The sequence below is a fragment of the Pseudomonas syringae group sp. 247E2 genome (assembly GCF_032587795.1).
Taxonomy (GTDB): Bacteria; Pseudomonadota; Gammaproteobacteria; order Pseudomonadales; family Pseudomonadaceae; genus Aquipseudomonas; species Aquipseudomonas amygdali.
Genome location: NZ_JAWHPK010000023.1, coordinates 115,343 through 227,042, shown reverse-complemented (window position 1 = coordinate 227,042; position 111,700 = coordinate 115,343). Strand labels below are relative to the sequence as shown.

At 59.1% G+C, this 111,700-nt stretch carries 99 protein-coding genes, 2 tRNA genes and 1 pseudogene (1 of these 102 only partly in view); 52 read left to right on the top strand and 50 right to left on the bottom strand.

Annotation, left to right across the window (positions count from 1 at the left end; genetic code table 11):
• Positions 1-137 precede the first annotated feature (137 nt).
• Positions 138-1,631, bottom strand: coding sequence for a CoA-acylating methylmalonate-semialdehyde dehydrogenase (locus RYC18_RS20080; protein ID WP_316886648.1), 1,494 nt, complete (start codon positions 1,629-1,631; stop codon positions 138-140).
• 104 nt (positions 1,632-1,735) lie between these two features.
• Complete coding sequence (locus RYC18_RS20075; RefSeq protein WP_316886647.1) at positions 1,736-3,082, bottom strand: aspartate aminotransferase family protein; 1,347 nt, start codon at positions 3,080-3,082, stop codon at positions 1,736-1,738.
• A gap of 113 nt (positions 3,083-3,195) precedes the next feature.
• Between RYC18_RS20075 and RYC18_RS20070 the strand changes: the two genes are divergently transcribed.
• The 9 genes from RYC18_RS20070 to RYC18_RS20030 all read left to right on the top strand — a co-directional run bounded on the left by RYC18_RS20070 (position 3,196) and on the right by RYC18_RS20030 (position 13,609).
• Positions 3,196-4,116, top strand: a complete 921-nt coding sequence (locus tag RYC18_RS20070) for a LysR family transcriptional regulator (RefSeq protein WP_316886646.1) — start codon at positions 3,196-3,198, stop codon at positions 4,114-4,116.
• Between the two features lie 186 nt (positions 4,117-4,302).
• A complete protein-coding gene (locus tag RYC18_RS20065) occupies positions 4,303-5,700 on the top strand; it encodes a uracil-xanthine permease family protein (protein ID WP_044295505.1) in 1,398 nt (465 codons plus the stop codon).
• A 95-nt stretch (positions 5,701-5,795) separates the two neighbouring features.
• A complete protein-coding gene (locus RYC18_RS20060) occupies positions 5,796-6,458 on the top strand; it encodes a TetR/AcrR family transcriptional regulator (protein WP_002555510.1) in 663 nt (220 codons plus the stop codon).
• A gap of 32 nt (positions 6,459-6,490) precedes the next feature.
• The gene (locus tag RYC18_RS20055) at positions 6,491-7,084 is read left to right on the top strand and encodes an IMPACT family protein (protein ID WP_054076618.1); all 594 of its coding nucleotides are present in this window, start codon (positions 6,491-6,493) and stop codon (positions 7,082-7,084) included.
• 522 nt (positions 7,085-7,606) lie between these two features.
• Complete coding sequence (locus RYC18_RS20050; RefSeq protein ID WP_316886645.1) at positions 7,607-9,160, top strand: ABC transporter ATP-binding protein; 1,554 nt, start codon at positions 7,607-7,609, stop codon at positions 9,158-9,160.
• Between the two features lie 11 nt (positions 9,161-9,171).
• The gene (locus tag RYC18_RS20045) at positions 9,172-10,272 is read left to right on the top strand and encodes an ABC transporter permease (RefSeq protein ID WP_316886644.1); all 1,101 of its coding nucleotides are present in this window, start codon (positions 9,172-9,174) and stop codon (positions 10,270-10,272) included.
• Positions 10,272-11,198: an ABC transporter permease gene (locus RYC18_RS20040; protein WP_004666363.1), complete on the top strand. Its 927-nt coding sequence runs from the start codon at positions 10,272-10,274 to the stop codon at positions 11,196-11,198. The genes RYC18_RS20045 and RYC18_RS20040 overlap by 1 nt, the downstream gene beginning before the upstream one ends.
• Before the next feature lie 242 nt (positions 11,199-11,440).
• Positions 11,441-12,130 carry an SDR family oxidoreductase gene (locus RYC18_RS20035; RefSeq protein WP_005742916.1) on the top strand — a complete coding sequence of 230 codons (690 nt, stop codon included), beginning with the start codon at positions 11,441-11,443 and terminating at the stop codon, positions 12,128-12,130.
• A gap of 123 nt (positions 12,131-12,253) precedes the next feature.
• On the top strand, positions 12,254-13,609 hold the full coding sequence (locus RYC18_RS20030) for an 8-oxoguanine deaminase (protein WP_316886643.1): 1,356 nt from the start codon (positions 12,254-12,256) through the stop codon (positions 13,607-13,609).
• A 112-nt stretch (positions 13,610-13,721) separates the two neighbouring features.
• On the opposite strand, the gene RYC18_RS20025 is transcribed toward RYC18_RS20030, so the two are convergent.
• Positions 13,722-14,819: a calcium:proton antiporter gene (locus RYC18_RS20025; RefSeq protein WP_004659338.1), complete on the bottom strand. Its 1,098-nt coding sequence runs from the start codon at positions 14,817-14,819 to the stop codon at positions 13,722-13,724.
• A 265-nt stretch (positions 14,820-15,084) separates the two neighbouring features.
• On the opposite strand from RYC18_RS20025, the gene RYC18_RS20020 reads away from it, so the two are divergent.
• The 7 genes from RYC18_RS20020 (at position 15,085) to RYC18_RS19990 (ending at position 22,207) form a co-directional block, all read left to right on the top strand.
• Complete coding sequence (locus RYC18_RS20020; RefSeq protein WP_003431850.1) at positions 15,085-16,005, top strand: Fe(3+) dicitrate ABC transporter substrate-binding protein FecB; 921 nt, start codon at positions 15,085-15,087, stop codon at positions 16,003-16,005.
• Positions 16,006-16,995 carry an iron-dicitrate ABC transporter permease FecC gene (gene fecC / locus RYC18_RS20015; protein ID WP_005742918.1) on the top strand — a complete coding sequence of 330 codons (990 nt, stop codon included), beginning with the start codon at positions 16,006-16,008 and terminating at the stop codon, positions 16,993-16,995.
• Complete coding sequence (locus RYC18_RS20010) at positions 16,992-17,960, top strand: iron chelate uptake ABC transporter family permease subunit (RefSeq protein ID WP_005742919.1); 969 nt, start codon at positions 16,992-16,994, stop codon at positions 17,958-17,960. Before fecC ends, RYC18_RS20010 begins: the two co-directional genes overlap by 4 nt.
• Before the next feature lie 4 nt (positions 17,961-17,964).
• Positions 17,965-18,756, top strand: a complete 792-nt coding sequence (fecE, locus tag RYC18_RS20005) for a Fe(3+) dicitrate ABC transporter ATP-binding protein FecE (protein ID WP_005742921.1) — start codon at positions 17,965-17,967, stop codon at positions 18,754-18,756.
• Between the two features lie 283 nt (positions 18,757-19,039).
• Positions 19,040-20,134: a BMP family ABC transporter substrate-binding protein gene (locus tag RYC18_RS20000; RefSeq protein WP_003366477.1), complete on the top strand. Its 1,095-nt coding sequence runs from the start codon at positions 19,040-19,042 to the stop codon at positions 20,132-20,134.
• 75 nt (positions 20,135-20,209) lie between these two features.
• Entirely contained in the window at positions 20,210-21,175 is a 966-nt protein-coding gene (locus RYC18_RS19995) for a 2-oxoglutarate and iron-dependent oxygenase domain-containing protein (protein ID WP_005731181.1), read from the top strand.
• Positions 21,176-21,253: 78 nt separating this feature from the next.
• Positions 21,254-22,207 (top strand): adenosine deaminase, encoded by a 954-nt coding sequence (locus tag RYC18_RS19990; RefSeq protein ID WP_005742922.1) that lies wholly within the window; start codon positions 21,254-21,256, stop codon positions 22,205-22,207.
• Positions 22,208-22,338: 131 nt separating this feature from the next.
• On the opposite strand, the gene RYC18_RS19985 is transcribed toward RYC18_RS19990, so the two are convergent.
• Both RYC18_RS19985 and RYC18_RS19980 read right to left on the bottom strand, forming a co-directional pair.
• Entirely contained in the window at positions 22,339-23,031 is a 693-nt protein-coding gene (locus RYC18_RS19985) for an ArsR/SmtB family transcription factor (RefSeq protein ID WP_005742923.1), read from the bottom strand.
• 436 nt (positions 23,032-23,467) lie between these two features.
• Positions 23,468-24,391, bottom strand: a complete 924-nt coding sequence (locus RYC18_RS19980; protein WP_005742924.1) for a LysR family transcriptional regulator — start codon at positions 24,389-24,391, stop codon at positions 23,468-23,470.
• Between the two features lie 112 nt (positions 24,392-24,503).
• Here RYC18_RS19980 and RYC18_RS19975 point away from each other — a divergent pair, with 112 nt between their 5' ends.
• Positions 24,504-25,517 carry a zinc-binding alcohol dehydrogenase family protein gene (locus RYC18_RS19975; protein WP_005778965.1) on the top strand — a complete coding sequence of 338 codons (1,014 nt, stop codon included), beginning with the start codon at positions 24,504-24,506 and terminating at the stop codon, positions 25,515-25,517.
• Between the two features lie 54 nt (positions 25,518-25,571).
• Here the strand turns inward: RYC18_RS19975 and RYC18_RS19970 are convergent, their stop codons facing one another.
• Both RYC18_RS19970 and RYC18_RS19965 read right to left on the bottom strand, forming a co-directional pair.
• A complete protein-coding gene (locus RYC18_RS19970; protein WP_005742926.1) occupies positions 25,572-26,768 on the bottom strand; it encodes a multidrug effflux MFS transporter in 1,197 nt (398 codons plus the stop codon).
• 137 nt (positions 26,769-26,905) lie between these two features.
• Positions 26,906-27,103 carry a heavy-metal-associated domain-containing protein gene (locus RYC18_RS19965; protein ID WP_004659353.1) on the bottom strand — a complete coding sequence of 66 codons (198 nt, stop codon included), beginning with the start codon at positions 27,101-27,103 and terminating at the stop codon, positions 26,906-26,908.
• Positions 27,104-27,249: 146 nt separating this feature from the next.
• Between RYC18_RS19965 and RYC18_RS19960 the strand changes: the two genes are divergently transcribed.
• From RYC18_RS19960 to cueR, 3 genes are all read left to right on the top strand, one after another.
• Positions 27,250-27,630: a hypothetical protein gene (locus RYC18_RS19960; RefSeq protein WP_002555530.1), complete on the top strand. Its 381-nt coding sequence runs from the start codon at positions 27,250-27,252 to the stop codon at positions 27,628-27,630.
• A 69-nt stretch (positions 27,631-27,699) separates the two neighbouring features.
• On the top strand, positions 27,700-29,898 hold the full coding sequence (locus RYC18_RS19955; protein ID WP_316886642.1) for a heavy metal translocating P-type ATPase: 2,199 nt from the start codon (positions 27,700-27,702) through the stop codon (positions 29,896-29,898).
• Positions 29,895-30,293 carry a Cu(I)-responsive transcriptional regulator gene (gene cueR, locus RYC18_RS19950; RefSeq protein ID WP_005742930.1) on the top strand — a complete coding sequence of 133 codons (399 nt, stop codon included), beginning with the start codon at positions 29,895-29,897 and terminating at the stop codon, positions 30,291-30,293. The genes RYC18_RS19955 and cueR overlap by 4 nt, the downstream gene beginning before the upstream one ends.
• Before the next feature lie 171 nt (positions 30,294-30,464).
• Here the strand turns inward: cueR and RYC18_RS19945 are convergent, their stop codons facing one another.
• Together RYC18_RS19945 and RYC18_RS19940 are read right to left on the bottom strand one after the other, a co-directional pair.
• On the bottom strand, positions 30,465-31,361 hold the full coding sequence (locus RYC18_RS19945) for a PA4780 family RIO1-like protein kinase (RefSeq protein ID WP_002555533.1): 897 nt from the start codon (positions 31,359-31,361) through the stop codon (positions 30,465-30,467).
• A 244-nt stretch (positions 31,362-31,605) separates the two neighbouring features.
• Positions 31,606-32,409 carry a helix-turn-helix transcriptional regulator gene (locus tag RYC18_RS19940; RefSeq protein ID WP_316886641.1) on the bottom strand — a complete coding sequence of 268 codons (804 nt, stop codon included), beginning with the start codon at positions 32,407-32,409 and terminating at the stop codon, positions 31,606-31,608.
• Between the two features lie 85 nt (positions 32,410-32,494).
• On the opposite strand from RYC18_RS19940, the gene RYC18_RS19935 reads away from it, so the two are divergent.
• Positions 32,495-33,523, top strand: a complete 1,029-nt coding sequence (locus tag RYC18_RS19935; RefSeq protein WP_057402417.1) for a bile acid:sodium symporter family protein — start codon at positions 32,495-32,497, stop codon at positions 33,521-33,523.
• A gap of 6 nt (positions 33,524-33,529) precedes the next feature.
• Here RYC18_RS19935 and RYC18_RS19930 read toward each other — a convergent pair whose 3' ends face one another.
• The 3 genes from RYC18_RS19930 to RYC18_RS19920 all read right to left on the bottom strand — a co-directional run bounded on the left by RYC18_RS19930 (position 33,530) and on the right by RYC18_RS19920 (position 36,754).
• Positions 33,530-34,927 carry a DUF726 domain-containing protein gene (locus RYC18_RS19930; RefSeq protein WP_219170878.1) on the bottom strand — a complete coding sequence of 466 codons (1,398 nt, stop codon included), beginning with the start codon at positions 34,925-34,927 and terminating at the stop codon, positions 33,530-33,532.
• Between the two features lie 32 nt (positions 34,928-34,959).
• Positions 34,960-35,238 carry a hypothetical protein gene (locus RYC18_RS19925; protein WP_316886640.1) on the bottom strand — a complete coding sequence of 93 codons (279 nt, stop codon included), beginning with the start codon at positions 35,236-35,238 and terminating at the stop codon, positions 34,960-34,962.
• Positions 35,239-35,476: 238 nt separating this feature from the next.
• Positions 35,477-36,754 (bottom strand): acetyl-CoA C-acetyltransferase, encoded by a 1,278-nt coding sequence (locus tag RYC18_RS19920; protein ID WP_005742937.1) that lies wholly within the window; start codon positions 36,752-36,754, stop codon positions 35,477-35,479.
• A gap of 108 nt (positions 36,755-36,862) precedes the next feature.
• On the opposite strand from RYC18_RS19920, the gene RYC18_RS19915 reads away from it, so the two are divergent.
• The 6 genes from RYC18_RS19915 to RYC18_RS19890 all read left to right on the top strand — a co-directional run bounded on the left by RYC18_RS19915 (position 36,863) and on the right by RYC18_RS19890 (position 41,521).
• On the top strand, positions 36,863-38,218 hold the full coding sequence (locus RYC18_RS19915; protein ID WP_005742938.1) for a 3-oxoacyl-ACP reductase: 1,356 nt from the start codon (positions 36,863-36,865) through the stop codon (positions 38,216-38,218).
• 30 nt (positions 38,219-38,248) lie between these two features.
• A complete protein-coding gene (locus RYC18_RS19910) occupies positions 38,249-39,106 on the top strand; it encodes a MaoC family dehydratase (protein WP_005731172.1) in 858 nt (285 codons plus the stop codon).
• Between the two features lie 120 nt (positions 39,107-39,226).
• Positions 39,227-39,532 carry a MazG-like family protein gene (locus RYC18_RS19905; RefSeq protein ID WP_004659381.1) on the top strand — a complete coding sequence of 102 codons (306 nt, stop codon included), beginning with the start codon at positions 39,227-39,229 and terminating at the stop codon, positions 39,530-39,532.
• Positions 39,529-40,278 carry a methyltransferase domain-containing protein gene (locus tag RYC18_RS19900; protein ID WP_316886639.1) on the top strand — a complete coding sequence of 250 codons (750 nt, stop codon included), beginning with the start codon at positions 39,529-39,531 and terminating at the stop codon, positions 40,276-40,278. The genes RYC18_RS19905 and RYC18_RS19900 overlap by 4 nt, the downstream gene beginning before the upstream one ends.
• Positions 40,279-40,297: 19 nt before the next feature.
• Positions 40,298-40,936 (top strand): DUF4136 domain-containing protein, encoded by a 639-nt coding sequence (locus RYC18_RS19895; protein ID WP_316886638.1) that lies wholly within the window; start codon positions 40,298-40,300, stop codon positions 40,934-40,936.
• Between the two features lie 18 nt (positions 40,937-40,954).
• Complete coding sequence (locus RYC18_RS19890; protein WP_005742940.1) at positions 40,955-41,521, top strand: DUF4136 domain-containing protein; 567 nt, start codon at positions 40,955-40,957, stop codon at positions 41,519-41,521.
• A gap of 41 nt (positions 41,522-41,562) precedes the next feature.
• On the opposite strand, the gene RYC18_RS19885 is transcribed toward RYC18_RS19890, so the two are convergent.
• From RYC18_RS19885 to RYC18_RS19875, 3 genes are read right to left on the bottom strand one after another with little or no spacing between them, the layout of a single operon-like run.
• Positions 41,563-42,153 carry an LON peptidase substrate-binding domain-containing protein gene (locus RYC18_RS19885; protein WP_004666370.1) on the bottom strand — a complete coding sequence of 197 codons (591 nt, stop codon included), beginning with the start codon at positions 42,151-42,153 and terminating at the stop codon, positions 41,563-41,565.
• Positions 42,154-42,166: 13 nt separating this feature from the next.
• Positions 42,167-42,883 (bottom strand): LrgB family protein, encoded by a 717-nt coding sequence (locus tag RYC18_RS19880; RefSeq protein WP_002555546.1) that lies wholly within the window; start codon positions 42,881-42,883, stop codon positions 42,167-42,169.
• On the bottom strand, positions 42,880-43,242 hold the full coding sequence (locus tag RYC18_RS19875) for a CidA/LrgA family protein (protein WP_004659394.1): 363 nt from the start codon (positions 43,240-43,242) through the stop codon (positions 42,880-42,882). Before RYC18_RS19875 ends, RYC18_RS19880 begins: the two co-directional genes overlap by 4 nt.
• 204 nt (positions 43,243-43,446) lie before the next feature.
• Between RYC18_RS19875 and RYC18_RS19870 the strand changes: the two genes are divergently transcribed.
• The 3 genes from RYC18_RS19870 to RYC18_RS19860 all read left to right on the top strand — a co-directional run bounded on the left by RYC18_RS19870 (position 43,447) and on the right by RYC18_RS19860 (position 46,440).
• Positions 43,447-43,902, top strand: coding sequence for a MaoC family dehydratase (locus RYC18_RS19870; RefSeq protein WP_002555548.1), 456 nt, complete (start codon positions 43,447-43,449; stop codon positions 43,900-43,902).
• Between the two features lie 140 nt (positions 43,903-44,042).
• Entirely contained in the window at positions 44,043-45,770 is a 1,728-nt protein-coding gene (locus tag RYC18_RS19865; RefSeq protein WP_316886637.1) for a C13 family peptidase, read from the top strand.
• Between the two features lie 28 nt (positions 45,771-45,798).
• Positions 45,799-46,440: an oxidoreductase gene (locus RYC18_RS19860; protein ID WP_005752835.1), complete on the top strand. Its 642-nt coding sequence runs from the start codon at positions 45,799-45,801 to the stop codon at positions 46,438-46,440.
• Positions 46,441-46,583: 143 nt separating this feature from the next.
• On the opposite strand, the gene RYC18_RS19855 is transcribed toward RYC18_RS19860, so the two are convergent.
• From RYC18_RS19855 to mpl, 3 genes are read right to left on the bottom strand one after another with little or no spacing between them, the layout of a single operon-like run.
• Positions 46,584-46,868: a YceK/YidQ family lipoprotein gene (locus RYC18_RS19855; RefSeq protein ID WP_002555551.1), complete on the bottom strand. Its 285-nt coding sequence runs from the start codon at positions 46,866-46,868 to the stop codon at positions 46,584-46,586.
• Positions 46,861-47,490, bottom strand: coding sequence for a flavin prenyltransferase UbiX (gene ubiX, locus RYC18_RS19850; protein WP_002555552.1), 630 nt, complete (start codon positions 47,488-47,490; stop codon positions 46,861-46,863). The genes RYC18_RS19855 and ubiX overlap by 8 nt, the downstream gene beginning before the upstream one ends.
• Positions 47,487-48,836 (bottom strand): UDP-N-acetylmuramate:L-alanyl-gamma-D-glutamyl-meso-diaminopimelate ligase, encoded by a 1,350-nt coding sequence (gene mpl / locus RYC18_RS19845; RefSeq protein ID WP_316886636.1) that lies wholly within the window; start codon positions 48,834-48,836, stop codon positions 47,487-47,489. Before mpl ends, ubiX begins: the two co-directional genes overlap by 4 nt.
• Before the next feature lie 225 nt (positions 48,837-49,061).
• Here mpl and RYC18_RS19840 point away from each other — a divergent pair, with 225 nt between their 5' ends.
• The 9 genes and pseudogenes from RYC18_RS19840 (at position 49,062) to RYC18_RS19800 (ending at position 58,332) form a co-directional block, all read left to right on the top strand.
• Complete coding sequence (locus RYC18_RS19840; RefSeq protein WP_004666377.1) at positions 49,062-50,582, top strand: aldehyde dehydrogenase family protein; 1,521 nt, start codon at positions 49,062-49,064, stop codon at positions 50,580-50,582.
• Positions 50,583-51,505: 923 nt separating this feature from the next.
• Positions 51,506-52,900, top strand: coding sequence for an ethanolamine ammonia-lyase subunit EutB (locus RYC18_RS19835; RefSeq protein WP_316886635.1), 1,395 nt, complete (start codon positions 51,506-51,508; stop codon positions 52,898-52,900).
• The gene (gene eutC / locus RYC18_RS19830) at positions 52,897-53,760 is read left to right on the top strand and encodes an ethanolamine ammonia-lyase subunit EutC (RefSeq protein WP_316886634.1); all 864 of its coding nucleotides are present in this window, start codon (positions 52,897-52,899) and stop codon (positions 53,758-53,760) included. The genes RYC18_RS19835 and eutC overlap by 4 nt, the downstream gene beginning before the upstream one ends.
• Before the next feature lie 83 nt (positions 53,761-53,843).
• On the top strand, positions 53,844-54,302 hold the full coding sequence (locus RYC18_RS19825) for a GNAT family N-acetyltransferase (protein WP_002551873.1): 459 nt from the start codon (positions 53,844-53,846) through the stop codon (positions 54,300-54,302).
• Between the two features lie 190 nt (positions 54,303-54,492).
• Positions 54,493-55,140: a DedA family protein gene (locus RYC18_RS19820; RefSeq protein ID WP_011169678.1), complete on the top strand. Its 648-nt coding sequence runs from the start codon at positions 54,493-54,495 to the stop codon at positions 55,138-55,140.
• Positions 55,141-55,143: 3 nt separating this feature from the next.
• Positions 55,144-55,953 carry a zinc-dependent peptidase gene (locus RYC18_RS19815; RefSeq protein WP_044295533.1) on the top strand — a complete coding sequence of 270 codons (810 nt, stop codon included), beginning with the start codon at positions 55,144-55,146 and terminating at the stop codon, positions 55,951-55,953.
• 110 nt (positions 55,954-56,063) lie between these two features.
• Positions 56,064-56,591 (top strand): inorganic diphosphatase, encoded by a 528-nt coding sequence (gene ppa, locus RYC18_RS19810; RefSeq protein WP_002551870.1) that lies wholly within the window; start codon positions 56,064-56,066, stop codon positions 56,589-56,591.
• A gap of 356 nt (positions 56,592-56,947) precedes the next feature.
• Positions 56,948-57,679, top strand: coding sequence for a helix-turn-helix transcriptional regulator (locus RYC18_RS19805; RefSeq protein ID WP_316886633.1), 732 nt, complete (start codon positions 56,948-56,950; stop codon positions 57,677-57,679).
• 407 nt (positions 57,680-58,086) lie between these two features.
• Positions 58,087-58,332, top strand: a pseudogene (locus tag RYC18_RS19800) (helix-turn-helix domain-containing protein).
• 31 nt (positions 58,333-58,363) lie between these two features.
• Here the strand turns inward: RYC18_RS19800 and RYC18_RS19795 are convergent.
• From RYC18_RS19795 to RYC18_RS19750, 10 genes are read right to left on the bottom strand one after another with little or no spacing between them, the layout of a single operon-like run.
• Positions 58,364-59,407 carry a WavE lipopolysaccharide synthesis family protein gene (locus tag RYC18_RS19795; protein WP_057402871.1) on the bottom strand — a complete coding sequence of 348 codons (1,044 nt, stop codon included), beginning with the start codon at positions 59,405-59,407 and terminating at the stop codon, positions 58,364-58,366.
• Between the two features lie 41 nt (positions 59,408-59,448).
• On the bottom strand, positions 59,449-60,054 hold the full coding sequence (locus RYC18_RS19790; protein ID WP_316886632.1) for a hypothetical protein: 606 nt from the start codon (positions 60,052-60,054) through the stop codon (positions 59,449-59,451).
• Complete coding sequence (locus RYC18_RS19785) at positions 60,051-61,826, bottom strand: hypothetical protein (RefSeq protein ID WP_316886631.1); 1,776 nt, start codon at positions 61,824-61,826, stop codon at positions 60,051-60,053. Before RYC18_RS19785 ends, RYC18_RS19790 begins: the two co-directional genes overlap by 4 nt.
• 3 nt (positions 61,827-61,829) lie before the next feature.
• Entirely contained in the window at positions 61,830-62,150 is a 321-nt protein-coding gene (locus RYC18_RS19780) for a hypothetical protein (RefSeq protein ID WP_002551862.1), read from the bottom strand.
• Complete coding sequence (locus tag RYC18_RS19775; protein WP_316886630.1) at positions 62,147-62,878, bottom strand: glycosyltransferase family 2 protein; 732 nt, start codon at positions 62,876-62,878, stop codon at positions 62,147-62,149. The genes RYC18_RS19780 and RYC18_RS19775 overlap by 4 nt, the downstream gene beginning before the upstream one ends.
• Complete coding sequence (locus RYC18_RS19770; protein ID WP_002551860.1) at positions 62,875-63,513, bottom strand: HAD family hydrolase; 639 nt, start codon at positions 63,511-63,513, stop codon at positions 62,875-62,877. Before RYC18_RS19770 ends, RYC18_RS19775 begins: the two co-directional genes overlap by 4 nt.
• A 7-nt stretch (positions 63,514-63,520) precedes the next feature.
• Positions 63,521-64,135 (bottom strand): hypothetical protein, encoded by a 615-nt coding sequence (locus RYC18_RS19765; RefSeq protein ID WP_005731151.1) that lies wholly within the window; start codon positions 64,133-64,135, stop codon positions 63,521-63,523.
• Between the two features lies 1 nt (position 64,136).
• On the bottom strand, positions 64,137-64,898 hold the full coding sequence (locus RYC18_RS19760; protein WP_005778922.1) for a glycosyltransferase family 2 protein: 762 nt from the start codon (positions 64,896-64,898) through the stop codon (positions 64,137-64,139).
• 58 nt (positions 64,899-64,956) lie between these two features.
• Positions 64,957-65,661 (bottom strand): ABC transporter ATP-binding protein, encoded by a 705-nt coding sequence (locus RYC18_RS19755; protein WP_005742963.1) that lies wholly within the window; start codon positions 65,659-65,661, stop codon positions 64,957-64,959.
• Complete coding sequence (locus tag RYC18_RS19750) at positions 65,658-66,434, bottom strand: ABC transporter permease (protein ID WP_005742965.1); 777 nt, start codon at positions 66,432-66,434, stop codon at positions 65,658-65,660. Before RYC18_RS19750 ends, RYC18_RS19755 begins: the two co-directional genes overlap by 4 nt.
• Before the next feature lie 312 nt (positions 66,435-66,746).
• Between RYC18_RS19750 and yghU the strand changes: the two genes are divergently transcribed.
• The 7 genes from yghU to RYC18_RS19715 all read left to right on the top strand — a co-directional run bounded on the left by yghU (position 66,747) and on the right by RYC18_RS19715 (position 74,630).
• On the top strand, positions 66,747-67,589 hold the full coding sequence (yghU, locus tag RYC18_RS19745) for a glutathione-dependent disulfide-bond oxidoreductase (protein ID WP_005752809.1): 843 nt from the start codon (positions 66,747-66,749) through the stop codon (positions 67,587-67,589).
• Between the two features lie 200 nt (positions 67,590-67,789).
• A complete protein-coding gene (locus RYC18_RS19740; protein WP_316886629.1) occupies positions 67,790-68,806 on the top strand; it encodes a YhcG family protein in 1,017 nt (338 codons plus the stop codon).
• Positions 68,807-68,891: 85 nt separating this feature from the next.
• Positions 68,892-70,058, top strand: a complete 1,167-nt coding sequence (gene metC, locus RYC18_RS19735; RefSeq protein WP_004666389.1) for a cystathionine beta-lyase — start codon at positions 68,892-68,894, stop codon at positions 70,056-70,058.
• Between the two features lie 102 nt (positions 70,059-70,160).
• Positions 70,161-70,406 (top strand): exodeoxyribonuclease VII small subunit, encoded by a 246-nt coding sequence (locus tag RYC18_RS19730; protein ID WP_002551852.1) that lies wholly within the window; start codon positions 70,161-70,163, stop codon positions 70,404-70,406.
• Positions 70,403-71,290, top strand: coding sequence for a polyprenyl synthetase family protein (locus RYC18_RS19725; protein WP_002551851.1), 888 nt, complete (start codon positions 70,403-70,405; stop codon positions 71,288-71,290). The genes RYC18_RS19730 and RYC18_RS19725 overlap by 4 nt, the downstream gene beginning before the upstream one ends.
• 160 nt (positions 71,291-71,450) lie before the next feature.
• Positions 71,451-73,343 (top strand): 1-deoxy-D-xylulose-5-phosphate synthase, encoded by a 1,893-nt coding sequence (gene dxs / locus RYC18_RS19720; protein ID WP_004666391.1) that lies wholly within the window; start codon positions 71,451-71,453, stop codon positions 73,341-73,343.
• A 72-nt stretch (positions 73,344-73,415) separates the two neighbouring features.
• Positions 73,416-74,630 carry an AGE family epimerase/isomerase gene (locus tag RYC18_RS19715; RefSeq protein ID WP_316886628.1) on the top strand — a complete coding sequence of 405 codons (1,215 nt, stop codon included), beginning with the start codon at positions 73,416-73,418 and terminating at the stop codon, positions 74,628-74,630.
• Between the two features lie 42 nt (positions 74,631-74,672).
• Here the strand turns inward: RYC18_RS19715 and RYC18_RS19710 are convergent, their stop codons facing one another.
• The 6 genes from RYC18_RS19710 to RYC18_RS19685 all read right to left on the bottom strand — a co-directional run bounded on the left by RYC18_RS19710 (position 74,673) and on the right by RYC18_RS19685 (position 81,270).
• On the bottom strand, positions 74,673-75,437 hold the full coding sequence (locus tag RYC18_RS19710; protein WP_005742971.1) for an SDR family oxidoreductase: 765 nt from the start codon (positions 75,435-75,437) through the stop codon (positions 74,673-74,675).
• A gap of 719 nt (positions 75,438-76,156) precedes the next feature.
• Positions 76,157-76,873 (bottom strand): ABC transporter ATP-binding protein, encoded by a 717-nt coding sequence (locus RYC18_RS19705; protein WP_003376368.1) that lies wholly within the window; start codon positions 76,871-76,873, stop codon positions 76,157-76,159.
• Positions 76,870-77,745 (bottom strand): ABC transporter ATP-binding protein, encoded by an 876-nt coding sequence (locus tag RYC18_RS19700; RefSeq protein WP_004654666.1) that lies wholly within the window; start codon positions 77,743-77,745, stop codon positions 76,870-76,872. Before RYC18_RS19700 ends, RYC18_RS19705 begins: the two co-directional genes overlap by 4 nt.
• A complete protein-coding gene (gene livM / locus RYC18_RS19695; RefSeq protein ID WP_002551845.1) occupies positions 77,742-79,055 on the bottom strand; it encodes a high-affinity branched-chain amino acid ABC transporter permease LivM in 1,314 nt (437 codons plus the stop codon). The genes RYC18_RS19700 and livM overlap by 4 nt, the downstream gene beginning before the upstream one ends.
• Positions 79,056-79,057: 2 nt before the next feature.
• Positions 79,058-79,972, bottom strand: coding sequence for an ABC transporter permease subunit (locus RYC18_RS19690; protein ID WP_002551844.1), 915 nt, complete (start codon positions 79,970-79,972; stop codon positions 79,058-79,060).
• A 161-nt stretch (positions 79,973-80,133) separates the two neighbouring features.
• Positions 80,134-81,270, bottom strand: coding sequence for a branched-chain amino acid ABC transporter substrate-binding protein (locus RYC18_RS19685; RefSeq protein WP_010193574.1), 1,137 nt, complete (start codon positions 81,268-81,270; stop codon positions 80,134-80,136).
• A gap of 505 nt (positions 81,271-81,775) precedes the next feature.
• On the opposite strand from RYC18_RS19685, the gene RYC18_RS19680 reads away from it, so the two are divergent.
• The 3 genes from RYC18_RS19680 (at position 81,776) to nadE (ending at position 84,858) form a co-directional block, all read left to right on the top strand.
• On the top strand, positions 81,776-82,681 hold the full coding sequence (locus RYC18_RS19680; protein WP_005742976.1) for a LysR substrate-binding domain-containing protein: 906 nt from the start codon (positions 81,776-81,778) through the stop codon (positions 82,679-82,681).
• A gap of 99 nt (positions 82,682-82,780) precedes the next feature.
• On the top strand, positions 82,781-84,004 hold the full coding sequence (pncB, locus tag RYC18_RS19675; RefSeq protein ID WP_002551841.1) for a nicotinate phosphoribosyltransferase: 1,224 nt from the start codon (positions 82,781-82,783) through the stop codon (positions 84,002-84,004).
• A gap of 26 nt (positions 84,005-84,030) precedes the next feature.
• Positions 84,031-84,858, top strand: a complete 828-nt coding sequence (gene nadE / locus RYC18_RS19670) for an ammonia-dependent NAD(+) synthetase (protein ID WP_004654655.1) — start codon at positions 84,031-84,033, stop codon at positions 84,856-84,858.
• A gap of 354 nt (positions 84,859-85,212) precedes the next feature.
• On the opposite strand, the gene azu is transcribed toward nadE, so the two are convergent.
• The 4 genes from azu to RYC18_RS19650 form a co-directional block, all read right to left on the bottom strand.
• Positions 85,213-85,659, bottom strand: coding sequence for an azurin (azu, locus tag RYC18_RS19665; protein ID WP_005731138.1), 447 nt, complete (start codon positions 85,657-85,659; stop codon positions 85,213-85,215).
• A gap of 153 nt (positions 85,660-85,812) precedes the next feature.
• Complete coding sequence (locus RYC18_RS19660; protein ID WP_004666395.1) at positions 85,813-86,706, bottom strand: transglutaminase N-terminal domain-containing protein; 894 nt, start codon at positions 86,704-86,706, stop codon at positions 85,813-85,815.
• Positions 86,706-89,201 (bottom strand): circularly permuted type 2 ATP-grasp protein, encoded by a 2,496-nt coding sequence (locus RYC18_RS19655; protein WP_044295550.1) that lies wholly within the window; start codon positions 89,199-89,201, stop codon positions 86,706-86,708. The genes RYC18_RS19660 and RYC18_RS19655 overlap by 1 nt, the downstream gene beginning before the upstream one ends.
• Positions 89,202-89,290: 89 nt before the next feature.
• On the bottom strand, positions 89,291-92,569 hold the full coding sequence (locus RYC18_RS19650; protein ID WP_316886627.1) for a transglutaminase family protein: 3,279 nt from the start codon (positions 92,567-92,569) through the stop codon (positions 89,291-89,293).
• 273 nt (positions 92,570-92,842) lie between these two features.
• Between RYC18_RS19650 and RYC18_RS19645 the strand changes: the two genes are divergently transcribed.
• Positions 92,843-95,587 carry an MFS transporter gene (locus RYC18_RS19645; RefSeq protein WP_316886626.1) on the top strand — a complete coding sequence of 915 codons (2,745 nt, stop codon included), beginning with the start codon at positions 92,843-92,845 and terminating at the stop codon, positions 95,585-95,587.
• 51 nt (positions 95,588-95,638) lie between these two features.
• On the opposite strand, the gene RYC18_RS19640 is transcribed toward RYC18_RS19645, so the two are convergent.
• The 8 genes from RYC18_RS19640 to rnr all read right to left on the bottom strand — a co-directional run bounded on the left by RYC18_RS19640 (position 95,639) and on the right by rnr (position 105,271).
• A complete protein-coding gene (locus RYC18_RS19640; RefSeq protein WP_002551833.1) occupies positions 95,639-97,954 on the bottom strand; it encodes a YgiQ family radical SAM protein in 2,316 nt (771 codons plus the stop codon).
• 107 nt (positions 97,955-98,061) lie between these two features.
• The gene (gene dnaB, locus RYC18_RS19635) at positions 98,062-99,456 is read right to left on the bottom strand and encodes a replicative DNA helicase (protein WP_002551832.1); all 1,395 of its coding nucleotides are present in this window, start codon (positions 99,454-99,456) and stop codon (positions 98,062-98,064) included.
• 123 nt (positions 99,457-99,579) lie between these two features.
• Positions 99,580-100,026: a 50S ribosomal protein L9 gene (rplI, locus tag RYC18_RS19630; protein WP_002551831.1), complete on the bottom strand. Its 447-nt coding sequence runs from the start codon at positions 100,024-100,026 to the stop codon at positions 99,580-99,582.
• 19 nt (positions 100,027-100,045) lie between these two features.
• Positions 100,046-100,942, bottom strand: coding sequence for a hypothetical protein (locus tag RYC18_RS19625; protein WP_004666401.1), 897 nt, complete (start codon positions 100,940-100,942; stop codon positions 100,046-100,048).
• Positions 100,943-100,981: 39 nt separating this feature from the next.
• On the bottom strand, positions 100,982-101,212 hold the full coding sequence (rpsR, locus tag RYC18_RS19620) for a 30S ribosomal protein S18 (RefSeq protein ID WP_002551829.1): 231 nt from the start codon (positions 101,210-101,212) through the stop codon (positions 100,982-100,984).
• 28 nt (positions 101,213-101,240) lie between these two features.
• Complete coding sequence (rpsF, locus tag RYC18_RS19615; RefSeq protein ID WP_002551828.1) at positions 101,241-101,666, bottom strand: 30S ribosomal protein S6; 426 nt, start codon at positions 101,664-101,666, stop codon at positions 101,241-101,243.
• A 213-nt stretch (positions 101,667-101,879) separates the two neighbouring features.
• Positions 101,880-102,641, bottom strand: coding sequence for a 23S rRNA (guanosine(2251)-2'-O)-methyltransferase RlmB (gene rlmB / locus RYC18_RS19610; protein WP_004666402.1), 762 nt, complete (start codon positions 102,639-102,641; stop codon positions 101,880-101,882).
• The gene (gene rnr, locus RYC18_RS19605; protein WP_057405094.1) at positions 102,638-105,271 is read right to left on the bottom strand and encodes a ribonuclease R; all 2,634 of its coding nucleotides are present in this window, start codon (positions 105,269-105,271) and stop codon (positions 102,638-102,640) included. The genes rlmB and rnr overlap by 4 nt, the downstream gene beginning before the upstream one ends.
• Positions 105,272-105,496: 225 nt before the next feature.
• Between rnr and RYC18_RS19600 the strand changes: the two genes are divergently transcribed.
• Positions 105,497-105,583 (top strand) — tRNA-Leu (locus RYC18_RS19600).
• Positions 105,584-105,743: 160 nt separating this feature from the next.
• Positions 105,744-105,830, top strand: a tRNA-Leu gene (locus RYC18_RS19595).
• A 108-nt stretch (positions 105,831-105,938) separates the two neighbouring features.
• Here RYC18_RS19595 and RYC18_RS19590 read toward each other — a convergent pair.
• The 4 genes from RYC18_RS19590 to hflC form a co-directional block, all read right to left on the bottom strand.
• Positions 105,939-107,873, bottom strand: a complete 1,935-nt coding sequence (locus RYC18_RS19590; protein WP_316886625.1) for a methyl-accepting chemotaxis protein — start codon at positions 107,871-107,873, stop codon at positions 105,939-105,941.
• A gap of 171 nt (positions 107,874-108,044) precedes the next feature.
• Positions 108,045-109,337 carry an adenylosuccinate synthase gene (locus RYC18_RS19585; protein ID WP_005742987.1) on the bottom strand — a complete coding sequence of 431 codons (1,293 nt, stop codon included), beginning with the start codon at positions 109,335-109,337 and terminating at the stop codon, positions 108,045-108,047.
• Positions 109,338-109,391: 54 nt separating this feature from the next.
• A complete protein-coding gene (locus RYC18_RS19580; RefSeq protein ID WP_005778895.1) occupies positions 109,392-110,579 on the bottom strand; it encodes an ATP phosphoribosyltransferase regulatory subunit in 1,188 nt (395 codons plus the stop codon).
• A gap of 270 nt (positions 110,580-110,849) precedes the next feature.
• Positions 110,850-111,700 carry the 3' portion of a protease modulator HflC gene (gene hflC / locus RYC18_RS19575; protein WP_002551822.1) on the bottom strand. It continues 19 nt past the right edge of the window, so 851 of the gene's 870 nt are visible here — the last part of the coding sequence; its start codon lies off the right edge, out of view; it ends in the stop codon at positions 110,850-110,852.

Here is a 111,700-nt window from a genome sequence, read left to right as displayed (position 1 = left end):
TCTGCGCCGGAAGTGGGGCGAATTATAGACAGATCACAGAGGGCGTCAACCGTTAATTTCAAAAATCTGCAATTCAACTGCTGTGCCCCAACAAACACGGGAGATCCTCTTTAAAGACGATCTCCCGCTACGGGAATTTACAAGCTGGGAAATGCGAATTGCGACGCTTCATGGCTCGCACGTTGGGGCCAGCGCTGGGTAATTGCCTTGCGACGTGTGTAGAAGCGCACACCATCGGGACCGTACGCATGCAAGTCGCCGAACAGGGAACGCTTCCAGCCACCAAAGCTGTGATAGGCAACCGGTACCGGCAGCGGAACGTTGACCCCGACCATTCCCACTTCAATCTCATCGCAGAACAACCGCGCAGCTTCGCCATCACGGGTAAAGATGCAGGTGCCGTTGCCGTATTCGTGGTCGTTGATCAGTTGCATCGCTTGCTCAAGGCTATCCACACGCACAATGCACAGCACCGGCCCGAATATCTCTTCTTTATAGATGCGCATTTGCGGCGTGACACGATCAAACAGACAGCCGCCCATGAAGAAGCCCTGTTCGTGCCCGGCAACCTGGAGATTGCGACCGTCTACCACCAGAGTAGCGCCCGACTGCACACCGTCCTCTATATAGCCGCCGACCTTGTCGCGATGCTGCCCGGTGACCAGTGGCCCCATATCCAGACCGCAAGTCGTACCTGCGCCGATTTTCAGGCCCTGAATTTGCGGAACCAGTTTGGCCACCAACGCATCGGCGATCTGATCCCCGACGCACACCGCAACCGAAATAGCCATGCAACGCTCACCGCAGGATCCGTAGGCAGCGCCCATCAAGGCACTCACTGCGTTGTCCAGGTCGGCATCCGGCATCAGTACCGCATGATTCTTCGCGCCACCAAGAGCCTGAACCCGCTTGCCACGCGCTGCGCTCTCTTTATAGATGTACTCGGCAATCGGTGTGGAACCGACAAAGCTCAGCGCCTTGACCTCAGGCGCTTCGATCAGCGCATCAACCGCGACCTTGTCACCGTGAACCACATTGAGCACACCCTTCGGCAGCCCGGCTTCGTGCAGCAGCTCGGCTATCAGCAGCGTGGAACTGGGATCGCGTTCGGAGGGTTTGAGGATGAAGCAATTGCCACACGCAATGGCCAGCGGGTACATCCACAGCGGCACCATGGCCGGGAAGTTGAACGGAGTGATACCGGCAACGATACCCAGCGGCTGAAAGTCAGACCACGCATCGATGTTCGGCCCGACGTTGCGGCTGTATTCACCCTTGAGCACTTCAGGCGCAGCGCAGGCGTACTCCACGTTTTCAATACCGCGCTTCAGCTCGCCCGCCGCATCTTCCAGGGTCTTGCCGTGCTCTTCACTGATCAACTGAGCAATGCGCGCTTCGTTCTGCTCCAGCAATTGCTTGAAGCGGAACATCACCTGAGCGCGCTTGGCTGGCGGTGTGTTACGCCAGGCCGGAAACGCAGCCTTGGCCGAATCGATCGCCTTCTGGACCGTGTCCCGAGTGGCAAGCGCTACTGTGTGGATAACCTGGCCGGTCGACGGATTGAACACATCTGCGGTGCGGCCATCTTCAGAAATGAACTCGCCGTGGATCAGGTGTTGAATGCTGCTCATGGAAAACTCCGGATAATTGCATCGGGCGCGAATGGCTTCGCGGCCCATGCGACAAAAGCACCTGTGTAAAAGTACCTATATAAGAAGAGAGCCTGTCAGCGTGGTCAGTCGATCAGGTTCAGCGTTTCGCCGACGGCATCGAACAACCGGTCCAGGTCCTGCGCCTGACTGTTGAAGGTCGGGCCAAACTGCAAGGTGTCACCGCCAAAACGCACATAGAACCCGGCTTTCCACAGTTTCATGCCGGCCTCGAACGGCCGCACGATTGCATCGCCGTCACGAGGTGCGATCTGGATGGCGCCTGCAAGGCCGTAGTTGCGGATATCCACCACGTTTTTCGCGCCCTTGATACCGTGCAGCACGCTTTCAAAATGCGGGGCGATTTCTGCTGCCTGCTGTACCAGGTTTTCACGTTGCAACAACTCCAGCGCCGCGAGCCCGGCTGCGCAAGCCACCGGATGTGCCGAATAGGTGTAGCCGTGGGGGAATTCGACGGCGTATTCCGGCGTTGGCTGATTCATGAAGGTCTGATAGATCTCGCTGCTGGCGATCACTGCACCCATGGGGATCGCGCCATTGGTGATCTGCTTGGCGATACACATCAGGTCAGGCGTGACACCGAAACTGTCCGCACCAAACATCGAGCCTGTACGGCCGAAGCCGGTAATGACTTCGTCGAATATCAGCAGGATATTGTGCTGATCACAAATCTCGCGCAGACGCTTGAGATAGCCTTGCGGCGGAACGATCACGCCGGCAGAGCCCGCCATGGGTTCGACGATTACCGCCGCGATGTTCGACGCATCGTGCAGCTCGATCAGCTTGAGCATCTCGTCGGCCAGCGCAATACCGCCCGCTTCGGGCATCCCCTTCGAATAGGCGTTGCTGGCCAGCAGCGTGTGCGGCAGATGGTCGACATCCATCAACTGGCCGAACATCTTGCGGTTACCATTCACTCCGCCCAGGCTGGTGCCCGCCACGTTCACGCCGTGATAGCCACGCGCGCGCCCGATCATCTTGGTCTTGGTCGCCTGCCCCTTCAGCCGCCAGTAGGCACGCACCATCTTCACTGCCGTGTCCGCGCATTCGGAACCGGAGTTGGTATAAAAGACGTGATTGAGATTGCCCGGCGTCAGTTCGGTAATCTTTTCCGCCAACTGGAACGACAGCGGATGTCCGAACTGAAAGCCCGGCGAGTAATCCAGAATGCCCAGTTGCCGGGAAACGGCTTCCTGAATTTCCTTGCGGGTGTGCCCGGCCCCGCATGTCCATAGCCCGGAAAGCCCATCGTAGATCTTGCGGCCCTTGCCGTCTGTCAGATAGCTGCCATGCGCAGCAACGACCATGCGCGGGTCACGCTGGAAATTTCGATTCGCCGTGTAAGGCATCCAGTGGGCATCAAGCTTCAACTGACTGGCTACAGGCACATCAGACGCTTCGAACATATTCATGGGGGGGCAAGCCTCGCAGGCGCTAAACGAACGGTCATTGCAGCCAAGGTGTCACGCGGATAAAGTTCATAAAACCCGATTTTCATGATCTTTGGTTTGGTAAAGACTAAACAATGAGTGCCCGTCGCCCCGATCCACTGTCGCAGGTGAGCGATTTTGATATCCGCTTGCTGCGCATTTTCAAAAGTGTTGTTGAGGCAGGCGGTTTTTCCGCGGCCGAAAGCGTGCTCGGCATTGGCCGGTCGGCGATCAGCCAGCAAATGAGCGATCTGGAACAGCGTCTCGGCTTGCGGCTTTGCCAGCGAGGGCGGGCCGGTTTTTCACTGACCGACGAAGGACGTGAGGTTTATCAATCGTCGTTGCAACTGCTCAGCGCTCTGGAAAGTTTCAGGACAGAGGTCAACGGCCTGCATCAGAACCTGCGCGGCGAGCTGAATATCGGCCTGACCGACAACCTGGTCACCCTTCCCCACATGCGCATAACCCATGCACTGGCACGCCTGAAAGAGCGTGGGCCGGGCGTGCACATCAATATCCGCATGATTGCTCCCGCCGAAGTCGAGCGAGGTGTATTGGACGGCGGCCTGCATGTCGGTGTCGTGCCACAGGCCAGCGCCCTGCCCGGCCTTGAATATCACCCGTTGTACAGTGAGCGTTCGCTGCTTTATTGCGCGGTGGGACATCCGCTCTTCTACGCGGACAACTCAACGCTGGATGATGAACGCCTCGCACAGCAGGAAGCCATTGCCCCGACCTTTCGCCTGCCCAACGATATTCAGGAGCATTATCAGGCACTGACCTGCACCGCGAGCGCTTCAGACCGCGAGGGCATCGCGTTCCTGATTCTGACTGGACGCTACATTGGCTACCTGCCAGATCATTACGCCAACGCCTGGGTGCAGGAAGGTCGATTGCGCGCGCTGAAACCGGACTCGAAGTTCTACGACCTCAACCTGGTGACCGTTACCCGAAAAGGCCGACGCCCTCATTTGGTGCTGGAGAGCTTTCTGGAAACACTGGCCGCTACCCGATGACACACTCCTGCAGGACACCCTTCCAGTCAGCCAACGTTGCAGAGCGCCTAGAAAACGCTATCAGGCTGATATTTATTGAAATAGTTGGACTCAAATAAAAATAACCTGAGCAACTGGACAGTTTTTTGCAGTAATCCCCGACAACGACACGCCAGTACATGGCAGTTCCCCGTCCGAGACCTTGCCATGCAGCCTGAAACACTCGACAACGATGACCTGATTTACGGCCTGAATGATCGCCCAAGACCTTTAACGGCCATATTGGCAGCGTTCCAGCATGTCCTCGCCAGCTTCGTCGGGATCATCACCCCGCCATTGATCATCGGATCGACGCTCGGCCTGACTCAATACCTGCCGTATCTGATCAGCATGGCCCTGATGGTGTCGGGCACAGGTACTTTCATTCAGGCGCGCCGCCCGTTTGGTATCGGCGCAGGCATGATCTGCCTGCAAGGCACCAGCTTCGCTTTCCTGGGCGCGGTGTTGTCCGCGGGTTTTCTGGTCAAGCAACGCGGCGGCAGCCCAGAGGACATCATGGCGATGATCTTCGGCGTGTGCTTTTTCGGCGCGCTGGTGCAAATCGTGCTCAGTCGCTGTATTGGCCAGTTGCGACGTGTCATCACGCCGCTGGTGACCGGCATTGTCATCACGCTGATTGGTGTAAGCCTGATCAAGGTAGGTGTGACGGACCTGGGCGGCGGCTTCAACGCACCTGACTTCGGCGCGCCGTTGAACCTGGCGCTGGGCGCCTTCGTTCTGGCAGTGATCATCGTACTTAATCGTTCGAATACGCCCTGGGTGCGCTTGTCGGCGATCATCATCGGCCTGGCGGTCGGCAGTCTCGCCGCCTGGTTCAGCGGCAAGCTGATTCCACAGCCGATCCACGACCTGCCCTTGATCAGCGTGCCGGTGCCGTTCCGTTTTGGTTTCAGCTTTGACTGGACCGCTTTCCTGCCGGTCGCGCTGATTTATCTGATCAGCAGTATCGAAACGGTCGGCGACCTGACCGCCAATTGCATGCTCGCCCGCCAGCCGATCAGTGGCCCGAGCTACATGGCGCGTCTCAAGGGTGGCGTGCTGGGTGACGGCGTGAGCTGCATGATTGCCGCAACGTTCAGTGCATTCCCCAACACCACCTTTGCGCAGAACAACGGCGTGATCCAGCTGACCGGCGTTGCCAGTCGCTATGTCGGGCTGTACATCGGCGCGGTGCTGTTTGTGCTCGGGCTGTTCCCGCACATCGGAGCCATCGTCCAGCAGATTCCCAAACCGGTACTCGGCGGCGCAACGCTGGTGATGTTCGGCAGCGTCGCGGCAGCCGGTGTGCGCATTCTGGCCCAGTCTCCGCTGGACCGACGCAGCATGCTGATCATCGCCACGTCACTGGGTGTCGGTCTGGGTATCGCCGCGCAGCCTGCGCTGCTGCATCAGATGCCCAAACTGGTACAGAACCTGTTCGATTCGGCCATCACCAGCGGCGGCATCACAGCCATCGTAATGTGCCTGCTGATTCCGGAAGGAAAGGTCGCCGTGACCCGGAATGATTCAGCGACGGAACCCAATCCCCTTGAACAACCACGATAGGTTTCCATAGCCGCACTTGCGCCGGTGCTTGCGAGATAATCGCCGGTGCGCTATCTGTTCATTAGTTGCGCCCTACGACCTGTCCGGAATTGCCCATGACCCTTGAAGTCCCCGCACACAGCGCTCACGTCACCAAGCCCGCAAGCCGTATTCGTCAGAAGAACGAACAAGCAATCATCCAGGCAGCCGAAGATGAATTTGCCCGCCACGGCTTCAAGGGCACCAGCATGAACACCATCGCGCTGAAAGCCGGGCTGCCCAAAGCCAACCTGCATTACTACTTCACCAATAAGCTGGGCCTGTATGTCGCGGTACTGAGCAACATCATTGATTTGTGGGACAGCACGTTCAACCACCTGAGCGTCGAAGATGATCCAGCCGAGGCACTGGCCCGCTACATTCGCGCCAAGATGGAGTTTTCGCGCCGCCAGCCTCAGGCTTCACGGATCTTCGCCATGGAGATCATCAGCGGTGGCGAATGCATGAGCGAGTATTTCAGCCAAGACTACCGCCTGTGGTTCCAGGGCCGGGCAGCGGTTTTTCAAGCCTGGATCGATGCCGGCAAGATGGACCCGGTCGACCCTGTACACCTGATCTTCCTGCTGTGGGGAAGCACCCAGCACTACGCTGATTTCGCCTCGCAGATCTGCCGAGTCACCGGTCGCTCCCGCCTGACCCGGCAAGACATGGACCAGGCCAGCAACAATCTTATCCGGATCATCCTCAAAGGTTGTGGGCTCACGCCGCCAGCCTTGTAGAATCGGCGCCTTGACGTCAGCTGGATACACGCATGCCTTTTACCCTGGTCGGCCCTTGCGAGTTTCGTGAAGAAATCCGCAAGAGCCGCTTCATCACCCTCGCCGCCCCCATCGCCAGCCCGGCCGACGCCCAGGCGTTTATCGAGCAGCACAGCGACCTCAACGCCACCCACAATTGCTGGGCCTGGAAGCTGGGTGGTCAGTATCGCAGCAACGATGACGGGGAACCGGGCGGTACTGCAGGCAGGCCAATCCTGGCAGCCATCGAGGCGCAGGAATTCGATCAGGTCGTGGTGCTGGTGATCCGCTGGTACGGCGGCATTCAACTGGGGACTGGCGGCCTGGCCCGCGCCTATGGCGGTGGTGCCAACAAATGTTTGCAGCAGGCCGAGCGTCTGCCGCTGATTCAGCGTTCGTCATTCCAGCTTGAATGCAGCTTCAGTGAACTGGCGCTGGTCAAGTTGCGTCTCGCGGAAGTCAACGGCCTGCTGGAAAGTGAAAACTTCACTGCCACTGGCGTGCAGATGGCAATCGCGATAGGCCCCGAGCATGCCGACACGCTGCAACGACAACTGGCTGATCTGAGTCGCGGCAGAATTGTTTTGCACAAGGCCACAACAGAGTAGGCAACGCGTCAGCAATTGCCCACATCTACTGTGCATCCGGCTGTGGATAAGCTGAGCACACTCCACTGCGGGCCTTGCCGGGCTTGCGTTTCAGGCGAATGATCGTTTTTTGAGCAATCGCCTGGCATGGATCCATAAACGGTGCAAAAACAGTCTGTTAGCGCTCGTTAGTCCCTTTGGATGCTAACCACCGGCGTATTATTCTCCGCTGACGCGCTTGCGCACAGTATCTGTGGAAGAACCTGTGGATAACAGGTGCAAGGGTCGCGCATCCACATAACGCACCTCGCTTGACGCCTGCTGTACATTTTTTACTCAAATCAAAGAGCCACATTTGCCCCTCGCTCCGCCAGCGCGCCCCGAACTGGTGCCGAAATGATCGCGTCAGGTTGTCACTGCACGGCCATGAATGTCGAAAACACCTTACTCAACCTTGATTGAACGCACAGGACAGGAATCCTGACTCCTTGGCCAGGATTTTGCTTTATCCACAAGCGACCCACTTCTGCCTTCGAGCCTTTCATGTCAAACCACGCGATACCTGCGCGTCTACAACTGCGCCACATCACTAAACGGTATCCCGGCTGCCTGGCCAACGACGCTGTCGACCTGACGATTCAGCCCGGCGAGATTCATGCCCTGCTGGGAGAGAACGGTGCCGGCAAAAGCACGCTGATGAAGATCATCTATGGCGTGACGCAGCCCGACGCCGGGTCGATCATCTGGCAAGGCCAGGTGCAGACCATGCGCAATCCGGCACAGGCAAGAAGCCTGGGGATCGGCATGGTGTTCCAGCATTTCTCGCTGTTCGAAACCCTCAGCGTCGCGCAAAACATCGCCTTGGCTATGGGCGCTGCGGCAGGCACGCCCAAACAACTGGAACCGCGCATTCGCGAGGTTTCGCAACGCTACGGCATGGCAGTGGAGCCTCAGCGCCTGATCCATAGCCTGTCGATTGGCGAGCGGCAGAAAGTCGAAATCATTCGCTGCCTGATGCAGGACATTCGTCTGTTGATCCTCGACGAGCCCACCTCTGTGCTCACACCCCAGGAAGCCGAAGAGCTGTTCGTGACCCTCAGGCATCTGGCCGCAGAAGGCTGCAGCATTCTGTTTATCAGTCACAAGCTGGGCGAGGTTCGTGCCTTGTGTCACAGCGCAACCGTTCTGCGCAACGGTAAGGTATCCGGGCACTGTATCCCGGCTGAATGCTCCGATCTGGAGCTGGCGCGCTTGATGGTCGGTGATGCCGAAGGCTTGACCGCGCACTACGACAAAGTCAGCGGCAGCGAAGCCTTTCTGCGCGTCGACAAGCTGTCCTGGCACAACCCGGACCCGTTCGGTTGCTCACTGAAAGACCTGAGCCTGGAAGTACGCAGCGGCGAAATCGTCGGCATCGCGGGCGTTGCCGGCAATGGTCAGGATGAATTGCTGGCGCTGCTGAGTGGCGAACAGACACTGCCTCATGCCCAGGCGACGACCCTGCGCTTCAAAGACACCCCGGTCGGCGACCTGCGCCCCGACGCCCGCCGCAAGCGTGGGCTGGCGTTCGTTCCGGCAGAGCGTCTGGGGCATGGTGCAGTGCCTGAACTCAGCCTGGCCGACAACGCTCTGCTGACCGCTTTCCAGCAAGGACTGGTGAGCAACGGCTTGATCCAGCGCGGCAAGGTTCGCGCACTGGCCGACGAAATCATCCGTCGCTTTGCGGTCAAGACGCCGGACGCACAGGCCGCGGCGCGCAGCCTCTCGGGCGGCAACCTGCAGAAATTCATTCTCGGTCGGGAAATCCTGCAAAACCCCAAACTGCTGATTGCTGCGCACCCGACCTGGGGCGTGGATGTCGGTGCTGCCGCAGCGATTCACCGGGCATTGATTGCCTTGCGTGACGCGGGGGCAGCCATTCTGGTGATTTCCGAAGACCTGGACGAGTTGTTCCAGATCAGCGACCGACTCGCCGCCCTGAGCGGCGGCCAGCTTTCCGACCTGATCCCCACTGAACAGACCAGCACCGTGCAAATCGGCGGCTGGATGGCGGGACAGTTCGATCATTCTCAAACCCAAGCCCACGTGCCTGGTTAACGGAGCAAAACATGCTGCTTTCTCTGGAACCGCGCGGCCAGCAATCGCGCGCCATGTTGTGGTGTTCCCCTTTACTGGCTGCCGTCCTGACACTGATCTGCGGCTCGCTGCTGTTCATCGGCCTGGGGCTCAACCCTTGGGTGACGCTGCACACCTTGCTGATCGCACCGGTCAGCGACTGGTATGGCGTGTCGGAATTGATGGTCAAAACCTTGCCGATTCTGCTCTGCGCGCTGGGCCTGGCGGTCGCGTATCAAGCGCGCATCTGGAACATCGGCGCGGAAGGCCAGCTGCTGCTCGGCGCGCTGGCAGGCAGTGCCGTAGCGGTGAATATCATTGAGATGGAAAGTCGCTGGGCCTTGGTCATGGTGCTGCTGGCCGGCACCCTGGCAGGCGCGGCCTGGGCGGGCGTGACCGCCTGGCTGCGCACGCACTTCAACGCCAATGAAATCCTCACCAGCATCATGCTCAACTACATCGCCCTCAACTTGCTGCTGTACTTCGTCCACGGGCCGCTCAAAGACCCGGCGGGCATGAATTTCCCGGAGTCAGCGACTTTTGGCGACGCCAGCCGCCTGCCGCTGCTGATGGAAGATGGCCGCGCGCACATCGGCGTGTACTTCGCCCTGCTGGCACTGGTCGCGGTCTGGGTATTGCTGCAGCGCAGCTTTGTCGGTTTTCAGATCAAGGTGCTCGGGCTCGACAAGCGTGCTGCCGGTTTTGTCGGCTTTCGCGAGAAGCGACTGGTATGGCTGGCATTGTTGATCAGTGGCGCACTGGCCGGTCTGGCGGGCGTGTCGGAAGTGACCGGACCGATCGGCCAACTGGTGCCGCAGGTCTCGCCGGGTTACGGCTATGCCGCGATCACCGTGGCTTTTCTCGGACGCCTCAACCCCATTGGCATTCTGTTCTCCAGCCTGCTGATCGCCTTGCTGTACCTGGGTGGTGAAAGCGCACAAATGACCTTGAACCTGCCCTTGGCAATCACGCAATTGTTTCAGGGGATGATGCTGTTCTTCCTGCTGGCCTGTGATGTGCTGATTCTCTATCGCCCACGTTTGAAACTGCACTGGGCCAAGCGCCAGATGACAGCCGTCACAGGAGCCGCATGATGGATATCGACCTGCTGAGCAACATTTTCTATGCCATGGTCCGCTGCGGAACCCCCTTGCTGCTGGTGGCGCTGGGCGAACTGATCTGCGAAAAAAGCGGCGTCATCAACCTGGGTCAGGAAGGCATGATGCTGTTTGGCGCGGTGATCGGTTTCATCATCGCCCTGAGTACCGGCAATCTATGGCTGGGCGTGCTGCTGGCGATGCTCGCTGGCATGCTGCTGTCGGCACTGTTTGCGCTGGTGGCGCTGGTGTTCAACGCCAATCAGGTTGCAACCGGGCTGGCGTTGACCATCTTCGGCGTCGGCCTTTCCAGCTTCGTCGGTGCCGCCTGGGTCGGCAAGCCATTGAGTGGTTTTGAACCGGTGGCCATCCCGCTGCTGAGTGACATTCCGCTGATCGGCCGCATGCTGTTTGCCCAGGACCTGCTGGTCTACCTGTCCTTTGCGCTGTTTGCACTGGTCGCCTGGGCGCTGCTGAAAAGCCGCGTCGGGCTGATTATCCAGGCGGTCGGCGAAAATCCCGATGCGGCCAGCGCCATGGGCTTGCCAGTGTTGCGTGTACGCACGTTGGCCGTGCTGTTCGGCGGCGCAATGGCTGGGCTGGCCGGGGCTTACCTGTCGCTGGCCTATACGCCGATGTGGGCGGAAAACATGAGCGCAGGACGCGGCTGGATAGCCTTGGCGCTGGTGGTGTTCGCCAGCTGGCGCGTGTGGCGTCTACTGCTCGGTGCGTACCTGTTCGGCCTCGCCAGCATCCTGCACCTGGTCGCGCAAGGCATCGGCCTGGCCATCCCGTCCAACCTGCTGGCGATGCTGCCTTACCTCGCCACCATCATCGTCCTCGTCCTGCTCTCCCGCGACGCCCTGCGCACCCGGCTGTATGCGCCGGTATCGCTGGGCCAGCCGTGGCGGGCGGGTCATTGAGGAGCTAGCGGCGCAGATGGTTGACGCAGAGCGTCATGAACGGCATTCCCACGCTGGAGCGTGAGGAACGATAATCCCGACTATCGCGCCGATGCTCAGCGTCAGACATCTACCTTGAACGTTTCCGGCTCATGGAGATTCCAACACTGCATAGGCAGTAGTACGCTGCGGGGTCGAAACTTTCGAGAGGTCCTGCTGGCGCTGCCATGGAGTCTGTCTCTCAATTTGCCAAGGAATCATTCATGACCACTACCAAGAAAACCGCCCTCATTATCGGTGCTTCGCGTGGCCTCGGGCTCGGGCTGGTGCAGCGCTTGACCGAACAGGGCTGGCAGGTCACCGCCACGGTGCGTGATCCGCAGAACGCCGAAAACCTCAAAGCGGTAGAAGGCGTGCGCATCGAAGCGGTGGATCTGGACGAACCTGCTTCGCTGGAAGTGCTGGTCCAGAAGCTGCGTGGCGAGGTGTTCGACGTGCTGTTCGTCAATGCCGGGATTACCGGTGCGCAACACCAGAGCGCGGCAAAGTCGACCGCCGCCGAGCTTGGGCAGTTGTTCCTGACCAACGCTGTAGCGCCGATTCGTCTGGCCGAGCGCTTCGTTGAGCAAATCCGTCCCGGCACGGGCGTCCTGGCGTTCATGAGTTCGTGGCTGGGCAGCGTCACTTGCCCGGACGGCGCAAACCTTGCGCTGTACAAGGCCAGCAAGGCTGCACTCAATTCGATGACCAATACCTTTGTCACCGAGCTGGGCGAGAACCGTCCTACCGTGCTGTCGATGCATCCGGGTTGGGTGAAGACCGACATGGGCGGCGAAAATGCCGCCATCGACGTCATGACCAGCACCACCGGGCTTGTCGAACAGCTCAATGCCTACGCAGGCAAGGGCGGCCATCACTTCATCGATTACCAGGGCAAGACGATTGCCTGGTAATCGGCTGCTCGACTAGAATCGCCGTCCTTCGCCGGGGCGCACCTGACCCCGGCGACCCTGGATCAGCAGACAGGGCAACACTGAGCTGGCTAACCTGAACCTGTCTTTCAGAGGAGCCGGCCCATGCCTGCGATCCGTATCTGGTTGAAAAATCCCCTTGCCGTGTTCACTGCCAATGACCTGGACGCCCGTGGCGGTCTGGTGATCGAAGGCGGCGTCATCACTGAAGTGCTGGCCGCCGGACAACAACCGTCGACACCCTGCACACAGACATTCGATGCCCGCGAGCATGTGCTGCTGCCGGGGCTGATCAACACGCATCATCACTTCTACCAAACCCTCACCCGCGCCTGGGCACCGGTGGTCAACCAGCCATTATTCCCGTGGCTGAAAACCCTGTACCCGGTGTGGGCGCGCCTGACGCCAGAGAAGCTCGCGGTCGCCAGCAAGGTGGCGCTGGCTGAATTGCTGCTGTCGGGTTGCACAACGGCTGCTGACCATCACTACCTGTTCCCCGACGGGCTGGAACACGCCATCGATGTTCAGGTGCAAAGCGTTCGCGAGCTGGGTATGCGCGCAATGTTGACGCGTGGTTCGATGAGCCTTGGTGAAGCCGACGGAGGTTTGCCGCCACAGCAAACCGTGCAGCAGGGCGAGGTGATTCTAGCCGACAGTCAGCGCCTGATCGAGACCTATCACGAGCGCGGCGATGGTGCGCAGATCCAGATCGCGCTGGCACCCTGCTCGCCGTTTTCGGTCACGCCGCAGATCATGGCCGAGAGTGCGGCCATGGCCGAAAAACTCGACGTGCGCCTGCACACGCATCTGGCTGAAACCCTCGACGAAGAGGACTTCTGCCTGCAACGCTTCGGCCTGCGCACCGTGGATTATCTGGACAGCGTCGGCTGGCTCGGCCCGCGCACCTGGCTGGCCCACGGCATTCATTTCAACCCCGACGAGATTGCCCGCCTCGGCGCTGCGGGCACCGGCGTCTGTCACTGCCCAAGCTCGAACATGCGCCTGGCTTCTGGCATCTGCTCGACGCTGGAGCTGATCGCTGCCGGCGCGCCGCTGGGACTCGGGGTCGATGGTTCGGCGTCCAACGATGCATCGAACATGATCCTCGAAACCCGCCAGGCGCTTTACCTGCAACGCCTGCGCTACGGCGCCGAAAAAATCACTCCGCAGCTCGTGCTGGGCTGGGCCACCAAGGGGTCAGCGCAATTACTGGGACGTACCGATATCGGTGAGCTGGCGGTGGGTAAACAGGCCGATCTGGCGCTGTTCAAGCTGGACGAACTGCGTTTTTCCGGCAGCCATGATCCGCTCTCGGCGCTATTGCTGTGCGGCGCTGACCGTGCAGACCGAGTGATGGTTGGCGGTCAGTGGCGAGTGATTGACGGGCAGGTTGAAGGCCTGGACATCAAGCAGTTGATTGCCGATCACAGCCAGGCCGCGCGGGAGTTGATTCGGGGCTGAACGTGCGGGGCGATAATCTCAACTATCGTGCGACGCTCCGCGTCGGCATGCCGTTCAGGACGCTCTGCGTCCCTCTTGCGACGCAGAGCGTGGGAGCGATAGGCAATAGGCCCTAAAGCCCCAGACACGAGAGCATGATGAACGTCGCGAACAGCACGAAGTGGGTCATGCCTTCGATGGCGTTGGTTTCGCCGTCGTTGAGGTTGATGGCGGACACCAGCAGGGTGATGAAGATCATCACGGTCTGCACCGGCGTCATGGCCATCTGGAACGGCTGGCCGCTGTAAAGCGCCATCGCTTCCATGACCGGAACCGTCAGAATCACGGTGGACAACGATGCACCCAAAGCGATGTTGACCACTGACTGCATGCGGTTGGCGAGTGCCGCGCGCAGGGCGGTCAGAATCTCTGGTGCAGCGGAAATGGCGGCCACCAGAATGGCGGTCATCACTGGCGGAGCCCCCGTCCCTTCCAGGCCCAGGTCGACCGTCTTGGACATCACTTCAGCCAGCGCGCCAATCACCACCACACCGGTGACCAATGTGACAATAGAGCGGGTCAGGTTGACCGGCTCTGCATGCTGTTCAGCCTGATCCGAGCCCTGGCGCTTTTTCTTTTCCGGGTAGCTGTAGCTGAAAAAGTAGCTGTGCGGGCCGACCTGCATGCGCAGGAACAGCGTGTAGAGCAGAATCATCGCGCCAATGGTGAACGCCGAATAGATCTTCCAGTCGCCTTTGGGGATGAACTCGGGCACCACCATCGACACGCCCATGGCGGTGAGGATCATCACGCTATAGGTGCGCGCCGAGTCATCGTTATAGGACTGCTCGCCGTGCTTGATACCGCCCATCAGCGCGGCCAGGCCAAGGATGCCGTTGATGTCGAGCATGACCGCCGAGTAAATGGTGTCTCGCACCAGCGTCGGCGATGGTTCGTTGCTCATCATGATCGCCAGAATCACCACTTCGACCAGCACCGCCGAGAGCGTGAGGATCATCGTCCCGTAGGGATCACCGACCTTTTCCGCGAGCATTTCGGCGTGGTGCGCGACGCGCATCGAGGCGCAGACGATGAAGCCGACCAGCGCCAACCCGGAAACCAGTGCGACGACCTGTCCGTTGCCCAGCAGCACATGCTCCAGCGGATAGGCGACAAACATGGCAATGATTGCCAGCAGTAGAAACTTTTCTTGCTTGAGCAAAGCGCCCATTACTTTCTCCAAACCCTTGCGACAGATCGCCGCGGATAGTCATGAACGTGTCTGTCATTGAAGCCGTTCAGAGTGCGGTGTGTGACAAAAGGTTTCAACAAATGACCCGAATGAGAACTGCACCCACACGTAAATGACTTTTGATCCCGTCGTCACGATGTGAAATAGTGCCCGCCGTTTTCAACAATAGCGCCCGCCGTTTTCTTCGCGGCCTTCAGGGCGCGCCTGTTTTCATGATTCCGCTTTGTTAGAAAGGACCTTCGCCATGCGTGCTTTTCGACTTCCGCACCTGCTGGCTTGCGGCCTGCTGACCTTGATGGCCAGCGCCGCCCAGGCCGCGCCTATCGATATCGATGACGGCCAACACAAAGTCCACCTGCCTGACACTCCCAAGCGCGTAGTGGTGCTGGAGTTCTCGTTTCTCGACGGCCTGGCGTCGGTCGGCGTAACACCCGTCGGTGCCGCGGACGATGGCGATGCCAACCGGGTACTGCCCAAAGTGCGTAAGGCGGTAGGCGAATGGCAGTCCGTGGGGCTGCGCTCGCAACCCAATATAGAAGTGATCGCGCGGCTCAAGCCGGACCTGATCATTGCCGACCTCGGCCGCCATCAGGCGCTTTACAACGATCTGGCCAGCCTGGCACCAACACTGATGCTGCCGTCGCGCGGCGAGGATTATCAGGGCAGTCTGAAATCTGCCGAGCTGATCGGCGTAGCGCTCGGCAAAGGCCCAGAGATGCAGGCGCGGATCGCGGAGAACCGCCAGCACCTGAAGACTGTTGCCGAGCAGATTCCGGCCAACACCAACGTGCTGTTCGGCGTCGCCCGCGAAGACAGCTTCTCGGTGCACGGCCCGCACTCTTATGCGGGCAGCGTGTTGCAGGCGATCGGTCTGAAGGTCCCGGAAGTACGCAAAGACGCCGCGCCCACCGAATTCGTCAGCCTGGAGCAGTTGCTGGCATTGGACCCGAACTGGTTGCTGGTCGGTCATTATCGTCGCCCGAGCATCGTCGACAGCTGGAGCAAGCAGCCGCTGTGGCAGGTGCTTGGCGCAGTACGTAACAAGCAGGTAGCTGAAGTGGATGGCGACAGCTGGGCGCGCAATCGCGGGATCATGGCGTCCGAGCAGATCGCCGACGATGCGCTTGCCGTACTCAAGGGCGGCAAGGCCGTGCTGAACCCGTAAATGCGCCGCTGGCTGATGGCGGGCGTGATCACCGCGACCTGCCTGGGACTGTTCTGGGTGTCGCTGTTCGCCCTGTCTTCGTTCAGCATTCGTCAGGTAGATGCCTGGAACGGACTGTTCACGCAGGGTCGCGAGGGCGGCAACATCGCTTATATCGTTGCGCAATTGCGCGTGCCACGCGCCTTGTGCGCGGCGCTGGTCGGTGCCTGCCTGGGCGTGGCGGGCGCGTTGATGCAGGGCATCACCCGCAACCGTCTGGCCTCCCCGTCATTGTTTGGCGTCACGGCGGGCGCAGCGTTGGGGCTGGCGCTGTTTTCCACAGGTCTGGTCGCTCTGCCCTTCCCCGGTGGCGCGCTGCTGATGACCTGCCTCGGTGGTGCGTTGGCATGGATCACAGTGTTCAGTCTTGGCGGCGCATGGTCGCCTGCCACCGCTCAGGGGCGACTGGTGCTGGCGGGTGTCGCCGTCGCCGCGCTGTGCGCAGCCTTGACCCGCCTCACTGTGATTCTTGTCGAAGCACAGGCGCAAAGTGTCCTCAACTGGCTGGCCGGTTCACTGGCCAACGTCGGCGCGGCGCAGTTGCAACTGCTCTGGCCTTGCACGCTGATCGGTCTGGTGCTGGCGATTGCCTGTGCGCCGCGCCTGAACCTGATCAACCTCGGCGAAGACGCTGCCCGCTCACTGGGCGTACGCCTCGGTGCCTTGCGCCTGCTGGTGTTCGTGGTCAGCTTGCTGCTGGTCGGCGCCAGCGTCTGTGCGGTGGGGCCGATAGCATTTGTCGGCCTGATCGCGCCGAACATTGCTCGCCAATGGCTGGGCAATGACTACCGCTGGTTGATCCCGATCAGCGCCGGACTGGGTGCGGCTATCGTGCTGGCTTCCGACCTGATCAGCCGCGCCGTGGCATTCCCCGTGGAAACGCCGGCCGGCGTGGTCACGGCGTTGATCGGCGCGCCGTTCTTTCTGTTTCTGGCGAGGCGCGCGCTATGAACCAGTCCCGCTCACGGCTGTTGTTGCTGATTGTGTTGCTGGTACTGGCCCTGCTGTTGAGCCTCAGCGCGGGCACCGTCTGGCTGACGCCCGGCGCGGTGCTCGATCATCTGATCGCCCACGACAGCAAGGACTTCGAAGTCTGGAATCACCGCCTGCCACGCGGACTGATCGCAATCATGACCGGCTGCGCGTTCGGCCTGGCGGGTGCCATCGTGCAAGGTGTGATTCGCAACCCGCTGGCCTCGCCGGAAATTCTTGGCGTGACCCAGGGCGCAGGGCTGGCGCTGACCATCGCGATTATCGGCCTGCCGCAATTGCCGGTGGCCGCGCTGCCGTTTGTGGCGTGTCTGGGCGGTGCAGCGGGGGCATTGCTGCTGGCGTTGTACAACACCGGCGTGCAGTTCTCTGGCGTGCGTTTCGCGCTGTCCGGGGTAGCGATTGCCGTGACGCTGTCGAGCATCACCGAATTTCTGATTCTGTCCAACCCGCTGGATATCAATACCGCCCTGCTGGCCCTGACCGGCAGTTTGTGGAGCCGTAACTGGCACCATGTGTTGCTGGCCTCGCCGCTTCTGCTGCTGATCCCGCTCAGCTTGCTGCTGGCCAAACCGCTGAACCTGATCGGCCTGGGCGATGAAGCAGCGCAGAGCCTGGGTACAGGCCTCAAACGTACGCGCTGGCTGGCGATGGGCAGTGCCGTGCTGTTGACCAGCCTGGGCGTGGGCATCATCGGACCGGTGAGTTTTGTCGGGCTGGTCGCGCCACACATGGCACGCCGTCTGGTCGGCGGTCATCATCAATACCTGCTGCCCGCCTCCATGGTATTGGGCGCGTTATTGCTGGTGCTGGCCGACACGCTGGGACGCACGCTGATCGCGCCCAGCGAAATTCCGGCCGGGATTCTCACGGCGGTGATCGGCGCTCCGTATTTCCTCTGGCTGCTGGCCCGATTCAAAGGTTGATCCCATGAGTATTCTGAAGGCGCAGCAACTCGACATCGGCTACGGCGCGACGCGGATCGTGCAAGACCTGTCATTCAGCCCGCCACCTGCGCGGGTCACGGCGCTGATCGGCCCCAACGGTTGCGGCAAATCCACACTGCTCAAAGCGTTTGCACGGATTCTCACCCCGCAATCGGGCAGTCTCAGTCTGGATGGCACAGCCTACCGTCAGCTGTCGGCCAACGAGCTGGCGCGCAAGGTGGCTTTTCTGCCGCAAGTGCTGCCGATTCCGGAAGGCGTCAGCGTACGCCAGCTGGTGGCTTACGGTCGCAGCCCGCACAACAGTCTGTGGGGACGCTTGAGCGGGGCCGATCAGCGCAGTGTCGAACAAGCGCTGCAACGCATGGAGCTGGAAACCCTGGCCGACCGGCCGCTGTCCGACCTTTCCGGCGGGCAGCGCCAACGAGCGTGGCTGGCGATGATCCTCGCGCAGGACGCCGCCATCGTCCTGCTCGACGAGCCCACCACCTATCTGGACATCAGCCATCAGGTCGAACTGCTGGACCTGATGCGCGAACTCAGCGCCGAAGGCAAAACCGTGATTACCGTGCTGCACGACATCAATCAGGCCTGTCGCTATGCCGACCATCTGGCGGTCATGCAGGGTGGACGTCTGGTGACCTGCGGCGCGCCGGGCGATGTACTGACGGCCGAGCTGGTCTGCCAGGTGTTCGATGTGCAGGTGCAGATCATGCGCGAACCCGTGGCCGGTACGCCGATGTGCATTGTCGAGCGCAGCACGCGCTGCACCAGTTAGCGGCGCAGCCCACCGCACCTGCACCTTCTCGCTGCACTACGCGTTACACACAAGTCTGTTTTAGATTCTGGCCGAAGGCCGTGGGAGCGAACTTGTTCGCGAAAGGGTCGGCATATTCTCCGAAAATGCATCGTCTGAACGACCTCCTTCGCGGACAAGCCCGCTCCTACACACGCACTATTGCTACAGGGTGAAGCACGCCAGCATCGTAAGTTGTCCTGTTGGTCAGTTATTTGCATTGCTCGGGCATGCACTCCAACAAGACCGCAAGGAGCTAGACCCGATGCACCTGACCAACCCACGTCGTCCCCTGAAAAAACTGCTGTGTGCCATGGCCGCCGTTGTCGGCATTGGCTCCAGCCTGCTCGCCTCGGCAGCCGATCCGCTGAAAGTCGGATTCGTCTACATCGGCCCCATCGGCGACCACGGCTGGACCTATCAGCATGAACAGGGCCGTCAGGCGATGGTCAAGGCGCTGGGTGACAAGGTGACCAGCAGCTACGTGGAAAACGTGCCGGAGGGCGCGGACGCCGAGCGGGTTATCCGCAACATGGCCAAGGGCGGTTACGACCTGATTTTCAGTACCTCGTTCGGCTACATGAACCCCACTCTGAAAGTCGCCAAGCAATTCCCCAAGGTGAAGTTCGAGCACGCGACCGGCTATAAGCAGGACAAGAACATGGGCACGTATCTGGCCCGTACCTATGAGGGTCGCTACGTGAGCGGCTACATCGCCGCGAAGATGACCAAGACCAAGAAGATCGGTTATGTCGCCTCGTTCCCGATTCCTGAAGTGCTGCGCGACATCGACGCCATCCAGCTGGCGCTGAACAAATACAACCCGGGCACCGAGATCAAAGTGGTGTGGGTCAACTCCTGGTTCGATCCGGGCAAGGAAGCCGATGCTGCCAACGCACTCATCGATCAGGGCGTTGATGTGGTCTTCCAGCACACCGACAGCCCTGCGCCGATCCAGACCGCCGAGCGTCGTGGCGTGTATGCCGTCGGTTATGCCTCGGACATGGCTCACTTTGGACCGAAAGCAGTGCTGACCTCCATCGTCAACAACTGGGGCCCGCATTACATTCAGGCCGCCGAGGGCGCAATCGCAGGCACCTGGAAACCACAGGATTACTGGGGCGGCCTGAAAGAAGGTACGGTCGAGCTGCCGATCAGCGACGTGGTGCCTGCTGATGTGAAGGCCGAAGCGCAGAAGATCATCGCCAGCATCGAAAGCGGCGAATTCCACCCGTTCACAGGGCCGATCAAGGACCAGAACGGTACCGTGAAAATTGCTGACGGCGTGGTTGCAACCAACGCTGAGCTGGCGTCGATGAACTATTACGTCGAAGGGATCAAGGCCGAACTGCCTAAATAACCGCCTGGCGTCTCGTGCCTGCTTCGGCGGGCACGCTCATCGACAGCGAACACCACATGATTTCCAGGACCGTTAATGGACCAGCTTCCCGTCATCGACATAGCCCCGCTCTACGGCACCGACCTTGAGGCCTGGCAGGATGTCGCCCGGCAGATCGACAGTGCCTGTCGGCAATGGGGTTTCTTTTATATCAAGGGCCACCCGATCAGCGCGCAACGCATCGAGCAGGTGCAATCGGCAGCCAAAGACTTTTTCGCTCGTCCGGCAGCCGAAAAGCTCATCATCGACATCACGCAAAGCACCCATCATCGTGGCTACGGTGCCATCGCTACAGAGCAACTGGACCCCAGCCTGCCGAGTGACCTGAAGGAAACCTTCGACATGGGCCTGCATCTGGAGGCAGGCCATCCCGACGTGCTGGCTGGCAAACCATTGCGCGGGCCCAATCGGCACCCGGACATTCCCGGCTGGGAAAGCCTGATGGAACAGCATTACCTGGACATGCAGGCATTGGCGCAAACCCTGCTGCGCGCCATGACCCTGGCGCTGGGCATCGAACGCGATTTCTTCGATCAGCGCTTCAAGGACCCGGTCAGCGTGCTGCGCATGATTCATTACCCACCGCGTGATACGGCGACCTCGGCCGAGCAACAAGGCGCAGGCGCGCATACCGATTATGGCTGCATCACCCTGTTGTATCAGGACACGGCGGGCGGCTTGCAGGTGCGCGACGTGCGGGGCGAATGGATCGACGCACCGCCGATTGACGGTACGTTCGTGGTCAATCTCGGCGACATGATGGCGCGCTGGAGCAACGACCGTTATCTGTCCACGCCGCACCGGGTTATCAGCCCGCTTGGCGTCGACCGCTATTCGATGCCGTTTTTCGCCGAACCGCATCCCGACACGCGTATTGAATGCCTGCCCGGTTGCCAGAGCGAAAGCCAGCCAGCGCGCTATCCTGTTACAACCTGCGCCGAGTTTCTGCTGTCGCGCTTTGCTGATACCTATGCTTACCGCCGCGATCAGGAGGCAAGTTGAACGTTCGGTCAGGTTTTACCCTGCGCAGCGACGTGCATCTGTAGAATGCCCGCGATCTGCACCTGATGAGAAAAGAATATGTACGACTGGTTGAACGCCCTGCCCAAGGCAGAACTGCACTTGCACCTCGAAGGTTCGCTGGAACCCGAGTTGCTGTTCGCCCTGGCAGAGCGCAACAAAATTGCCCTGCCGTGGAATGACGTCGAAACCCTGCGCAAGGCCTATGCCTTCAACAACCTGCAGGAATTCCTTGATCTGTATTACCGCGGTGCGGACGTTTTGCGCACAGAGCAGGACTTCTACGACCTGACCTGGGCTTACCTGCTGCGCTGCAAGGAACAGAACGTTATCCACACCGAACCGTTCTTCGATCCGCAAACCCACACTGACCGGGGCATCCCGTTTGAAGTGGTGCTGGCCGGGATTACCGGTGCGCTGAAAGACGGCAAGTCGAAGCTGGGCGTCGACAGCGGTCTGATCCTGAGCTTCCTGCGTCACCTGTCCCAGGAAGAAGCCGAAAAAACCCTCGATCAGGCGCTGCCGTTCCGTGATGCGTTCGTCGCCGTGGGCCTCGATAGCTCCGAGATGGGCCACCCGCCAAGCAAGTTCCAGCGCGTATTTGATCGCGCCCGCAACGAGGGCTTCCTGACCGTCGCCCACGCCGGAGAAGAAGGCCCGCCGGAATACATCTGGGAAGCACTGGACCTGCTGAAGATCGAGCGCATCGACCACGGTGTACGCGCCATTGAAGACGAGCGACTGATGCAGCGCATCATCGACGAACAGATCCCGTTGACCGTCTGCCCGCTGTCCAACACCAAGCTTTGTGTGTTCGACGACATGGCCCAGCACAACATCCTCGACATGCTCGAGCGTGGCGTGAAGGTCACCGTCAACTCGGACGACCCGGCCTACTTCGGAGGCTACGTGACCGAAAACTTCCATGCGCTGTACACCCACCTGGGCATGACTGAAGATCAGGCAAAACGCTTGGCACAAAACAGCCTGGATGCACGACTGGTCAAGCCCTAGGGAGTGATTGAGCGGCTCCCCCATCGTTCCTCACGCTCCGCGTCGCAACAGGACGCGAAGCGTCCGGAACGGCATGCAAAAGCGGAGCAGTGACACGATAGTGGTGGGGCAAGCCACACCTGCGGTTCCCGTCAAGCCGCCGCCGCGATCTTGCTGATTTCCCGCTGCCCACTGGAGGAGACCTGCAAGGTGCTGGGCTCCTCGGTGGTGCGCAGCCAGCCCATTTGGAAGAATAACTGCAGCAGCCCTGCCCCCAGCGCGCCGCCAAGGTGCGGGTTGCGATCATTCCATTTCGGGCAGGCACATACCGTTTCACGCTTGCGCTGTGCCAGCGCCGGTATGTAAATACCGCGCTCGGCAAAACTGGCCATACCCTTGCTCGTGACCTCGACACGCTTCTCTTGCTGTTCTATCCAGCCCGCCTCCAGAAGGCGCTGATAAAGCTCGGCGGCCATTTCGCCGCCCAGATGATCGGAGCAGATTCTTGCACGGCGTAGCGGCAACGGCGGCATAGGCTGAGCAAACCTGCGGCTGATCTGTTCGGCACTGGCCAGCGAGGCACAGGCCAGAGCTTCTACAGCGGCCCCCACTTCCGGCGCGGCGAGGCGAAAGAAGCGCTTGCGACCCCGCGCCTCCTGTTTCAACAAACCGCCGCTGGTCAGACGCGCCAGGTGCGCGCCTGCAGAAGAAGTCGAGAGTCCCGCCAAAATCGCCAACTCATCGGCAGGACGAGCAGTACCATCCATCAGTGCCCAGATCATTGCGCTGCGCTTGGGGTCGGCCAGCAATGTTGCGATCTGGCTGATGCAAGGTCCGTATTCCATGTGTTCACTCCCTGTTGAAACATTCATCTATCGTGATGACTGGGTGAAAGCAATCACGCCTCGGTAGAGTTGAACGTGGTTCTTATATGAAATGACAAGTATAAACTCTATGCCCTTCGGCCCCAGTGGGCGAAAAACGATTCGTACAAACTGTTGTTGTACAACAGCTCGAAAAAACCCACGTTTCTCTCTCGCCCGATCGGCAGGAAGATCTTCCTGCCTTAACGGCAAACCCCCTCTAGCAAAGGGGTTCCGACCATTACTTCAAAAAGAGATTGAAAAAAAAAGCGTAATACCCATGACAAAACCGCCAAAACCACTCAACAACAGTCAGTTTTAACTTCGCCTGAGAGTTGAAACTTTGCACCGTTGAAACACTTTCAAATATTATATTTTCCGACACTTCCGAAGGTTATTTCCTACCCGGACGTGGCTATTAAAACAAACCAACGGGCGACGGACCTACAGCCTGTTGCTTACAACGTGACCTGAGCATTTCCAGCAACAGAATGACCGGCTTGCTGAGCTGCGCCCGGTGGGCGCATAACAGGTTCAGCGGCGCTCGCTCGCCGATCAAATCAGGCATCAGTACTTTCAGGTGCCCGGCCCGTACATCTGCGGCAACGTCCAGCCAGGATTTGTACGCCACACCTTCGCCCGCTACTGCCCAGCGGCGCACTACATCTGCGTCGTCACTGAACCGGTTGCCGCTGACCGTCAGGCTGATTTCGCGCTTGCCATCATTCAGCGTCCAGCGGTCATGCACACGATCACCGAGCATGAACAACAGGCAGTTATGCTGCGCCAGTTGCTCAACCTGCTGCGGTTCGCCATGACGCTGCAGGTAACTCGGCGCGGCACACAACACCCGCCGGTTGTCAGGCAACACCGGCAATGCGACCAGGCTTGAATCCTCCGGCTCGCCGTAACGCAGCGCCACATCGACCGGCTGGCGGAACAGGTCGGCAATACGATCATCCAGCAACAGGCGCACGGTCAGTTGCGGATGTTGCTGCTGAAATTCGTCGAGCCAGGGCAAGAGTACGTTACGTCCCAGATCCGACGGTGCCGAGAGTTGCAACACGCCCTCACAACGGTCCTGGCTGCTGGCCAGCAGGCGCCGCCCTTCTTCCAGACTGCCAAGTGCAGCGCGAGCATACTCCAGAAACCCCTCGCCTTCGGCGGTCAGACGCAGGCTGCGCGTCGAACGTGCCAGCAAGCGCGCACCCAATTGCCGTTCAATACGTTTGAGCGCCGCGCTGGCAACCGCCGCAGACATGTCCATCACCCGCGCTGCGGCAGAAAGACTGCCCAGGTCCGCTGCACGAACGAACAACTGCAAGTCGTCAAAACGCAACATCAATGCCTCGTATTATCAAAATAAAATTGAAAGAGCCTGCCGTTTTAGCGGGTTTTATCTTTACTGGAAATAGCCAATGATCTCTTCATCATTTTTCCAGAAGAGGCCCGTCATGAAAGCAATCGCGTATTACCACTCGCTGCCGATCAGCGACGCACTGTCATTGCAGGACATCGAACTGCCTGAACCGGTGGCTGGCGCTCGTGATCTGCTGGTAGAGGTCAAGGCCATCTCCGTCAACCCGGTGGACACCAAAATTCGCCAGAACGTCCAGCCCGAGGACGGCGCTCCCAAGGTGCTGGGCTGGGATGTGGCAGGTGTCGTGAAAGCGGTGGGTAGCCAGGTCACGCTGTTCAAGCCGGGTGACAAGGTGTTCTATGCCGGCTCCCTGACCCGGCCGGGTGGCAACAGCGAACTGCATGTGGTCGACGAGCGTATTGTCGGGCATATGCCGAAAACCCTGAGCTTTGCCCATGCGGCCGCGTTGCCGTTGACGGCGATCACTGCCTGGGAGCTGTTGTTCGAGCGCCTGCAGATCGCTCAGCAAAAAGGCGAAGGCTCGCACAGCCTGCTGATCGTCGGTGCAGCGGGCGGTGTAGGTTCGATCCTTACCCAGTTGGCACGTCAGCTGACCACCCTGAAGGTCATCGGCACCGCTTCCCGGCCCGAGACCGAAAGCTGGGTCCGCGAACTGGGCGCACACGAAGTGCTGAACCACAGCAAGCCGTTGAGCGAAGAACTGAAGCGCGTCGGCCTGAACCAGGTGACCCATGTGGCCAGCCTGACCCAGACCGAACAGCATCTGGACCAGTTGGTCGAGGCGCTCAAGCCACAGGGCAAGCTGGCGCTGATCGACGATCCCAAGTCACTGGATGTGTCGAAGCTCAAGCGCAAGAGCCTGTCGCTGCACTGGGAGTTCATGTACACGCGGTCGATGTTCGAAACCGAGGACATGATCGAACAGCACAACCTGCTCAACCGGGTGGCCGAGCTGATCGACGCGGGAACGCTGAAAACCACCTTTGGTGAGCACTTCGGCAGCATCAACGCAGAGAATCTGCGCCGCGCTCATGCCCTGCTGGAAAGCGGCAAGGCCAAGGGCAAGGTCGTACTGGAAGGGTTCTGAACGCGAGATGGTTGTGTCAGCGCATAGCGTGACTGACACAACCATTGCGCCGAATCAGACCGGCTTCGCCTGCGCATCCCGCGTGCCTTGCGCACGGCGTGTCAGTACCGAAAGGCCGACCGTCAGCACACCGCACAGGCTGATAACCAGCGCCATGGGTGTGGCCGTGCCGTCATGCAACAAGCCCACCAGGCTGGCGGCGATGGCGGCAACACTGAATTGCAGACAACCCAGCAGCGCCGAGGCACTGCCCGCACGCGCCCACTGGCCGCTCATGGCGCAGGCTGACGCATTGGGGATGATGCACCCAAGGCTTGCCACGCAAATGAACAATGGCACCAGCAGCGGCCAAAGCGCTTCGGTGCGCAGCAAGCTGATCGCAAGCAACACCAGCGCCGCGGTCAGATAGATCCAGACCGTTCGTGACAGCAAAAATGCCGGCCCCGTCTTGCGCAGCAGACGCGCATTGATCTGCGCGACCAGAATGAAACCCGCCGCGTTCATCCCGAACAGCCAGCCATAATGCTCGGCTGGTACGCCGTACAGCTTGATGAACACGAACGGCGACCCGGCGACGTAAGCGAACATTCCGGCCATGGCAATGCCGCCCGTCAGGGCATGGCCGATGAAGACGCGGTCCTGCAGCAGGTTGACGTACTGGCGAAATGCGCCACTCAACGGCTGACGAGGGGTGCTGGCGGGCATGCTTTCCGGCAGCCCCAGTGCAACCGCCGCCAGGCAGGCACCACTGAAAAGCGCCAGGCTGACAAAGATCGATTGCCAGCCAAAGGTGCTGACCAGTACTCCGCCAAGCATGGGTGCCAGAATCGGAGCCAAGCCCATGACCAGCATCAGTTGCGAAAAGACCTTGGCCGACTCGACGGCATTGCACTTGTCACTGACGATTGCCCGCGACAACACCATCCCGGCACAGCCGCCCAACGCCTGAACGAAGCGCGCACCAATCAGCCATTCAAGGCTTGGCGCAAAGGCGCAGGCTATCGAGGCGAGCATGAACAAGGTAACGCCGAACAACAGCGGAATGCGCCGACCGAACCGGTCAGCCACCGGACCATAGGCCAGTTGTCCCAGGGAAAGCCCGAGAAAGTAAGCCGCGAGGGTCAACTGAATATGTTTTTCGTCGGTCCCGAAATACGAGGCCATGGCCGGAAAGCCAGGAAGATAGAAGTCGATGGCCAGAGGGCCGAAGGCACTCAATGAGCCAAGGATAAGGATTGTGCGTAGATTCATCGGGTGTCCATTAACGGGTGCAGGGCAACGGGTTAGTCTAACCGGCTTACCTTGCAGAGAACGAAGGACAGGGTAATTAATTCAAAACTTTTCAAAGTTTACAGACAGGGAGACCGCTCCGGTCTCCCTGACCCGCGTTATGCCGGCTGCGCCTGATAACCCTCTTCGCTGATCAACCTGACGATCTGCTCGGGTGACAGACTGCTTTGCACCTTCACCTGCTTGCTGGCCAGTTCAACCTGAACATCAGCGCCTGGGTCGTCGTTCTTGATCGCTTGAGTCACCGCGCGAACACAGTGCCCGCAGGTCATGCCTTGAACATTGAATAACTGCATGGTGTCACTCCCTTATTGATGGATAGCGAGCATCTTCAACCTTGTCATCGTGGCAAGGTCAAGTTTCTGTTATCGCTGCCGGGCTGGTATTCGAGCTGATCGTGAGCCAAGCTGACTCATCAACGTTTACATCAGGAGTATCAGCGATGCGCTGGTCAGCAGTGAGCCTCTTCAGCATTCTCGGTTTCTTGGCTATCGCACCCGCCACTCAGGCCGATCAGGATTACGGCATCCTGATCATTTCCCGAGAGCGCCTGGAAGTCGCGACCTCCTGTGAGATCGGCATCTATGTGCAGGACCGTCTGGCCGGAAGGCTTTTTCAGGAGGACTCGGTGTCTTTCAACCTGCCTCCCGGTGAAGTGTCGATAAGACTGAGCACCCTGCGGGGCACCGTGGTGGGCTGCGAACCGGGAATGGAAGCGCCGCGCAGCACCAAGATCCAGCTCCGCTCGGGCGATATCCTCAAATACCGTATCGCCGCGGACCTGAACGGCATGTACCTCAAGAAAGCCGACCTCAACTATTGATTCGCGCTTGACCTTGCCCATGTGGCAAGGTTGATCCTTGCAGGTATCCAGCCTCAGGGAGTGATTCACATGCAACAAACCACCACCTTCGACCTGCCGATCAGCGGCATGACCTGCGCCAGTTGTGCGGGTCGGGTCGAGCGTGCTCTGGCCAAAGTGCCGGGGGTCAACAGCGTGACGGTCAACCTGGCCAATGAACGCGCCCATGTAGACACCGCAGCCCAGACCGATCCGCAAACCCTGATCGACGCCGTCAGCCGTGCCGGCTACAGCGCAACGCTGGTTGAGGATCGCCACGCCGAAGCTGACCAGAAAGCACGCCACCTGCACAACGAACGATGGGCCCTGCTGTTAGCCATTGCGCTGGCACTGCCGTTGATCGCGCCAATGTTACTGACGCCGCTGGGCGTTCACTGGATGCTGCCCGCCTGGGCGCAATTCGCACTGGCGACACCGGTGCAATTCGTTCTGGGGGCGCGTTTTTATCTGGCTGCCTGGAAGGCCGTACGCGCGGGCGCAGGCAATATGGACCTGCTGGTCGCCATCGGCACCAGCGCGGGCTACGGCTTGAGCGTCTACCAATGGCTGAGTGCTGCACCCGGCACCACGCCGCATCTGTATTTCGAAGCATCGGCGGTGGTTATCGCGCTGGTGCTGTTGGGCAAATACCTGGAAAGCCGCGCCAAGCGTCAGACGGCCAGCGCCATTCGTGCCCTCGAGGCACTACGCCCGGAACGCGCCCTGCGCGTGGTCGACGGCCTCGAACAGGACGTCGCGATCAGCTCACTGCAGCTTGGCGATCAAGTGCTGGTCAAACCTGGCGAACGGTTTCCTGTGGACGGCGAAGTGGTCGAAGGCAGCAGCCATGCCGACGAAGCGCTGATTACCGGTGAAAGCCTGCCGGTGGCCAAGCAGGCGGGTGACAAGATCACGGGCGGGGCCATCAACGGCGAGGGCCAGTTGCTGGTGAGAACTACAGCGCTGGGCGCGGAAACAGTGCTGGCGCGCATCATTCGGCTGGTCGAAGACGCTCAGGCGGGCAAGGCCCCGATCCAGAAACTGGTGGATAAAGTCAGCCAGGTGTTTGTACCCACTGTACTGGGGATTGCCTTTTTCACGCTGGCAGGCTGGCTGCTGGCTGGAGCCTCGCTTGAAGTGGCGCTGATCAATGCGGTCGCCGTATTGGTGATTGCCTGCCCCTGCTCTCTGGGCCTTGCGACACCTACAGCGATCATGGCCGGAACCGGCGTGGCGGCGCGCTACGGCATTCTGATCAAGGATGCAGAGGCACTGGAGCGCGCCCACGCTGTGGATGCCGTGGTATTAGACAAGACCGGCACGCTGACCGCAGGCACGCCGCGCATCACCAACATGAGTGCGGTGTCGGGCAATGAAGAACACCTGTTGCAACTGGCGGGCGCACTGCAACGCGGCAGTGAACACCCGTTGGCCAGGGCGGTGCTCGATGTGTGTCATGAATGGCAACTCAAGCTCGATGCAGCCGAAAACAGCCATGCCCTCAGCGGCCGGGGCATAGCGGGCACCGTTCAGGGCCGGGAGCTGGCGCTGGGCAATCGACGCCTACTGGATGAAAGCGGCCTGCCCATCGGCGAACTGGCCGAATCTGCGCGTATCTGGGAAGCCGAAGGGCGAACGATGTCCTGGCTGATCGAGCAGGCCCCGGAGCCGAAGGTCATCGGCATGTTTGCCTTTGGGGACACACTCAAGCCCGGAACGGATCAGGCGATCAGGGCGCTGAACGCACGCGGCATTACCAGCCATCTGCTGACCGGCGATAACCGTGGCAGCGCTCAAGTAGTCGCCAAGACCTTGGGGATACACGATGTACATGCCGAAGTGCTGCCTGCCGACAAGGCGGCCACCGTCACCCAGCTGAAAAACCATCATGTGGTTGCCATGGTCGGTGACGGCATCAACGATGCACCGGCGCTGGCGGCTGCGGATGTGGGTATTGCGATGGGCGGCGGAACGGACGTCGCGATGCATGCAGCAGGCATCACCTTGATGCGCGGCGACCCGCGACTGGTTCCAGCGGCGCTGGACATCAGCCGACGGACCTACGCAAAGATCCGCCAGAACCTGTTCTGGGCATTCGTCTACAACCTGATCGGTATTCCCCTCGCGGCGCTGGGCTACCTCAACCCGGTACTGGCTGGCGCGGCCATGGCGCTGTCCAGTGTCAGCGTGGTGAGCAATGCGCTGCTGCTGAAAACCTGGAAACCACGTGATCTGGAGGACACGCCATGAACATCGGTCAGGCGGCGAAAAGCAGTGGTTTGAGCGCGAAGATGATCCGCTACTACGAGTCCATCGGTCTGCTGCAAGCGGCACATCGCAGCGACAGTGGCTATCGCCTGTACAGCGCCGACGATTTACACACACTGGCGTTCATCAAACGCTCGAGAGACCTGGGGTTCTCGCTGGAGGAAGTCGGCAAACTGCTGACCCTCTGGCAAGACCGCCAACGCGCCAGCGCTGACGTCAAGGCGCTGGCCCGCCAGCATATCGTGCAGCTGAATCAGAAGATCGACGAACTGGCCAGCCTGCGCGATACGCTTCAGGAACTGGTAGAACACTGCCACGGCGACGACCGCCCGGACTGCCCGATCCTCAAGGACCTGGCGTCAGGAGGGTGTTGTTGATTGGGATGCCTGCCGCTCAAGAGCGGACGCAGAGCGTCCAGAACTGCATGCGACGCAGAGCGTCGCACGATAGTTGAGATCATCGTTCCGCACGCTCCAGCGTCGGAATGCAGTTCGTGACGCTCTGCGTCACACGGCGACGCAGAGCATTGCACGAGAGTCAGTCAGTTTTTACTGCATCCACGGCGGCGGTGGTTCTTCGGTGGATTTGCTCGGTGGCGCATCGTCTGCCGCGCGAGCTGCCTGACGGCGAGCCTCGTCGAGACGGGCGGCTTCGATTTCGCGCAGTACGCCGCCCACATCGGCTTCGTCCTCCGGCTCGTCGAACTCACCAGTCAACACCGTGGCGGGCGACAAAGTGCCAGCCTCGTAGTACGACCACATTTCCTTGGCGTATTTGGTCTTTCTGAGCTCCGGCGCGAAGCGGCCGAAGTACAGCGCCATGTTGCCAACGTCACGCTCCAGCATGCTGAACGCGTGGTTGTTGCCCGCGGCGTCGACTGCTTGCGGCAAGTCGATGATGACCGGGCCGGACGGTGCCAGCAGCACGTTGAACTCGGAAAGGTCACCGTGCACCAGACCGGAACACAGCATCAGCACGATCTGCTCGATCAGGAACGCGTGATACTCGCGTGCCTGATCCGGCTCCAGCACCACATCGTTCAGACGCGGCGCAGCGTCGCCATACTCGTCGGCCACCAGTTCCATGAGCAGTACGCCTTCCAGGAAGTCGTACGGCTTGGGCACCCGGACACCCGCGCTGGCCAGACGAAACAGTGCAGCCACTTCGGCGTTCTGCCAGGCGTCTTCGGTTTCCTTGCGCCCGAACTTCGAGCCCTTGGCCATGGCCCGGGCCTGGCGACTGTTGCGTACCTTGCGGCCTTCCTGATACTCGGCCGCCTGACGGAAACTGCGTTTGTTAGCCTCCTTGTAAACCTTGGCACACCGCAGCTCATTGCCACAGCGCACCACATAAACAGCTGCCTCTTTACCACTCATGAGCGGGCGCAGCACCTCGTCGACCAGACCGTCTTCGATCAGGGGTTCAATGCGTTTAGGAGTTTTCATCAGCTTTTATTGTGGGTCCTTTGTTGCCAGATACGCGATTGTTGCCGTTATACGGCAATCCTCCGCCAGCGAGTAGGGGTAGGGGCCAGTGGATTGAAAGGTTTTTTAAGCAAAAACCACGCAATCCCCCGGTTTAAAGCACCTTTCGTGCCGTACAGGCGATAAAAGATATTCGGGGACAAAACGTGTAAAGCCCGAAAAATCTTCGTTAAATGCGCTCGTTAGTACGCAATACAACCTGGCGTTACTTGAACAAATCACCGGGCGTATAGCCGAACAAGCCCTTGAACGCAGCAATGAAAGCCGACGTCGAGTCATACCCACAGGCCAGCGCCGTATGGGTCACACTGGCGCCCTCTTCCAGTGCAGAAAGTGAGGACAGCAATCGTGCCCGCTGACGCCAGCCGCGAAAGCTCAACCCGGTTTCCCGCTGAAACAGGCGCATCAGGGTTTTCTCGGATGTGCCAAGACGTGCCGCCCAGTCGTGCAGGGTAATCAACTGGCCCGGTTGTTCGATCAACTCGTTGCACAGCCCCAGCAAGCGCGGGTGACGCGGCAACGGCAGCGAAAAACCGACTTCCGGCAAGTGCGCCAACTGGTCCAGCAATACCTGCACCAGCCGCGCCTCATGGCTGTCCTGCTCGGGATAGTCCACGGGTAACAGGCAGAAGCTCTTGATCAGTTCGCGGGCCAGCGGCGTGACTTCCAGTACCCGGCAACGCTGTGGTGCCCAGCCCGAATCAGCCGTGCGAATGTACAGGCTGCGCATTTCGGCACGCATGGAGGTCACGACCTCGTGCTCAAGCCCCGCAGGCACCCAGACGCCCCACTGTGGAGGCGCAAAAAAACTGCCCTCGGCGGTATGCACACCCAGCACCCCGCTGATCGCATAGGAAAACTGCACCCAGTCGTGACGATGGGGCGGCGTCCACGAACCGGCACTGAGGCTTTCAGCGCGGGCATATAACGGGCGCGGCAGACCGGACAATGCCGGTATCTGCCGCTCGCCAGTGGGATGTCGCTGATCGATCTGTCCGTTAGTCGGCATCTTATGGCCTTATGTCGCAAGACGGCTATAGCGCAACAGAGTAGCCTGCACGCATCTCTGTGTACAAACGTTCTACGGACCCCGCATGCAATCACTCAAACACTTCAAACGCGTCGCTACCGACTGGTTCCTCTGGGGCATGGTTCTGGCGACGGTGCTCGCCTACTTCTTCCCGCGTTTCGGCGCTACCGGCGGCAGCATGCACGCTGAATACGTCATCAAGGTCGGCGTGTTCGTGGTGTTCTTTCTGCATGGGGTCAACCTGTCCAGCGAGCAGATCAAGAAAGGCCTGACCAACTGGCGCCTGCACGTGATGATCCAGGTCTTCACCTTCGTGGTGTTCCCGCTGATCTGGCTGGCGTGCCAAAAGCTGCTGGGCTCGTATGTGCCGGCGCTGCTGATGCTGGGTTTTCTCTACCTGTGCGCCCTGCCCTCGACCATTTCGTCTTCGGTGGCGCTGACCGGCAGCGCAGGCGGCAATGTCCCGGCAGCGATTCTCAACGCCAGCATGTCCAGCGTCATCGGGATTTTCATCACCCCGTGGCTGGTCAGCCTGGTGGTCGGCACCGGCGCTGGCGGGATCGATCTGGGCGATACACTGCTCGACCTGTGCGCCATGCTCCTGCTGCCACTGGTGCTTGGCCAGCTAATGCGGCCGTTGCTGGGCAAGTTTTTCGCCCGTCACAAGAAGTACACCAACCTGATCGACAAGCTGGTGATCCTCCTGCTGGTTTACGCGGCGTTCTGCAACTCGATGATTTCCGGCATGTGGCAGAGCCAGGGCAACAGCGTGATCCTGACCGCATTCATCGGCACCGCGCTGCTGCTGGCGGTGATCCTGTTGATGACCACGCGCACCGCACGGGCGCTCAAGTTCGATCATGCCGATAAGGTCGCGGCGGTGTTCTGCGCCACCAAGAAATCGCTTGCAGCAGGGGCGCCGATGGCAGCGCTGATCTTCGGCAGTAATCCGGGGCTGGGCCTGATCCTGTTGCCGATCATGATCTACCACCCGATGCAGTTGATCGTCTGTTCGATCATCGCCGAGAGCTACGCCAGTCGTCATCGCCAGCAGCTTTCGCAGGCCGCGCTGGAAGAAGCCCAGGCCGCCTGACCACTGTTACATCAGCGCGTCATCGCCCAGCGTGACGCGCGCGTAAAAGACGATTGCCACTGTCGGGATCAACGCTGAATAACCCGGCCTGAGCGCCGTGCCAAAGTGCGTCAGCAGGCGCTGCACCGGCGCCTGGCGAATTGCGCCCAGCAACCCTTTGATCGTGCCGGGAGCTTTCTCGGCCTGCGCAGGCTTGAAGAATGCAGCAACGGTCAAACGCTCGGCCAGTGCGTCGATATGTGCCGCATACACTTCCCAGCTCATCGCGCTGACACTGGCGCGAGGCATTTGTACCAGCGGGTGATCGTTGCTGAACGCCTGCCGGAAAAACGTCCGCAGCAGCAGTTCCTCCACTTCAACCACCGTCGCACAGTTGTGCAGCGAATCGCTCAGGCCGTATTGCCGCGCCAGCATGCCCAGCACTCGCGTGTAGGGCACGCCTCGACGCCGGGCGGCATTGATCAGAAAGTGTCCGGCGACCAGCTGGAATTCGCGCACAAATGCGTAGGTGCGATCCGCTTCGGTGGCCTTGAGGCGCGTCCATCGACTGCTGCACAAATGCTTGATGGCCGCCTCCAGCACGTAGTCCGGCGAGCGGGCCAGAACGCTGTGCAGCCAGATGTCCTGCAACACCGGGTCGCGGCTGACCGTCGGTAAAACGGCAACGCCGGTTTCCAGTCCTTCACAGCCGCTGAAGCGAGTTGCAATCAGCACTTCCTGCAAGCGTCTCCAGTAATGGTGATGGCGATAACCCTGCATCCGCACATTCTCGAAATGCTCGACCGGCGTGCGTCCCAGGCTCTTCTCGCCCAGATTCAGCAAAAGCACGTGGTCTTCGCTGGAGTAAGCGTTGATCAATCGCCCGCTGATTTTCTGCTTCAACACTTCGGCCTCGGCCGCTTCAATGCGCACCGCAGCCGCCATCAGCAACACATCGCCCACCACCAGCCCGTGTTCGGGCGTCTGTTGCAGGTTCTTGAGCGCGCTGACCAGTAGTCGTCCGCCCAGTGAGTGGCCAATCAGGTTGACCTGTTTTACGTCCGGATGATGTTCGAACAGGTAACGGTCCAGTTGTGCCAACAACACTTTGCCCATATCGCGAGCCCGGTTGCGGATACGCGCAAAATGAACGACGCGGTCTCCTGCCAGCGCGGCTGCGCCCGCCAGCGGATGCACTCGGGCGGCGGCCATCAACAGGCCACGGGAACGGTTGTCCATCTGGGTAAAATGGCTGGATGGCCAGAACGCCAGAATATTCACGCTTTGGCGCAAGGCACCAGGAATACTGTTGGCCAGCATGCGCCGGTCGTCCAGATCATGCCCTGACGAATAGCCGTGAATGAAGACGTTGGCGACCTCGCCCGATGTCTTGGGCAAGGTCAGAAATTTGAAGTGATTTTCCACGTTGTCCTGTCACACATGGGCGGGTTGCACGCTCAATTTCTGACGATGAAGCGCCTGGCGATCAGTATGATCAGCCGCAGGCAAAACATGATACCGGTCACAGCGATCACCCATTTGGCAACCAGCAGGAAATAGCTTTCGATTTCATCGGAAACCAGCCCCACCAGCAAGCCCATCCCGCCGATCAGCAACCCAATCAGCGCCAGGCCGATATAGGGCCTCAGCCAGCGGGTCCGCGCGCCTTTGTCGAACAGATAGAGCACCGTGCCGATCAGAAGCAGAAGCACCGATACCCCAATGATGAACCCCATGCCTTACCTCAACGTTACAGGCCAATAATCCTGACTGTTCATCCCGCGCACGGGTGTGACGCGGAGCGTCACGAAATGCATTCCCACGCTGGAGCGTGAGGAACGAGAGGTGTCCAGAAGAATACTTATCGTGCCAATGCTCCGCGTTGGCATGCCGTTCATGACGCTCCGCGTCATATCTCTTCAGACGTACCGTCCTTTTCAGCTGTGGATTATGCCCATGACCCCAGCCATTTGCCTAACGCTCCAGAATCGCCGTCACGCCCTGCCCGCCAGCTGCGCAGATCGAAATCAATCCACGCCCGCTGCCTGCTGCATCGAGCAGTTTGGCCAGGTTGGCGACGATGCGGCCTCCGGTTGCGGCAAACGGATGCCCGGCTGCCAGCGAGCTGCCTTTGACGTTCAGTTTGCTGCGGTCAATAGCACCCAATGGCGCGTCCAGTCCCAGACGGGTCTGGCAGTAATCAGCGTCCTCCCAGGCTTTGAGCGTGCACAGCACCTGCGCGGCAAAGGCTTCGTGGATTTCGTAGTAATCAAAATCCTGAAGGGTCAGGCCATTGCGCGCCAGCAGGCGCGGAACGGCGTAGGCCGGGGCCATCAGCAGCCCTTCTGCGCCGTTGACGAAATCCACCGCCGCGGCCTCGCCATCCCGCCAGTAGGCCAGCACCGGCAGGCCACGCTCGCGAGCCCACTCTTCACTGGCCAGCAACACCACCGACGCGCCGTCGGTCAGCGGCGTCGAGTTGCCGGCCGACAGCGTGTCCTTGGCACTTCGCTCGAATGCGGGCTTGAGGCCAGCCAGCTTTTCGAGGGTCAGGTCCGGGCGCAGGTTGTTGTCACGGATCAGCCCAAGGTACGGCGTTATCAAGTCATCCTGCCAGCCCTCGGCGTAGGCTGCGGCCATTTTCAGATGGCTCTCGAGCGCCAGTTGATCCTGCGCCCCGCGCTCTATGCCCCAGTTCTGCGCCATCAGCTCGCAATGCTGCCCCATCGACAACCGCGTACGTGGCTCGCCGTTACGGGGCAGCTCCGGTTTGAGGTGATGCGGACGCAACTGCATCAGGGCCTTGATCTTGTCGCCCGGCGTCTTGCCGCGGTTGACCTTTAACAGAATCTTGCGCAGCCCTTCATTGACACCTATCGGCGCATCCGACGTGGTGTCCACGCCCCCGGCAATGCCGCACTCGATCTGCCCCAGCGCGATTTTGTTGGCCACCAGCAACGCGGCTTCCAGCCCCGTGCCGCAGGCTTGCTGAATGTCATACGCCGGGGTCTGCGCCGACAGTCGCGAGCCGAGCACGCATTCGCGGGTCAGGTTGAAGTCTCTGGAGTGCTTGAGCACCGCGCCTGTCACTACCTCGCCCATGCGCAACCCGTGCAGATTGAAGCGCTCGATCAGCCCCTCCAGAGCGGCAGTGAGCATGTCCTGATTGCTGGCAGTGGCGTAAGGACCATTGGAGCGGGCGAACGGAATGCGGTTACCGCCAACGATGGCGACCCGACGAGGATGCGTCATGGAAAACTCCCTTTCTTCAAGCGAATGGATGAGCCGTGTCGATCGCAAGAACAAACGTCATGCCACCGTGGTCCATTCCTTTGAACCCCGACTTCAGGAGAGTGTTCCATGCCGTCAGATCGCTATATTGATTTCGCCAATTCCGACATGGGTCGGCGCTTGGTGAATGCCGTCGGTCTGCCCGCCCCCACGCACCTGGAGCGCTGGCAGGCCGGCCGGCTTCGTCCTGTAGAAGGCACACTGCTGATCAGTGCCGGGCCGCTGGGTGATCAGGTCCGTCAGTTCGCCAGTCGTCTGACCGACTCGCTTTACAGTTTCGGCAGTGACATGCCTGGTGCCACCACCTGGGTGTCCAACCAGGGGCCTCGCCTGAAAGCGGTGGTGTTCGACGCCAGCCAGATTCTGCGCACCGAGCAGCTCAGGCAGTTGCGGGACTTCTTTCAGCCGCTGCTGCGCAATCTTGACCACTGCGCACATGTGGTCATCCTAGGCAAATCCCCCGAAACACTCGCTGATCCGCTGGCGGCCAGCACTCAACAGGCAATCGTAGGTTTCAGCCGCTCGCTGGCCAAGGAAGTGCGCAACGGCGCAACGGTCAAGCTGCTGCAAGTGGATGACGACGCGCAGGATCAACTGGAGGGCGCCTTGCGCTTCTTCCTGACGCCCAAGGCTGCGTTCATCTCCGGTCAGTTTGTCCACCTGAGCGCCTGTCCGGGCAAAGTGCAGGACTGGACTCGCCCGCTGGCCGGACGCAAGGCTGTGGTGACGGGCGCGGCGCGCGGCATCGGTGCGTCGATTGCCGAGACCCTGACCCGTGATGGCGCGCAGGTCATCCTGCTGGACGTGCCACAGACCAAAAACGAACTGGAAGCACTGGCCTCACGGCTCGGCGGCCAGGCGCTGGCGCTGGATATATGCGCGGCGGATGCTCCGGCCCAGTTGCTTGAACACCTGCCGGACGGCGTCGACATACTGGTGCACAACGCCGGCATCACGCGTGACAAGACGCTGGTCAACATGCCGGAGGACTTCTGGGACTCGGTACTGGCGGTCAACCTCAACGCTCCGCAAGTGCTGACTCAGGTGCTTCTCGACGCCGGTGCGCTGAAGGACAACGCGCGGATTGTGCTCATGGCTTCGATCAGCGGCATTGCCGGTAATCGCGGGCAAACCAACTACACCACCAGCAAGGCCGGTCTGATCGGTTTTGCCAAGGCGATGGCCCCCGGGCTCAGGTCACGCGGCATCAGTATCAACGCCGTCGCACCGGGCTTCATCGAAACGAAAATGACCGCGCACATGCCGTTCACCCTGCGTGAGGCAGGACGGCGCATGAGTTCGCTCGGTCAGGGCGGTTCGCCACAGGATGTTGCCGAAGCTGTGGCGTGGTTTAGCCAGCCGGGCAGCGGCGCGGTGAGCGGTCAGGTTCTACGTGTATGTGGTCAAAACGTGATCGGGGCATAAGCCTCAGCATCGAATTCAAGGAGATGGATGATGACGGCTCACTGGCGCTACCTCAATTCTCTGCAGCCCCTGTCCAACCTGTTCATCCAGGCAGCGCTCAGGCGCAAGGTCACAGGGTCGCAGTTACCCGATCTGGGATTGCGAAGCTGGATCGCGGTCGATACCGACAAGCTTGATGCCTACCGCAAGGTCTGTGGATTCGAAGAAAGCAGCCTGCTGCCGCCGACGTATCCGCATGTGCTGGCCTTTCCGTTACAAATGCAGCTGATGACCTCTCAGGAATTCCCGTTTCCGTTGCTGGGGCTTATTCACCTTGCCAATCGCATTCGCACTCATCGCCCGCTCGGCGGCGTAAGCCAGCTGTATATCAGCGTTCAGGCCACCGACCTGCGCCCGCACGCCAAAGGCGCCACCTTCACCCTGGTGACTCAGGCCGAGGACGGCATGGGCCTGCTTTGGGAAGAAGAAAGCACCATGCTGTGCACCGCTGTGCATCTGGAAGACGCGCCTGTAGAGCATCCCGAGCTTGCGCCGCTGCCCCTGATCGAGCTGGACAACTGGCGTGCGTCGGCACAAATCGGGCGCGAGTACGCCAAGGTGTCGGGCGACTACAACCCGATTCACCTCAGCGCACCCAGCGCCAAGCTGTTCGGCTTCCCGCGTGCCATCGCCCACGGCATGTGGCTCAAGGCACGTACGCTCGCGGCCCTTGGCGAGCACTTGCCAGCCTCGAATGTCGAGATCAGCGTGCAGTTCCAGAAGCCGGTACGCCTGCCCGCCGACGTCACACTCTCGGCCAGCGCCGCTGGCTCTCATGGTCAGTTCCGTGTCGAAGGCCAGGAGGGCATCGTGCATATGATCGGTAGCTGGCAGCCTGCAACCGAGTGATGCATCCCTGATAAAACCCTCTGACGGGAGCACCGCTCCCTTCAATGGCTGAACAAACCGCAACGCCCACTTGCCTGGCGACCCGTTCCCCCTGAAGCTATGCACCTTCAGGAGAGCACGATGAACATCGACGAGTTGACCCAACGCCTGCACCGCATCCGCGACCAGAATGACTGGAAGCAATTTCACAGCCCGAAAAATCTGGCCATGGCTGCCAGCGTGGAAATGGCCGAGCTGGTGGAGATATTCCAGTGGCTGCGTGAAGACCAGTCCCGCGAGCTGCCTGCCGACCAACTGGAACATGCCGGTCAGGAAGTCGGCGATATCGTTCTTTATCTGTTGTTGCTGTGCAGCGAGCTGGGGCTGGACATGGAAACCGTGGTGCGCAACAAGCTGGCAGACAGCGAGCGGAGATTTGCCAAGTGAGTGATCGGCATTTCGACCAGCTGGCGACCCGCTTTGCAGAAAAGATCTACGGCGGTGCCAAGGGAGCCATTCGTCTGGCGGTGCTGCAGGCCGATTTGACCGAGACGCTGCCCGCACGACCGCTTCGCGTGCTGGATATCGGCGCGGGGCTGGGCCACATGTCACTTTGGCTGGCCGAACAAGGACATGAAGTGACCCTGGCCGAGCCCGCCGAACCCATGCTCGAAGGCGCACGTCAGCGCTTTGTCGAGGCCGGACAGACGGCGACCTTCATTCAGGCTCCTTGGCAGGCGCTGCCCGGTTTACTGAGCGACACTTACGATCTGGTGCTGTGCCACGCCGTGCTGGAATGGCTGGCCGAGCCGCACGCCATCCTTCCGGTACTGCGCCGCCTGACCCGCGACGATGGCTGGCTGTCACTGGCTTTTTACAACCGTGATGCGCTGATCTATCGCAACCTGCTGAAAGGTCATTTCCGCAAGCTGCGCAAAAATGACATGGCCGGGGAAAAGCAGAGCCTGACGCCACAACAACCGCTCGACCCTCGGGAACTGGCGACGCAACTTGAAGGCCTGTGGCAAGTCGAAACCCGTAGCGGCGTACGGGTGTTTCACGATTACATGCCGGTTGAATTCCAGGCTCGGGCCGAGCTGACGGATCTGCTGGAAATGGAACTGGCGCATCGGCGTCATCCAGCCTTTGCCGGGCTGGGCCGTTACCTGCACTGGATGTGCCGTCCGGTCTGACATCACTGCGGAGACCACCATGAAACACCGTTCTGCCTTGTTTGCCGTGCTTCTGGGGACTGGCCTGCTCGGGATTAGCGCGTGCCAGAGCGATAATCCGTATGTGGCCAGTTCTCTGCCCATGCCGCCTGCTCCTGCGCAGGCGGCAAAGACCCTGGACATGAGCGCCTACCCTGCGCCGCCGCGCGACTATGGCCGGTATCGGTCGTGGGGCTGGCTCAACGGCCAGTTGCCGCCCGGTACGGCGTGGGTGGATTCTGCGCAGGTGGTCGAAGCGGTCAGCAATGGTCTGGACCAACGCGGCTTGCGGCCGGCTCGCGGTAATCAAGCTGCGGACCTCTACGTCAGCGCCACGACCCGGCAGGAAACCCGGTTGCGTCAGGTGCGCGAAGATTACGATCCATATTACGGAGGCGGCATGGGCTATGGCCGCTACGATGGCTACCGGCCCGGTTATGGCGGATACGCCAGCGTGCCGGTGGTGCGCACTTATAAGGAAAACGTGATGGTGGTGCAGATCAATCTGATCGACGCACGCACCGGTCAACCGGTATGGAGCGCCAGCGCAGATGCACGCGTCAGCAATAACCTGGCAGACCGCAGCAGCGCATTACGTCAGGCCGTGCAACAGGCGCTGACGGCCTACCCTCCTTCGTAACCCATTCGGAGCACTGCCATGTTTCGCCGTATCGTCCTGCTGTCCTGTGCCTTGCTGCTGGCTGCCTGTCAGAGCAATTCGATCAATCGCGATTTCGATGCCCAGCGTGATTTCGGCGGCTATCGCAACTGGAGCTGGAAAGAACCTGCCGTTCAGTATCAGCCGGATGATGACCCACGGCTCAAAAGTGACCTGACCGAGCAACGCATTCGCCAATCGATCAGCGAGCAACTGGACCAGCGCGGCCTGCGTATGGCCACTACCGGTGCCCGGTCGGATTTGAAAGTACAGGCCTGGCTGATTGTCGAAAACCGCCAGCAAACGGTCAGCACCAACTATGGCGGCGGCTGGAACCCTTGGGGTGGCTACGGCTACTGGAACGGGCCGATGAACACCGAAACCCGCAGCGTGGACTACAAGGTCGGCACCTTGCAGATTGATATGTTCGACGGTAAGGACGGCAAACTGGTCTGGCGCGGCAGCACCGAGCGCATCCTTAACGACAACGCTGGCAGCCCGGCTGAGCGGGAGCAGGCCATCCGCACCACGGTGGCAAAAATTCTGGAGCAATATCCGCCGCGCTAACCTCGCCTGACGTGTTGCGCAATGAGCAGCGCGATCGAGGCTCAGGCCTGCAAATCGCCCTGCATTTCATCGAGTAGCTCCTGAATCGCGTCGAGGCGTTCTTCGGGGTCGTCGATTTCCAGAAGCTCCACTTTGTCCTTTTCGGTGAACGGCAGCAGATAGGCAAGCTGGTTGGACAATGAATACTGCCCACCGGCCGACACGCCCATGTTCAAGGACGCCACCATCGGGTGCTCGGCCAGCGCTTCCAGCAGTGCAACGAGGTCGGCGTCTTCTTCCTGCAACGGACGCTCCACGGGCTCTTGCAGCCATTCAACCTCAGCCACCAGCAGTTGATCGCGCTGAACTTCAGCGGCGACCACCCGGAAGCGCCGCCCACCGACGACACGGATGCCCAGCAAGCCGTTGTCCTGCTGCTGGAAATCCGTGACCAGTGCTTCGCAGCCAATCGGCGAGTAGCCGCCCGGCACGGTGCCCACCTCACTTCCTTCGGTGATGCACACCACACCAAACCCTTCACCCTGCTTCATGCAGCGGCCGATCATGTCCAGATAGCGCGCTTCAAACAACTGCAGATCAAGCACGCAACCTGGAAACAGCACAGCGTTCAACGGAAACAATGGCAACGTCATGGAAAAGCCTCCTTTAAATGGCCAGCGACATTGCCAGCGGCAGGAACAGTGCCGTCGCAACGCCCATCAGACTCATTGCCAACGCAGCAAAAGCCCCCGATTCCTCTCCCTCCTGCAATGCCACGGAAGTCCCCACCGCATGAGCGGTAAGACCCAGTGCCATGCCGCGAGCCGCAGGGTTATCAACCCCGGCCAGCGACAGCAGACCGGGGCCGAAAATGGCACCGAATACGCCAGTAATCAACACAAAAACCGCCGCCAGGGCTGCGACGCCGCCGATCTGCTCGGCAACCAGCATGGCGATGGGCGAGGTGACCGACTTGGGTGCCATGGTCATCAGAATCATATGGTCGGCACCGAACAGCACCCCGAACCCGACACACAACCCGGTGGCAAAAACCCCGCCGACTACCAGCGTAGTCAAGACAGGCCAGAACAGCTGTCGGATTCGGCGCATATTCAGGTAAAGCGGCACCGCCAGCGCCACGGTCGCAGGCCCCAGCAGCGTGCTGAGAATTTCAGTGCTCTTGCGGTACTCGGTGTATTCAAGATCGCAGAACAGCACAACACTGATTACCACCACCATCGAGACCAGCACCGGCTGCAGAAACAGCCAACGGGTTCGCTCGTACACAGCCATCGCCAGTTGATAGGCACCCAGGGTGATCGCGATGCCAAAAAGCGGATGGTGAATCACCGATAGCCATGCACCGTGCCAGTCCATATTCATGACCCCTCCTGGCGTCGGGCCTGGCGCCTGATGAGTGCCTGCATCAGCCAGCCGACAAAAGTCACGGAAATCATCAACGACAGGGTCAGCGTACCGAAGATCGCCCAGAAGTCCTTGGCGATGGCCGACGCATACACCATCACGCCAACGGCAGGCGGTACCAGCAGCAACGGCAGATAACGCAGCAGACTGCTGGCGGCCATGCTGATCGGCTCGCTCACTTCACCGCGCAGCACCAGATAGGCCATCAACAGCACAAGACCGATGATCGGCCCCGGCAATATCGATAGAAACAGATGGTTCAGCGCGGTTCCCAGCAATTGGAACAGCACCAGCCATGTCAAACCCCGTAACAACATGAGGACCCCGGCAAATAAACGAATCCAGCGAATTATCGGCGTCATTATAAACACGCCGCGTCGCAGGTCATGAGCGGGTATTCGTATTGAGGCAGTTGCTTGACCAACAGGCAACACTCTGCTGATCTTGTGATTCGCCCGCAGGCGTTAGCTGATGCGGGCGGTGGCACCTCGACACAAACCACATCAGACAAGGAGAGCGGCATGCCTTCTGTACCCGTCACAGAGCTCAAGCATTACATTGGCAAGGACGCAGAATGTTCAGACTGGCTGACCATCGACCAGGAGCGCATCAACCTGTTCGCCGAAGCCACAGGGGATTTTCAGTTCATTCATGTCGACCCGGTCAAAGCGGCGCAGACTCCGTTCGGCGCGACTATTGCGCATGGTTTCCTGTCGTTGTCACTGATCCCCAAGCTGATGGAGGGCATCATGGTGCTGCCCGAAGGCTTGAAGATGGCGGTCAACTACGGGATGGACAGCGTGCGCTTCGTTCAGCCAGTGCTGGTCAACTCTCGCGTGCGTCTCAAGGTCCAGTTGACTGAAGTGACCGAGAAAAAACCCGGCCAATGGCTGCTCAAGGCAATCGCCACGCTGGAGATCGAAGGTCAGGAAAAACCCGCTTTTGTGGCCGAACCTTTAACCCTGTGTTTCGTGTAACACGTTTAAAACATGAAACAGTCGTAACAGACTGTTTCATCCCGCTTACTCGCTGCGGCATACTCCCCTGCGGTCGTGCCCCATAACATCTGCTCAAGCAGAGCCGGGCCCGCCCCTGAATCATTCTTCCGGGATCTCACATGCGCGCGCTCGCTCCATTGGCTTTGACACTCTTGATCGCAGGCTGCGGTGATGGCGAATCAATTTTGCCACCCGACGGCCGCCTCTCCGACGGCGGGCGCTATCGCGGCGATCTGGTCAACGGCGTATTGCAGGGCCAGGGCCGTATCGACTACCCCAACGGCAGCTGGTACGCAGGCCAGTTCGAAAACGGCCTGCGCCAAGGCCAGGGTGAATGGCACGCCAGCAACGGCGACGTCTACAAGGGTGGTTTCGAGCAAGGCCTGTTCAACGGTCAGGGCCGATTAACGACCCGCAGTGGCGCGAGTTATGTCGGTAACTTCAAGCTCGGGCTGCGCGACGGCGAAGGCACTCAGAAAGACAAGGGCGTGCTTTATCGCGGTCAGTTCAAGGCAGGCCTGTACGACGGCCCCGGACGTCTGGAGCTTGAAGACGGCAGCCAGCACCAGGGCATGTTCGCCAATGGCAAGGCCAACGGCGAAGGTTCGCGCAGTGACGCCAGCGGCAATCAATACAGCGGTAATTTTGTCGACGGTCAATTGCAGGGCACCGGCAGCTTCACCAGCGCTGATGGCGATCAATACGTCGGCAACTTTCGCAACAGCCAGCTCGATGGCAAAGGTCGCTATGAAAATAGCGACGGCGACGTCTGGAGCGGTGATTTCAAGGAAGGCGCGCTGACCGGCAAAGGCGAATTGATCGGTGCTGACGGCAGCCGTTATCAAGGCGACTTCGACAACTGGCGCTTTATGGGGCAAGGCCAGCTGCAACTGGCCGACGGCAGCCGCTATGTCGGCCAGTTCGCCGATGACACCTATCAGGGCGATGGCGTGCTGATCTCCCCGGACGGCAAGGAGCAGCGCGGTATCTGGGCCAATGGCCAACGGGTGCGCGACGCCAAAGGCAAACTGCTGCCTGACGCGCTTGAAGCAGGGCTGCTGGTACAAGGCACCCTGCTGGAAAAAGCGCTTGCCGCAGTCCCTGCGTCAACGCCCGCCACCGAGCTTTACACTCTGGTCGTGGGCGGCGACGGCAAGCAGAGCGTGTTCATGCGCGAGGCAGACTATGTCAGCAACCTGCTGAAGTCGCGCTTTGGAGCCGTCGGGCAGGTCAGTCTGGTCAATCATCGCGACCACATGGATGACCGGCCAATGGCAACCCGCGAGACCATCTCCCGCGCAGTCCAGACACTCGCGCAACGTACCGGCCCGGAAGACCTGATCTTCATTTACCTGACCAGCCACGGCACCCAGGAACATGAACTGGTGCTGGACCAGCCGCGCCTGTCGCTGGCCGACCTGCCCGCGGATGCACTCGCGGCCGCCCTTGCGCCGCTGAAGAATCGTGACAAGATCGTGGTGATTTCGGCGTGTTATTCCGGTGGTTTCATTCCAGACCTGAAAGATGAACGCACGTTGATCATGACCGCATCACGCGCCGACCGCGTTTCATTCGGCTGCTCGGAAGAGGCTGACTTCACTTACTTTGGCGATGCACTATTCGCCAGGGCATTGGTCGAAACCGATGACCTGCAACACGCTTTCAACGAAGCAAAAGCCTATGTTGCCCAACGAGAGAGCGAAGACAATTTCGACGCCTCCGAACCGCAGATATGGGCACCGAAAGGAGTTCTGGCGCGCTGGCAGCAGTTGCGCAAAAGCCAGGCCGAACGCGCTTTGAATACGGCGTTGAACCGCACGGAAGCGAAGACCTCGACTAGCCACTAGGCTATCAGTGTATGAAGGGAGAACGGTTATGTATCTGACGCCGCAACACATCCTGCTTGCAGGGGCCACCGGCCTGACGGGCGAGCACTTGCTTGACCGCCTGCTCAACGAACCGACAGTCAGCCGCGTGCTGGCACCAACGCGCAGGCCCTTGGCAGAACACCCGCACCTTGAAAACCCGGTCGGCGAGCTGACCACTCTGCTGCCAACACTGGCTGGCCGTGTGGATATCGCGTTCTGCTGCCTGGGCACCACGATCAAGCAAGCGGGCTCACAGGATGGGTTCAAGGCGGTTGATCTGGATCTGGTCACAGCGTTCGCCAAACGAGCGCGTGAGCTGGGCGCGCGCCACTTGCTGGTAATCAGTGCGATTGGTGCAGACCCCAAGTCCAGCACCTTCTACAACCGTATCAAAGGCGAGATGGAACAGGCATTGCGCGCGCAGGACTGGCCGCAACTGACCATCGCCCGCCCTTCATTGCTGGTAGGTAGCCGCACCGAAACCCGCTGGGTCGAGCAACTGGCAGCCCCCATCGCCAAACTGATCCCCGGTAAGTATGGCGCTATCGAAGCCTGCCAGCTGGCCCGCGCCATGTGGCGCCTGGCGCTGGAAGAGCAGAATGGCGAGCGCATCGTAGAGTCGGATGAACTGCGCAAGCTGGGCAAGTAGATGACGGTCGCTGCGGCCGGACGATGATCGTTTCCCAGCCCATCGCATGATCGTTCCCATGCTCCGCGTGGGAATGCAATTCGTGACGCTCTGCGTCCCCCAAGGGAGCATTACCTGATAGCGCAGGTGTTGCACCGGTAACCCTAAAGCCCGCCCGTAGCCTGAACCCCTAGTCCCGCTGCCGTCAGCAATGACAGCGGCAGCAACAAGGTGTCGAGCAGCGCGCTGCCCGGCAGGTCCAGGCCCGGATAGCTCGGTGCTTCGGCACCGAAACGGTCAGCCGCACAGCAACCACCCTGCAGCGCATACATATTCAACCGCGTGCCTGCATACACCACCGGCGCGCCGGGTTTGGCCGCATCGAGCGTGCGCGCGGTGGCGCAGCCGGTCAGTGCCAGCGCAAGTGATATCAATATCAGCTTATTCATCGCCGCCAATGTGGTGCTCGCCCCAACGCGGCAGCATGTCCTGAGGAATATTCAGCAGATTGAGAATCCGCGCGACGACAAAGTCCACCAGGTCGTCGATGGTCTGCGGCTGATGATAAAAGCCCGGAGATGCGGGCAGAATCACCGCACCCATGTTCGACAGCTTAAGCATGTTCTCCAGATGAATACTGGAAAACGGAGCCTCGCGGGGCACCAGAATCAACTGGCGACGCTCCTTGAGCGTGACGTCGGCAGCGCGTTCGATCAAATTGTTGCAGGCCCCGGTAGCAATTGCCGACAGCGAACCGGTGGAGCATGGCACCACCACCATTGCGCTGGGCGAACCAGAACCTGACGCCACTGGCGACATCCAGTCGTCACGACCATAAACGCGAATCTGCCCGGCAGACGCGCCGGTGTATTCCGTCAGAAACGCCTGCATCATCATCGGTTTGGGTGGCAGGCGTACGTCGGTCTCGGTGGCCATTACCAACTGCGCGGCCTTGGAGATCAGGAAGTGCACCTCCCGGTCCTCACGCACCAGACAATCCAGCAAGCGCAGGCCATATTGCGCGCCAGAAGCGCCGGTCATCGCAACCGTAACGCGCTCCGGGCCGCTCATTTCAGCGCCTCGGCCAGTTTGCCGTGCAGGCCGCCAAAGCCGCCGTTGCTCATGATGACGATATGCGTGCCGGGCTGCGCCTGGCTATGGACTCGCGCGATGATTGCTTCAAGCGAATCACATACCGTCGAGGGTACGCTGCCTCCTGCGACCGTAGCCGCCAGGTCCCAGCCAAGATTGGGCGGGGCATACCAGACCACCTGATCTGCCTGACTCACGCTTTCCGGCAGACCATCGCGGTGCGCGCCAAGCTTCATGGAATTGGAACGCGGTTCGATGACGGCAATGATCGGCGCATCACCGATTTTCTTGCGCAGGCCATCCAGCGTGGTGGCAATGGCCGTCGGGTGGTGAGCGAAGTCATCATAAATAGTGATGCCGCGCACTTCGGCGACCTTTTCCATGCGCCGCTTGACGCTCTTGAAGGCGCTGAGTGCCTGCACGCCCAGCGAAGGCACAACGCCCACGTGGCGAGCAGCCGCCAGCGTTGCCAAGGCATTGGCCACGTTGTGCTGACCGGTCATGTCCCACTCGACGCAACCTTGAAGCTGGCCCTCGAACAACACTTCAAAACGCGAACCGTCTTCACTCAACAGTCGAGCCTGCCACTGACCGCCTTCGCCAGTGTTTTGCACCGGCGTCCAGCATCCCATTTCGATGACCCGCGACAACGCAGGCTCGGTGGTCGGATGGATCACCAGGCCTTCACTCGGAATGGTACGCACCAGATGGTGAAACTGGCGTTCTATGGCGGGCAGATCCGGGAAGATGTCGGCATGATCGAACTCAAGGTTATTGAGGATCGCAGTGCGCGGGCGGTAATGAACGAACTTGGAGCGCTTGTCGAAAAACGCACTGTCGTATTCATCGGCCTCGACCACGAAGAACGGAGTGTCACCCAGACGCGCCGACACGGCGAAGTTCTGCGGGATGCCACCGATCAGGAAGCCGGGGCTCATGCCGGCATGTTCCAGCACCCAGGCCAGCATGCTGCTGGTGGTGGTCTTGCCGTGCGTACCGGCCACCGCCAATACCCAGCGGTCTTGCAGCACATGGTCGGCCAGCCATTGCGGGCCGGACACATACGGCAAACCTTTATTCAGGACGTATTCAACCGCCGGGTTGCCACGCGACAGCGCATTGCCGATCACGACCAGATCAGGTGCGGGGTCCAGTTGCGCAGAATCGTAACCCTGGGTCAGCTCGATGCCCTGGGCTTGCAGCTGGGTGCTCATCGGCGGATAGACGTTGGCGTCGGAGCCGGTGACCCGGTGCCCCGACTCTTTGGCGAGCACCGCCAGAGAACCCATGAACGTGCCGCAGATACCAAGGATATGAATATGCATGACCAACCTCTCAGAACATCTGCGCAGGTTAACGTAGGGACGGTGAAATGGCACCCTGAGTTTGTCCGCTGCATTGCCTGCACAGGCCATTTCAATGACCGGCAGATAAGCCTAAAGTCCTAACCACGGCCGGATGCAATTGGCCTATTCTTGAACGCTTATTGCCATATGCCCGAAAGCAGAATCGACACAGACTCCCTCACAACAAGAACCAGGAGACATATCATGCGTTACGCTCATCCCGGTACCGAAGGCGCTATCGTCAATTTCAAGGAACGCTACGGTAACTATATCGGCGGCGAGTTCGTCGCACCGGTCAAAGGCCAGTACTTCACCAACACCTCGCCCGTCACCGGCAAGGCCATCGCCGAATTCCCGCGCTCCACCGCCGAAGATATCGAAAAGGCCCTCGACGCTGCGCACGCAGCCGCTGCAGCCTGGGGCTCGACCTCGGTGCAGGCTCGCTCGCTGGTGCTGCTGAAGATTGCCGATCGTATTGAAGCCAATCTCGAAGTCCTGGCCATCACCGAAACCTGGGACAACGGCAAGGCGATTCGCGAAACCCTCAACGCTGATATTCCGCTGGCCGCCGATCACTTCCGCTACTTCGCTGGCGTGCTGCGTGCGCAGGAAGGCAGCGCTGCCGAAATCGACGGCAATACCGTGGCCTATCACATTCATGAGCCGCTGGGCGTGGTCGGGCAGATCATCCCGTGGAACTTCCCGCTCCTGATGGCAGCCTGGAAGCTCGCCCCTGCGCTGGCTGCCGGTAACTGCATCGTGCTCAAGCCAGCCGAACAGACCCCGCTGGGGATCAGCGTACTGATCGAACTGATTGGTGACCTGCTGCCTCCTGGCGTGCTGAACATCGTGCAGGGTTATGGACGCGAGGCAGGCGAAGCGCTGGCCAGCAGCAAGCGCATCGCCAAAATCGCTTTCACCGGCTCGACCCCGGTCGGCTCGCACATCATGAAACTGGCGGCGGACAACATCATCCCGTCCACCGTCGAGCTGGGCGGCAAGTCGCCGAACATCTTCTTCGAAGACATCATGAGCGCCGAGCCTGAGTTCATCGACAAGGCTGCAGAAGGCCTGGTGCTGGCGTTCTTCAATCAGGGCGAAGTCTGCACTTGCCCGTCCCGCGCGCTGGTGCAGGAGTCGATCTATCCACAGTTCATGGAAGCGGTGATGCGCAAGGTCGAGAAGATCAAGCGCGGTGACCCTCTGGACACTGACACCATGGTCGGCGCTCAGGCATCCGAGCAACAATTCGACAAGATTCTTTCGTATCTGGACATCGCCAAGGGCGAAGGCGCCGAGCTGCTGACCGGCGGCAAGGTCGAGAAGCTTGAGGGCAGCCTGTCCACTGGCTACTACATCCAGCCGACGCTGCTCAAAGGCAACAACAAGATGCGTGTGTTCCAGGAAGAAATCTTCGGCCCGGTGGTAAGCGTCACCACCTTCAAGGACGAAGCAGAAGCTGTGGCCATCGCCAACGACACCGAGTTCGGTCTGGGCGCAGGCTTGTGGACCCGCGACATCAACCGCGCCTACCGTGTGGGCCGGGCGATCAAGGCCGGGCGAGTCTGGACCAACTGCTACCACCTGTACCCGGCCCACGCCGCATTCGGTGGCTACAAGAAGTCCGGCGTCGGCCGCGAAACCCACAAAATCGCGCTTGAGCACTATCAACAGACCAAAAACCTGCTGGTGAGCTACGACACCAACCCGTTGGGTTTTTTCTAGTCCCGTTGATTGTCCGACTATCGTTACCACGCTCCAGCGTGGTAACGCCGTTCTGGACGCTCTGCGTCCGATCTCGAATCCGCGGGGTCAGCACGAGCTTGTGACGCAGAGCGTCACGAACTGCATGCCGACGCGGAGCATCGGCACGATAGTCGTCTCAGAATGTTCATCGTTCCCATGCTCCGCGTGGGAATGCCTTTCTGGACGCTCTGCGTCTAATCCTGAATGCGCGCTGGCAGCACGAGCTTGTGACGCAGAGCGTCACGAACTGCATGCCGACGCGGAGCATCGGCACGATAGTCGTCTCAAAATGTTCATCGTTCCCATGTTCCGCGTGGGAATGCCTTTCTGGACGCTCTGCGTCCAATCCTGAATGCGCGCTGTCAGTACGAGCTTGTGACGCAGAGCGTCACGAACTGCATGCCGACGCGGAGCATCGGCACGATAGTCGTCTCAAAATGTTCATCGTTCCCATGCTCCGCGTGGGAATGCCTTTCTGGACGCTCTGCGTCCAATCCTGAATGCGCGCTGTCAGCACGAGCTTGTGACGCAGAGCGTCACGAACTGCATGCCGACGCGGAGCATCGGCACGATAGTCGTCTCAGAATGTTCATCGTTCCCATGCTCCGCGTGGGAATGCCTTTCTGGACGCTCTGCGTCCAATCTCAAATGCGCGGTGTCAGCACAATAGTCATCTCAAAAAGCATCGCGCACCAACCCTGTGCATGGCGCCTTGGCATACTGCCTTGGCGTGATGCATCTTTGCTCTGAATCCTCTGTTCATGGTTGCAAACTCGCACTCCCGGCCGGGATGGAGTATTAATTGCTTGCATCGCTTCCCACAGTCGTTTGAACCGGGACGTCACCGGTTCACCCGAAAGACTACGTCCGACGCAAGCAGCGCGGCGTCATGGAGAATCTGTATGGCGAGCTTTTCCCATTCTGTCGGTGCGCAGACGTACCGCTTCGACAGCCTCAAAGAAGTCATGGCCAAGGCCAGCCCCGCGCGCTCCGGTGATTATCTGGCCGAGGTTGCGGCGCAAAGCGACGGCGAGCGCGTTGCAGCGCAGATGACGCTGGCGAATATTCCGCTCAAGCACTTTCTTGAAGAAGCCCTGATCCCGTACGAACAGGACGAAGTCACCCGGCTGATCATCGATACCCACGACAAACTGGCGTTTGCCCCGGTCAGCCATCTGACGGTCGGCGGCTTTCGTGACTGGTTGCTCAGCGAGCAGGCCGATGAAACCAGCCTGCGCGCCTTGGCTCCCGGCCTGACACCGGAAATGGCCGCTGCCGTGTCGAAAATCATGCGCGTGCAGGACCTGGTTCTGGTGGCACAGAAGATCCGGGTGGTGACGCGCTTTCGTAACACCATGGGCCTGCGCGGGCGGCTGTCGACACGCCTGCAACCCAATCATCCCACCGACGACCCGTCCGGCATTGCCGCCAGCGTGCTTGACGGCCTGCTGTACGGCAATGGCGATGCCATGATCGGTATCAACCCGGCGACCGACAGCACCTCGTCCATCGTCGCCTTGCTGGAAATGCTCGACGCCATCGTCCAGCGCTATGAAATCCCGACCCAATCCTGCGTGCTGACCCACGTCACCACGTCCATCGAAGTGATAAACCGTGGCGTACCGGTGGACCTGGTGTTCCAGTCGATCACCGGCACCGAGGCCGCCAACGCAAGCTTCGGCATCAGCCTCAAACTGTTGCAGGAAGGCTACGAAGCGGGCCTGAGCCTGAACCGCGGCACTCTCGGGAAAAACCTGATGTACTTCGAGACCGGGCAAGGCAGCGCGCTGTCGGCCAACGCGCATCACGGCGTCGACCAGCAGACCTGCGAAACCCGTGCCTATGCCGTCGCCCGGCATTTCAATCCGTTTCTGGTCAACACCGTGGTCGGTTTCATCGGCCCCGAGTACCTCTACAACGGCAAGCAGATCATCCGTGCCGGTCTGGAGGATCACTTCTGCGGCAAGCTGCTGGGTGTGCCGATGGGCTGTGACATCTGCTACACCAACCACGCAGAAGCCGATCAGGACGACATGGATACCCTGCTGACGCTGCTGGGAGTTGCCGGGATCAACTTCATCATGGGCATCCCCGGCTCGGACGACATCATGCTCAATTATCAAACCACCTCGTTCCACGATGCGCTGTATGCCCGGCAAAGCCTGGGCCTGCGTCCCGCACCGGAATACGAGGCCTGGCTGGCGAAAATGGGCATCTTTACCCAGACCGACGGCCGCGTCCGCTTCGGTGACAGCCTGCCGCCTGCGTTCCGCCAGGCACTGGCGCACCTCGCATGAGTGATCAGCCGATGAACGAAATACAAGACAACGCCGCACCAGCCAACCCCTGGCTGGAGCTACGCCGCCTGACCTCCGCACGCATCGCGCTGGGGCGAACCGGCACCAGCCTGCCCACCTCCGCGCAGCTCGACTTTCAAGCGGCGCATGCCCAGGCGCGCGATGCCGTGCATCTGGCCTTCGATCATGCCGCGATCAGCGCGCAACTGACCGAGAAAGGTCGTGAAACCATTTTGCTGCACAGCGCTGCTGCCGACCGCGACAGCTACCTGCAACGCCCGGACCTGGGCCGACGCCTGAATGAAGAGTCTGCGCAGGCACTGCGCGAGTACGCGGCGGCTCATCCGGGCGGCCTCGATCTGGCGGTAGTGGTCGCCGACGGTCTGTCAGCCCTGGCCGTGCATCGACATGCCGTGCCTTTTCTCACTCGCCTGGAGGAGCAGACAAACGTCGAGGGCTGGTCCCTGTCGCCAGTGATAATGGTCGAGCAGGGCCGCGTCGCCGTGGCTGACGAGGTGGGTGAACTGCTCGGCGCGAAAATGGTGGTTATCCTTATCGGCGAGCGCCCTGGCCTCAGCTCTCCGGACAGTCTGGGGCTGTATTTCACCTACGCGCCGAAGGTCGGGCTGAATGATGCGCACCGCAACTGTATTTCCAACGTGCGCCTGGAGGGCTTGAGCTACGGCATGGCAGCCCATCGGCTGCTGTACCTGATGCGCGAGGCCTGCAGGCGGCAGATCTCGGGGGTCAATCTTAAAGACGAAGCGCAACTGCAGACCCTTGATTCAGACGGCTCTGCCGAGCATTCAGACAAGCCGATCGGCAATTTCCTGCTCGACGGCCCGGCCGCACCACATTAGATTGTGCTTTCTAAAGTCGCCGGGCAGGATCGCGTAATCATCCCGGCGCACTGCATCAGCCCATAGGGAAGTTGAGGCCAACCATGCGGATCATCAAAGCAACTCTCGAACACCTGGACCTGCTCTGCCCATTGTTCATCAAATACCGCGAGTTCTACGGTGAGTCACCGTTCCCGGACTCCTCGCGGGACTTTCTCGAAAAACGTCTGCGTCGTGACGAGTCAGTGATCTATCTGGCGCTGGCCAAGGATGACGAGAGCAGACTGCTGGGCTTCTGCCAGCTGTATCCCAGCTACTCATCGCTGTCGCTCAAGCGGGTATGGATTCTCAACGACATCTATGTTGCCGAGGACGCGCGCCGCCAACTGGTCGCCGATCACTTGATGAAACAGGCGAAGAAGATGGCCAAGGAAACACATGCGGTGCGACTGCGCGTGTCGACCAGCAGCAATAACGAGGTGGCGCAAAAAGTCTATGAGTCCATCGGTTTCAAGGAAGACACGCAGTTCAAAAACTACGTGCTGCCCATCAACCAGGACTGATCACCCGCTCGCCAGCACGCGGCAGCAAAGCCGCGTCAGCGCAACATACTGCTCCAGTCGTCACACATCAAAAACCCAGCGTTTATTCCCAAACCCCTTCTGCGCATTCTGCTTCTATAATGCCGCGCATACTGAACAGTCGTTTCTTCCGCATGCGACCCCGTACAGGGTTCTCGCCTCAGGTGCCTTAATGGATTTCAACCCGCTTGACCTTATTCTGCATCTCGACGTCTACCTTGACCTGTTGGTGACCAACTACGGTACGTGGGTCTACGCGATTCTGTTTCTAGTGATTTTCTGCGAAACCGGGCTGGTGATCATGCCCTTCCTGCCAGGCGACTCGCTGCTGTTCATCGCCGGAGCCGTGGCTGCCGGCGGCGGCATGGACCCGGTCCTGCTGGCCGGGCTGCTGATGCTGGCGGCGATTCTGGGCGACAGTACCAACTACGTCATTGGCCGCACTGCGGGCGAAAAACTGTTCAGCAACCCCAAATCGCGCATCTTCCGCCGCGACTACCTGCTGCGCACCCAGGACTTCTATGAGCGCCACGGCGGCAAAACCGTAACGCTCGCGCGTTTCCTGCCGATCATCCGCACGTTTGCTCCATTCGTGGCCGGTGTGGGCAGAATGTCCTATCCGCGCTTCGTGGGTTTCAGCGTATTGGGCTCAGTGCTGTGGGTCGGCAGCCTGGTGACACTGGGCTTCTTCTTCGGCAACGTGCCGTTCATCAAGCACAACCTGACCTTGCTGGTGCTGGCAATCATCCTGCTGTCGCTGGTGCCGATGATCATTGGTGTGGTTCGCAGCCGTAGCGCGCCTCCGGCAGACGCGCGCTGAATCATGTGGTCGTTCAGCAACTGGCGCAGGCAGCGCACGCTCGCCAGACACCCGGTTGCTGACGAGCTGTGGCAGAAGGTGCGTGGACGTCTGCCGATCCTTGATGGGCTGAGCAGCGGGCAGCATGCGCAATTGCGTGACGCCTGCGTACTGTTTCTGAATGACAAACACCTCAGTGCACTGCCGGGCGTTGATCTGGATGACGAGCAGCGATTGTTTCTCGCCGCCCAGGCGCAACTGCCTCTGCTGAATCTGGGCGAACTGAACTGGTATCAGGGCTTTCACGAGATCGTGCTGTACCCCGACGACTTCGTCAGCCCGCAGCGCCATCGCGATGCCAGTGGCGTGGAGCACGAGTGGGACGGCGAACACAGCGGCGAAGCCTGGCTGCAGGGCCCGGTGATTCTGGCCTGGCCGGGCGTGTTGAGCAGCGGCCACTGGGATGGCTACAACCTGGTGATCCATGAACTGGCGCACAAGCTCGACATGCTCAACGGCGACGCCAATGGCCTGCCGCCGCTGCACAGCGACATGCAGGTGACCGAATGGGCTCGCGTCATGCAAAGCGCGTTCGATGATCTCAACCGGCAACTGGACCACAACCCCGACGCCGAGCCCGCCATCGATCCCTATGCCGCAGAAGACCCTGCCGAGTTTTTCGCCGTGACCAGCGAATACTTCTTCAGCGCACCCGACCTGCTGCACGACAGTTACCCGGCAGTCTACGAACAACTGAAGGCGTTTTACCGGCAAGACACTATCGCCAGACTGAACCTGCTGCGTCAGCAGGACCCGGCTTACCGGGACAACTGACAGCCGCCAAGGCCATGCGTGGCAACCAAAACAGAATATGCCTATAATCCGGACCACTTTTTGGCGGTTCGCGCCAAAATCTGTCTGGTCAACTATGGGGGCAATGCCCAATGAGCTACAGCAAGATTCCGGCAGGCAAAGACCTTCCGAACGACATCTACGTCGCGATCGAAATCCCGGCCAACCATGCGCCGATCAAGTACGAAATCGACAAAGAAACCGATTGCCTGTTCGTTGACCGTTTCATGGCCACCCCGATGTTCTACCCGGCCAACTACGGTTTCATCCCTAACACGCTGGCTGACGACGGCGACCCGCTGGACGTGCTGGTGGTGACGCCTTACCCGGTGTCCCCAGGTTCGGTCATCCGTGCCCGCCCGGTCGGCATTCTGCACATGACTGACGACGGCGGTGGCGATGCCAAGGTTATCGCAGTGCCACACGACAAGCTGTCCCAGCTGTATGTCGACGTCAAAGAGTACACCGACCTGCCAGCCCTGCTGCTTGAACAGATCAAGCACTTCTTCGAGAACTACAAGGATCTCGAAAAAGGCAAATGGGTAAAAATCGAAGGTTGGGGCAATGCTGACGCTGCCCGCGCCGAGATCACCAAATCGGTTGCAGCGTTCAAAGGCTGATCACTGATCTGGCGTTTCAGGGCACGCCACACACGTGCCCTGAAACACGCTTGACCCCTTCCCTGCCGCTGCTCCCCGCCAATACCGTTCCTTGAAACACACCTATCCATTTTTTTGCAGCGCACACGTTTAAAAATGCGTTCGACTTTTAGGCGCTCGATAAACAGTTCGTTAATTCCCGTATAGCAAGGGTAAACGCCCGATACGTCGTTTAGCCAAAAAAGCGCTATTACGGAATCTGCCTACACGATATTCATTCCATCCGTAGTCCGAATAGCCGCCACCCCCTTGGGATAACGTCGATCTCAACACCTCGTTCATTTAAACGCCCAAGCGACGTCCGTAGACTTCGCCCTATGAATACATCAGGCGATCGACTCCGCATCCTCCTTCGGGAGTGCCATCTCACAGCGACTGACTTTGCGGCCAACCGCAAAATCACGCCGCAACACGTCAATAACTGGTTCAAACGTGGCGTGCCCATGGCGCGGATCGATGAGGTGGCTGAACTGTTAACCGTAAACGCACGCTGGCTGCGCACGGGCGACGGGCCCAAACATCCCAATGAATCGGCCGATGAAAACACTGGTGAAGACACACGCATGGTCATCCAGCAGACCAGAAACGTGCTGCGCGGCGATGTGGAAATTCAGATCTACACGGAGGTTGAATCCACTCATGGCGTCGGCAAAACCGTCCTTTCCGAAGCCCCTGGGCAAAAAATCCGCCTGCCCGTGCAAGTTCTGCAAACCATGGGCATCGACCCAAAAAACTGCATGTGTGTCGCCATGGTCGGCAACAGCATGGCCGACAAGATCCAGGACGGCTCGATTCTCGGCGTCGACCGCGAACTGACCCAGGTCATCGACGGCGAAATCTACGCCCTCGAGCACGGCGGCATACTGCGCGTGCGCTACCTCTACCGCATGCCCAATGGCGGTCTGCGCCTGCGCAGCCATAACGACGCCGAATACCCGGATGAACTGTTCAGTGCCGAAGACATCGACCGGGAGAAAATACGGATTCTGGGCTGGATATTCTGGTGGTCGACACTCAACAGTCGGCGCAATGCGATGCTGCTGTTGTGAGGCGTTTGGGGTTGAAAGGCATTCGGGCTGGGCATTGGCGGAGAATTTCAGTATTCTGTGCGCCATCCAGAGCACCCGACGCAGTCATGCGATGCGGTGTTTGAATGGGGCATGTGATCCGTTTGCCCTGTTGCCTATTCGCGCTTCTTCAAGAGGCGCATCTGTTGAAGGCGATTGCGGTCTATCAAAAATAGATCGGAACCGCCTACGAGAAGCCGGCCACAAGCCGGCTTTTTAATGCCTCCCGCGTTCTTCTCCCGGCTGGGCAGTGGATATCATCTACTTGAGAAACTTCCCGCCAAATCAGCCATTGACAGTACTTTGCTGGTTGTCCCGGTCGAAACCCACTTTAGGATAATCCCAAGTCAGGTTTATTCAGGTAACCGGACTATCAGAGGGTTTGCCAAGTGAAAACCATCCATAACGCCCGCTACCAAGCGTTGCTTGATCTTTTGCTGGAAGCGCGCAGCGCAGCCGGTATGACGCAAAAAGAATTGGCCATCAGGCTAGGGCGGCCACAGTGATTTGTCTCAAAGACGGAGAACGCCGAGCGCGGGCTCTATGTCATTGAGTTCATGGATGTCTGTCGGGGGATCGGGACTGACCCGTATGCGCTGCTCAGCAAGCTGGATGAGCGCTTACTTAGCTCGTGACGTATTTTCTGTACCGGCCCACGCCCAGCCTTCAAACCCGATACGACTGCGCATGAGCCACTTTCCTGAACGTACGCCAGTACGACCGAACACGCTTGGCGAAAGTCGGCGAGATGCTGAACAGTACGATGGTCGCCGAGGAAATCCACCAGCCGGGGCGCAGGCAGGTCAGCACGTATTGATTGAGCCAGATGCGCGCTATTCTCAACCTGTAGCCACTTGCGTCGAGACTCCGCAACTGATGTATATCGGTGGCTTTGTAGAGCGTCTTTAATACGTGGCTGCCTGTCAGAAAACGCTCAGGAAAATCGACTCCGGCCTCATGATGGTTCAAGACCCTGAAATTGCACCTCAAGACGCTATCCCACAGTTTCAGGTTGCTCAGCCCTACCTCGCAAGGTCGTGCGAGCCGGGCGTCAATGCCACTCCTGTGCATGACGCCAAGCATGAGCGCCTGCTCTGCCACCATGCGCGCGGAGGTATAACCAATGAAGTTGCCAAACGGGTTGCGAGACGGCTTGTCGTTGAAAAGCGCATCCCTTTCGAACAGCGGTTGTTCCCACATGGCGAGCATCGCATCGCGTGCGCCGAACTGAACAAGGTCTGATATGTGGAACAACATCGGTAACCGTTCAGGGTCACGAATGTAGAGCGTCGTGGTGGTAATGGGCGTTTCGAACAAGCGCGTTTCGCCAGGGTTGGCATCATCTGGCTGGCCTATGACAGCCAGTGCAGGGCTGGTCAGGTTGTGGTCGGCGCGCATCTTCATGACATACGGTCTTGAGGCGGCCTGAATACCGCACAACGTCGATCGCAGCATGCGATTGATGTTGATCTGATTACCGGCATCGTCGACGAAGGCACCCGGATCATCCGACATGATGAGCTGATCCGCTTCAACCGCAGAAGTATCTTCATGACACCAGGTAGAGACGATAACTTCGGCATGTGGCAGGTGTGTCCTGACCGATGCGATACAGGCGAAGATATTCCGCTGGGGGCTCAGGTTGCGATAAAGAGGCCCCTGGATAACCACGCTGATTTTTCTGGAATCAACGGCCACAAGATGAGGCATGTTTTTAACCTTAATGGGAGATGACGACGAGAACAGATCAGTCAGATAAATCTCGCAGCACGCCGAAAGACGCGCAAAAAAAGACGATGCATGCGACGCAGGACTCCAGCCAGCATTGGCAGGCTGATCAGCACCGTCTCAAGACGAGTGACCATGAATAACCTCCCGATTTGAGCCGAACGAGCTGCAGCTGTTGTGATTGAAGGCAGGTTATTGAACGAGGCATTGAGGGTTCGCGAATAGATACCCAGGTGCATGGCAGGCACCATGATCACGATGTTTCGGTTTCGAAGCCTTGGGCTCAAATAGTTGTAGCGAGCCATTTTCTGGATGAAGTCCATGCAGGTAGCCGAGTCATGCTGACCAAAATCAATCAGTACCCATACGCTCTCGACCTTATCCATATGACGCGCAACGCTGTTCGCCACGATGCCGCTCAGGCCATTTCCGTGAAGGAAGTCTTCCAGACTGAACTGGACGTGGTCCGTCGGTAGATCGCTGATGGGCAGTTCGGTCAGGTTGTAGCGGTCATCGATGACAAGCACCGGGATTGTCTTTCTATACGCGTGCTGGATGTGGGACAGCTGACAGATCAGCTCATGACTGGCCGGCCTGGGGCTCAAATGAGACACGACGAATATCTTCATTTTGAACCTCTGGCATAGGACTTGAAGGGAGTGGAGTTATAGATAGCCTTCACCGCAGCCCACACGCCTTCAAAATAGAAGATTTTCCCGTTGTTTCTGCAAGCACGAACCGCCGAAATCAAAATACCCGGGAGCGACAGGAGGATGTGATGAAAGTAATCATCCTGCTGACGAACAAACCATGTCTGCGTACTGCGTTGACGCAACATATTGCGCACTTCACAGCTCTGGGTGATCAGCGTCTGTTTGGCCAGCACAGGGTCTGCAAGGAAGCGATTGACCAGAAACTCTTGCCGCGTACTTGGGAGCTGGTCAAACAACACCAGCCTCTCAAAGTCGCTGATAAATTCTCTGACCGTTCCAATATCGTTTTTGAACGTGGACTGCTGAACGACATGACTGATCAGCTCGATCCAGGCTCGAACACTTATATGACAAACCCCGGTCGGTATACTCACTGTTGCCCGGCTGACGAGGTACTTACTTGCGAACTGGTGCAGCCTGGCGAGAGCCGTTTTGCTGGAGATGTTGATCAGAGGCTTCTTGTTCAGAACCGAGAAGTAACGCGGGCCTATGCGTCCGAGTTTGCCACTTGCTGATTGCACCAAAGTCTCTGATCCCAATAGCGCACGGGAGGTGATTGATTGCGTAATGCCGAATGGATTGACCCTGCAAGGTACGCCAGCTTTTGACAGGCGCATACCGTGTTCAATGTCTTCAAATTCAACCCAATACAAAGACTCGTCCAACGGGAAGGCATTCCACACTTCCTTCCGGCAGATGTAGAGACTGCCGGTCGCGTAGCAGGAGTCGCTGTTGTAACGCATGGCACTGGCATAACTGAAACCGGTCCGCTCGATCTCTGGAAAAATCGACGGGGCGATACTCGCTGCATCGCTGCAGTTTCGGCTCACCCCCTGAAGACCGTTGGCTATCGCGCCCAAAGCCATGCCGTAATCCGAATAGCGGCGAGGGTGCATACTGAGCCGATTGTCGAAAAACATGCTTTGCAGTGTCATCAACGGATAGCGCGGACCAAAGCGACGTACGATTTCTCCAAAATTCCTGGGTAGAAATACGCGGTCATGCAGGATCACGAGATTGCTGAATCCGGCCTCCAGAGCGAGACGATTTTTCTTTTTGCAGATCTGCACTGGCGGAGCGGTAATGTCCTGCCCCACGATGCGGACCTTGTCGAAATAGGCGAAGTTGCTTCCCGGTGTGCCACACAGAAGTATCTCCTTGCGCGGGACGTCAATTTCCAGAATGCGCTTCACTACCGCATTCAGGACCGTGGCGTCTCCTGGCCCTACAGGAAGGCAAAAGCTCCAGCCATCAAGATCGTCATCGGACTCCGCCGCCAGCCTTGCTACCTTTTTGTAGGTGACAGAGGTGGCCGAGCGTTCGATTACCTTGAGTGATCCGGCAAAATATTCACGGTCCAGATAGCACTCAAACTCAGTGTCTTCGACAACTGTAATCTTCTCGCCAACATTCAGAAAATGGGCACCGTCCCACAGCAGCAGTGGCGCCAGCGGTGAATCACTCTGGACACCATAAAAGCAGTAACTACCCGAGTCGTACATGGATAACGGACGCAGTGCGGCATGCAGGTTTTTGATTACCCGCTCCGGCTTGCGAAACGGATGGGCGCGGAACGAAACAAAACCCGAACATTCATGGGGCAGCAGCAGGCCAACCGGGAGCTTACGCAGGCTGTCCGCCGCCAGGTAACCAAGGCTTGGATGGTGCTGGAGATGGGTCGTTTTCATGGTTCAGACGACGTACTTGTCGGCAAGCGCGCCGGGCACCTTAACGACAACGGTGGTTGCATCAGTGAGCGCTTCGAACGCAGTGATGTCGCCCGGCTCCAGAACGATGATGTCGCCTGCATGCCAGACCTGATCGCGCATGTTGACGGACCCGGAAATGAGCACGGTTATCTCTGTGGCAACCTTATGATAATGGGCAGCTTCCTTTTCGCCTGCCTGGTAAATCTTGACCCCGACCTCACAGGACTCGGTATTGAAAGCAGCAGGCTCGAAGCCGCCCACAAACCAGCCTTTGACCATGTCTTGCAGTCTTGCCGTTTTCATCGCATTTCTCCTGCTTCGAAAGCGTGAAGCTGACTATTGGTTTTCAGTGGCCGGTACTGACTGGGTTCGATTCGGTAGGCACCGATCCTTTTCTGTAACAGCACCAACTCATTGAGGGCGGGTGCTATGTAGAAGTTGTCATTGACCCTGGCATCCTTGCGAATCATCTCTTTCGCCGCCGCCACGAACAGCGAGCCGGATTTGAACCAGTACACACCTGCAATGGCGTGGGGACTGATCGGATTTTTTTCGGCAGCTTCAATGACCCGGCAGTGGCTATCCAGACGTACGAATGAATAGCGAGGGTGCAGTGAATTGAAGATAACCACGCCGGCATCTTCATCGTTGTCCCGAAACGCACGTACGGCGTCACGCAGCTCTATATCCAGAAAATCACTGACACTGAGAATCAACAACTGATCATCGTTGTCGATTTGCCCGCTCACCAGAAGTGCCGTGCAGGCGGCACCCCGGGTGACTTTGTTAATGGGCAGAACACTGGCCGCAGGGTGCATTTGCTGGACCATGTTGCGAAGGTGCAGCCGAGTGACATCGTCATTCGAGAATGTGCAGATGATCCTGCGCGGCTCAAGCGCAGCACAGTTGTCGATCAGCGTATGGATCAGTGGCTTGCCATTGCATTCGCACAGATATTCGGGGTACTCGCCGTCGTCGAGCGACGTCTCTCCCTTCTTTCCCGACAGAAGAATGATGTTCAATGCGCTCACAGGCTAGCCACCTTGTCGACGTTGATCTCATCGACCTTGCCGAGGATGTTATTGAGGTTTACATCGCAGGTTTCAGCCACGACCAGAACATGGGCACCGGAATCTCTGGCGGCTTTGATACCATTTTCGTTGTCTTCGACGATCAGACACTCTTCGGGCATCAGGCCCAGTTGCCTGATGGCTTTGGTGTAGATATCGGGAGCTGGCTTGGCATGTTTGACATCCTCGTTGGAGAGCTGCAAATCGAGGTATCGCTCCAGGTCTGCCCTGTTCATCATGACCTCCACGGTGTTGCGAATGGAGTTGGATGCAACCGCCAGCTTGTAGCCCATTGTTTTCAACGATGACAACGCGTACTGATGCACAAACGTCGGTTTGCACTGGGCGTACACGATTTCCATGGTGTACTGCTGCTTCATTTCGTTGATGAATGCGTGCAACGCAACCGGCAGGTCGCGCTCTACGCTCAGCATGTCGAGTTTGCGCGAGGTGGGCAGACCGTCGTAGGCGGTGAGGTGTTCATGGCGACTGATGTTGTAACCGAACAGGCTGAGGGCTTTGTTCAGTGCATCGTAATGCCATTCCTTGGCTTCAATGAGGACGCCATCCATATCGAATATCACTGCCTTGATCATGATTGCCTCACTTGAAGAAAGTGGCTGCGTCTGCGGGAATATCAGTGCAAATCGTTAAACCGTCGTGCGCTTCGAGCTCAAGCAATTGCTGCCACAGGCCGCCATGGTCACGCCCGTGCAACTCGGGAGATACCACACACACCTGCTTGCCCTGAGATAGAAGATCGCCAATAACCTGACTGGAAAACCATTCCCCCTCAAAACCGTCAAGCCAGACACCTGCTGCCTTTTCGATCCAGGCTGGGGACGGTTCAACTTCGCTGAGCCGGGTGTAAGTAATAACGTTCGCGTGAAAGTAACTGCGCATGTCCGGTACCGCCATATCGAAGGCAAACCAGTTGGTATGACCATATCGAGCGAAGGTTTTGGCGAGCGCCTGCGCCATTCCATCAGCTTTGATGTTGATGGCCAGTGGCAAGTTACGACCTGCCATGATGGCGAGCAGCTCCTCAAGCGTCAGCTCGCCACCAACGGGCATGTCGTGAGAAATAACCAATTGACCCGCTACATCACGGACATCGGTTTCTGTGCCGAAACCAAGGTCGAATGATCGGTGAAATGCTTCGGGCAAATTGCGCTGCGGCTTTTGCAGCCAATAGCCACGATGGCTGATGATCTGCATGTCAGGCCTGCCTTCCCGAGGCTGCCTGCCTGCTTAGCGGCAACGACAGGAATTGGTTCAGGTCTGCCGGTATACCCAGGCCGTACATGCCATGACCCTCTGCGCCAATACTGTAATGAATCACTTTGGCGCCGCGTCCGATGATCTCGTTGTACGCCGGGGCAACATAGAACTCGCCATTGACGCGAAGATCTTTCATGACCATTGTCTCGATGGCCGATATCAACTGACCTGCATTGCGAAAGTTGTAGATGCCGACAGTGGCTTCGTCAGAGATGACCTCTTTTTCCACTACGCGGGTGATGAGGCCTTCTGCGCTGAAGCCCACAAACGACCACTTCGGATCGCTGGCTTTCATCGTCATGATCAAGCCCGCTGCGTCACTCTCGTTCATTGCCTGCAGATAAGCGTTTATGTCCACATCGACATACTGGTCGCTGTTGGCAATCATCACTTGCTGGCTATAGTCGAGCAGGTGCCTGGCGGCATAAACGGAGCACGCGGCGCCCCCCGTCAGCCCACCAAGCTCGACGATGTCGCATCCAGGTGCCCACGCATTCAGCTTTTCCTTCAGCGAATAGGTTGCGACCTGATCCGCCTGACAGATGAAGATGAATCGGTGCGGACAATCCGGCGTCAGGTTGTCAATCACGACCTTGATCATCGGTACGCCATGTACAGGGATCAACGGCTTGGGATCGGTGTAGCCCGCGACCGCAAAGCGACTCCCGGCACCCGCCATTGGAACGATAATTTGCAGCATGAAAATCCCTTTTGAATGGGTGATTTGAAGTTGACGAAGCGGCATTGACAGCAATGAATCAATAACAACCGTGTTCAATCATCCGGCCACGCTCAAGCGTCAAATAGCGCTGACAAAACTCTTTACCCTCTTCTACCGCGTGGGTAACAAGAATCAGGGCCATGCCGTCATCCTGCAAAGTGCGAATTCGCTCGTGGCATTTGCGCTTGAACTCTTCGTCCCCCACAGCGAGCACTTCGTCAGCCAGCAAAACCTGTGGCTCAACATGAACCGCTACCGAAAAACCCAGCCTCATATACATACCCGATGAATAGTTCTTGACCGGAGTATCAATGAAGTTTCCCAGCCCGGAAAAATCCACGATCTCGTTGAAACGCGAACGTACTTCCCTGTTACTTAACCCGAACAGGCTGGCGTTAAGATAGATATTCTCCTCCCCTGTCAGATCAGGGTGAAAGCCCACACCGATTTCTATTAAAGGGGCTACACGACCCACCGTAGTCAAGCGTCCGCTGGTGGGAACAAGGATGCGTGAAACCAGCTGTAAGAGCGTGCTTTTACCTGAACCGTTATGCCCCACAAGTGCAAGCGACTCCCCTTTATGCAAGGTGAACGACACGTCGCTGACTGCCATGAACGTTTCGGCATGCTCACGGTATCGAGCATCGAACAGGCCTAGAAACTTGCTTTTCAAACCGCCCCTGTTGTGGCGAAGAGTGAACTGTTTGGTAAGGTTTTCCGCCTTGATGACGACGCGGCTCATAAATACTCCACCACGTCGTCGACCTTTCTGAATATCAGCAGGCCGATGAGCAACGAGGCGGCCCCCATCAACACGCAAAGCAGCAGATCACGGGTGTCTGGAACCACACCAGCATGCAAAATGCTGCTGAAACTATCGAAATAAAGAGCTACCGGGTTGTAGGCCGCTATGCTGGCGACACCCTCGGGCAGCGCGGAGGTGACCCACACAATTGGCGTCAACCAGAACAGCAAGGGCAGAAACACATCGATGAAGTGTTTTGCATCCCTCACAGTTACCTGAATGACGCTAAGCGCCAGACCGAACCCCATAATCAGCGCCATGAACGCAATCAGTACAATGGGATAAAAAAACAGAGCGCGTGAAAACACGCCACCCAGCATGGGAAATAACGATGCATACACGATCATGCAGCCCGCCCAGAACACAGCAATCGACAATGCTCCGGAGAGGGGTAGCAATATACGCGGGAACCGTAACTTTCGAATGAGATTGCCGTTATTGATGAGCCATTCCCCGCTCTGTGAAACTATTTGCGCCAAAAGCATCCAGTGGACAACACCCGTTACCAGATGAAGTGCAAAACGGTCCTGACTGCTGGGCAGGATATAGGTAAAAACCGTGTAATACGTGAGTGTAACAACCAGCGGATTTCCCAATGACCAAACGAAGCCCAGCGTCGCACCCATGTAACGGATTTTAATTTCCTTGGACACGAGATTGATGATCAGGTCACGCCATTTTATAAAGCTTGTGCTGCGAGATGACGACATACGGTATCCAGCTATTGACAGGTAGATCAGAGAACGATTTTGACAATCAAGATCATAAATGGATAACCTTATGGCCTCCTGCTGCGGGCACATGTTCTCTTCTTTCATAGAGTTACAGCTATAGGACGACGCCTTAGTTACTGTAGGAATATTCCACAAACTACCGGCGGCAGCTAAATGGCCCTTTCGAGGCCTCGCCACGCTCGATCAGAATCGCAAGGCACTTCCATCCGCGCACGTTGATCTATAACGTCAATGGTCATTCGCAATACGACCGGTCCAGCGATCACCCTTGAACAAGCGAGGCTACTCATGACCCAAACCCCTTACACCCCGCCGAAGGTATGGCAGCAGGAAACAAAAGCAGGCGGTACGTTCGCCAGCATCAACCGGCCCGTAGCCGGTCCCACGCATGACAAGGTACTGCCCGTCGGCAAGCACCCACTGCAGCTTTATTCTCTGGCCACACCCAACGGGGTGAAGGTCACGATCATGCTCGAAGAGCTGCTGGCGCTGGGGCACAGCGGGGCGGAATACGACGCCTGGCTGATCCGCATTTCCGAGGGCGATCAGTTCTCCAGCGGTTTTGTCGAGATCAACCCCAACTCCAAGATCCCTGCATTGCTGGACCGAAGCCATGAAACACCTGTTCGGGTATTCGAGTCCGGTTCGATTCTGCTGTACCTGGCTGAGAAGTTTTCCAGTTTCCTGCCCGCCGACCCGGCAGGCCGTACCGAAACGCTGAACTGGCTGTTCTGGCAGATGGGCGCTGCGCCCTACCTGGGTGGCGGGTTCGGGCACTTCTACGCCTACGCGCCGGAGAAACTCGAATACCCCATCAATCGCTTCGCGATGGAGGCCAAGCGCCAACTCGATGTGCTGAACCGCCGACTGGGCGAGCACCGCTACCTGGCTGGCGATACCTACACGATTGCCGATATCGCGGTCTGGCCATGGTATGGCGCGCTGGTAAGGAACAAGGTTTATTCGGCCGCCGAGTTCCTGTCGGTGCACGAATACCCGAACCTGATTCGCTGGACGGAAGAAATCGCCACGCGCCCTGCTGTCATCAAAGGCCAGAAGGTCAACCGCACTTGGGGCGAAGAGGCGGATCAGGTGCCGGAGCGGCATCAGGCATCCGACCTGGATAAATAAGACGCAAGTCAAGGCCTGCGCAAACAGAAACCTGGTGCTACACACTCAAAAGAGATTCTGGGTCGGACAGTCGTGATCTGAACGTAAGGTAGCGTCCTTAGCCACTGCCCAAGGACGCGCCCTATGAGCCGGACAACTGCCCATCCAGATTTTCACTTGCAACTCGACACCGGTTTTCCATGCAGTGGAGTACTTGCAGCATGAGTACTCCCAATGCACCGCATACGCCTGTAAATGATCGCTTTGATGAAGTGCTCGCAATGATTCAGGGCGCTCGACAGCAAGCTGCACAGGCGGTCAACACTCGCCTGATCGAGCTTTACTGGCAGGTAGGCGCTTACATCAGCCGCAAGATTGAAAACGCCGAATGGGGTGACGCGGTGGTCAGCCAGCTTGCCGAGCATCTGGCTGTAACCCAGCCAGGGCTGCGCGGGTTTACGCGTCGAAACCTGTTTCGTATGCGCCAGTTCTTCGAGGTTTACCGCGACGATGAGAAAGTGTCAGCAGTGCTGACACAATTGCCATGGACTCATCACCTGATCATCTTCAGCCAAAGCAAGCGCCCCGAAGAGCGTGAGTTTTATCTGCGCATGGCAATCAGGGAAAAGTGGTCCAGCCGCGAGCTGGAACGCCAGTTCAAGACCGCCTTGTTCGAGCGCAGTATCACCCAGCCGGCCAAAGCCTCGGCGATGCTCAAGGAAACCCGACCGGCAGCACTGGATGTGTTCCGTGATGCCTACATGGTGGAGTTTCTCGAGCTGCCATCGGGACACGCCGAAGCTGACCTGCACCGCGGTTTGCTGCAACGCCTGAGGGGTTTTCTGATCGAGCTGGGCCGCGACTTCTGTTTTGTCGGCTCCGAGTACGCGTTGCAGGTCGGCGGCCAGGATTTTGCGCTGGATCTGCTGTTTTTCCATCGCGGCCTCAACTGCCTTGTTGCCATCGAACTCAAGGTCGGCCGCTTTGAACCCGAATACCTGGGCAAGCTGGACTTTTATCTTGAAGCGCTGGACCGGAATGTACGCAAACCCCATGAAAACCCGGCCATCGGCGTTTTACTCTGCGCCAGCAAAAACGATGAAGTGGTCGAGTACGCCCTGAACCGCTCGCTTTCACCCGCGCTGATTGCCGAGTACCAGACCCGCTTGCCGGACAGGCAGCTATTGCAGGCGAAGCTGCATGAGTTCTATGCGAGTGCTGTGCTGAGCGATCAGTGATACCTGCCAGACGCACGATGCATTACGCTTGTGCATGCCTGAGCGGCAGTCTGCCTGCTTGCCCTTTCCCTGACTGGAGCCTCCAATGCCGCACGATAAGGACCCTCGCGCCCACACCGCCCTGTCGCAACGCGGCCGTAGCGCCAGCAGCGGGCCAGGGCTGGCGGTCAACCCGCCGGTCGTGCGTCTGAGTACGGTGCTGTTCGACAGTCTGGAGAGTTTGCGCGAGGCGGAAATTCGCACCACGGGGCCTGAGCGCTCACTGACTTACGGTGCCAACGGCAACCCGACGGCGTTTGCCTTGCAGGATCTGATTTCCGGGCTTGAGGGCGCACACGGTACTTGCCTGTACCCGACCGGGCTGGCGGCAGTGGCGCAGATGTTTCAATCGTTTCTGCGCCCAGGCGACCATGTGCTGATTACTGAATCGGTGTATGGCCCCGTTCGGCGCCTGGCAAAAACGATGCTGACCGCCTTCGACATCCAGTTCGATTTCTACGCGGCTGACGGTAGTGATGTGGAATCGCTGATCAAGACCAACACACGGATGATCTACGCTGAAGTGCCCGGCTCGCTGACGTTCGACATGTGCGACCTGCCTGCACTGTCACAGGTGTGCAAGGCCAGGGATCTACTGCTGGCTGTGGATAACTCGTGGGGCTCGGGAATTCTGTTCAAGCCGCTGGAACTGGGCGCGGACATTTCCCTGATGGCCCTGACCAAGTACGTGGCCGGGCATTCCGACGTCATGATGGGCAGCGTCAGCACCACCGAAGCGCACTGGAAAACCCTCAAGACCATGAACACCGCCGTGGGCAATACCGTCAGCCCCGACGATGCGTATCTGGTGCTGCGCGGTGCCCGCAGTCTGGCGGCACGCATGGCCATGCATGAACGCCACGCGATGCAAATTGCACAATGGCTGCAGGACCAGCCTCAGGTTGCCCGCGTGCTGTATCCCGCATTGCCGGACGATCCGGGCCATACCATCTGGAAGCGCGATTTCCATGGCTGCAACGGCTTGCTCAGTTTCGAATTCCATGCCGTTGACCGGCAGGTGCTGGACCGATTTACCGGCGCGTTGAAACTGTTCGGAATTGGTTACTCCTGGGGCGGTTTTGAAAGCCTGATCACTGAAGTCGAGCAATATGGTCCTGACCGCGGCACCGGCCCGATGCTGCGGCTGCAGGTTGGCCTGGAAAGCCCGGAAGACCTGATTGCAGACCTACAGAACGGGTTCGCTGCGGGTTAATCCTGATAGTTGCTGCCCTTGCATTGCTCCGTCGCCGTTATTTGCCCAGAAGCCCTCGCTCTGCTAGTGTCGCGCGGTTTAACCTCTACCGGAAATGCCCCCATGGCCCGCAAGAAAGCTGCACTGGATTTCGAACAGTCACTCGCTGACCTGCAAGCGCTGGTAGAGCGGCTGGAGAATGGCGAGTTGTCTCTGGAAGACTCCCTGACCGCCTTCGAGCAAGGTGTACGCCTGACCCGCGACTGCCAAAGCGCCCTTACCCAGGCCGAACAGAAGGTCCAGGTGCTGCTGGAGCGCGATGGCGAACTGAGCGAAGAGCCGTTCGACGATGCGGAACTTCCCGAATGATCGCGAGCTATCAAGCGCAAAGCCAGACTCGCGTCAACGCAGCACTCGAAAAACTGTTTCAGGCACCGAGCCCTGAGCTGAACCGGCTTTACGAAGCCATGCGCTACAGCGTGATGAACGGCGGCAAGCGCGTGCGCCCGCTGCTGGCCTACGCGGCCTGCGAAGCGCTGGGCGGCGTAGCCGAGGATGCCAACGGTGCCGCCTGTGCGGTTGAACTGATTCACGCTTACTCGCTGGTGCACGACGATTTACCGGCGATGGACGATGACGACCTGCGTCGCGGCCAGCCGACCACGCACAAGGCTTTCGATGAGGCCTGCGCGATCCTCGCAGGTGACGGCCTGCAAAGCCTGGCGTTTACTGCACTGCTCGCGCCGCACCTGACCTCACGCGATGCTGAAACGCGTCTGCAGATGGTCAATACCCTCGCAGCCGCTGCCGGCCCGGCAGGTATGGTGGGCGGGCAGGCGATCGATCTGGGCTCTGTGGGGCTGAAGCTTGATCAGGCAGCGCTGGAATACATGCATCGGCACAAGACCGGTGCGTTGATCGAAGCCAGCGTCCGGCTTGGCGCACTGGCCAGTGGTCAAGCCGATCAGCCCCGTCTTGACGCCTTGCAGATTTATGCGCGCGCGGTCGGTCTGGCCTTTCAGGTTCAGGACGACATTCTCGATGTCGAAAGCGATACTGCGACCCTCGGCAAGCGTCAGGGTGCCGATATCGCCCGCGACAAGCCGACCTACCCTGCGTTGCTGGGCCTGGAAGCGGCCAAGCGCTATGCACTGGAACTGCGTGATCAGGCGCTAACAGCGCTGAGCACGTTCGATGCCGCCGCAGAACCGTTGCGCGAGCTGGCACGCTATATCGTCGAACGTCGCCACTGATTACCGTCACCGAAGCCGGAAATCTGCTGAATCAACCACGGTTCGTCAGGTCTCAGTCATTAAGCGTGTCAGTCGGCGGACTATCCGCCGACTCACTTCATGGGCAGCTTGCGATGCATAAGGTAAACTGCCGCCTCTTTTACTTATAACGATTCGCCTGATGCCCACGACGTTCAAAGAGATCCCCCGCGAGCGCCCGGTCACGCCGCTGCTCGACCGAGCCGATACCCCGCACGGCCTGCGCCGTCTGGGCGAAGCCGAGCTGGAAACCCTGGCCGATGAGCTGCGCCTGGAATTGCTGTATTCCGTTGGCCAGACCGGAGGGCATTTTGGTGCCGGTCTTGGGGTCATCGAGCTGACCATCGCGCTGCATTACGTTTTCGACACACCGGACGACCGTCTGGTGTGGGACGTGGGTCATCAAGCCTATCCGCACAAGATCCTCACCGGCCGTCGTGCGCGCATGTCCACCCTGCGCCAGAAGGATGGGGTAGCGGCCTTTCCGCGTCGTAGCGAGAGCGAGTACGACACCTTCGGCGTCGGGCATTCCAGCACCTCGATCAGCGCCGCACTCGGCATGGCGATTGCCTCGCGCCTGCAAGGCAGCGAGCGTAAATCCATTGCCGTGATCGGCGACGGTGCGCTGACTGCCGGCATGGCCTTCGAAGCGTTGAACCACGCGCCGGAAGTGGCAGCCAACATGCTGGTAATTCTCAACGACAACGACATGTCGATCTCGCGCAATGTCGGCGGTCTGTCGAATTACCTGGCCAAGATTCTTTCCAGCCGCACGTACAGCAGCATGCGCGAAGGCAGCAAAAAGGTGCTTTCGCGCCTGCCCGGCGCCTGGGAAATCGCACGTCGCACCGAAGAATATGCCAAAGGCATGCTGGTCCCGGGCACGCTTTTCGAAGAGCTGGGCTGGAACTACATCGGCCCTATCGATGGCCACGACCTGCCGACTCTGATCGCCACTCTGCGCAACATGCGTGATCTGAAAGGCCCGCAGTTTCTGCACGTGGTCACCAAGAAGGGCAAAGGTTTTGCGCCAGCCGAAGTCGACCCGATCGGTTATCACGCCATTACCAAGCTTGAGCCGCTGAATGCGCCTGTCGCCCCGAAAAAAATCAGCGCGCCGAAGTATTCCGCAGTGTTTGGCCAGTGGATCTGTGACATGGCCGAGGCTGACTCACGGCTGGTGGGCATCACGCCAGCCATGAAGGAAGGCTCGGACCTGGTGGCATTCAGCGAACGCTTTCCAGAACGCTACTTCGATGTTGCCATCGCCGAACAACACGCCGTAACACTGGCTGCCGGTATGGCCTGCGAAGGCAGCAAGCCGGTCGTGGCTATCTACTCGACCTTCCTGCAACGCGGCTACGATCAACTGGTGCATGACGTCGCGGTGCAGAACCTCGACGTACTGTTTGCCATCGACCGCGCCGGGCTTGTGGGCGAAGACGGCCCGACCCACGCAGGCAGCTTCGACCTGTCCTACCTGCGCTGCATCCCCGGCATGGTGGTCATGACGCCGAGTGACGAAAACGAACTGCGCAAGCTGCTCAACACCGGTTACCTGCACACAGGCCCCGCGGCAGTGCGTTACCCACGCGGTACCGGTCCGAACGCGTTGATCGAGACAGGCCTTGACCCGGTCGAAATCGGCAAGGGCGTTGTGCGTCGTCAGGGCCAGGGCGTTGCGATTCTGGTGTTTGGCGTGCAACTGGCCGATGCGCTGGTGGTGGCCGAGAAGCTCGACGCGACGGTGATCGATATGCGCTTTGTCAAGCCACTGGACGAAGCCTTGGTGAGCGAAGCTGCCGCCAACCACGAGTTACTGGTCACACTGGAAGAAAACGCGGTGATGGGCGGTGCCGGTGCTGCGGTCAGTGAGTTTCTGGCACGCGCCAATATCCTCAAGTCGGTACTCCACCTGGGCCTGCCGGACACCTACGTCGAGCATGCCAAGCCTGCGCAGATGCTGGCTGAGTGCGGGCTGGACGCCCAAGGGATCGAAGCGGCGATCAATGAGCGGCTGGCGTTGATTGGCTGACTGAAAGAGGTTCCTCACGCGCCGAGCGTGAGGAATCATCACCACGACCCCGCATGCAGCAATCCTGATAACATGCTGCGCACTTCGACACTGCCGCGATGCCAGCCGATGCCTCATGTGACCCGTTCCGCCCCCACGCCTGAATTGACCTCGGTGTTCGCTGCCTTGCAGCAGCATTTTCTGCAGGTCGTCGTTCCGCTCTGGCAGGGCCCTGGCTGGAACGCACAATTGGCATTGCCTTACGAAGCGCTCGACGCCAACGATCAGCCTCTACCGCCGCAACGCTATCGAGCCATGGCCTGCGCACGTCAGCTGTTTCTGTTTTCCAGCCTTATCGATAACGTCGAAGTGCCGAACGCTCGGGCGCGGGCCGGTGAGCTGTTTCGCTCCCTGCAACAGCACTTCCACGATGCCGAGCATGGCGGCTGGTTCTATAGCATCGATCCACAGGGCAAACCTCTGGATCGCCGCAAGGACCTCTACACTCACGCCTTCATTATTTTCGCCTGCGCACATTACTGGGCGAAGGTGCAGGACCCGCTGGCAGAGTCAGTGCTCAATGCGGCGCTCAGCGTTGTAGCGGAGCGCTTTGCCGACGATGACGGGCTGTACGAAGCGCAACTCGATGAGGACTGGTCGACGCTGGGCAGCGGCCCGCTCCAGAACCCCTTGATGCATCTGGCAGAGGCCTTTCTGGCAACGCTGTCGGTGCGCGCCGACCCTGCAACCCAGTCAGCGCTGGACGCTCTGGTTATCCACATGCAGCGTCGCTTTGTCGACACCGCCACCGGCGTGATGCTGGAGAAACCCTTGGGCGCTGTGGATAACTGGTACGAGCCAGGTCATCAGTTCGAATGGTTCTTCCTGCTGCAATCGTCGCCAGAGCTGCATGGACGTGAGCTGCACGCATCCATGACCCGCGCGTTTGCTTACGCTCAGGCACAGGGTGTCGAGCCACAGAGCGGCGCGGTGACTGCAATGCTGACACTTGATGGCACGGTACGCGACGCCACCCAGCGTATCTGGGCTCAGGCGGAATACCTGCGAGCCATGGCAATGCGGCCAGAGTGCGAGGCGAACCTGGCTGCGCAGATGTCAGCCTTTGCGCAGCGCTTCCTGCATGCCAAAGGCTGGAACGAGTGCGTAGAGCCCGATGGCGCGGTCAGCCGCAGTGACATGCCGTCGACCACGCCTTACCACTTGGCAACCTGTTACATCGGGCTGGCCGACTTTGTCGAGAACCGCTTCGTGAACGCTTTCCCGCCGCCCACGCCTGTAGAAGACTGATTGATCGAACCGCACCACCTGTGCGGCCCGATCAGCAAACAATCAACCGCGGTTACGATCAATCGCAAAACCGGCCCAGGTCTGGCTGACAGGCATCAGTTCCAGGCTGTTGATATTGACGTGCGCTGGCGTGTTCATGATCCAGAAGATAGTGTCGGCGATGTCCTGCGGCTGAATTGGCTCGGCGCCCGCGTAAGTGGCGTCGTACTTGGCCTGGTCGCCGCCGAAACGCACCAGCGAGAACTCGCTCTCGCACAGCCCCGGCTCCAGATTAGTGACGCGTACGCCAGTGCCGATCAGATCGTTGCGCAGGTTCAGCGAGAACTGCCCGACAAACGCCTTGGTGCCACCGTAGACATTACCACCCGGATAAGGATAGTTGCCGGCTACCGAGCCCAGGTTGACGATACTTGCCCCGCGACCATGCGCAATCAGACGTGGAAGCAAAAGGCGTGTGGTGTAGACCAGACCTTTGACGTTGGTGTCGATCATGGTGTCCCAGTCATCCAGATCGCACTTGGGCGCAGGGTCGATCCCCAGCGCCAGACCGGCGTTGTTGATCAGCCCGCGAATGCTGCCGAACTCTTCAGGCAAATCTGCGATAGCACTCTCCATTGCCTTGCGGTCACGCACATCCAGTACCAGCGTATGCACCTTGGTCTGCTTCGACAGCTCGGCGCTCAACGCGGCAAGACGGTCCTCGCGACGGCCAGTCAATACCAGCGACCAGCCTGCTTCGGCAAAACGGCGGGCACAGGCCTCACCGAAACCGGAGGTAGCGCCCGTGATGAATACAGTGGAAGTCATTTCGTTCTCCTGACCTGGCGCGAAAAACAGCGCACCTGTTAATAAGTTCTGATGAGGGCAGCAGAATGCCCGTCAGCGGCACGTCGATGCAACAACCCAGTGTATTTGTACAAAAAACAACCAACTCAAGCCGAGCCATACGCCACGGGCCTTGCAGGCAGTTTTGCCCACCTTATCCACAGTCAGACACACAATCTCTGGGGGCAAGTCGGTAACGCTGAAAGTCCCGTAGTTCGGGGCTTCCAGCAGGTATGGAGAAGTTTTGACCTTGACTTTGCCCGATACTGCCAAGACGCCACGAGGCGTCAGAAAACCGTAATGGCCTGTAGCCCAGACGCAGTAACGGCTGGATCACTATTTCCAAGGCTTGTTAACAGACTTATCCACAGGCTGTGTAACTGGAAAAGCTGTATGAACGACCAGCTTCAATACTGTTGACAAACACCCCTGAAAACCGGTCGAAAACCCTTGATCAAAATTTAATCAATCGCCTGCAAGCCTTATGCATAAAGGGCTTCAGGCACATACTCCCAAGTTATTAACAGCCGGTTCCACAGTAAACCTGAACAAGTCAAAACGGTGACAAAACAACCATTTGCAGCGGTTTTATGTCGCACTTGGCAGACCCGTCAAAATTGTTTTCCACAATCGCAAAAAGTGACGCCCCGAATGTTTGCACATTCGAGGCGCGCGTCGAAAACGGCAGGGTTTTGACGAACTCAGTGTCCGCCCAGATAAGCGTTCCTGACCTCTTCATTTACAAGCAATTCCTTGCCTGTGCCGGACAGCCGGATCTCGCCATTAACCATCACGTAGGCGCGATCAGACAGCTTCAGCGCATGGTTGGCGTTCTGCTCGACCAGAAAGATGGTCATGCCAGTCGCTGCCAGTTCCCGCAGGGTCGAGAAGATCTGTTTGACGATGATCGGCGCCAGCCCAAGGCTCGGCTCATCGAGCAACAACAGCCTGGGACGACTCATCAGCGCACGGGCGATGGCGAGCATTTGCTGCTCGCCTCCGGACATGGTCATGGCGCGCTGGTTGCGGCGTTCCTTGAGCCTGGGGAACAGTTCGAACATGCGCTGCATGTCTTCAGCCGAATGTTTGTCGCCAATCGGTATGGTGCCCATCATCAGGTTCTCCTCGACCGACATGTCGGGAAACACCCGCCGCCCTTCCGGCGACTGCGCAATGCCGTTGGAGGCGATGTAATGCGAGGACTTCTGGGTGATGTCGGTGCCCTGATAGATGATCTGCCCGCTGGCGGCGCGCGGCTGGCCGAAGATCGACATCAACAGCGTCGACTTGCCTGCACCGTTGGAGCCGATCAGGCTGACTGTTTCGCCCTCGTTTATGTGCAGCGAGACCTTCTTCAAAGCCTGAATCGGCCCGTAAAACACATCGATCTCTTTCAGTTCGAGGATCGGCTTGCTCATACCAGCTCCTCTTCATCAGCGCCCAGGTACGCAGCAATCACTTTCGGATCGTTGCGGATCTGTTCCGGCCCGCCCGCGGCAATCACGTTGCCATGGTCGAGCACCACAATATCGTCGGAAATCCCCATCACCATGCCCATGTCGTGCTCGATCAGCACAATGGTCATGTCGTGTTCATCGCGCAGCAGTCGGATCATGCCGCTGAGCGCCTCGGTTTCCTGCGGGTTGAGACCGGCAGCCGGTTCATCCAGGCAGATCACCTGCGGACGCGTGCACATGGCCCGGGCGATTTCCAGACGACGTTGCTGCCCGTAGGACAGCTCTCCGGCCAGACGATTGGCGCAGTCCACCAGGTCCACGACTTCCAGCCAGTAGAACGCCGTATTGAGCGCATCCTCTTCAGCCTTGCGATAGCCTTTGGTATTGAGGATCCCGCTGATCAGGCTGCGGTTGACCCACATGTGCTGGGCAACCAGCAGGTTTTCAACGACCGACATTTCCTTGAACAGGCGAATGTTCTGGAACGTGCGCGCCAGCCCTGCCCTGTTGACCAGATGGGTACCACCAAACATTTTGTAGTACACCCGGCTGAAGAAGCTTTTCGGCGAAACAAAGTCGGTCGCCTTGAACGGCTCGCCCAGCAACCTGATCACGTTGGTGGTCTTGTCGCGGGTGTGCAGCTCGATACGTCCGCCTGTGGCCTTGTAGAAGCCGGTCAGGCAGTTGAACACGGTGGTCTTGCCTGCGCCGTTGGGGCCGATCAGAGCGAAGATAGAGTTGCGGCGAACTTTGAGGCTGACATCGCTGAGAGCCTTGATGCCGCCGAAGTGCATCATCAGGTGCTCGACGGAAAGAATCACTTCATTACTCATCGCGCACCTCCTTCTGTCACCAGCGCACCCTTGCGCGGTTTCACGCCGGTACGGCTGATGCGGATCAGCCCGCGTGGGCGCCAGATCATCATCAACACCATCAGGATGCCGAACAGCAGCACGCGGTACTCGGAGAAGCTGCGCAACAGTTCAGGCGCAACGGTCAGCACGAACGCAGCGATAACCACCCCTACGGTCGACCCCATACCGCCCAGCACCACAATCGCCAGAATCAGTGCAGACTCGAAGAAGGTGAACGACGTCGGGTTGACGAAGCCCTGATAGCTGGCGAAAAACACTCCAGCCAGCCCAGCCGTCGAAGCACCGATGGTGAACGCCGAGAGCTTGACCAGAACATGATTGAGGCCCATCGAGCGACAGGCGATCTCGTCCTCGCGCAGGGCTTCCCAGGCGCGGCCGATCGGCATGCGAGTCAGGCGATGCTTGATGAACAACACGGCCAGTACGACGAGAAACAGCACGGTGTAGATGAACAGGAATTTCAGGTCCGGGTTGTAATCGAAGCCGAAATATTCATGAATCGGAATGCCACCGTCCTTGGCACGACGCCCGAACTCCAGGCCGAAAAAGGTCGGTGACGGGACCGGCACACCATTCGGACCGCCCGTGAACGACAGCCAGTTATTCAGCACCAGACGGATGATTTCCCCGAACCCCAGCGTCACGATGGCCAGATAATCGCCATGCATGCGTAACACCGGAAAGCCCAAAATACATCCGGCCAGTGCCGCCGCAATTGCCGCCAGCGGCAGCGCCGACCAGAAGCCCAGGCCAAGGTACTGATAGCCAAGCGCCAGGCCATAGGCTCCGATGGCATAGAACGCCACGTAGCCCAGATCGAGCAGGCCGGCCAGGCCGACCACGATATTCAGGCCAAGCCCCAGCAATACGTAGATCAGCCCGAGAATAACCACGGTCAGAATGTACTTGTTGGCGAAGATCGGAAACACGATGGCAATCACGATCAGTAGCGGAATGATCCAGTACAGGCGGGATTTGTGATCAGGCTTGAGCACATGCACGCCGGAGTCGGAGCTTTCGAAGCTCTGGGAAACACGTATGCCTTTGGGTGTTTGCAGAAACAGGCTGATCAGAAAGCGCCCGACCATGACCACGGCCACGAGCCAGGCCACGCGGGTGGGTTGCAGGTTGAAGCTGTAGCCATCGAGCACAATCCCGACGATGGGACCGAACACGATCAGTGCCAGCAGCCCCGCGACCACGGCATCTATCAGGCTTTTCTTGATTTCAACAGGTTTGACGACAGGAGCAGCAACAGGAGCGGACATACTTATACCTTCGCCACGAGTGGGCGACCCAGCAGGCCTTGAGGACGGAAAATCAGGATCAGCACCAACAGGCCGAAACTGAACACGTCTTTGTAATCGGAGTTGATCAGGCCGGAGAACTGCGACTCGGCAACCCCCAGGATCAAGCCGCCCAACATGGCACCCGGCAGCGAGCCGATCCCGCCCAGCACTGCGGCAGTGAACGCCTTGATGCCGATGATGAAGCCGGCATAGAAGTCGAACGTGCCGTAATTCATGGTGATCAGCACACCGGCCAGCGCCGCCATGGCAGCACCGATGATGAACACGTAGGAGATGACCCGATCAGTGTTGATGCCCAGAATCGACGCCATCTTGCGGTCCTGCTGCGTGGCGCGGCACATGCGGCCCAGCTTGGTGTATTTGATGATGTAGGTCAGCACGCCCATTCCGACAAATGCGGCGATGAGAATGAAGATCTTGGTGTAGGTAATTTGCACAAAGCCGCTGCCAATCTCGAAGCGCCACGCACCCTCAAGCAACGTGGGCACGCCCTGCTGGCGAGCGCCCTGACTGATCTGCGCGTAGTTTTGCAGGATCAGGGAAATACCGATGGCGCTGATCAGCGGTGCCAGCCGGGTCGAGTTGCGCAGCGGCTTGTAGGCTACGCGCTCGATGACAAACCCGTATACCCCAGTCACCACGATGGTGAAGACCAGCGTGCCGAGAATCAGGAATGGAAAGGATTCCAGTCCGAAGAAAGACAGAACCGCCAGACCGATAGCGGCCAGGTAGGCGGAAATCATATAAACGTCGCCGTGGGCGAAGTTGATCATGCCGATGATGCCGTAGACCATCGTATAGCCGATGGCGATGAGGCCATAGACAGACCCGAGGGTGAGTCCGTTGACCATTTGTTGCAGGAAGATCCCATCCATCACGCACGCTCACACTGAAAGGCAGCTCAGCACCCTGCCGATCACACCCTCGTGAGGTGCGACCGACAGGTCCGAAAACAATAAAAGAGATGCAGGCTCGCTCATGGGCGAGCCCATCACCGGGTCAGCGTCTGCCGGGCAGAACTGACACGAGGTCTATCTCACTTCTGTTTTTCGAGTTGCTTGTATTTGCCGGTGGCGTCCCACTGGTAAACCACGTAGTCGGAGACTTTCAGGTCGCCTTTGGCATCCCAGGCTTTTTCACCCATGACGGTCTTTACCGGGTGCGCTTTAAGCCACTCTGCGGCTTTGTCGCCCTTGTTGGATTTGGCACCATTGAAACCGGCAGCCAGGGCCTGTATCGAAGCGTACGCGTAGAGGGTATAGCCTTCAGGCTCGTAACCGGACTTGCGGAATTGGTCCACGACTGCCTTGCTGTCCGGCAGTACGCGCGGGTCGGCACCGAAGGTCATGTACACGCCGTCTACGTATTGCGCACCACCGGCAGTGGTGACCAGTTCGTCAGTCACGATGCCGTCATCGGACATGAACTTGACGTCCTTGAGGCCCTGCTCGCGCATCTGGCGAACCAGTGGACCGGCTTCCGGATGCAGGCCACCGAAGTACACAACGTCGGCACCGGTCGAACGGATTTTCGTTACCAGCGCACTGAAATCCTTTTCGCCACGGGTCAGACCTTCCTCAAGTACCGGCTTTACGCCACGCGCTACCAGTTGTTTGGCAGTGGCATCAGCAAGCCCTTTACCGTACGTGTCCTTGTCATTGATGACCGCGACTTTCTTGCCCTTGAGCACATCAACGATGTAATCACCGGCGACCACACCTTGCTGATCGTCACGGCCACACATGCGGAACATTTCCTTCAGGCCACGCTCGGTCACCGTCGGATTGGTCGAACCCGGCGTGATGGCAATTACCCCCGCATCGCTGTAAACCTCTGAAGCAGGAATGGTCGACGATGAGCAGAAGTGCCCGACCACGCCGATCACTTTGTCCTGGTCAACCAGACGGTTGGCCACTGCCACGGCCTGTTTCGGCTCACAGGCGTCATCGCCCGCGACCAGCACGATTTTTTCCCCGTTCACACCGCCCGCCGCGTTGATCGCGTCGGCCGCAGCCTGCGCACCTTTCATGTACTGCTGCCCAAATGATGCGTTCGCGCCGGTCATCGGACCCGCAACGCCGATTTTCACGTCCGCCTGTGCAAACGAAGACACGCCCAATGCAGTTGCCACTGCGATTGCCAGAAAACCTTTCCTGTAAAACGTATGCGACATGAGTGGTGCTCCTGAGGATATTTTTTTAATTAGCAGTGCGGTTACATGATTGCCCGGATACGCGTTTGCTTAGAGCAAGGCCCGTGCCATCACTTTTTCCTTATTGAAAATGTCATGCTTTTCCAGCCATTCAGTGAGATGACCGCTCAAGTCGCAGGCCGTACAACCGCCTGAGGCGCCAAAGGTGCAACCCTCACCACAAAAAGGGCAACCCAAGCCAGATCAAATAGCAACCCGACCCAATACCTTTGGACAACCCACCTGTAACAACACGCGTCACCGAATTGCACACGCCCGGTGCGCGAACGCTACGAGACGCACCATTTGAGGCTAGCGGATTCAGCCGCAACTGCCGGAATCAACGCCTTAATCTGAAACACACGTCACGCAACCGCAGTAATAACCTTCCCGCATGCGACCGACAAACGACCTTTAAGCGAGATATCATTCCGATTATTCATAGTGCCCGTGTCTGCACCCTCGCGCCTCGAACAGAGAAACCATCATGCTGAACAAACGTCATCTGCCCTCGATAGCCGCATTGCAATGCTTTGAGGCGGTGACCCGGCACCTGAGCTTCACCCGCGCGGCTGAAGAACTCAACCTGACCCAGAGCGCCGTCAGCAAACAGGTTGCGCAGCTTGAGGAGCTGGTTCAGCACCTGCTGTTTCAGCGCGTCCGCCGCCGTTTGCAGTTGACGCCAGCCGGGGCGCTGTATCTGGCCGAAGTGCGCAAGATCCTGACCCAGATAGAGATGTCCACTCACTTCCTGCGCTCTTACGGCGGAGAAACCGAGGTACTGCGGGTGTCCACGCCCTCGACGTTCGGTGCCCGGTGGCTGGTGCCACGCCTGAAGGGCTGGCGCTTGCGTCATCCGCATATTCACCTGGACCTGATCAACGAACAGGAGTCTGACGACCTGATCAAGGGACGTTGCGACGTGTCGTTCTACTTCGGCCAGGCCGCCATACCGGGCGCGGAAAGCGTGAAGCTGTTTGGCGAAGAACTGGTAGCGGTGTGTTCACCCGAGAGCCTGCCGGATGCCCCCCTCAGCGACCCGACTCAGTTGAGCGAACTGGTCCTGCTGCAGAACGCATTCCGCCCCGAAGCCTGGCACGAATGGTTCGAAAGCCAGGGCTATCACACCGACCACAGTTATCACGGGCCGCGTTTTGAGACGTTCTATATGTGCATCCGCGCCGCACAGGTCGGCTGCGGTGTCGCACTGCTGCCACGCTTTCTGGTCGAGGAAGAACTGGCAGAGAACAAGCTGGTAATTGCATGGGATTACGCATTGCCCAGCACTAACAGTGCGTACTACCTGTCCTATCCGGAACACACTGCCGACGTACCCAAAATCCGGGTTTTTCTGCAGTGGATGCTGGAACAGTTGGATCAACCGGCCCGTTAAGGGCGACAATGCCCACCCATCCGGCCGTGAGCTTTCCGTGGTGACAGACAGGAAGTCGCGGGTCCGACATTATCCGGCTGCTCTGGAGAGCCCGATTCAATGAGCGAGAGCGCCTTTTCAAATCGTATCGTGCAAAGCCTGCTCGACACCGATTTCTACAAGCTGACCATGATGCAGGCAGTGCTGCACAACTACCCCAACGTCGACGTTGAGTGGGAGTTTCGGTGCCGCAACGGGGAGGATCTTCGCCCCTACCTGGACGAGATCAGACACCAGATCGAGTTGCTGTGCGAGCTGTCCCTGAGCCCGGAACACCTGGCTTTTCTGGAGCGCATCACGTTCATAAAACCGGACTTTCTGAGGTTTCTGGGACTGTTCCGCTTTAACACCCGCTATGTGAAAACCAGCATCGAAAACGATGAGCTGTGCATTCGTCTGCACGGTCCCTGGCTGCACGTCATTCTGTTCGAAGTGCCACTGCTGGCGATCGTCAGTGAGGTGCGTAACCGGCACCGCTATCCTGACACCCTGCTCAGTCAGGCGCGGGATCGTCTGTATGACAAGTTCGAATGGCTGACCACTCATGCCACGGCCGATGAACTGGCCGAGCTGAAAGTGGCGGACTTCGGCACGCGCAGGCGTTTTTCCTATCGCGTGCAGGAAGAAATGCTTGGCGTCCTGAAAAACGACTTCCCAGGCCAGTTTGTCGGTACCAGCAACGTTCATCTGGCGCGTCAGCTTGACCTGAAACCACTGGGCACAATGGCTCATGAATGGATCATGGCCCACCAGCAACTGGGACCGCGCCTGATCGACAGCCAGATCGCCGCGCTTGATTGCTGGGTTCGCGAGTACCGTGGTCTGCTGGGGATCGCGCTGACAGACTGCATCACCACTGACGCATTCCTGAATGACTTCGATCTGTACTTCGCCAAACTATTCGACGGTTTGCGCCATGATTCGGGCGACCCGGTGAAGTGGGCCGAAAAATGCATCTCGCATTACCAGAAGCTCGGTATCGACCCGATGAGCAAGACGCTGGTGTTTTCCGACGGGCTGAACCTGCCCAAGGCACTCGACATCTTCCGGGCGTTGCGCGGACGCATCAATGTCAGCTTCGGGATCGGCACCAACCTGACCGCCGACATACCCGGCATCGCGCCCATGAACATGGTGCTGAAAATGACCGCATGCGCCGGTCAGGCTGTGGCAAAGATTTCCGACGAGCCCGGCAAGACGCAGTGCAAGGACCCGAACTTTGTCGCCTACCTGCGACATGTGTTCAAGGTGCCGGATTTGCCGAGCCCTGAAAAACCAGCTTGAATTGTCCTATTTACGAGGAGTGAATCATGCACGCCGTACAGCGCCAGATTGCTGAACAGCTCAAGGTCCAGCCACCTTTCGCGGACCAGAACGCGCTACAGGCCGAAGTCGCCCGCCGCGTCAGTTTCATCAAGGAATGCCTGCAGAACGCACGGCTCAAGACCCTGGTGCTCGGCATCAGCGGCGGGGTCGACTCACTGACGGCCGGCTTGCTCGCTCAGCGTGCGGTGAAGGAATTGCGCGCGAGCACAGGCGATAACAGCTACCGCTTTATCGCCGTGCGTCTGCCCTATGTCGTGCAGGCCGATGAGCACGAAGCCCAGGCCTCGGTCGACTTCATCGAGCCGGACGAGCGCCATACCATCAACATCGGTAGCAGCGTCAAGGCGCTGGCTGCCGAGGTGAAGGCGTTTGACGGCCTTCCAGCCAGCTCGGTGGATTTCGTTCTCGGCAACACCAAGGCGCGCATGCGCATGGTCGCGCAGTACACCGTCGCCGGCGCTTATCAGGGGCTGGTGATCGGTACTGACCACGCTGCCGAAGCGGTCATGGGCTTCTTCACCAAGTTCGGCGACGGCGCATGCGATCTGGCACCGTTGAGCGGTCTGGTGAAAAACCAGGTACGCGCCATCGCCCGGCATTTCGGCGCACCGGAATCACTGGTCGAGAAAGTACCGACGGCGGACCTGGAAGACCTGTCCCCCGGCAAACCGGACGAAGCCTCGCACGGCGTGACCTACGCCGAGATCGACGCTTTCCTGCACGGTGAACCAGTGCGTGAGGAAGCCTTCAAGATCATCTGCGAAACCTACGCCAAGACCCAGCACAAACGCGAGCTGCCGTACGCGCCGTGAGTGGGTACGTGCGGAACGAGAGAGCAGCAACACCATCGTGCCCATGCTCCGCGTGGGTACGCCTTTCTGGACGCTCTGCGTCCGTTTCTGAATATGCTCTGCGGCACAGTTCTGTGACGCAGAGCGTCACCCACGGCATTCCCACGCTGGAGCGTGCGGAACGATAATCTCAACTATCGTGCGACGCTCTGCGTCTGGTCTTGCGTTTGCGGCGCGGCGCATATCTGCGACGCGGAGCGTCAACCAAGGCATCCCCACGCTGCAGCGTGCGGAACGATAATCTCAACTATCGTGCGACGCTCCGCGTCGGCATGCCGTTCTGGACGCTCCGCGTCCTCGTTCGGGGGCGTGTGGTTACTTCAGGGTCACAGCGCCTTTCATCATGCTGATGTGCCCTGGAAATGTGCAGAAGAACTGGTATTCCTGTGCCGGGTCCAGCTTCGATACATCAAAGGTAACCGAGTCTTTTTCACCAGCGCCGATGACTTTGGTGTGGGCGATGACGCGGCTGTCGTCGGGCTTCAGGTAATCCTTGTCGATGCCGACAGCCATGCCATCGGTAACGATTGCCTGGGTATCGGACTTCTTGCTCAGCACCCAGTTATGGCCCATGACATTCTTCGGCAGGCTGCCGGAGTGCGTCAGGTTGACGGTGAATTCCTTGCAGCTCTTGTCGATCTCAATGGCTTTGGTGTTGTACATCATTTGATCGGTCGAATCGACTGTGGCCGAACACTCGGCAGCCAGCAACTGGCTACTGGCCAACGACAACAGCGAAATCGCTACAAGCTTGCGAATCATTTGAATCTCCAGGGCAGGACTTGATTAACGTGATAACTGACGTAAGAAGAGAGTGCCCGATCAGGGCCGGGGTTCCAAGGACGTGCGTCAAATGGTCCCTCGGGCGCTCGCGACGGAGCGCCCTTCTGAAGAACGATTCACGGGAGCAGGTAATTAGGCGCTGACCGGCATCACCGTCACCCGGACATCGGGATCATGCGTGCCGCCGCCCAGAATCACGCCGCGCAAAGGCGAGACGTCAGAGAAATCACGCCCCCAGGCCAGGCTGATGTGCTCCAGCGCAGGTTGCACATTGTTGGTGGGGTCGAAGTCGACCCAGCCCGAAGCCGGACAGAACACCGATACCCAGGCATGCGAGGCATCGGCACCGATCAAGCGGGGCTGGCCCGGTGGTGGCTGGGTCAGCAGATAGCCACTTACGTAGCGCGCGGCCAGACCTCGAGAGCGCAGGCACGCCAGCATCAAGTGGGCGAAGTCCTGACACACCCCCCGTCGCCGCTCCAGCACTTCCACCAGGGGCGTGGCGACCTGAGTCGCCTCGTCATCGAAAGTGAATTCGTCGAAAATCTTTTCCATCAGGGCCTGTACGCACAGCAACAACGGGCGGCCCGGCGGGAAACAGACCTGCGAGAATTCGACGAACGAACGCTTCAGGTGAACATAGGGGGATTCGAAGCGATAGCGGCAGGCCTCCAGAATATCAGCAGTCATCGGCTTGGCGCTGTAAGTCAGCGCACTGCGGGTCACTTCCCATTCCGGCGACAGATTGAAGTCCAGAAACGGCTTCTCCATGACCTCGATACGCAACCGCGCATTGACTTGCAACTCGTCGTGCGGACGCTCGAACGCCAGTCGGGTCAGCGGGTTGCCAAACACATCCAGCTCATCACGGCGCGTGGTAGGCTCCGGAAAAATCTCGAGTGCCTGCTCGGTGCAACGCTGCCACGGGCTGCTGCGCGGCCAGAGATGCGCCAGTTGCTGAGCCAGCGAAACCGGGCTGTCGTACTTGTAATGCGTGTCATGAAAAATCTGGTAGAAGGCGCTCATCAGACAGATACCGTGCGTTGGCTGACGTCATCGACGTGAGCAAAATGGCGCAGCGCCAGGCGGTCGGAGGCCTGCCCACTGCTGTCACCAATGCTCTGCAGCAGATCGGCCAGCCCGTCGAGAACAGCGTCGATGCTGCTCTGACCGAACAGCGGGTTCTCCAGACTGCCAAGGTCAAATGCGGCGAGACGCTGAGCCAGCACCGCCAGGCTGCTGTCACGCGGCGCATCAAACTCGTCGTTCAGGCGGCGCAGCGAGCGTTGCACCAGCTTGAGCTGAAACAGCACCGCATGCGGGTTCTGCTCATCAAGCAGCAACAGGTCCAGCACCGGAATCAGGTGCGGTACGGCCATGTACCGCGAACGATAAGTGATGCTGCTGTTGCCCAGCTCCAGCAACCACTCCAGCCCGGCTTTCTCCGAGACTGCCGAGCCGCGCAAAAACGCCGCCAGACTGGTGCTGAGAAACTTCAGGCGCTCGATACGTCGCCCGATCATCAAAAAGCTCCAGCCTTCGTCGCGGGTCATGTCGTCCAGCGCAAAACCGGAAAGCGCTGCCAGAGACATCACCAGACGGTTGAGAAAATCCAGCAGCTCGCCAAAATCCGGCTCTTCGGTTTCCAGGCTTGAGGCTTCGCGCTGCAATTCGACCAGCGCCTGCCAGTTTTCCCGTGAGAGCTTGCCGCGCACTTGCGAAGCGGCCCACTGCAAACGCTGCAAATTGGCGCGCAGGCTGAACGGCCACTCGTCGCCCAGCAGAGCAACCAGCAGGCGATCCTTCAACTCTTCGCCCTCCTCGGCTTCGGGCAGCATGCCCAGGCTCTCGGCCAGCGCGACGGCCGCCTGCAACGCGAGGGGATCGTCGTCATCGACATAGCGCGTCAACATGATGCGCAGCAGGCGAGCACTGTCGTCGCAACGTTCGCAGTAACGCCCGAACCAGAACAGGTTCTCCACCACCCGCGACGGCAGGTAAGGGTCACGGCGAATCAGGTCATAGACACCCAGCGTGCGCTGCCCCTTCCAGGGCTCGCCAAGGTGCGAGCGTTCGCCCAGCACCCAGGTGTCCTTGCTCGCACCGCCGCGCTGCATCGACACCACGTCGGCATCGGCTTCGGCGGCCACTCGGGTCAGGCCGCCCGGTAGCACGCGATAGCCGTCGAGGCTGGCCACTGCGTAGACACGCATGCCGATGGCGCGCGGCTGCAAACCGGTACCATCGGCCTGCAGCACCGGTGCATGAGACAACTGCGCCAGCTCCTGGGCGACGTAGGCATAGGGGCGCGACTGCATGCGCAGGGCAAGCGCGTTGCGCTGCTCCTCATTCAAATCGCGACCGAACACCGGGGCGAAGTGCTGCGAAGGAAATGCAGGTTTGATCAACAGATCAGGCAGTTTCTCCAGCGCTTGCGCCAGCACGGGCGGCTCTCCGCACCACCAGGTTGCGACCGATGGCAAGATCAGATCTTCGCCGAACAGGTACTGACTGATTTTCGGCAAAAAGCCCAGCAGGCCAGGCGACTCCAGAACACCACTGCCCAATGCGTTGGCGACCAGCACATTGCCCTGACGCACAGCCTCCAGCAGCCCCGGCACACCGAGCGCGGAATCGGTACGTAATTCCAGAGGATCGCAGAAGTCGTCGTCCAGACGGCGCATGATCGCGTGAACCCGACGCAAGCCGCTGAGGGTTTTCAGGTAAACAGTGGCATCGCGCACCGTCAGATCACCACCCTCGACCAGCGGATAGCCCAGTTGTCGCGCCAGGTACAAGTGTTCGAAGTAGCTTTCGTTGAAACGGCCCGGCGTCAGCAGGACGATCAGCGGTGCCTCGTTGCTGGTGGGCGCCTGACGGGCCAGCGTCTGCTGCAACGCGTCGAAGAAACCCGAGAGGTGCCGGACTTGCAGGTCACGATAGGTTTCCGGCAAGGCACGCGCGACGCTCTGGCGATTTTCCAGTGCATAACCGGCACCCGAAGGCGCCTGGGTGCGGTCGGCAGTCACCCACCAGCGCCCGTCCGGGGTGCGTGCCAGATCGACCGCGTACATATGCAGGAACGTGCCTTCGGGAGGTTTTACGCCCTGACACGGCCACAGAAAGTTGTTATGGCCAAATACCAGTTCAGCGGGCAGCAAGCCATTGGCAATCAGCGTCTGCGGGCCGTAAAGGTCCGCAAGCACTGCGTTGAGCAGCCGTGCACGCTGGGCAATCCCTGCCGCCACGTGCTGCCACTCATCGGCCGCAATGATGTGCGGCAACAGGTCCAGCTCCCATGGGCGGTCCGCGCCTTTGGGGTCGGCGTAAACGTTATAGGTGACACCGTTTTCCTGGATCTGCCGGGTCAGCAAGGCTTGGCGCTGGATCAGCTGCGCCGAGGTGCTGCGCTGCATGTGTTCGTACAGACGACGCCAGTGCGGGCGGACGGCACCGTCGGCATCGAGCATTTCGTGGTAAGTACCCTCGGACAGCGGGTAATGGTCAAGCAGGTCGGGCATGGAAGGCTCGGCAGGCAACGTAAGGACTTCAGATTAGTGCAGTCAGATGTCACGTCCGTGTGCATCTGACGCACAGAGCCACTGTTTTTCTAATGCAGACGCATATCCAGCGTCATCGGCAGCTCGTCGTTAATGTTTAGCGACGGAACGTCCAGTTTGCCCGGGGTGTGACCGATGCGGAAGAAACGTGAAAGGCGACGACTTTCCGCTTCGTTGGCGTTGACCGGCAAGGTTTCGTAGTTACGGCCGCCCGGATGGGCGACATGATACTCGCAGCCACCCAGCGAGCGGTGCATCCAGGTGTCGAGCAGATCAAAAACCAGTGGCGCATGCACGCCGATGGTCGGTTGCAGGCAGTTGGCCGGTTGCCAGGCGCGATAACGCACACCCGCGACGAACTCGCCAACCCGTCCAGTGGGCTGCAAAGGCACCGCGACGCCGTTGCAGGTCAATACGTAGCGCTGCGGTGGTAGCCCGCTGAGATGCACCTGCAAGCGCTCCAGCGACGAATCGACGTAGCGCACCGCGCCACCGGCCGAGCCTTCTTCACCCAGAACGTGCCAGGGCTCCAGCGCCTGCCGCAGCTCCAGCTCGATGCCATTGACGGCGTAATCACCCACTTTCGGAAAGCGAAACTCCAAATGCGCAGAGAACCAGTCGGCCTGCACCGGGTAGCCTGCCGAGTTGAGGTCGGCGACCACATCGGCGAAATCCTGCTCGATGAAGTGCGGCAGCATGAAGCGATCATGCAATTGCGTGCCCCAGCGTGCCAGCTTGGCCGGTGCATAGGGTTCACGCCAGAAACGCGCCACCAGTGCGCGTAGCAGTAACTGCTGCGCCAGGCTCATGCGCGCATGCGGCGGCATCTCGAAGGCACGCAGCTCCAGCAGGCCAAGACGCCCGGTCGCACCATCGGGCGAGTACAGCTTGTCGATGCAGAATTCGGCTCGATGGGTGTTGCCGGTGACGTCGATCAACAAATTGCGCAACAGACGATCGACGATCCACGGCGCGACTTCTTCACCAGGCTCCGGCATCTGTGCGAAGGCGATTTCCATTTCATAAAGCGAGTCGTTGCGCGCCTCATCGATGCGTGGTGCCTGGGACGTCGGGCCGATGAACAGGCCGGAAAACAGATACGACAGCGAAGGATGGTTGTGCCAATAGCTGATCAGACTGCGCAGCAGGTCTGGACGACGCAAAAACGGCGAATCCGCCGGTGTCGCACCGCCCAGCACGAAGTGGTTGCCGCCGCCTGTGCCGGTGTGGCGGCCGTCGATCATGAATTTCTCTGTGGTCAGACGTGTGAGACGCGCCTGCTCGTAAAGAAACTCGGTGCGCTCGACCAACTCGTCCCAACTGGCGGACGGCTGCACGTTGACCTCGATCACACCAGGGTCCGGGGTAATGCGGAAGTTACACAGACGCGGATCGCTCGGTGGCTCGTAGCCTTCCAGCAGAATCGGGCATTGCAGTTCTTCAGCGGTCGCTTCGATCACGGCCACCAGTTCAAGGTATTCCTCAAGCTTTTGCAGTGGCGGCATAAACAGATACAGACGCCCGTCGCGCGCTTCGGCACACAGCGCCGTACGAGTCAGCCAGTCGGCCGACTCATCGATTTTCGGTGAGCGTTCGGCGTCGATATCTGTGGACTTGAGCGCCGAGGTCAGCGAGTCGCTGTCGGCAAGCTCCGGGAAGTCCTGGTTATGATCGGTCGGATGAATGAACGGGTACTCCGCCGCCTTGACCCAGGGTTGCGAGGCCAATGGCAGGCGATAGCCCAGCGCGGAATCACCCGGCACCAGACGGCAGTGTTCGTCACGCAAGTACCAGCGGCCACTCTGCCAGCTATCGCCGCCTGCATTACGGGCCAACGGCAGGACCTGACCAATCATCTTGTCCAGCCCCTGAGCGAAGACCTTGCGCAGACGCGCGCGCTCCAGCTCATCACCCAGCCGCGAGTCTTCGGCAGTCACGTTGACCGGCAATGCGCCTTCGCGCCACAGGTAGTAGAAATTGTCTTCGTAAGCCGGAAAAACGAAACGGGCCGGTAGTTTCAGACGCTCGGCAACGCTGGCCAGAAAGCGCCCGGCCAGCTCGGCGGTAGCGCCGTAATCCTGGGTTTCATCGGCGATCAGCGCATTGTTGCGCCAGACCGGTTTGCCATCCTTGCGCCAGAAACAGTTCAGTGACCAGCGTGGCAACTGTTCGCCCGGATACCATTTGCCCTGGCCAAAATGCACGATCCCCAGTGGCGCGTAATGCGCGCGCATGCGCTGAAACAGCTCGGCAGACAGCTCGCGCTTGCGAGGCCCCAGCGCAGCCGTGTTCCATTCGGCACCGTCGCGATCATCGATGGACACGAACGTCGGTTCGCCGCCCATGGTCAGGCGCACGTCGTCACGCGTCAGGTCCGCGTCGATCTGTCGGCCGAGGGACTGAATGTCCTGCCATTGCTCTTCGGTGTACGGCTTGGTGACCCGCGGGGCCTCCCAGATGCGCTCGACCGACATTTCGTGGCTGAAATCGGTTTCGCACGGCTCGACCAGACCGCTGATCGGCGCTGCGGAAGACGGCTCCGGGCTGCACGCCAGCGGAATATGCCCTTCGCCTGCAAAGAGGCCGGAAGTAGCATCCAGACCGACCCAGCCAGCACCCGGCAGATAGACCTCGCACCAGGCATGCAGGTCGGTGAAGTCGACATCAGTGCCCGACGGCCCGTCCAGCGCCTCGACATCGGCCTTGAGCTGGAAGAGATAGCCCGATACAAATCGCGCCGCCATACCCAGATGGCGCAACAGCTGCACCAGCAGCCACGCGGAGTCACGGCAAGAGCCTGAAGCGTTTTCCAGGGTGAATTCCGGGGTCTGCACACCCGGTTCCATACGGATCAGGTAAGCGACGTCCTGACTCAGGCGCTGGTTGAGGCCCACCAGAAAGTCGATGGCGGGTATCGGCTCGCGACTGATGCTGTCCAGATACGCCTGAAATCTTGGGGTCAGCGGCAGTTTTTCCAGGTACGGCGCCAGCTCGCGCTGTTCTTCGCTGGCATAGTTGAAGGGGATGTTTTCGGCGTAAGGCTCCAGAAAGAAATCGAACGGATTGAACACCGCCATCTCGGCGACCAGATCGACCTCGACGCGAAATTCCCTGGTCTTTTCCGGGAAGACCAGACGCGCCAGGTAATTACCTTGAGGATCCTGCTGCCAGTTGATGAAGTGGTTTTCGGGCAGGACTTTCAGCGAATACGACAGCACGCGCGTGCGGCTGTGAGCGGCCGGGCGCAGGCGAACGATCTGAGGACCCAGTTCGACCGCGCGTTCGTAGCGATAGTGCGTGACATGGTGCAAGGCAATATGAATCGACACGGCGTGCCTCCTGCGAGCCTGAACGGTAATTGAGCCGCGCAAGACTTATGCCATCCGGTCAAAGTCGTGCGCCAACGAGAGTGACATTCCCCGCCCGATCAGGCGCAGCACCAAAATTGTGCTCACCTGAACTGAAGGTGCAAGGGTCGCACGGAAACGGGGCGCACAGGGCAATAAGGTTGGACCCGCACGCAATATTTACTTAGTGCCACAGACAGATTGATGCCTGATTACATCGTCCTCCAATGATTAACCATTATCGGAGCACTTGTAATGACACAGCTAAATCCCGCGCAACAACCGCTTTCAGAACCGACCCAGGCTGTCGACGCTCACATCGACCTCATGGATCCGGCCGAAAGTGCTGACTACGAGACGACACGAAAAGCATTGCTTGCGGTAATGCAGAGCAGCAATGCCCCTATCAGCCTTGAAGACATTCGGATCAAGCCAGATCCAGCGTCCGGATTCGGCGAATACTGCGCTGAGAAAGCGGCTCTGCCTGCACCGCTCCAAGCCGAAAAGCAGGAGTTGCCGTTTCAGATAGACAGCGATGGCAGCGTCAGCCTGGCATTGATGCTGAGCTACAACTACGGGTTGTCGCTTCCACCATCGCCTGACAAAACGGCAATCAAAACCCTGCTCAATACGCTGGCAGAACTTCGCGCCAGTCAGGAATTGGGGCTTATTGATCAGTTCGATATCAAGGCCATGCTGACACCGAAAAATCTGCAGGACCTGAAACGAGCCCGCACCGAGTACCTGGGCAACGAAGGTGGCACGCTGCTAAGCAAGCTGGGTGCTGAAATCATTGCCTCCTGTCCACTGGCAGATGTGCAGGACTCCCCAGTGGCGGTTATGGCCCGGGTTCTCAGATCCGGACCGGCAAGGGCATTGGGACAAACGCTGCTGGCACAACTTGATCGACCTGAGGGAGAAACGTCCGCGTCCCTGATGACACTCATGGACCGGATTTTATGGCATGCCATCAGCAGCGATCTTCAGCAACCTGAGGATCGAAAGCCTGGAGAAATTGCCGGCTACACATTCTCCAGAACAGAAAACCTGGGGCGTAGCCACGCTGACATCCTGAACGATATGCACAGCCACCTGATCAACACGGGCAAGGCGGCGTCGATCAACGAAGCAATACTCGCACGCTTCATACTGGCACTGGAGAACTGCCCTGAATGGCTGGTCAACGGTGTTCCCGACGATCTGCCATATGGTTGTACTGAAGTGTGGGTCAATTTTCAGCATGGGGTCACCCTTGCGGAAGCCATCGAGTTTGGTTCTTCACGCTGGATGAGCTTTGACGACCTGATCGAACTGCCAGTGATCTTCAACAAAAAGATGGACACCGAAGAACAGCAGGCAGCCTATCTCACAACCCGCCTGCCCATCCTTCTGGCATGGGCGCAGGCCAACGGTTATATCCGTATTCAGGGCAACCTGCCTTATTCCGAACAAGAGATAGCACAGGCAGTCAGCGCGTTCGAAGAATCCGAAACCGAATCACTTGAAGCTGTGAATGCACTGGTTCGCACAGCGCCAGAACGCAAGGCGATGGCCATCGTCGCCATGACAGAAGCGCGAAGGACGCCTGCAATTCAACAGATACTTGAGCAGGAAGATTATCCATTCCCGCCCATTGATCTACGTCACAGGCTGGCGGTGCTACGGAAAAGCCATACGCCTGTCTATCGCGATCATAAAGGCACCCTCTCAGCATCCAATCTGCCCTATAACGCTTACGGCATAAAACACGATTCGTCGTCGTTGCTGGAGGTCTACATGGCCGGTGAAAACATTGATGACTGGAGACTGCCGGGGCGCGACAGCACGGAAGGCCTACTTCCCATAAACCGTGAAATGCAGTTGCTGTACAAGGCGCTGCCAGACATCAATCAACAATTCGAGCATGAGTTTCAGGCTTATCTGGCTGATGCCCGCAAGGCTTACGCGACAATCATTAAAAAGTTGCTGACTCAACTGCCTTTCAAGCATCGCCTGGCCATCGAAAATGGTGCCGTATCACTCTACTCGCTCAGACTACCGACCCAAGACCTGATGGCTGTTACAGAAAGCGAGAAGCATCGAGAACCACTGCGAGGCCGCGCCGGTTTTATCATTGAGGCTGTCTACGAAGGCAAAACAGGGTTCTACGAAGTTTTCCCTCTGTTGATGAGGGTGCGTTATCGCCCTGATCTGAAGGCGCTTATCGAGAATGGTGTACCCGGGATCGAGTTCTGGACGATTACATCCACAATCCCGACGCCGGTGATTGTCAATAAGGGAAGAACATTGCCGTTTGATCAAAACGCCTACCTGCGCGGCGATGAACCGCGTGATGGCGCGACCGCCACCATGATTGCAGAAATTGTTGGCGAGCCATTCGGCCCATCGAACACTGAGACAGCCCTGCATATGCCCATAACCACGTTTTCAAAACGCTGTACCGGCATTGCCAGTATTGTCTGCAGCCAGTTGTTCTACGTTAATGAGGATGACCTTTATGCACAATGCAAAGGCATTACCAAAATAGAAAAGGACAAAAGCGCGCCCGGGGCTATCGAAGAGATAACCAATATCCTGATATCTCTGACGCCCTGGCCCGAATTCAAAAGCCTCCTGTCCGGAGAGAAAAACCGCATGAGGGCAGGAGCACTAGGGCTGACGGTCTACATGATTCCGTACGGTGGCTTCGCCGGAAAGCTGCTTGCAGGCACTGCAAAGGTCGCCACGCGTTTAGGCAAAAAGCTGATAGCCCGAGTTGGCAAAGTTCATGTTTCGAAATTGCTCATGAAAACGCGCATTACGCTCAGAGGTACCACCTCGATCAATATCCGGCCAGCCCCTGACGTGACGGGGAAAGTATTGACTGGCGTCTCGCAATTCGTCGTGAAGCACGTCACCTGGAAGTTTTTGGCGATACGCGTAGGTAAGGGTTACAGTCGCAGACTGGCCGCCAGTATGGGCACGCAGGAGCCTCAAGCTGAAGAGCAAAAGGCTACCTGACCTGAAGAACAGCCGAGCCGCAGGTACAAGCGTACCTGCGGCCCATAGCTATCAGCGAGGCACTACAGGCTTGCGGGCTGGCTTGCCGCCTTTGCCCTTGCCACCCTTGGCTGCATCCATGCGCTCCTTGGCGGCCTGCTTGTTGCGCGCCATTGCGGCGGCCTTGGCCTCTTCGCGTTTGTCCCACGGCTTGCTGCCATCGCTGCCACGCGGTGGCAGGCCAGTATGCTGGGTCTGGATCAGCGTAGTCTTCGCGTTCTTGGCAACCTTGTGGCTGCCGGCTGGCGTCGAGTTCTTGCGGCGCGCACTTTGATAGCTGTCGGTCGCCGGCTGATGCAACGGAATCAGTTGATCCTTGCCAGGCCCGATCAGATCGGCACGGCCCATGCGTTCAAGGGCCTCGCGCAACATCGGCCAGCCTTTAGGGTCGTGATAGCGCAGGAAGGCCTTGTGCAGACGACGCTGCGCTTCACTCTTCACAATCGTGACTGCGTCGCTCTTGTAGGTGACCTTGCGCAAAGGGTTCTTGCCGGAGTGGTACATGGCCGTGGCAGTGGCCATTGGCGACGGGTAGAAAGCCTGCACCTGATCCGCGCGGAAGCCATTGCCCTTGAGCCACAGCGCCAGGTTCATCATGTCTTCATCGGTGGTGCCCGGGTGTGCGGCGATGAAGTAAGGAATCAGGTACTGCTCCTTACCGGCTTCCTTGGTGTACTTCTCGAACATGCGCTTGAACTTGTCATAGCTGCCAATGCCCGGCTTCATCATCTGGTTGAGCGGACCTTCCTCGGTGTGTTCCGGGGCGATCTTCAGGTAACCACCCACGTGGTGCGTTACCAGCTCTTTGACATACTCCGGCGACTCGACCGCAAGGTCGTAGCGCAGGCCAGAGGCGATCAGGATTTTCTTCACGCCCGGCAGGGCGCGGGCGCTGCGATACAACTGAATCAGCGATGAGTGATCGGTGTTCAGGTTCGGGCAGATACCAGGGAACACGCAGGACGGCTTACGGCAGGCCGATTCGATCTCCGGGCTTTTGCAGGCGATGCGGTACATGTTCGCGGTCGGCCCGCCCAGGTCGGAAATGACCCCGGTAAAGCCCGGCACCTTGTCGCGAATCTCTTCGATTTCGCGAATGATCGACTCTTCGGAGCGGTTCTGAATGATCCGCCCTTCGTGCTCGGTGATCGAGCAGAAGGTGCAGCCGCCGAAGCAGCCGCGCATGATGTTCACCGAGAAACGAATCATGTCGTACGCCGGGATCTTTTCCTTGCCGTACGCAGGATGCGGGACGCGCGCGTAAGGCATGCCAAACACGTAGTCCATTTCTTCAGTGGTCATCGGAATGGGCGGCGGGTTGAACCAGACGTCGACCTCTCCATGCTTCTGCACCAACGCACGGGCGTTGCCCGGGTTGGTTTCAAGGTGCAGGACGCGGTTGGCGTGGGCATACAGCACGGCGTCGTTGCGGACCTTTTCCACCGATGGCAAGCGGATGACCGTCTTGTCCCGGGTCATGCGTGGGCTGGCAAGAATCTGCACCACCTTGGCTTCGTTGGGGTCCTCGACGTTGCCTTTTTCCTGCTCGATGGCGCAGGCCTGCGTGTCCTGGGTGTTGACGTACGGGTTGATGATCTTGTCGACCTTGCCCGGACGGTCAATACGCGTCGAATCGACTTCGTACCAGCCCTGCGGCGTGTCGCGACGAATGAACGCGGTGCCGCGCACATCGGTGATGTCTTCGATCTTGTGGCCGTAGGACAGGCGCTGAGCGACTTCGACAATCGCACGCTCGGCGTTGCCGTACAGCAGGATGTCGGCGCAGGCATCGATCAGGATCGAGTTGCGAACCTTGTCCTGCCAGTAGTCATAGTGGGCAATACGACGCAGGGAAGCTTCGATGCCGCCCAGCACGATAGGCACATGCTTGTAAGCTTCCTTGCAGCGCTGGCTGTAGACCAGACTTGCGCGATCCGGACGCTTGCCGGCCATGCCGCCAGGGGTATAAGCGTCATCGGAGCGAATTTTCTTGTCCGCGGTATAGCGGTTGATCATCGAGTCCATGTTGCCTGCAGCGACACCGAAGAACAGGTTCGGCTCGCCGAGCTTCATGAAATCGTCTTTGGACTGCCAGTTTGGCTGCGCAATGATCCCGACCCGAAAGCCCTGGGACTCAAGCAGACGGCCGATGATCGCCATGCCGAAAGACGGGTGATCGACGTACGCATCACCGGTAACGATGATGATGTCGCAGGAATCCCAGCCAAGCAGATCCATCTCTTCCCGGCTCATGGGCAGGAAAGGTGCTGGTCCGAAACATTCGGCCCAGTACTTGGGATAGTCAAATAACGGCTTGGCTGCTTGCATGTTCAGGACCTACGTTTGCACGTTGGAAAAATCGCGGGCGCGGAATATAGCACATTTTTTGATCAAACCCGACGACAGTGGTCGGATTTGATGGGCATGACCTCGGGTCAATCGTCGTCGAAGTTGTAACTGCCCGGTGCCAGGTTCTCGAAACGCGTGTATTTGCCGATGAATGCGAGGCGCGTGGTGCCGATCGGCCCGTTACGCTGCTTGCCGATGATGATCTCGGCAATGCCTTTATGCTCGGTTTCCGGGTGATACACCTCGTCCCGGTAGACGAACATGATCACGTCGGCGTCCTGCTCGATCGCTCCGGATTCCCGAAGGTCGGAGTTGATCGGACGCTTGTTCGGCCGCTGCTCCAGGGAGCGGTTGAGCTGCGACAGGGCAATGACCGGGCAGTTGAATTCCTTGGCCAGCGCTTTCAGCGAGCGCGAAATCTCGGAAATTTCGTTGGTCCGGTTGTCACCGCTCGATCCGGGAATCTGCATCAATTGCAGGTAGTCGATCATGATCATGGCGATATCGCCGTGCTCACGTACGATTCGCCGTGTACGCGCACGCATTTCGGACGGGCTGATACCGGCCGTATCGTCGATGAACAGCTTGCGATCATTGAGCAGATTGACCGCAGACGTCAGCCGCGGCCAGTCATCGTCGTCGAGCTGGCCCGCGCGCACCTTGGTTTGGTCGATGCGCCCCAGTGACGACAACATACGCATGATCAGCGATTCACCTGGCATCTCCAGCGAGTAGACCAGAACCACCTTGTCACTGCGCAGCACGGCGTTCTCGACAAGGTTCATGGCAAACGTGGTTTTACCCATCGACGGACGTCCGGCAACGATAATAAGGTCGGCGGGCTGCATTCCGCTGGTCTTTTCGTCGAGGTCGGTATACCCGGTGGACAGGCCGGTAATGGCGTTATCACTGTTGAACAGGGTATCGATACGGTCGATGGCCTTGGTCAGCAGGTCGTTGACGCTGACCGGGCCGCCAGTCTTGGGGCGCGCTTCGGCGATCTGGAAGATCTGCCGCTCAGCCTCGTCAAGAATTTCTTCGGCGGTGCGACCTTCCGGGTTGAACGCACTGTCGGCGATTTCGGTGCTGATGCCAATCAATTGCCGCAATGTGGCACGGGCCCGCACAATCTGCGCGTAGGCCTTGATGTTGGCGACAGAAGGCGTGTTTTTCGCCAGCTCACTGAGGTAGCCCAGGCCGCCTACTTGTGAGGTCTGCCCTTCCTTGTCCAGTTGCTCAGCCAGGGTGACCACGTCAATCGGGCTGTTCTGATCGGCCAAACGAGCGATGGCGCGGAAAATCAGGCGGTGGTCATGTCGATAGAAATCACCATCGGAAACTTGATCAAGCACCCGCTCCCAGGCGTTGTTATCCAGCATCAAACCACCGAGCACGGCCTGTTCGGCCTCGATGGAATGTGGCGGCACCTTCAGGGCAGCGGTTTGCAGATCGTATTGTTCGGGGGTGGAAATATCGTTCATGGCCACTTCAATTCGAGGTTTGCAGAATGGGGATGGCACAAAGACAAAGGGCACGACCTGTGAACAGGATCGTGCCCGATGTTAATCCTCTGGCAGCAATGCCGCCAGACGATTACGTATTGCTTAAGCAGCCACTACGACAACGCGTACGGTCGCTTCTACGTCGCTGTGCAGGTGCACGGCTACGTCGTATTCGCCAACGTTGCGGATAGTGCCGTTCGGCAGACGAACTTCGCTTTTTGCAACTTCAACGCCGGAGGCGGTCAGTGCATCAGCGATGTCGTGCGTACCGATCGAACCGAACAGCTTGCCTTCGTCACCAGCGGTGGCAGTGATAGTCACTTCCAGCTCAGCCAGTTGGGCAGCGCGAGTTTCGGCAGATGCTTTCTTGTCTGCAGCCAGTTTTTCCAGCTCTGCACGACGCTCTTCAAACGCAGCCACGTTGGCAGCGGTTGCAGCGGTTGCTTTGCCGTAAGGCAGCAGGTAGTTACGACCGTAGCCGGCCTTAACGTTTACTTTGTCGCCCAGGTTGCCCAGGTTGGCGACTTTTTCCAGAAGGATCAGTTGCATGTGGAAATCCTCTTAACTTTTAACCTTCACCGTTCGCAGGACCATTGCCGGAATCTTTCGAACTCCGGCGACCGCGAAAATCAATCAGGCTGTCGACAATGGCAATTACCACGAGCAACGGATAGATCAGTTGCATGAACACCAGCAGCGTTATGTACATCCCTACCAGCCAGAACCGGGAAAGCCGCTTTTCAGCAACCAGACCATGGATCAGAGCCAGCCCCGCAAACACCAGCGGTACGCTGCAAAGCGGTGTAAGCATTGCTATCTGCGGACCGAAATTCGGCCCCACCAGCATGCACACCAACAGCGCCAACGCAGGCACCAACGGGAGTTTCACAGCGCGAAATTCACGCCCGAAACCACCAGGGTTGTACAACATCGCTTGCCAGTACCGCCCAAGAATCAGGCACAGCACACTGACGATTTGCAGCACAGCCGCTATCAGGCCATTCAGGACGGGTGCAATCAGTGCTCCCAGACGCGCTCGCTCTTCTACGTTCAACTGCTCGTAGAGCCCGGCCAGCATTGTCGGCAGATGCTTTTGCAGCTCCTGCGACATTGCTTCCAGAGGTTCGCGAAAAACCGTGCCCAGAATTACTGCATACACCACGCCCAACGCCACGCTGACCAGCAGCACGCGGACCCAGGACTCGCTGGCACGCAAAACCATTGCCAAACTCAGCGAACCGGCCAGCACCATGGCTGTACGAGGTTCGCCGAAATACCACCAGACCAAAGCCGGCAGCAGAGCCCAGGACAGGACACCAACGGCATCACTGAACCCGCGTCGCAGAAGCACAAGGCACCCTGCGGCAGCACTCAACCAGAACAACAGCGGCAATGCCGCACATCCAGCCACTACGAGAGTGGCCTGCATACGGCCGCGCATGATGAATTCAGCCAGGGCACGCATGCTTTCTATCCTTTGTTACGTTTTGTCGACTACCTGGTCTCAGCGGCCGTGGCTGTCGGTGTAGGCCAGCAGGGCCAGGAAGCGGGCACGCTTGATAGCGGTGGCCAGCTGACGCTGATAACGTGCTTTGGTACCAGTGATACGGCTTGGAACGATTTTGCCGGTCTCGGATACGTAGGCTTTCAGAGTGTTGAGATCTTTGTAATCGATCTCTTTGACGTCTTCAGCGGTGAAGCGGCAGAATTTACGACGACGGAAGAAACGTGCCATGTAATTGGCTCCTCAAAAGGTCCGTGGATTACTCGTCAGCGTTATCGCTAACGTCGCTGTTGTCGCCGTCATCGCCATCGGCGCTGTCGGAGTGCTCAGGACGGTCACGACGCTCACGGCGCTCACTGCGGTTCTCTTCAGCCTTGAGCATCTCGGACTGGCCAGTTACGGCTTCGTCGCGACGGATGACCAGGTTACGGATCACAGCATCGTTGTAACGGAAGTTGTCTTCCAGCTCGGCCAGAGCCTTGCCAGTGCACTCAACGTTCAGCATCACGTAGTGAGCCTTGTGAACATTGTTGATTGCGTAAGCCAGTTGACGACGGCCCCAATCTTCCAGACGGTGGATTTTGCCGCCGTCTTCTTCGATCAGCTTGGTGTAACGCTCTACCATGCCGCCGACTTGCTCGCTTTGATCCGGGTGGACCAAAAAGATAATTTCGTAATGACGCATGAATGCTCCTTACGGGTTGTAGCCTGCCGCTCAAAAGCGGTCAGACAAGGAGTGAATGACACTGTTGGTCTTGCTCAGGGACAGGCACATGCGCGCCTGCCGTGACAGCAAGGGGCGCAATTGTAGAGAAGGGTCGAGGGAGGCGCAAGGCAATTGGTGAATTAATGAGCAGATCGCATGGCGCGACCTGCTCACTCTGGCCAGGCGCCGAAATCAGGCCTTTTTGCCGGCAGCCTTGACACTGCGCTGACGCAGCGCTTCAAACAGACACACGCCGGTCGCGACCGACACGTTCAGACTGCTGACACTGCCCGCCATCGGCAGACGTACCAGATAATCGCAGTGCTCGCGGGTCAGGCGACGCATGCCCTTGCCTTCCGCGCCCATGATGATGATGGTCGGGCCGGTCAGATCCTGTTGATACAACTCGACCTCGGCCTCGCCTGCCGTACCGACAACCCACAAGCCGCGCTGCTGAAGCTTTTCCAGCGTGCGCGCCAGATTGGTCACAGCCACCAGCGGGATGACTTCGGCCGCACCGCAGGCGACTTTTCGCACAGCTGGCGTCAAGGTCGCAGACTTGTCCTTGGGCACGATCACGGCCAGTGCACCTGCCGCATCGGCGGTACGCAGACAGGCGCCGAGGTTGTGCGGATCGGTCACGCCATCAAGCACCAGCAGCAACGGAGAACCTTCGCTGCGGTCGAGTAGCTCGTCGAGCATTGCCTCGCCCCAGACCTGACTCGGACTCACATCGGCAACCACACCCTGATGCACGCCTTCGACCCAGGCATCCATTTCGCGACGCTCCGCCTGACCGATGGTCACGCGATTCTCACCCGCCAGCGCCACCAGCGTCTGTACGCGAGGGTCGTTACGACCCTCGGCCAGCCAGATGTGCTTGACGCGTTTCGGGTGATGACGAAGTAACGCTTCTACGGCGTGAACGCCGTAGATTTTTTCCAGCTGACTCATGACTTGGCCTTGGGTTTACGAGCGCCACCGCTTTTCGCGGTTGGCGCGGAGCCCGATTTTGACGGACCTTTACGGTGTTTACTGGCCGGCTTGCTCGACGAAGGAGCAGAGCCCGACCTGTCAGACTTTCCCGACGACGCCTTGCTACCACCCTTCGCGTCTGCCAGAAGGGCTTTTTTCAGCTCGCGGCTTTTACGCACTTCTGCGTTTTTCGCCGCCGCATCGCTCGGGCGATACGCTTCGGTACTGCTCTCCTTGGAAGAAGCGCTACGGCGACCGGACTTGGCAGGCGCCTTTTCCTTTTCCGTCGTTGTCGTGGCGGCAGGCGGCGCAGTGTCATGACCACGACGCTTGCGACCAGCCGGCGTTGCAGCCGCTGCGGTTTCGGAAATCTCGAAGTCGATCTTGCGCTCATCCAGATCAACACGCATGACGCGCACTTCGACGCTGTCGCCCAGACGGAAATTACGTCCGGTACGCTCGCCGGCAAGGCGGTGATGCAGGGGGTCGAAATGGTAGTAATCACCCGGCAGAGCCGTGACGTGGACCAGACCTTCGACGTAGATGTCAGTCAGCTCGACGAACAGGCCAAAGCCGGTTACCGCCGTGATCACGCCCGGGAATGACTCGCCCACGCGATCTTTCATGTACTCGCACTTGAGCCAGTTGACCACGTCGCGCGTAGCCTCGTCGGCACGGCGCTCGCTCATCGAGCATTGTTCGCCCAACTGATCGAGCAGCGCGTCGTCGTACGGGTAGATACGCGCCTTCGGAATCGTTGCAGCACCGGCACGACGTACGTGTGGAGTATCCTGCTTGGAGCGGATAACGCTGCGAATAGCACGGTGCGTCAGCAGATCCGGATAACGACGGATCGGCGAGGTGAAGTGCGTATACGCTTCGTAATTTAGACCGAAGTGGCCGTTGTTGTCCGAGCTGTAAACGGCCTGGCTCAACGAACGCAGCATGACGGTCTGAATCAGGTGGTAATCCGGGCGGTCACGAACGGTTTCAAGCAGCGCCTGATAATCCTTCGGTGTCGGGCCTTCCTTGCCTTTGTGCAGCGTCAGACCCAGCTCACCCAGGAATGCACGCAGTTTTTCCAGACGCTCTGGCGGCGGACCATCATGGACGCGGTACAACGCGGGAATTTCGTGCTTCTTCAAGAACTGCGCGGTGGCCACGTTGGCGGCCAGCATGCACTCTTCGATCAGCTTGTGAGCATCGTTGCGAGTGGTCGGACGGATTTCGGCAATCTTGCGCTCGGAACCGAAGATGATCCGGGTTTCCTGAGTTTCGAAATCGATCGCACCGCGCACATGACGCGCACCCAGCAACACCTTGTACATGGCGTAAAGCTGCTTGAGGTGCGGAACCACGTCGCCGTATTCGCCGCGAAGGCTTTTGGCTTCAGCCGTTTTCGGCTGTTCCAGGATCGTGCTGACCTTGTTGTAGGTCAGGCGAGCGTGGGAGTGGATGATGCCTTCGTAGAATACGTAGTCAGTCATCTCGCCGGTCTTGGAGATGGTCATCTCGCAAACCATGGCCAGACGATCAACGTGTGGGTTCAGCGAGCACAGGCCGTTGGACAATTGCTCAGGCAGCATGGGCACGACGCGCTCGGGGAAGTACACCGAGTTACCGCGAACCTGGGATTCAGCATCCAGCGCCGAGCCGATTTTCACGTAGCTCGATACGTCGGCAATGGCCACGTAGAGCTTCCAGCCACCGGAGAACAAGCGCAGCTTGCCCGGCTTGGCTTCGCAATAAACCGCATCATCGAAGTCGCGAGCGTCTTCGCCATCGATGGTCACGAACGGCAGGTGGCGCAGGTCTACGCGGTTTTCCTTGTCCTTCTCTTCGACTTCCGGCTTGAGCTTCGCAGCTTCCTTGAGTACAGCCTCGGGCCACACGTGCGGAATATCGTAAGTGCGTAGCGCAACATCGATCTCCATGCCCGGCGCCATGTAGTTGCCGACCACTTCGACCACATCACCCTGCGGCTGGAAGCGCGGCGTTGGCCAGTGGGTGATTTTCACCTCGACGAACTGGCCGATCTTCGCATTATTGTTGCGGCCCGGTGTTACCAGCACTTCCTGCTGGATTTTTGGGTTATCGGGTACAACAAAACCAATGCCGCTCTCTTCGAAGTAGCGACCAACGATGGTTTCGTGAGCACGCGAGATCACTTCGACAATAACGCCTTCGCGACGACCGCGACGGTCAAGGCCGGAAACGCGCGCCAGCGCCCGGTCACCGTCGAACACCAGACGCATCTGCGCCGGGCTCATGAACAGGTCATCGGAACCGTCATCTGGAACCAGAAAGCCGAAACCGTCACGGTGCCCGGAGATGCGACCCAGGATAAGGTCAAGCTTGTCTACCGGTGCATAAGTGCCACGACGGGTATAGATCAACTGGGCGTCGCGCTCCATCGCGCGAAGGCGACGGCGCAGGGCCTCGAATTGATCTTCGGTGGTCAGGCCGAATTCTTCGACCAGTTGCTCGCGACTGGCCGGCGAACCGCGCTCGGCAAGGTGCTGCAAGATCAGCTCACGGCTGGGAATAGGGTTTTCGTATTTTTCCGCTTCACGAGCGGCCTCGGGATCGAGGGACTGCCAATCGGCCATTAGATAGTTTTCACCTTGTATATATAGGGGTTAGTTTGGCATAGACCTCATGAAACGGGAAATTTCACGCTCAAACCACTCGACAAAAAGCCTCCCTGACCACGCTGCAAGACCCGAAACACACCGCTCGCGATTTTTTTCGACTTTTTTTCATCGCCGGGGTTTACAGCCTAAAAAGCGCTCCGTATAGTGCGCGCCATCGGCAGGTTGATGCTTTCCGATACTGCCCAGATGGTGAAATTGGTAGACACGCCAGCTTCAGGTGCTGGTGACCGCAAGGTCGTGGAAGTTCGAGTCTTCTTCTGGGCACCAATTCAGGCAACAGACTACAACAGTCTCAAGCCTCACAAAAACCCGCGAAAGCGGGTTTTTGTATTTTCAGGTTTTGATTATTAAATCAAAACAGGGGTTTACAGAGCAAAATGATCACCGTATAGTGCGCCCCATCAACGGCGGAGACGCTGCTGATGCTGCCCAGATGGTGAAATTGGTAGACACGCCAGCTTCAGGTGCTGGTGACCGCAAGGTCGTGGAAGTTCGAGTCTTCTTCTGGGCACCAATTCAAACAAAACCGAGCCACTGGCTCGGTTTTGTGCTTTCAGGGGTCTGAAAGTGTTATGGCCCTGCGTGTGTACAGCGCCACATTAGGTGGCGCCCTACGAAAGCCTCAAGCCCTGAATTGCCCCAGGCTCGCCTTCAACTGCGCAGCCAGCCCGTTTAGCACTTTGCCGCTAGCAGTCGTCTCAACCACCGCTTTTGCGGCTTTCTCGGCCTGTGCGTGAATCACCTCCACCCGGCCGCGAACGACCTGCGCACCTTCAGCCTGATGAACGGCAGCCTGAGTCGCCAGCCCAATGGCCGCATGCACCTGCTCGACGGACGCCTGCACGGTCTGCTGGCGTTTGGCGCTGTCACGTAATACCTCCAACCCTTCCTTGGCCTGTCGGCCAGCGATGCCGATGGCAGCGACCGCCTCTTTCGCACCGCGCTGCAAGGCGATGATGTGTTCCTGGATATCGCCCGTCGAGCTTTGTGTCTTGCTGGCCAGCGCACGCACCTCGTCTGCTACCACGGCGAAGCCCCTGCCCGTTTCACCCGCGCGCGCCGCTTCGATGGCTGCGTTGAGTGCGAGCAGATTGGTTTGTTCGGCAATGCCGTGAATAACTTCCAGCACAACCTCAATCTGCTGGCTTTGCTGCGCCAGACGCTCGATGACCTGCGCACCGGTTTCGACCTGCCCGGCCAGCGCCTCGATCAAACCGCCGACCTGATTGGACGTGCGGGTGTTTTCATCGGTCGCCTGCTTGATATCGACCACTTGACGCAGGGCTGCCTGCATCGCCTGGCTTTCCGACTGCGCCTCATCGGCCATCTGCTCCAGCGCCTTGAGGCTGGCCGCCACTTCGTCTCGCTGCAGTTCGGCTGCAGCATCGGCGCCGGCGTTGCGCTGGCTCATCACGCCGATTTCCTGCCCGGTGCGCTGCGCCACCTCGCCCGCCTCACGAACGATAGGCTGCAACTTGTCGATGAAGCGATTGACCGCCGCCGACATGTCGCCGATTTCGTCATTACTGTCCAGCTTGACGCGCTTGGTCAGGTCGCCCTCACCCGCCGCCAGATCATTGAGCGCAGCGATCAGCAGATGCAGCTTGCTGACGACTCGACGCCCGAGCACCACCGCCAGTAACAGCAGTACGCCCAGGCCGACCAGCGCCAGCCCCATGCCGATCCGCCAGCGCAAGGTTTCGGCGGCTTCCTGAACCGCAACACGTGTATTGGTGGTCATTGCAGCACCCGCCGTCTGAGCGGATTGCAAGCGCGTGCGCAAGGCGGTCGAACTGTCTTTGGAGGCACTGGCAAGGCTGTCGGAAACCAGTTGCTCGCCACTGGTTATCAGGGTGGCGAAACGCTTGTCCAGCGCAGCAAGATTTTCCTCGACCGTTGCCGTCGACACTCCCATGCGCACCTTGCCGATCTCGACACCGTTAGGGCTGATAGAGGCCTCGACGTAATACACCGACGGGTCGTTTTTCGCGGCATTGAGGATCTTGTCCATCGCCCGCTCGCCTTCACCCTTGGCCAGCAGCGCCTTGACCAGCGGGTTATCGCGGTTCATGTACCTCGTAAGGTGCTCACCTGCGGCGTCGTCATAGACCACAAACAACACGTTGGGATTGCGCTGGGCGCGTCGGGCAAATTCGGAAAGGGTTGGCGTGTCGTTGTCCCACATGGCGCGCGGGGCAACCGCAGCCAGTAGCTCGGCCATGTCAGTGGCGGACTCTCTCAGGTCTTTTTCCAGCGTGGCACGCAGTTGGGCCTGCTCTTCCTTTAGGCGGGTAGAAAGTCCGACGCTCAAGCGCTGACGCGTACTGGCTGAAAGCGAGTCGAGGCTCGACGTCACTTCGCTACTCGCCAGCTCCAGCTCGGAGGAAAGATGTTGCGAATCTACCCCAAGGCGATTGGCAAGGTCAGCCTCAAGCGCTGTGACTGTGCTCCGGGTAAGAGCAACCGCCACGATGACCTGCACCAAAAGGGCAATGCCCAGGGCAATGAAGACCGGGCGCAGCAGACGGCTTTGCAATAGAGATAAGACAGCAGACACAGGAGAATCCCTCCACCCTCAGCGCCATTAAAATGATGGCACTTTTCTGTCATCTTTGTAGCAAGCGCCGTGCCGTGACACAAGTCTCACTTTTGCCGCGCTCGAATCCTGCGGACGCTGAAAACAAAAAGGGCCGCAAACGCGGCCCTCTTGATACAGCGCGGCGAAGTATTAGCCGAACGGGTGACGCAGCACGATGGTTTCGTTACGGTCAGGACCGGTCGAAATGATATCGATAGGCGCGCCAACCAGCTCTTCGACGCGCTTGATGTAGGCGCGAGCGGCTGCAGGCAACTCTTCCAGGGTCTTGGCACCCAGCGTGGATTCGCTCCAGCCAGGCATCTGCTCGTAGACCGGACGCAGACCCAGGTAGCTGTCGGCGTCAGTAGGTGCGTCGATGACCGCGCCTTCTTCGTTCTCGTAGCCGACGCAGATGTTGATGGTCTCAAGACCGTCAAGCACGTCCAGCTTGGTCAGGCACAGGCCCGAGATGCTGTTGATTTCGATGGCGCGACGCAGGATGACGGAATCGAACCAGCCGCAACGACGAGCGCGACCGGTGGTAGCGCCGAACTCGTGGCCACGCTTGGCCAGGAAAGCACCGACATCGTCGAACAGCTCGGTCGGGAACGGACCCGAACCCACACGCGTGGTGTAGGCCTTGGTGATGCCCAGAATGTAATCCAGGTACATCGGACCAAAACCCGAACCGGTAGCGATACCGCCAGCAGTGGTGTTGGAGCTGGTGACGTACGGATAAGTACCGTGGTCGATGTCCAGCAACGAACCCTGGGCACCTTCGAACATGATGTCCTTGCCGTCGCGACGCATTTCATGCAGCGCAGCGGTGACGTCGAGCATCAGCGGCTTGAGCAGATCGGCATATTCCATGCACTCGTCGAGTGTCTTCTGGAAGTCGATGGCAGGCTCTTTGTAGTAATTGACCAGCACGAAGTTGTGGTAGTCGAGCAGCTCGCCCAGCTTGGCCGCGAAGCGTTCGCGATGGAACAGGTCGCCAATGCGCAGACCGCGACGCGCAACCTTGTCTTCGTAAGCCGGGCCGATACCACGACCGGTGGTGCCGATCTTGAATTCGCCGCGGGCTTTTTCACGCGCCTGGTCCAGTGCAACATGGTACGACAGGATCAGCGGGCAGGACGGGCTGATGCGCAGACGCTCACGCACCGGAATGCCTTTCTCTTCCAGCTTGATGATTTCGCGCAGGAGCGCGTCGGGAGCAACCACTACACCGTTACCGATCAGGCACTGCACGCCTTCGCGCAGTACACCGGACGGAATCAGGTGCAATACGGTTTTCTCACCGTCGATCACCAGTGTGTGACCAGCGTTGTGGCCACCCTGATAGCGAACTACGGCGGTAGCATGTTCGGTCAGCAGATCAACGATCTTGCCTTTGCCCTCATCACCCCATTGAGTGCCCAGGACTACGACATTCTTACCCATAACACTTGTCCTCATTCACGCAAACTTGGTGCCGGCGGCGGCCGGCAGGAATACTCAAGAAGCCAGCGGCATTACCTGCCAGTGCTCGCCATGCTGAATCAATTGCCGGTCACAGTCGGCTTCACGCGCGGCGCTCGCCTGCTGCCCAGGCAAAGCCTGAACCACACGCTGACCTTCACTGCGCAACTGGCAAACCATCTGCCAGAGTGCCGCATCCGTACTGTCCGGCACCCAGATGCCACCAGACGGTAAGACGATTTCTGCCTGCCCCAGGGTTACCAGGGTTTTCAGGTCGGTGGAAAAGCCGGTCGCCGGACGGGCGCGGCCGAAGTCGGCGCCGATGTCATCGTAACGACCGCCCTGCGCGATCGACTGGCCCACGCCCGGCACGAACACCGCAAACACCACACCGGTGTGGTAGTGATAGCCACGCAGCTCGCCGAGATCGAAGTACAGCGGCAACTGCGGGAAACGCGCAGCCAGACGCTCGGCTATTGCCAGCAAGTCGTCCAGCGCGGCCAGCACCGGCGCAGGTGCGCCAGCCAGACGATCACGCGCCGCGTCCAGCACCTCACGTCCACCACACAGATCAACCAGCGCGCGCAGCATTGTTGCGAGCTCTTGCGGGAGATCGGCGGTCAGGGCAACCACTTCATCAATGGCCTTGCGCTGCAGTGCATCGAACAACTGCTGCTCGACTTCTCCCGACAGGCCAGCGGCACGCGCCAGACCACGGTAGATGCCGACATGCCCAAGGTCCATGTGCACATCCGGCACATCGGCCAGTTGCAGCATGGCCAGCATCAGACTGATGACTTCGACGTCACTGCTCGGGCTGGCATCGCCGTACAGCTCGGCGCCCAGTTGAATGGGGCTGCGCGAGGAGGACAGTGCGCGCGGCTGGGCGTGCAGAACGCTGCCTGCATAGCACAGACGGCTCGGGCCTTCACGCTTGAGGGTGTGAGCATCGATGCGTGCAACCTGCGGCGTGATGTCGGCGCGAAAGCCCATCTGCCGGCCCGATTGCGGGTCGATAACCTTGAAGGTGCGCAGGTCCAGATCCGAACCCGCGCCAGTCAGCAGGGATTCGAGATACTCGATATGCGGGGTGACGACAAACTCATAGCCCCAGCTCTGAAACAGATCCAACACCTGACGGCGCGCTACTTCAATGCGCGCCGCTTCCGGTGGCAGTACTTCTTCGATGCCATCTGGTAGCAGCCAGCGGTCGACCGTTGCCATTACGCCATTCCCCTGTGATCCAGGCGGCCAGCCTACAGGCCAGCCTTGAGTGAAGCAGAAAGTGGTGCGCTGTATGACGGGCACGACAAATGCCCGAGACAGGTCTTGCAGACCACTTTCCTCGAAAAATCTTGCCGTGCTCTGATTCAGATACGGCCAATCAATCGTGCAGACGCAAAAAAGCCGGGAATTTCCCGGCTGCCGCATGATACACACGTTTCACCGTACGTTCACCCCACCGGGCGGTTTTGCCGCCCGGCGGGTGATTAATTACGGCTTGGCTTTTTCCAGATAGCGAAAGAATTCGCTGTTCGGATCGAGCACCATCACGTCGCTCTTGTTCGCAAAGCTTTCACGGTAGGCGCGCAGGCTGCGATAAAACGCGTAGAACTCCTGGTCCTGACCATATGCCTTGGAGTAGATCGCGGCAGCCTGGGCATCACCATCACCACGCGCTTCTTCCGACTCGCGATAGGCTTCTGCCAGCAACACACGACGCTGACGATCGGCGTCGGCACGAATGCCTTCAGCCAGCTCGTTACCCTTGGCACGGTGCTCGCGAGCTTCACGCTCACGCTCGGTGCTCATACGCTCGAAAACGCTGCGATTCACTTCCTTCGGCAGGTCGATGGCCTTGACCCGGACATCGACAACTTCGATACCCAGCTCTTTCTCGGCCATGCGGTTCAGCGAACCGGTGATATCAGCCATCAGCGCATCACGCTCACCCGACACGACTTCGTGCAGGGTACGCTTGCCGAACTGGTCACGCAGGCCCGACTCCAGACGACGCGAAAGACGCTCGTCGGCAATCTGCTTGAGGCCGGAAGTCGCGGTGTAGAAACGCTCCGCGTCCTTCACACGCCACTTGGCGTAGGCATCGACCATGACCGCTTTCTTTTCCAGCGTCAGGAAACGCTGGGTCGGTGCATCGAGGGTCAGCAAACGACCGTCGAACTTGCGCACCTGGTTCACATAAGGAACCTTCACATGCAGACCCGGCTGAACGTCCGCCTGGACCACACGACCGAATTGCAGCAGAACCGCGCGCTCGGTCTGGGACACTATGTAAAAGCTGTTCCAGGCGATGACTGCCAGTACCACGCCGACAATAAGGGTGA

What these genes read in the sequence shown, in the direction of transcription:
- RYC18_RS19910 (WP_005731172.1), top strand. Translation starts at nt 38,249, where the DNA reads ATGACGGCTCACTGGCGCTACCTCAATTCTCTGCAGCCCCTGTCCAAC.
- RYC18_RS20000 (WP_003366477.1), top strand. Translation starts at nt 19,040, where the DNA reads ATGCACCTGACCAACCCACGTCGTCCCCTGAAAAAACTGCTGTGTGCC.
- metC (WP_004666389.1), top strand. Translation starts at nt 68,892, where the DNA reads ATGCCGCACGATAAGGACCCTCGCGCCCACACCGCCCTGTCGCAACGC.
- RYC18_RS19765 (WP_005731151.1), bottom strand. Translation starts at nt 64,135, where the DNA reads ATGCAGATCATCAGCCATCGTGGCTATTGGCTGCAAAAGCCGCAGCGC.
- RYC18_RS19685 (WP_010193574.1), bottom strand. Translation starts at nt 81,270, where the DNA reads ATGTCGCATACGTTTTACAGGAAAGGTTTTCTGGCAATCGCAGTGGCA.
- RYC18_RS19880 (WP_002555546.1), bottom strand. Translation starts at nt 42,883, where the DNA reads ATGAATATGGACTGGCACGGTGCATGGCTATCGGTGATTCACCATCCG.
- RYC18_RS19760 (WP_005778922.1), bottom strand. Translation starts at nt 64,898, where the DNA reads ATGCTGCAAATTATCGTTCCAATGGCGGGTGCCGGGAGTCGCTTTGCG.
- RYC18_RS19895 (WP_316886638.1), top strand. Translation starts at nt 40,298, where the DNA reads ATGAAACACCGTTCTGCCTTGTTTGCCGTGCTTCTGGGGACTGGCCTG.
- RYC18_RS20050 (WP_316886645.1), top strand. Translation starts at nt 7,607, where the DNA reads ATGTCAAACCACGCGATACCTGCGCGTCTACAACTGCGCCACATCACT.
- RYC18_RS19710 (WP_005742971.1), bottom strand. Translation starts at nt 75,437, where the DNA reads ATGACTTCCACTGTATTCATCACGGGCGCTACCTCCGGTTTCGGTGAG.
- RYC18_RS20055 (WP_054076618.1), top strand. Translation starts at nt 6,491, where the DNA reads ATGCCTTTTACCCTGGTCGGCCCTTGCGAGTTTCGTGAAGAAATCCGC.
- RYC18_RS19825 (WP_002551873.1), top strand. Translation starts at nt 53,844, where the DNA reads ATGCGGATCATCAAAGCAACTCTCGAACACCTGGACCTGCTCTGCCCA.
- RYC18_RS19715 (WP_316886628.1), top strand. Translation starts at nt 73,416, where the DNA reads ATGCTGCGCACTTCGACACTGCCGCGATGCCAGCCGATGCCTCATGTG.
- RYC18_RS20035 (WP_005742916.1), top strand. Translation starts at nt 11,441, where the DNA reads ATGACCACTACCAAGAAAACCGCCCTCATTATCGGTGCTTCGCGTGGC.
- RYC18_RS20065 (WP_044295505.1), top strand. Translation starts at nt 4,303, where the DNA reads ATGCAGCCTGAAACACTCGACAACGATGACCTGATTTACGGCCTGAAT.
- RYC18_RS19755 (WP_005742963.1), bottom strand. Translation starts at nt 65,661, where the DNA reads ATGAGCCGCGTCGTCATCAAGGCGGAAAACCTTACCAAACAGTTCACT.
- livM (WP_002551845.1), bottom strand. Translation starts at nt 79,055, where the DNA reads ATGTCCGCTCCTGTTGCTGCTCCTGTCGTCAAACCTGTTGAAATCAAG.
- rpsR (WP_002551829.1), bottom strand. Translation starts at nt 101,212, where the DNA reads ATGGCACGTTTCTTCCGTCGTCGTAAATTCTGCCGCTTCACCGCTGAA.
- RYC18_RS19860 (WP_005752835.1), top strand. Translation starts at nt 45,799, where the DNA reads ATGTATCTGACGCCGCAACACATCCTGCTTGCAGGGGCCACCGGCCTG.
- RYC18_RS19770 (WP_002551860.1), bottom strand. Translation starts at nt 63,513, where the DNA reads ATGATCAAGGCAGTGATATTCGATATGGATGGCGTCCTCATTGAAGCC.
- RYC18_RS19705 (WP_003376368.1), bottom strand. Translation starts at nt 76,873, where the DNA reads ATGAGCAAGCCGATCCTCGAACTGAAAGAGATCGATGTGTTTTACGGG.
- RYC18_RS19640 (WP_002551833.1), bottom strand. Translation starts at nt 97,954, where the DNA reads ATGCAAGCAGCCAAGCCGTTATTTGACTATCCCAAGTACTGGGCCGAA.
- RYC18_RS19840 (WP_004666377.1), top strand. Translation starts at nt 49,062, where the DNA reads ATGCGTTACGCTCATCCCGGTACCGAAGGCGCTATCGTCAATTTCAAG.
- RYC18_RS19855 (WP_002555551.1), bottom strand. Translation starts at nt 46,868, where the DNA reads ATGAATAAGCTGATATTGATATCACTTGCGCTGGCACTGACCGGCTGC.
- RYC18_RS19985 (WP_005742923.1), bottom strand. Translation starts at nt 23,031, where the DNA reads ATGGAATACGGACCTTGCATCAGCCAGATCGCAACATTGCTGGCCGAC.
- RYC18_RS20080 (WP_316886648.1), bottom strand. Translation starts at nt 1,631, where the DNA reads ATGAGCAGCATTCAACACCTGATCCACGGCGAGTTCATTTCTGAAGAT.
- RYC18_RS19655 (WP_044295550.1), bottom strand. Translation starts at nt 89,201, where the DNA reads ATGCCCGACCTGCTTGACCATTACCCGCTGTCCGAGGGTACTTACCAC.
- rlmB (WP_004666402.1), bottom strand. Translation starts at nt 102,641, where the DNA reads ATGAGTCAGCTGGAAAAAATCTACGGCGTTCACGCCGTAGAAGCGTTA.
- RYC18_RS19660 (WP_004666395.1), bottom strand. Translation starts at nt 86,706, where the DNA reads ATGAGCGCCTTCTACCAGATTTTTCATGACACGCATTACAAGTACGAC.
- dxs (WP_004666391.1), top strand. Translation starts at nt 71,451, where the DNA reads ATGCCCACGACGTTCAAAGAGATCCCCCGCGAGCGCCCGGTCACGCCG.
- RYC18_RS20025 (WP_004659338.1), bottom strand. Translation starts at nt 14,819, where the DNA reads ATGGGCGCTTTGCTCAAGCAAGAAAAGTTTCTACTGCTGGCAATCATT.
- pncB (WP_002551841.1), top strand. Translation starts at nt 82,781, where the DNA reads ATGAGCGAGAGCGCCTTTTCAAATCGTATCGTGCAAAGCCTGCTCGAC.
- RYC18_RS19885 (WP_004666370.1), bottom strand. Translation starts at nt 42,153, where the DNA reads ATGACGTTGCCATTGTTTCCGTTGAACGCTGTGCTGTTTCCAGGTTGC.
- RYC18_RS19875 (WP_004659394.1), bottom strand. Translation starts at nt 43,242, where the DNA reads ATGTTGTTACGGGGTTTGACATGGCTGGTGCTGTTCCAATTGCTGGGA.
- RYC18_RS19585 (WP_005742987.1), bottom strand. Translation starts at nt 109,337, where the DNA reads ATGGGTAAGAATGTCGTAGTCCTGGGCACTCAATGGGGTGATGAGGGC.
- RYC18_RS19995 (WP_005731181.1), top strand. Translation starts at nt 20,210, where the DNA reads ATGGACCAGCTTCCCGTCATCGACATAGCCCCGCTCTACGGCACCGAC.
- RYC18_RS19645 (WP_316886626.1), top strand. Translation starts at nt 92,843, where the DNA reads ATGACACAGCTAAATCCCGCGCAACAACCGCTTTCAGAACCGACCCAG.
- rplI (WP_002551831.1), bottom strand. Translation starts at nt 100,026, where the DNA reads ATGCAACTGATCCTTCTGGAAAAAGTCGCCAACCTGGGCAACCTGGGC.
- rpsF (WP_002551828.1), bottom strand. Translation starts at nt 101,666, where the DNA reads ATGCGTCATTACGAAATTATCTTTTTGGTCCACCCGGATCAAAGCGAG.
- RYC18_RS19790 (WP_316886632.1), bottom strand. Translation starts at nt 60,054, where the DNA reads ATGAAGATATTCGTCGTGTCTCATTTGAGCCCCAGGCCGGCCAGTCAT.
- RYC18_RS19730 (WP_002551852.1), top strand. Translation starts at nt 70,161, where the DNA reads ATGGCCCGCAAGAAAGCTGCACTGGATTTCGAACAGTCACTCGCTGAC.
- fecE (WP_005742921.1), top strand. Translation starts at nt 17,965, where the DNA reads ATGAGTATTCTGAAGGCGCAGCAACTCGACATCGGCTACGGCGCGACG.
- rnr (WP_057405094.1), bottom strand. Translation starts at nt 105,271, where the DNA reads ATGGCCGATTGGCAGTCCCTCGATCCCGAGGCCGCTCGTGAAGCGGAA.
- ubiX (WP_002555552.1), bottom strand. Translation starts at nt 47,490, where the DNA reads ATGAGCGGCCCGGAGCGCGTTACGGTTGCGATGACCGGCGCTTCTGGC.
- RYC18_RS20075 (WP_316886647.1), bottom strand. Translation starts at nt 3,082, where the DNA reads ATGAATATGTTCGAAGCGTCTGATGTGCCTGTAGCCAGTCAGTTGAAG.
- eutC (WP_316886634.1), top strand. Translation starts at nt 52,897, where the DNA reads ATGAGTGATCAGCCGATGAACGAAATACAAGACAACGCCGCACCAGCC.
- RYC18_RS19780 (WP_002551862.1), bottom strand. Translation starts at nt 62,150, where the DNA reads ATGAAAACGGCAAGACTGCAAGACATGGTCAAAGGCTGGTTTGTGGGC.
- RYC18_RS20030 (WP_316886643.1), top strand. Translation starts at nt 12,254, where the DNA reads ATGCCTGCGATCCGTATCTGGTTGAAAAATCCCCTTGCCGTGTTCACT.
- RYC18_RS19935 (WP_057402417.1), top strand. Translation starts at nt 32,495, where the DNA reads ATGCAATCACTCAAACACTTCAAACGCGTCGCTACCGACTGGTTCCTC.
- RYC18_RS19815 (WP_044295533.1), top strand. Translation starts at nt 55,144, where the DNA reads ATGTGGTCGTTCAGCAACTGGCGCAGGCAGCGCACGCTCGCCAGACAC.
- RYC18_RS19925 (WP_316886640.1), bottom strand. Translation starts at nt 35,238, where the DNA reads ATGGGGTTCATCATTGGGGTATCGGTGCTTCTGCTTCTGATCGGCACG.
- RYC18_RS19865 (WP_316886637.1), top strand. Translation starts at nt 44,043, where the DNA reads ATGCGCGCGCTCGCTCCATTGGCTTTGACACTCTTGATCGCAGGCTGC.
- RYC18_RS19970 (WP_005742926.1), bottom strand. Translation starts at nt 26,768, where the DNA reads ATGAATCTACGCACAATCCTTATCCTTGGCTCATTGAGTGCCTTCGGC.
- RYC18_RS19690 (WP_002551844.1), bottom strand. Translation starts at nt 79,972, where the DNA reads ATGGATGGGATCTTCCTGCAACAAATGGTCAACGGACTCACCCTCGGG.
- RYC18_RS19870 (WP_002555548.1), top strand. Translation starts at nt 43,447, where the DNA reads ATGCCTTCTGTACCCGTCACAGAGCTCAAGCATTACATTGGCAAGGAC.
- nadE (WP_004654655.1), top strand. Translation starts at nt 84,031, where the DNA reads ATGCACGCCGTACAGCGCCAGATTGCTGAACAGCTCAAGGTCCAGCCA.
- dnaB (WP_002551832.1), bottom strand. Translation starts at nt 99,456, where the DNA reads ATGAACGATATTTCCACCCCCGAACAATACGATCTGCAAACCGCTGCC.
- ppa (WP_002551870.1), top strand. Translation starts at nt 56,064, where the DNA reads ATGAGCTACAGCAAGATTCCGGCAGGCAAAGACCTTCCGAACGACATC.
- mpl (WP_316886636.1), bottom strand. Translation starts at nt 48,836, where the DNA reads ATGCATATTCATATCCTTGGTATCTGCGGCACGTTCATGGGTTCTCTG.
- RYC18_RS19990 (WP_005742922.1), top strand. Translation starts at nt 21,254, where the DNA reads ATGTACGACTGGTTGAACGCCCTGCCCAAGGCAGAACTGCACTTGCAC.
- RYC18_RS19795 (WP_057402871.1), bottom strand. Translation starts at nt 59,407, where the DNA reads ATGCCTCATCTTGTGGCCGTTGATTCCAGAAAAATCAGCGTGGTTATC.
- RYC18_RS19975 (WP_005778965.1), top strand. Translation starts at nt 24,504, where the DNA reads ATGAAAGCAATCGCGTATTACCACTCGCTGCCGATCAGCGACGCACTG.
- RYC18_RS20040 (WP_004666363.1), top strand. Translation starts at nt 10,272, where the DNA reads ATGGATATCGACCTGCTGAGCAACATTTTCTATGCCATGGTCCGCTGC.
- RYC18_RS19945 (WP_002555533.1), bottom strand. Translation starts at nt 31,361, where the DNA reads ATGAAAACTCCTAAACGCATTGAACCCCTGATCGAAGACGGTCTGGTC.
- RYC18_RS20010 (WP_005742919.1), top strand. Translation starts at nt 16,992, where the DNA reads ATGAACCAGTCCCGCTCACGGCTGTTGTTGCTGATTGTGTTGCTGGTA.
- RYC18_RS19680 (WP_005742976.1), top strand. Translation starts at nt 81,776, where the DNA reads ATGCTGAACAAACGTCATCTGCCCTCGATAGCCGCATTGCAATGCTTT.
- RYC18_RS19920 (WP_005742937.1), bottom strand. Translation starts at nt 36,754, where the DNA reads ATGACGCATCCTCGTCGGGTCGCCATCGTTGGCGGTAACCGCATTCCG.
- RYC18_RS19820 (WP_011169678.1), top strand. Translation starts at nt 54,493, where the DNA reads ATGGATTTCAACCCGCTTGACCTTATTCTGCATCTCGACGTCTACCTT.
- RYC18_RS19740 (WP_316886629.1), top strand. Translation starts at nt 67,790, where the DNA reads ATGAGTACTCCCAATGCACCGCATACGCCTGTAAATGATCGCTTTGAT.
- RYC18_RS19980 (WP_005742924.1), bottom strand. Translation starts at nt 24,391, where the DNA reads ATGTTGCGTTTTGACGACTTGCAGTTGTTCGTTCGTGCAGCGGACCTG.
- fecC (WP_005742918.1), top strand. Translation starts at nt 16,006, where the DNA reads ATGCGCCGCTGGCTGATGGCGGGCGTGATCACCGCGACCTGCCTGGGA.
- RYC18_RS19700 (WP_004654666.1), bottom strand. Translation starts at nt 77,745, where the DNA reads ATGAGTAATGAAGTGATTCTTTCCGTCGAGCACCTGATGATGCACTTC.
- RYC18_RS19625 (WP_004666401.1), bottom strand. Translation starts at nt 100,942, where the DNA reads ATGCGTGCCCTGGCTGAATTCATCATGCGCGGCCGTATGCAGGCCACT.
- yghU (WP_005752809.1), top strand. Translation starts at nt 66,747, where the DNA reads ATGACCCAAACCCCTTACACCCCGCCGAAGGTATGGCAGCAGGAAACA.
- RYC18_RS19955 (WP_316886642.1), top strand. Translation starts at nt 27,700, where the DNA reads ATGCAACAAACCACCACCTTCGACCTGCCGATCAGCGGCATGACCTGC.
- RYC18_RS19940 (WP_316886641.1), bottom strand. Translation starts at nt 32,409, where the DNA reads ATGCCGACTAACGGACAGATCGATCAGCGACATCCCACTGGCGAGCGG.
- RYC18_RS19890 (WP_005742940.1), top strand. Translation starts at nt 40,955, where the DNA reads ATGTTTCGCCGTATCGTCCTGCTGTCCTGTGCCTTGCTGCTGGCTGCC.
- RYC18_RS19750 (WP_005742965.1), bottom strand. Translation starts at nt 66,434, where the DNA reads ATGTCGTCATCTCGCAGCACAAGCTTTATAAAATGGCGTGACCTGATC.
- RYC18_RS20045 (WP_316886644.1), top strand. Translation starts at nt 9,172, where the DNA reads ATGCTGCTTTCTCTGGAACCGCGCGGCCAGCAATCGCGCGCCATGTTG.
- RYC18_RS19835 (WP_316886635.1), top strand. Translation starts at nt 51,506, where the DNA reads ATGGCGAGCTTTTCCCATTCTGTCGGTGCGCAGACGTACCGCTTCGAC.
- RYC18_RS19960 (WP_002555530.1), top strand. Translation starts at nt 27,250, where the DNA reads ATGCGCTGGTCAGCAGTGAGCCTCTTCAGCATTCTCGGTTTCTTGGCT.
- RYC18_RS19905 (WP_004659381.1), top strand. Translation starts at nt 39,227, where the DNA reads ATGAACATCGACGAGTTGACCCAACGCCTGCACCGCATCCGCGACCAG.
- RYC18_RS19785 (WP_316886631.1), bottom strand. Translation starts at nt 61,826, where the DNA reads ATGAAAACGACCCATCTCCAGCACCATCCAAGCCTTGGTTACCTGGCG.
- RYC18_RS20070 (WP_316886646.1), top strand. Translation starts at nt 3,196, where the DNA reads ATGAGTGCCCGTCGCCCCGATCCACTGTCGCAGGTGAGCGATTTTGAT.
- cueR (WP_005742930.1), top strand. Translation starts at nt 29,895, where the DNA reads ATGAACATCGGTCAGGCGGCGAAAAGCAGTGGTTTGAGCGCGAAGATG.
- RYC18_RS20020 (WP_003431850.1), top strand. Translation starts at nt 15,085, where the DNA reads ATGCGTGCTTTTCGACTTCCGCACCTGCTGGCTTGCGGCCTGCTGACC.
- RYC18_RS19915 (WP_005742938.1), top strand. Translation starts at nt 36,863, where the DNA reads ATGCCGTCAGATCGCTATATTGATTTCGCCAATTCCGACATGGGTCGG.
- RYC18_RS19965 (WP_004659353.1), bottom strand. Translation starts at nt 27,103, where the DNA reads ATGCAGTTATTCAATGTTCAAGGCATGACCTGCGGGCACTGTGTTCGC.
- RYC18_RS19805 (WP_316886633.1), top strand. Translation starts at nt 56,948, where the DNA reads ATGAATACATCAGGCGATCGACTCCGCATCCTCCTTCGGGAGTGCCAT.
- RYC18_RS20060 (WP_002555510.1), top strand. Translation starts at nt 5,796, where the DNA reads ATGACCCTTGAAGTCCCCGCACACAGCGCTCACGTCACCAAGCCCGCA.
- RYC18_RS19725 (WP_002551851.1), top strand. Translation starts at nt 70,403, where the DNA reads ATGATCGCGAGCTATCAAGCGCAAAGCCAGACTCGCGTCAACGCAGCA.
- RYC18_RS19580 (WP_005778895.1), bottom strand. Translation starts at nt 110,579, where the DNA reads ATGGCAACGGTCGACCGCTGGCTGCTACCAGATGGCATCGAAGAAGTA.
- azu (WP_005731138.1), bottom strand. Translation starts at nt 85,659, where the DNA reads ATGATTCGCAAGCTTGTAGCGATTTCGCTGTTGTCGTTGGCCAGTAGC.